This window comes from Streptomyces sp. NPDC044984 (genome assembly GCF_040646935.1).
In the GTDB taxonomy this organism is placed as follows: domain Bacteria; phylum Actinomycetota; class Actinomycetes; order Streptomycetales; family Streptomycetaceae; genus Streptomyces.
This window is the reverse complement of record NZ_JBEZBE010000004.1, coordinates 55,274-170,277: the sequence shown is the minus strand read 5'-3', so window position 1 is coordinate 170,277 and position 115,004 is coordinate 55,274. Positions and strand designations below refer to the sequence as shown.

Below are 115,004 nucleotides of genomic sequence, written 5' to 3'. Positions count from 1 at the left end.
CTCCTTCAGCATCCGCATCGCTCGAAGCACGGACGCTCTGAGTTCCGACGGCGGGATCGGTACGGGAAGTTTTCGCAGCGCCGTCACACTCAGCGTGCGTTGCAGCGTCGTAGCGGTGGCATGTCGCTCGCACCACGCGCGCACCGCCGGCGATCCGAGCCACAGGTTCAGCCAGGCCGCCTCGTCGGGTTCGCTTATACGGATAATGGCGACGGTCCGGGACGCGTTCCAGTGATGGAACTCCGTTCCCACGAAAGCGGCTTCACCCACGCGGCCCACCAGGACCACGACGATGTCGCCGGCCTGGAGCCGGCTGCGCAGGTTGGCTTCATGGACCTGGAGGGCGATCCGCCTCGGCTCGTCGCCGCGCAGCCGCCCCTCCTGGATGTCGGCGGAGCGGATCATCGGCACTCCGTCATCCGTGTGCGGCCCGGGACGGGTGACGCCGTAACCGATGACCTGTGCGGTCGGCAGGTCACCCAGGCGGGCCATGCTCCACCCGGCGGGCAGTTGTTGAAGCCGGTGCTCCAGGCTCTCCTGCGTCATAGTTCCCCCAGCAACTCACGCAATTCGTCCTCAAGTCGGCGTGACGTCGAGAACAGGCCGAGCAGTTCGTCGGTCAGGTCGGCGACACGCGCGGGCGCGTCGGGAAGGTCGGACTGTGCCGGTCGAGCCGCAACGTGGTGCGAGGGCAGTACGTCGTAGTCCGTCTCCGCGATCTCGTCCCGGGACAGGGATCTGCACCAGCTCGGTACGTCTTCGTACGGCGCCCGGCCCGGAGCTCCGCGCCAATCGGCAAAGGTGGCGGCGATGCGTTCCCTGGCGTCGTCGGGGACGACTCGACGTCCGCGCTTCACGTTCGTGGCGCTGTTACGCGCGTCGATCAGGAGGAATTGCCCCGATCGGTCGCTCTGGCCCCAACTGCGGTGAGGCAGCTTGCTCTTGCTGAACAGCCAGAGACTCACGGGGTTGCGCACATGGGGGATCAGGCCGGCGGGCAGTTCCACGACAGCGCTGAGGACGTCATCGTCGACAAGAGCCTCCCGGATCCGGCTCTCGGCGCCCTTGGCGGTGGAGGCGGCACCCGTGGGCAGGAGGAGCGCGCCCCGCCCGGAGGCCGACATCTTCCGCACCACGTGCTGGGCCCAGGCGAAGTTGGCGTTGCCCGCGGGCGGAGGCCCGTAAGGCCAGAACGGGCCGTCGCGGAGGATGCCGTGTTCGTCCCACCCCGACTGGTTGAAGGGGGGATTGGCGACGACCACGTCGAAGGTGAGATCGGAGAACCGGTCATCGGCCAGTGTGCTGGCGGGACCGTTCAGGAACCCGTCATCGACACCGTGCACCGAGAAGTTCATGGCGGCGGTCAGCAGGGCGGTGCGGCTCATGTCCTGCCCGTACAGGGCCGGCTCCCCGGGCCGACTGCCATGAGCCGCGACGTACTCGCGAGCCCTGAGAAGAAACCCGCCGGAGCCGCAGACGGGATCGTAGACCGCCTCGCCTTCCGCCGGTTCCATCAAGTCGATGAAGAGACGCGTGACGTCCGACGGGGTGTAGTAGGAGCCGCCCTTGCCCAGGGTCTGCGCCTGATCCAGGCAGGCGTCGAAGAGTTCCGTCGGGTCCTCGGCCGTGGACACCCAGTCGATCAGGTGCGCCACTTCGCGGTCCCTCACGTTCCACAGGTTCGGTAGCTCCAGGCGTACGGGAAACCTCTCCTCCCGGGCGCGGAGTCCGCGCTGGAGCGCCTCGGCAAGCCTGTGCCCTCCCTCTCGCCAGCGCTCCCCGCTCCGGAGGGCTCTCCAGGCATCGCGAGCCGGCGCGCCGTCACCCCACTCGTCGGTCCGCGCCCTGTCCGCCTCGTACCGGAGCAGAACCAGGGCCATCACGGTAAGGAGTGCGTCCTGAGGTGCCAGCGCCTCGCTCAGGGCATCCAGCACTCGCCGAATCGACTGTCCCTCGGACGCTCTCTCCACCTTGGCTCCCATCCGCGCACTCGCCGGACCACAGGTCCTGGTGCCTCATCATGCCTGGCGGAACTCTCCCCCCTTGCACATAGGTCAAGGCCGCGAGGGCCACACCGAACACCGCCACGAACGCGGTGCCACCGGCCGTGACGGCCAGGTCCACGTCCTCCGTACGCGCCAAGCGCCAGAAGGCGACCGATAACCCGGCAATCACCGCCACCGCCACCGCGAACACCACCGTCGTACCGCGCTTCCCGCCCACCTGCGTCTCCCATCGCCATGAAAACCAACGAAGCACAACAAACCGGCGACCTACCGATGCCTCACATCGCCGTCCCACCACTGTAGCGCACAACAGCAGTCGGTTTGGTTGCGACAGCAGTCCGTTTGATGAAGGAGGAAGGATGTAAACTTAAGTTTGGGAAACGTGAATTCGCCGCCACTGGATGCCCACTGGTCCGTTCGCTGGGGCCTGGCCGCTCGTGATCCCCCTCGCCCCGCACCCCTGTCCCGCTACCATCGGGGCGGGGAATTTCGCTGCCTGAGCAGCAGCAACCGACACAGAGCGACACGAAGCGGGGATGGCACATGCGGGACGGCCGGTGGACCGCGGTCACCGACTCGGAGTTCCAGCATGAGCACCGGGGCCTGGAGGCCGTCCGCGAGAAGCTCCCGGACAACGATCCCTGGCGGGCCTGGTCGAACTTCACCTTCACCGCCCTCACCGGCCACGTCCGGGAGGTGGACCTGCTGGTGATTGCCCCGGGCGGGGTCCACCTGATCGAGCTGAAGGACTGGCACGGCTCCGTCGAGTCCCGCAACGGCACCTGGCTGCAGACCCAGCCCAGCGGCCGGCAGATTCCCCACGGCAACCCGCTGCACCTGGCCAACAAGAAGGCCAAGGAGCTCGCCACGCTGCTCCAGCAGCACGGCGAGAAGGTGTGGGTGTCGGAGGCCGTCTGCTTCACCGACTCCTCCCTGCGCAACCGGCTGCCCGCCCACGACCGCAACGGCGTCTTCACCGTCCACCAGCTCACCGAGATGCTGAAGCAGCCGCCGAAGGACGAGCACCGCCGGATCGACGCCGCGCGCTCGCGTCGGATCAAGGCGGCCCTGGAGCGCGTCGGCATCGCGCGCAGCGACGCCGAGTACAAGGTCGGCCCCTATCTGCTCAGCCGGAAGTCGTTCGACTCGGGCCCGACCTGGGCCGACTACCTGGCCCAGCACAGTGAGCTGCCGGAGGCCGCCCGCGTCCGCGTCTACCTGCGCGAGCGCGGCTCCGACGCCGAACTGCGCGCCTCCGTCGAGCGGGCCGCCCGCCGCGAGGCCGCCGTGCTGCGCCACTTCCGGCACCCGGGTGTCGTCCAGCTCAAGCAGTACGACCCGTCCGGGCACTCGGCGGGCCCCGCCCTGATCTTCGACTTCGATCCGCGGACCCTGCGCCTGGACGAGTACCTGTTCCAGTACGGCGAGAAGCTGGACATCCTCAGCCGGATGGCGCTGGTGCGGCAGCTCGCCGAGACGGTGCGCTCGGCCCACGGCCGCCGGATCTTCCACCGCACCCTGGCGGCCCGAGCCGTCCACGTCATCCCGCGCGGCCGCACCCCCCGCGGTGACTCCGAGGGCGAGACCGGTGCCTGGTCCAGCCCGCACCTGCAGATCTCCGACTGGCAGGTCGCCGTCCAGCGCAGTGCCGAGCACGGCGTGGCCGGCAACGGCGAGCGGTTCGCCCCCACGACCTTCTCGCGCGCGGGCGCGCACCTCGCCGAGGGCGCGGACCCGTACCTGGCCCCGGAGCTGACCGCGCTCAGGCCCGACCCGGTCGCCCTGGACGTGTACGGCCTGGGTGTCCTCACCTATCTCCTGGTCACCGGAAGGCCCCCGGCCGCCAGCCAGGCGGAACTGGTGGCCCGCTACGAGGCCGGCGAGGGCCTGCGCCCCAGCTCCGTCGTGGACGGCCTCTCCCCCTACATCGACGAGCTGGTGCAGGCGGCCACCGCCTACGACGTCTCCGCCCGGTTGACGTCGGTGGACGACTTCCTGGAGATGCTGGAGGTCGTCGAGGCGGAGCTGACCGAGCCTCCGACGGCCGAGGCCCCTCGCCCCGCCGAGCCTGAGAAGGACCCGCTGGACGCGGTCGCGGGCGATGTGCTGGCGGGCCGCTGGGAGGTCAGGCGCCGCCTCGGTACGGGTTCGACGAGCCGCGCGTTCCTGGTGCGGGACCTGACCGCCGGCCCGGACGTGCGCTTCTCGAAGTCGCTGGCGGTGCTGAAGGTCGCGACGTCGGACAGCCGGGGCGAGGTGCTGCGCCGCGAGGCCGAGATCCTGGGCCGGCTCCGCCCCGACTCCCGGGTCATCCGCCTGGTCGAGCCGGAGCCGCAGCGCATCGGCCCGCGCACGGTCCTGGTCATGGAGTACGTCGGCGACGAGCGCGAGGAGAGCGGCGACCCGTCCGCGACGGGTACGAGGCGCCGGCGCCGGGAGGAGACGGTCGCCCGGCAGCTGCGCGAGTTCGGCCGCCTGTCCGTGGACCAGCTCGAGGCGTACGGCGACTACCTGTTCGGCGCGGTGGACTTCCTCGAGGGCGAGGGCGTGTGGCACCGCGACATCAAGCCGGACAACATCGCGATCCGTATCCGCCCGAACCGCACCCGCGAACTGGTGCTGATCGACTTCTCGCTCGCGGGTTACCCGGTGAACGAGACCGCGGCGGGCACGGACGGCTACCTGGACCCGTTCATCGGCACGCTCACCGACCGCTCGGTCTACGACGCCCACGCCGAGCGCTACGCCCTGGCCGTCACCCTGCACGAGATGGCGTCCCGGGAACTACCTGTGTGGGGCGACGGCAAGGTCTCGCCGCGCCAGACCGACCCGGAGAAGGAGCCGCACCCGAGGATCGCCGCAGACGCCTTCGACCCGGCGGTACGGGACGGCCTGGTCGCCTTCTTCCAGAAGGCCCTGCACCGGGACGCCTCCCAGCGCTTCGCCGACCTCAAGCCGATGCGCGACGCCTGGAAGAAGGTCTTCCTCGCCATGGACGAGGCGAAGCCCTCGTCCCGCCGCCCGTCCCGGCACACGGCACCGCCCGCGCAGGACGAGGCGGCGCGGCCCGCCCCGGACGCCGCCATCCCGGAGGCCGAGGAGGAGAGCGCCGAGCAGCAGCGCGACCGGCTGGCGGAGGGCGTCGACCGGGGCACCCCGGTCTCGTCGTCCGGCCTGAGCCCGGCCGCGGAGTCGTTCGTGTACGGGCTCGGGGTCAACACGGTCGGCGGGCTGCTCGACTACAGCCAGCGCCGGCTCGTCAACGCACCCGGTCTCGGTGCCAAGACCCGCAAGGAGGTCCTGAGCCGCATCAAGCAGTGGCGGCTCAGCCTCGCGGAGAAGCCCGCCGCGCCGCTCACCCCCGAGGGCCGCAGGGCCGCGAAGGAGGAGCTGTCGGCCGTCGAGGCCGCGGCAGCCGACGCGGTGGCGGCGAACGGCGGTGCCGGTGCGGACGCGCTGCCGGAGCGGGCGCTGCGCGGTGTCAGTCTCGACACCCTCGCCACGGTGTTCGTGCCGCCGCTGCGCAAGGACGGCTCGAACCGCAACGAGTGCGAGATGGTGCGGCTGCTGCTGCGCCTGCCCGACGAGCAGGGCGTGGTGCCGTCGGAGGTCGGGGTCTGGCCGACGCAGACGGAGGTCGCGCACGCGCTCGGGTTGTCACGGGGCCGCATCCCGCAGATGCTGAAGAACCAGCGGACCCGCTGGAAGAAGCACCCGGCGGTACGGGCATTGCGCGGCGAGGTCCTCGGCCTGCTGCGCGATCTGGGCCGGGTCGCTTCGGCGGCGGAGATCGCGGACGCCCTGACCGTACGGCGCGGAACCCAGCTCCAGGAGCGCGAGCAGCGCCGGGCGCTGGCCCTGGCCGCCGTACGGGCCGTGGTGGAGGTCGAGCAACTCGTTCCGGACGAAGCCGAGTTCCAGCACGCCCCGAACCGCGACGCGGCCGACGAGAGCATGGGCGCGGGACTGCTGGCGCTGGAGGTGGGCGCGGACGACGCGCCGGACACCCCGTCCGCGCCGGGCCTGCTCCACTACGCCCAGCGGCTCGGCCGCATCGCCGACGACATGGCGGACCTCGACACCCTGCCGACGGCGGCGACCGTCGTGGCCGAGCTGGCTGCCGTGCCGCCGCCGAGTGCGGCGGTGCAGTGGGACGACCGGCGCATGGTGGAGATCGCCGTGGCCGCCTCCCGCCGTGCCGCCGCGACGCCCCGCCTGGAGATCTACCCGCGCAAGCTGCCGCTGGTGCGCGCGCTGCGCCTCACCCAGGCCGGTCTGGTGCCGCTCATCCCCGGGATGGCGGAGGCCGAGCAGCCGGGCCTGACGGCCGACGAGGTCCACGAGCGGGTGTGGGCCCGCTTCCCGGAGCTGCTGAACGAGCGCGGCGAGCGTGCCCTGCCCACGGGCGGCCCGCTGACGAAGGCCCTGCGGGAGGCCGGCTTCGACCTGGTGCTGTCGACGCGCAAGAGCACGGGGACGCTGCGCTACCTGCCGAGCAATCCGGACGGCACGTCGGTCTACCTGTCGTCGGACGCCCGACGGCAACCGACGGGCACGGTCTCCGCACACCGCTACTCCGACGACCCGGAACTCGCGGCGGCGGGCACGGCCGAGGACCGGCTGAAGGCCTCGGCGCGACGGGACGGGTTCCGTGTGCTGACGGTGCCGACGGAGTGGGCGCGGGACGCGATCGACGAGCTGGGGCGCGACGACTTCGGCGGCGGGGCCGTCGTGGTGTCGGTGGCCGAGCTGTTCGTACGGGCGCTGCACGAGCTGGTCGACCCCAGGCCCAAGCCGACGTGGGACACGATCCTGCGCGCGGACGTGGCGAAGCCCGGGACGCCGGGGGCGATGAAGTTCGCCGAGTACGCGGGGACGGCGTGGGGTCTGGTGGAGCCCCGGATCGGGGAGCTGCTGGGGCCGGGCGGCGCGGGTTCCGGCGACGGCGGTGGCGCGGGCGGCTCTGCTGCTGCTCCGTTGCTGCTGACGGACGCCGGGGTGTTCGCCCGGTACGACGCGATGGGTGTGCTGGAGCGGCTGGCGGAGCGGTCGCGGGGTGGGGGCCGCGCGCTGTGGCTGCTGTGCCCGCAGAGCGACCCGGCCCGGCCGCCGCGGTTGGGAACCGTGGCGGTGCCGTACCAGTCGGGGCTCGGTGAGTGGATCGTGCTCAACGAGTTCTGGGTGCGGAACGCGCACCGCGCGAAGCCGGAGCATGCCATGGCCGGCGGGCTACGGGGATGACGCGCTGAGCGCGAGTGCAGCATGCGGAGCCGCTCGCGTATGGGTGGGGATGACGACAGGAGATGTGACCAGGTGATCGACCGCAAGTCCAAGGCCCTGCTGACGGACCTGATCAAGCAGGTGAAGGCGGTCGAGGCCGACCTCGGCCGGCAGGTACGGGACGGCGAGACCGTCCTGAAGCCGCTGCGCACGGAGCACGGCAAGCTGCAGAAGGCCGATCCCAAGGGGAGCCCCAAGTGGGATGCCTGGCTGGAGGAGCGGCTGGCCGAGCTGCCGGAGGACCGTGCCGAGCTGGTGCGGGGGGCGGAGGCGGTCGCTGGGAAGCTGCGGGCCGAGTACGACCAGGCGTTCAAGCTGGGTCGTACGGGTGCGACGTGGAGCGCGTGGCTGGACGAGCGGGTCACTCAGGTCGCGGTGGCGTGGGTACTGGGCACGGTGTTCGTGCGGTTCTGTGAGGACAACCGGCTGATCCCGGAGCCGTACCTCACGGGGCCCGACGCGGAGCGGAGAGACCTGGCGGAGGCGCGGTACCGGCAGTACGTCGAGGACGACCAGGACCCCACATTCCGGGGGTGGTTGGAGCGGGCGTTCGCGGAGCTGGGCTCCGGGCAGGCCGGCAAGCTGCTGTTCGACGAGCGGCGCAACCCCCTGTACCAGATCCCGATCTCGCACGACGGGGCACGGGCGCTGGTGGAGTTCTGGCGGGAGCGGCGGGAGGACGGTGAACTGGTCCACGACTTCACCGATCCGCTGAACGAGGACGGGACGAAGGGGTGGGACACGCGGTTCCTGGGTGACCTGTACCAGAATCTGTCGGAGGCTGCCCGGAAGACGTACGCGCTGCTCCAGACGCCGGAGTTCGTCGAGGAGTTCATTCTCGACCGGACGATGAATCCGGTGGTGCGGGAGCTGGGCGGGCGGTTCGGCGAGCTGAAGATGATCGACCCTACGTGTGGGTCTGGGCACTTCGTGCTGGGTGCGTTCCGGAGGATGGTCCGGCTTTGGGCGGAGCGGGAGCCTGGGCGGGATGTGCACGAGCGGGTGCGGGCTGCGTTGAACTCCGTGCACGGGGTGGACATCAATCCGTTCGCTGTGGCTATTGCACGGTTTCGGTTGTTGGTGGCGGCGATGGCGGCGGCGAACGTCCGAACTCTGGCAGATGCTGGACGGTACGACTGGCCGATTCAGCTTGCGGTCGGCGACTCACTGATTAAAGCTCGGCAGCTCGAACTAACCCTGATTGGCGAGGAATCGGGCGATCCGCTCGCGGAGTTCTCGTACGCTACGGAGGATGTGCACGATTATCCTAGGATTCTGGAGTACGGGCGGTATGACGTGGTGGTGGGCAATCCACCCTACATTCAAGTCGAAGACGAGTCTCTAAAGAGGATTTACAAGAGCCTGTATAAGTCGTGCGAGCGGAATTACGCCCTATCCGTCCCATTTGCCGAGCGATTTTTTGAGCTCGTAAAGATGGGAGATGCCGACGGCTCCAATTACGGAATGACCGGCCAGATTACGGCAAACTCCTTCATGAAGCGGGAGTTCGGAGCAAAACTCGTAAATGAATATTTCGCCCATAAGGTCGAACTGACTGAAGTAATTGACACTTCTGGAGCGTACATCCCGGAGCATGGCACTCCTACAGTAATCCTGATCGGAAGGCGGCGTGCAGGGAGCGTCCGCATGAACACGGTACGCACCGTACGAAGTATTCAAGGCGAACCTTCGGAACCTGACGATGGAGCAGACGGTCTAGTCTGGAATGCCATCATCAAGCAAATCGACACACCAGGATCCATCAGCCCGTGGGTCTCGGTGGACGACCTCGACAGAAAGAGGTTTTTCGGCAAGCAGCCCTGGATCTTGACAGACGGCGGCCTTGAGCTTGTCGAGAAAATCGAGGAAACGTCACACAAAACGTTGAAATCGATGACTTCAAGCGTTGGCCGGACAACTTCCACAGGAGCAGATGACATCTTCTTCTGGCCCGACGCGGAGTCGGCCACGCGGCGAGGGTATTACAATCGAATTCGCCCCATGATTCCAGGGGATTCCGTCCGCGACTTCTCATTTACACACAGCATCCCTGTCAGCAACCCTTACGCAGATCAGGCAAGTACGGAGCTGATTGAAGAATCCGACAATCTTGTTTCTCGACATCTTTGGCTGGATCGCACGCGACTTCGAGCTAGAAAAATCTTCGGCAAGACTTTGACTCAGAACGGTCGACCTTGGTATGTCCACTTGGAAAACTACCCAAGCAAGCTGGAGACAGACCTAGGGATCGGCTTCGCCTTTGTTGCGTCACACAATCATTTTTCCTTCGATCGAAATGGTCACCTTTTCAACCGAACGGCGCCAGTTATCAAGCTGCACGAAAAGGCATCCCAAGATGACTATCTCAGCCTGCTGGGTACACTTAACAGCTCTACCGCATGCTTCTGGCTAAAAATGACAAGCCACGACAAAGGCAATCGAGGTGGTGAACGTGGCACCGGGCGCTATGCGTGGGAAAGTTTTTACGAGTTCACCGCAACAATTCTGCAGCGCTTCCCGCTGCCTCCCCTTTTCCCCACATCCCTTGCGGCCTCGATTGATACGCTCGCGCAGCAGCTGGCAGATACAAGTCCGTCGGCCCTGTGCATGTCGGCTGTGCCGACAGCTTCCCGCCTCCGTACAGCTCAGAACGAGTGGGAACATACTCGGTCGAGAATGATCGCCCTCCAAGAGGAACTGGATTGGCAGGTCTACTCCCTCTATAACTTGCACTCCGAAGACCTGCGCGCCCACGAGCCCGTGGTTCCCGAACTCGCTCTCGGTGAGCGAGCCTTCGAAATCGTGCTTGCTCGGCGGGTCGAGAAGGGTGAAGCGTCCGACGAGTGGTTCAAGCGGCATGGGTCCACCCCCATCACCACGCTCCCCGACCATTGGCCGGACGCATACAAGGCCGTCGTCCAGAAGCGCATCGACGTTATCGAGTCTTCCCGCGCCATTGGCATGGTCGAGCGTCCCGAGTACAAGCGTCGGTGGGCGACCGAAGGTTGGGACGCGCTCCAAGAGAAGGCCCTCCGCTCGTGGCTGCTCAACCGCATCGAGGACCGCGAACTCTGGTTCCAGGACGACCAGCCGACCATCCTCACCCGTGCTCAGCTCACATCCGCCCTCTCCCTCGACGAGGACTTCGTCTCCGTCGCCGAGTTGTACGCGCCCCGCAAGGAGTTGGCGACCGTCGTTGCGGATCTCCTCGCCAACGAGCACGTGCCGTTCCTCGCCGCGCTGCGTTACAAGCCCACCGGTCTGAGGAAGCGTGCCGACTGGGAGCACGTCTGGGATCTTCAGCGTCAGGAGGACGCCGCCCCGGACGAGCCCTCCAAGCGGAAGATCCGGGACTCGATCCCCGTGCCGCCGAAGTACACGTCGGCCGACTTCCTCAAGCCGTCCTACTGGCGCGCCCGCGGGAAGCTGGACGTACCGAAGGAGCGGTTCATCTCCTACGCCACCGGCCCGATCTCCGGTACTCCGGACCTGTTCGGCTGGGCGGGCTGGGACCACCGTGAGCAGGCGCAGGCCCTCAGCACGTACTTCACGAACCACGACGAGCTGTCCGACGCGCAGATGACACCGCTGCTCGCCGGCCTCCTCGAACTCCAGCCCTGGCTCGGCCAGTGGCACGACGAGTTCGACGCCCTGTACGGCGGCTCCCCCGCAGCCTTCTTCGCGGGCTACCGGGCGACCAAGCAGGGCGAACACGGACTGACCGACGACGACCTGCGTGCCTGGCGTCCCGGGAAGCCGACCAAGGGCTGATCACCCCGGCGTGCCCTCCCCGCTCCTTCGCGTGGAGGGCACGCCATCGTCCCGCACGGTCAACGGTTCGGCCGCGTGCACCCGCAGTGCCGGTCCCTCGTCCAGTCCGAGCACGATGGCGAGTCCACCAGCCGCATACGGCTCAGTGCGCACCGTGCGGACGGTGTGCCACTCGCCCCACGCTCGCACTCGCTGCCCAGGCCGCACCATGACAGCCGCGATCTCCCGCCCGACGGGCTCGCCCACGATGTCCGGCGCCTTCAGCTCGGCCCACACGGTCTTGCCGATGCCACCCGCGCGCTCATCAACTCCCCAGCGGTGAGCCAACGCCTCCACGAGCAATAGCCCTCGCCCGCCGGTCTCGTCGTCACCAGGTGCCCGCACTTCAGGCCTGCCTGGGCCCGCGTCGCTGACCTCAAGCCTCAGAAGCCCGTCCTCAAGCAACCGCGCGATCCGTACGCCCACCTGCCGGTCGCTCGGCACGCGCACGCGCAGCGCGTTGGTCACCAGCTCCGAGAGCACCAACTCCGCGGAATCCAGCACATCTGGACCTGCGCCCCAGCCACCGAGCACGGCATGTAGCACCGCCCGAGATCTCGGCACACTTCGGCGACAACGCGACAGCCGGAACGTGACTTCGTTCGAGCCCAGGCTCTCTGCCATGAAGCCCCCTGAGGGTCGATTGCTGGTGATCAAGACTTCGCGCTGCAGAGCCAGTCGTTGAGGAACCACTCACAGCGCTCCGCAGCATATGGATCTGCGCAATATTGCATGGAGCCTGTAAGTCTTGTTTCACTCTTTCGAGTAAGCCTCACACCCGGTAGGCCTGGCCTCTGATAGGAGTCACACATGCCTACTGTCAAACCGTCCACCGTGCTCGGACGCCAACTCGGTGATGAACTGCGCAAGTTCCGCGAGGCGGCGGGTGTGTCCATGGCCGAAGCGGCCGAGGTGCTCGACTGCACCAAAGGAAAGATCAGCCGCATGGAGAACGGGCATGTGCCGGTTCGCACCCCGGATCTGAACGCGCTGATGCACGCGTATCGGGTCGAGGACCCGGAGACACGCAGCCGCCTTGGAGCTATGGCGCAGCGAGCCAACCGGCGCCGTCGCGACGGCTGGTGGCATCAGTACGACTCCGTTCTGGGCGACTCGTACCGCGACCAGATCGAGCTGGAGGCCATCTGTGACAGCGTCCGGACCTACGAAGTGCAGTTGATCCCAGGACTACTTCAGACGGCGGAGTACGGCCGTGCGGTGACAGTCGCCTCACGCGCCTGGAAGACCCCCGAAGAGATCGATCAATTCGTCCAGGTACGGCTCGCCCGACAGCAACGGCTCACCGACGAGGACCCGATGTCGCTCTGGGCGGTACTCGCGGAAGGAGCCCTCCGTCAGCACGTGGGTGGCCCCGCAGTGATGCAGGCCCAACTGGAACACCTCGCCACGATGGCGGAACACCCCAACATCACCGTTCAGGTACTGCCGTTCTCGCGCGGTGCGCACTCAGGTATGTTCGGTCCGTACCTGCTGCTGAGCTTTCCGCAGGTGACGTCTCTCGACCTCGTACTGACGGAGACCCCCACCGGCAACATCTGGATGGAGCGCGAACCAGAGGTCGCGTACTACCGCACCCTTTTCGATGATGCCCGCACCACAGCGCTGCCTCCGACGGAATCACTCACACTGATCCGCCACATCGCCAAGGAGTTCCGAGCATGAGCCAAGACCCTCACATAGGGCCCGTACTCACGCGAGCAGCATGGCGTGCCAGCAGCTACAGCGGCGGGCAGGGCAACTGTGTCGAGATCGCCGACAACATCCCCGCCCTCATCCCCGTCCGCGACAGCAAGCGCCCCGCCGGACCCGTGATCGCCTTCACCCCTCACGCCTGGCGTGCCTTCGTCAACCACCTCAGCTGAGCCGACCGCCACGGCAGCGCGCCCCCTCGCCCAGCTGGGGGCCCTACCGACGCCCTCCTCATTCACTCCTCCGTGCCCAGTCACCGCAACCAGCTCGACACACCCCCCAGGTGTGCGAAAATTGCACACATGGAGAGCGTGCAGAGCTGGGCAGAGATCGGCAGCCGTATCGCCCAGACCCGGGAGTCAGCCGGGTTGAGCCAAGGCGAGCTGGCCTCACGCATAGGGGTCGACCGCACTGCGGTGGTGCGCATGGAGCAGGGCGAGCGCAAGGTGTCCGCGCTCGAGCTCTTCCGGATCGCCGAGATCCTGGACGCACCGCCCGCGCACTTCCTCACCCAGCCACCCGCGGCGCTCGTCTCCCGCCGTAAGACGCTCGACTCCCCCGCCGACGCGGCCACGCGTGACAGCTACCGGCTGGACATCCGGCTGGAGGAGCACGCACGCAACGCGGAGTGGCTGGTGACGGAAGGCTTCCTCGCCCCACCCCGCCTGGACGATCTGCTCGGCCACACCGAGGTCGATCCGACCGCCCTGGCACGTGAAGCACGACGTGTGGCTGGCATTCCCCCGGGGCCACTGGGGCCGATGGCCTCCGTGGCCGAACGCTTCGGCCTGTATCTGACCGTCGCCCCGGAACCCGCCGAGGGCGCTTCGCTCCTCCTGGACTCCTACGGGGTCAGCGTGATCAGCAGCCACTCGGCCCCCGGTCGCCGACGCTGGACCGCCGCCCACGAACTCGGGCACCACCTGCTGCGGGACGAGTACCACAGCGATGTGGGCGTCTCGGCGAGCCGGGACGAGCGGGAACAGGCCATCGACGACTTCGCCGGGGAGTTCCTGCTGCCCCAGGACGAATTCGACTCCGTCTACCGGCAAGCGGTCGGCCGGGGCGTCTCCCCCCGGGAAGCCCTGATCGGTATCGCCGCGGACTACAGGATCTCCTGGTCGTCCACGGTGTCGAGGGCTCGGTGGCTCGGGCTGGTGGGCACGGCCGCTGCTCGCCACCTCAAGGCCGATACGCCGGTACGCGGCGACTTCCTGGCCGTCCGTGGTGCCGAACCCGTACCGGACCTCGAAACGGGCGCCACCGGAACGGCCTGGAGACAGGCGGTCCTGGCCGCCTGGAAGGCCGGAGCGGTGTCGGCGGCACGCACGGTCGAGTTGCTGTACGGCGCCCTGCAGGAGAGCGAGCTGCCGGAGCAGGACCTGGAGGACGTCGGGCCGTGAGCGTGCAAGGGGAGGGAACGAGGCCGGCCGGGCAGCTTCTCGTATGGGACACGTCGCCGCTGCACCACGCGATCAAAGCCGGACGCGTGGACACCCTGGCGGACCTCGCCGCCGAAGGCGGGGGTTTACCCCGCCGCAACGTCACCACGGCCGCGGTCATCGAGGAACTGCGCCACTACCACCTGGACGTCTCGGGCCTGGGGTGGCTGGAGATCCAGCACGTGGACGGTCTCACCGAGCTGACCGCGCTGGTGCGGTGGATGGAACGCGTCTCCGGGCAGAAGTCCAACCACGGTGAGGCGACCGTGCTCGCCTGGGCCGACGTGCACGGCGCGGTCGCGGTGGTCGACGATCTGGACGCGCGCAGGGCGGCCCGCGCCGGTGGCCTCACCGTGTGGGGTGTGCTGCGGGTGATCGCGGAGGGGGTGCGGGACGGCCGCGCAACGGAGTACGTGGCGTCCACCCTGGTCGACGCGCTGCTCGCATCAGGCGCTCGCTACCCGTGCGGTCACGGCGGCTTCCCCGAGTGGGCGAGGAAGAACGGATTGCTGTGAGCCGCTCACTCACATTCTTCTTACTATGACTCGTTTGAGTATCCGGAGGTCGACCGTTCCCCCTTCCTCGCCCCTCGTCCCCTTCACCCCCACTCCCCATGCCTGACCCGCCCGATACGATCGAAGGCCGTCCCCACGCGACACACTGGCGGACGGTACTTCCGGGGCAGCGCGCGGTGCCGGCCACCGCCCGTCGTCCCGGTCGACGGGGGACGCGCCGCGCTGCCCGGTGGACGTAGATGCAGGACACGATCAGCAGGAGACGCGAGACAGAGATGGCACCGACAGCCGCCACAGCCCCCCTCCTCCGCGATGTCATCGACATCAAGACGTCCATCTCCACCTCCGACTTCGTCCTGAAGCTGGCCGAGGCCGTCACCCCGGAGGGCGCCGAGCGGGCGCTGCGGGACTACGTCGTCACCGAGCGCCTGCTCGAGAACTTCGACGAGGCGCTGAGTCTGATCAGGACCGCGCTGGACGGACAGACGTCGAAGGCCGCCTATCTGCACGGCTCGTTCGGTTCCGGTAAGTCGCACTTCATGGCCGTGCTGCACGCCCTGCTCCGGGGCGACGCGGCGGCACGCGCCCGGACCGACTTCGACCCGGTGCTGGCCAAGCACGAGTGGCTGAGCACCGACAGGAAGAAGTTCCTGCTCGTGCCGTACCACATGCTCGGGGCCAAGTCCCTGGAGCAGCGGGTGCTCGGCGGGTACGTCAGCCACGTCAAGGCACTGCACCCCGAGGCTCCCACTCCCCAGGTCTACCGGACCGACTCCCTCTTCGCGGACATCCGCGCGCTGCGGGACCGCATGGGCGACGAGCAGTTCATCGAAGGGCTCGCCGGAGCCTCGTCCGACGCGGACGCCGTCGACACCGACGACGAGTGGGGGGACTCCTTCGCCTGGACCCCGGCGCTCCTCGACACCGCCCTCGCCGCCGAGGAACTGGACGGCGCCGAGGCCAACCTGAACCTGGTCAACCCGACCACCCCCGCCGAGCTGCGGGCCAAGCTGGTGCACGACGCGAGCACCAGCTGGTTCCCCGGCTTCGCGAAGAACGCCGCCGAGGACGAGCACGGCTTCATCTCGCTGGACGCCGGTCTCGCCGTCATCGCCGAGCACGCGAAGTCGCTGGGGTACGACGGGCTGATCCTGTTCATGGACGAGCTGATCCTCTGGCTCGCCAACCGCATCCACGACCAGAAGTTCGTCTCCCGCGAAGCCGACAAGATCACCAACTTCGTCGAGGGCGCCGACTCGCGCCGCGCCATCCCGATCGTGTCGTTCATCGCACGGCAGCGGGACCTGCGGGAGCTGGTCGGCCAGGAGGTGTCCGGGGCCGCTGAGACCGCCATCCAGGACAGTCTCAACCTCGCCTCCGGCCGCTTCGACAAGATCACGCTGGAGGACCGCAACCTCCCGCAGATCGCCCACGCCCGTCTCCTGCGACCCAAGGACGCGGAGGCCGCCGCCAAGCTCGACGTGGCCTTCGCGAAGATCAAGCGGGTCGGGCCCCAGGTGTGGGACGTGCTGCTGGGCTCCGACGAGGGGACGACCGGAGCCGACGAGGCGTCGTTCCGGCTGACGTACCCCTTCTCGCCCTCATTCATGGACACCCTGGTCCACATCTCCTCGGCGCTGCAGCGCTCCCGTACCGGTCTGAAGCTGATGGGCCAGCTGCTGGCCGACCACCGCGACGACGCGACACTGGAGCAGCTCATCCCGCTCGGCGACCTCTACCCGGTCATCGCCGACGGCGGCGACAAGCCCTTCGTCGACAGTCTGAAGGTGGAGTTCCAGGCCGCGGACAAGCTGTACCGCACCAAGCTGCGGCCCTACCTCCTCGCGATGTACGACGTCACCGAGGAGGACATCGAGCGCTACCGCCACCGCCGCGAGACCGTCACCGACCAGGGACTCCTCCAGCGGTGCAAGGCGTTCGTGGGCGACGACCGGCTGATGTGCACGCTGCTGCTCTCCGCGCTGGCGCCCAGCGTGCCCGCGCTGCGGGACCTGACGATCCGGCGGCTCGCGGCCCTCAACCACGGCTCGGTCATCTCCCCCATTCCGGGAGCGGAAGTCGGCGCGATCCAGTCGAAGGTCGACGAGTGGGCGGCACGCTTCGCGGAGATCAAGCCCACCGGCACCAGGACCAACCCGGGCGTACGGCTCGAACTGGCCGGCGTGGACGTGGACTCCGTCATCGCCAACGCCAACGTCAACAACAACCGTGCCAACCGCCGCTCCCTCGCCAAGCGGCTCCTCGCCGAGGAACTGGGCATCGAGCTCCAGGAACGGCTCACCGCGGACGAGCTGAAGTTCGTCTGGCGCGGCTCGCACCGCACGGTGGAGGTCGTCTTCGGCAACATCGCCGACCACGACGACCTGCAGGACCACGACTTCGCCCCCAGCCAGGACGGGCTGTGGCGGATGATCATCGATCTGCCGTACGACGAGAGCGAGTACGGGCCGCGCGAGGACGCCAACCGCATGGCCGAGCTGCGTCGGCTCCCCGGGGACCGGCCGCGCACGGTGGGATGGATCCCCACGCATCTGTCCACCGGTCGCTTCCAGGACTTCCAGCGGCTGGTCGTCATCCACTACGCGCTCGCCGACCAGCGGCGCTTCGACACCAGCTACGCCCAGCACCTCAACGCCGACAACCGGGCCCGTGCCAAGGCACTGCTGGAGGACCAGCGCGAGACGCTCACCAAGACCGTGAAGGCGGCCTTCAAACAGGCCTACGGCCTCGCGGCCAAGAAGCCGGGCGACGTCAACCCGGACTTCAACGAGCACCTGGAACCGCTGCCCGACGTGCCGGACCTGCGCGTCTCCATCGGGCAGTCCCTGCGTGACGCGGTCCGGCACGTCGCGGGCAAGCTGCTGGCCCACCAGTTCCCCGCGCACCCGGACTTCGACCCCGACGGCACGGGGACCGTCGTCAAGCTCGCCGACGCGCGGACCGTGCTCGGGCACATCCGCGCCGCCGTGGAGGCCGGTGACCGGCAGACCGAGATCCCGGGCAAGGAACGCGACCTCATGCGGCGCATCGCCACTCCCCTCGGGCTCGGCCAGCAGAAGGAGGCGTACTTCCGGCTCTCCACCCGCTGGCCGGAGCACTTCGCCCTCCAGGCGCGCGGCGAGGCCGGTCCCGGTGACCTGAGCGTCAGCCGCCTCACCGAGTGGATCGACCGTCCCGCACCGATGGGCCTGGAGCCGTTCCTCGCCCACCTCGTCATCGCGTCGTACGCGGAGATGGACGACCGCGTCTGGGTACGGGCCGGCGCGCTGCTCGACCCCTCGCCCGAACTCTCGGCGATCAAGCCCCAGGACGCGCTGCGGTCCCAGCCGCTGCCGGAGGAACAGGTCTGGGAGGAGGCCGGGCGCCGCTACTGGGAGATCTTCGGTGAGGAGCCGCCCAGGCTCCGCAGGGGCCGGATGGTCGGGCAGTTCGCCCGGCGGATCACGGAGCGGGCCCGCACCTACCAGCCGCACGCGGCCGATCTGGTGACGCAACTGGAGCAGCACGCGACGCTCCTCGGCCTGGACGGCACCGACGAGTCCGGCCGGCTGGCGATCGCCCGCCGGGCCCGGGACCTGCTGGACGAACTGCGCGGCCTCGACCAGGGCGCGGCCGGCGGTTCCGCCGTGGCCAAGCAGGTCATCTCCGCCTTCGCCGGCTTCGATCTCGGCGACGTGCCGACCAGCCGCTACGGTGCGTCGGTCAAGCAGGCGGAAGCCGTCGCGGCGGCCCTGGCCACCGCCGCCTGGGACATGCTCAAGCTCGCGCCCAACTACGGGCCGCAGGGTGAGGCCGTGCTGGAGGAGCTGCGCGGCGCGGCCCGTGTCGATCAGCGCACCAAGGACCTCAAGGAGGCGCTGCGGGAGGCACGGCGGTCCATCGTCGCCGTCATCGAGCGCAGCCAGGCACGCACCGCCGACCCGCGACAGGCGTACGCCACGCCCACACCGGCCGAACCGCTCACCCGGCCGGACGCGATCAGCCTGAGCACCGGCACCGGCCAACCGCCCGTGTCCTCCACCCACCCCGGCACCGGTGACGGACAGCGTGCCGCGGGACGCCGCTCGGGTGGGGGCCGGACCACGGCCTCCCGTGCGCTGGCCGAGCTGCGGGCCGAACTGGCCGAGCTGGCGGCTGCCGAGCCGGACGCGGAGATCGAGATCAGCTGGCGGGTCGTGGAATGAACGGCGGGCGGCGAGCGAGGAGGGCGTGGGAACAGTGAGTACGGCGGCAGTGACCACCACCAGCGCGGTGCGGCTCAACGCCGCGACCATCACTCAGTACCTGGCATCGGAACCTGGTCTCAAGCCGGACAAGCGCAGGGTCGTGCTGCTGCGCGCCGCGCCCTCCTGGGACGGCCCCGACGAGCTGTCGTGGGGTGAGCGGCGGCGGGCCCGGGTGGCGGCGGCGCCCTCTCCTCTCGGCGTGTACGAGCTGATCCTCGCGCACCAGAAGCCGTCGGCCGCCGGGCCCGACGTGCTGGTCGTCCTCACCGATCGCGAGGAGGCGGAGCTCGGGCCCGATCTGCTGGCCAAGGTGCACCGGCAGCGGGTCAACGCCGTCGACACCTGGGACGTCGTACGCGAGGCGTTCGGCGCGCACGCCCCCGACCACCGGCTGTTCGAGGAGAACTGGGCCGCGGAGGCGCTGCTGGACGCCGCTCCGCCGCACGGCGGATGGCCGAAGCTCGCGGGCGGCGTGCTGTCGCGACGCGAGGCGCTGACCGCGCTCGCCCTGCGCCGGCTCGGGATCGGCCGCTACGACCCGGACGCCGAAACCTCCCGCACCCCGGCGGACGGCAGTGACGAGCTGGACATCCACACCCTGCTGCGGTGGTCCCTCACGCCCGGCGGCCCCGAGCGGCTGCTGGCGCTGAGAACACCCGAGCGCACCGGACTCGTGCGGTTCCTAGGCGAGGAGGAGCAGGCCGGACGCGCGGGGCAGGCCCTGCTCGCCCTCGTGACGGCCGAGCACGGGCCGGACGCCGTCGCGTTCGGGTTGGTCTGCGCGGCGCTGTGGGGGCACGCCGACGCCACGGCGGACGCCGAGGACTACCGGGCCCGAGGACGGGCCGAGCGATGGTTCGGAGAGGAGCCTCCCGCCGAAGGGGAGCACCTGGACGCGCTCGCGGCGGCCTTCGGACGGTCCTGCGAGGAGTTCGTCTCCGCCCTGCTGCTCGCGGGGCGGTCGGACGGTGACGAAGCCGCGGCGGAGGCCCGGCGGCTGACCGGCTCCGTACTCGACCGGGCCGCCGCTCTGGCGCGGCAGTTCGGGGCGGAACGGGCCGCGGGGACGAGTCCCGTGCTGGCGGCGGGACTCGCGGCACGCTTCACCGCCGCCGGCGAGGCGCTGTCGAGCGGTGACCCCGAGCGGATCGCCTCCACGGTGAAGGACCTCGGCCGACACCGGCTGGCCCCGGATCCCGATCACGGCGTCCGTATCGAGCGGGTGCGCATGGCGCAGCGGCTGGCACGTTGGCTCGCGACCGATCCCCCGGTGAACACCGCCACGGTGGCGGGCGCCATCGCCCGTCACGTCACCGAGACGGGCTGGGTGGACCTGGCCCTGGAGCACGTCGAGTCCGGCGGCGATCCCGATCCGGCGCTCCGGGCCGCGTACGACACCCTGTGCGCCTCGGCGCGCGAGCGCCGGGGTGAGATCGACCGGCACTTCGCCCGGGTGCTCGCCGCACGGTCGGCGACCGACCGTGGTCCCGGCGGGATGCTGACCGTGGAGACGTTCCTCCCCGAGGTCGTCGCGCCGGTGGTGAAGGCCGGGGAACGCAGGGTGCTGCTCCTCGTGCTCGACGGGATGAGCGCGGCCGTCGCCGCCGAGCTCGGCGAGCAACTGCGCGACCACTGGGCCGAGTACGACCCACTGCCGGGGGCGAAGGACGCCCCCCGGCGTCGCGCGATGGCGGCCGCGCTGCCCACCGTCACCGCCGTGTCGCGGACCTCGCTCTTCGCGGCGCGCCTGATGAAGGGCACGCAGGCCGACGAGAAGAGGCTGTTCCCCGCTCACCGCTTCTGGGGCGGGGAGGACGTCGCGGTCTTCCACAAGGACGACCTGCGCGCCGGGAGCAGCGGCGAGCCGTTCGGCCCCGAACTGCACGACGCGCTCGTGGGCGACCGTACGCATGTGGCGGTGGTCCTCAACACCGTGGACGACCGGCTGGCCTCCGAGCAGAAACTCGGCGACGGTACCTGGCGGCTGTCCGACATAGGAGGGCTGCGCGCCCTGCTCCGCTCCGCCGCGGACCAGGGCCGAGCGGTGATCGTCACCAGCGACCACGGCCACGTCGTCGACCGGCGGGCCGCGCGGATCGACGCCGACGACGTACGCTCGGCCCGGCACCGGGCCCCCGGCGGACCGCTCGTGGAGCAGGAGGTCCTGCTGACGGGCCCCCGGGTCCTCGACCCGGAACCGGAGAGCCGGATCGTCGCCCTCTGGGACGCCGACTCCCGGTACACGTCCCGCAAGGCCGGCTACCACGGCGGCGTCGCCCTGGCCGAGTTCGCCATCCCGGTGCTGGCCTTCCTGCCCTTCGGAGCGAAACCGCCGAGCGGCTGGCGGGAGCTGGGCAGCCAGCAGCCGGCCTGGTGGTCACTGCCCCGGGGGGCGGCACAGCCGCCACGGGCTCAGACCGCCGCGGTCCCGGTTCCGGTACCGAGAAAGGCGACGCCCAAGAGGGCCAGGAGCGAGGCGAAACCCGCCAAGAACCACGAAACACTGTTCGATGTGGCGTTGGTTCCCTCGACGTCCGAGGACGGTGCGCTGCTCTCCGCCACACCCGTGTCTCCGGTGGACGCCCTGGTCGAAGCCCTCCTGGAATCGGAGGTCTTCACGGCTCAGGTGCAGCTGCTGGCCCGTAGACCCGACCTCGTGCGCGTGAAGAAGGCCGTACGCGCTCTGCTGGACTCAGGCGGCACCCTACCGATGACCGCTCTCGCCCAACGCGTCGGACTGCCCGCGAGCCGGCCGGCCGACGGTTTCGCCGCCGTGCTGCGGCAACTGCTCAATCACGACGGTGTCCAGGTGCTGGAGACCCTGCCGGACGGGCGGACCCTCCGGCTGCACACCGGACTGCTGCGGGACCAGTTCGAGCTGGGTTGAGCGGTGGTGGAGCCCTGCCCTGCCGCACGGCGTGGGGAGGGCAGGGCCCCACCCGCCCGTCAGGTGAGCTGACGCAGCAGTCCCACGAACTGGCGCAGATCCTCGCTCCGTTGCGGCGACAGCGGTTCGGGATCGAAGTGCGCGATGTGATTGCGGATGTCGCGCACCCGGTCCAGCTGGCGCACGAACTGGACGCGGTTCACTCCGGTCCAGCCCAGCGCGGTCCAGTTCTGGTCGGCTGCGGCACACAGGGCTTCCTTGCGGTGCCCCTGCTTGTTCCTCTGGTCTCCGTCCAGAAGCATCACATACTCGCCGAACATGAGGTCCGCGATGTTTCCGGTCTTCCTGTCGTTGCGCTGGATGGCACGGATGGCGTCCTCTCCGAGCTTCGCGCCCAGGCACTTGCGGAGCCGGAACTCGATCTCCCCGACCACGAAGAACGGCCAGGCCGTGGCGTCGAAGCGCTGGGTGATGTCCGCCGCGGTGACGATGCCGCTGATCTGTCCGCTGTTCGCCCTGACCAGCACGTATCCGTGCTCGCAGATGGCGGGGAGCACGGAGAAGAAGTCGTCGTGGGCGTGGACGACCGGAGGATCCTCCACGATCGCGTTGGCGAGTGCCGCCTCTTCTCCCGTGGCGTGCACCTTGGCCACCGAGCGCCAGGTCACCACACCGATCACCGTGTACTGGCCCTCCAGCACCGGAACCTGGGAGTAGTTGTGGGTGTGCATGATGTACGTCGCATCGGTGAGGTCCTCGGCGGGGGTGACCGAGGCGAGCCCGGCGTGGGCGCACGGCAGGTCGCCGATCCGCAGGGGGTGCTGCGGCAGCGCACCGGGCAGCAGCCCCGCCTCGTCCTCCTGGTCCTCGTCCGCGTCGGCGGACTCACTGACGGCGGACTCGCGGGCCACGACGAGGACCTCGGTCCGGCTGCCGCACGTGGCGAAGTACGGCACGGTCGACAGGCCGGTGTCCTTGAGGATCCGCTCGATGTGCAGGATGGCCTGGTCGTTGCGGAACCGGGTGTTGAAACAGGCCAGGAGTTCGACAAGGGGTATACGGCGGCCCTTGAGTGCCAGCAGTTCCTCGTCGGGGGGTGTCCGGAGCACGACCGCGTCACCCGGCCTTCGTGTCGCGGAAGACGGTGCGCTTGCCCATGGCCGACATGACCAGCTCCAGCAGCTGCTTGGACCTGCTCAGGTAGAACTGCTCGAAGTCACCCGAGTGCAGCGCGGCCGGGTCGATGAGGTGGGTGCCGATGACGTCGTCGAACCACTCGGGACGCATCCCCGACTCCAGCGCGAGCGTCTTGAGGTAACCGGAGGGCGATCCGGTCATGCTCTTGCTCGCCCGGAGGGACAGGGGCGTCTTGTTGATGATCGAGTTGGCCTTGTTGCTGTAGGCCCGGTGGTGCTTGTCGATCCACGCCTTGGGGAAGATCTGACGCACGTCCACGCTGTACTCGGCCAGTCGCGCCGCGTTCAGGGGCGCCTCGGTGAAGTACCAGTCCACCGCTCCCTGCTTGACCAGGAGGGCGTAAATGCCCTTGTAGGCAGCGCTGTTGCGGGTACTCAGGGTGTCCAGCCGGTCGTCCAGGAAGGCTGCCTCGGCGATCGTGTCCGGGACCACCTCGGGGTTGCCCCGCAGACGTTCGATGAGCTGTTCCACGTCACGGGTGAAGCGGCTCTCCGTCGAACCGCCGTACATCTCGCCGAGCACACCGCACCAGTACCACTGGGTCAGCAGTTCGTCGGCCGCCTCGGTGTCGGTCTCCTCGCCGAGGATGGTCCGTACGGCGGCCAGCGGGACGAGCTGGGTGCGGTACGGCAGGTCGGGAGCCCGCACGATGCACTGCCGCTCCAGGAAGGACCCCACCCACTCGAAGGCCTCCGCCACCCGCGGAGCGAGCGAACTGAAGTCGGCGAGCGGCAGCTCCAGCAGGTCACGGCGCTTGCAGGAGACCGCAGCACGCGGTTCCTGCCGCTTGCGCTCCCAGGTTCGGACGAGCGCCACGGCCTGGAGGAAGTCACTGCTGCTGAGCCCGTCCTCGACACCGGCCTCCATGCGCCCGAACACAGGGTATGACGCCGTCAGGCCCTTCTTGATGTCCAGCCAGACGTCAGGGAGCTTGAAGTAGTCCCCGTGCCGGGCCACGTACTCCTGGTTGCCGGCGTAGGTGGCCGTCAGCAACTCGAAGACGTTGAGCGGCACACCGCCGGTGTTCACCCGCTCGAACACGGCGCAGACCGCGTCCATGGTCGTCGAGGCCGCGAGCTTGATCATCGGCACCTGGAACGACAGCATGCGGCTGAGCACGAACTGCTGGAACTGCCCCCACAGTCCCCAGTTCGTGACGTCGACCGCGACGAACTCCTGGTGCCAGGCGTTCACCCGCTGGGTGTCGAACACGAAGTGGAGCGGGAAGTACCCGGCGGCGCACTCCCCCTCGACGGTCGTCAGGTCGACGGTGTCCCTGCGGTTGAAGCCGGTCTTCAGGATCCGGTCCTCGGGCACGGACACAATGGCGTCGTCACGGTCGGCCGGCGAGCCGATGGACTTGGCGATGTCGATGTAGTACCAGCGCCTCAGTTCCTTGCCCCGGGCGTCCACCGTCTCGACGGGGCGGTCCCGGTGCAGTGCCTGGAACAGGGACGTCAGCCGCTGCTGTCCGTCGAGCAGCAGGAGATCCGGCACTGCGTTCTGTGCGTCCTCGGCGCCTTTGAGCGTCCGGGTGCGGAAGGGCGACGTGCCGTTCGTCTGCAGCGCCATCACCACGCCCAGCGGATAGTCGAGCGTCACCGTCGCGATGAGGGCCCTGATGCGCTCGTCGTCCCACTTCCACTCACGCTGGAAGTCCGGGAGCTGTAACGCGCCGGATGCGACGTCGGCGAGCGCGTCGCTGAGTTTCAGACTGTCGAGTGCCACGCTGTGTCTTCCCGTGTCGAACCTGAACGGTGAGTCGCCACCGGTCACCGGCGGTGAACATTCAATTGGATCAACGGTGTTGCGGGGAGTCAAGGCGGTCGAAGGTCAGTTCTTCAAGCCGTTCGCGCGTCCGGGCCGCCCGGCCTGCCGGATCCGCCCGAGCCCTTCCACGGGGTGGCAGCCAGGCATCCGGGTCAAATGGGAGACTGTCCGGGTGAGGACAGACAGCCCTGGAAGCGGACCCGTGAGTGCTGCCCGGCGTCGCGGCGTGCTCGACGCCCTGCGTCGAGGAGCGGTCCCGGAAAGCGGACTGGACCTGCTAGCGACCGGCCTGGACCGCTTCGGAACCGCACTCGACGCGGAACTCGACGCCGTCAGGTCGGGATCCTCGGTGTTCAAGGCGGTGCGCGGCGAGTACGGGTCCGGCAAGACGTTCTTCGCACGGTGGCTCGGTGAGCGTGCCAAGCGGCGCAACTTCGCCGTCGCCGAGATCCAGATCTCGGAAACCGAGACCCCGCTGCACAAACTCGAGACCGTCTACCGACGCCTCACCGAGCGGCTGGCCACACCCGGGTTCCCGCCCAGCGCGCTCCGGCCGGTCGTGGACGCGTGGTTCTACGCCCTCGAAGAGGACGCGCTCGCCGCCGGAGCCACCGAGGAGGAACTGCCCGGCAGGGTCGAACAGCTGATGACGGCCCGGCTCACCGAGGTGTCCCGGCACGCCCCGTCGTTCGCCACGGTGCTGCGGGGGTACCGAACCGCAGTCGAGGTAGGCGACGAGGCCACCGCCTCGGCCGTCATGGCCTGGCTGGGCGGTCAGCCACACGTGGCCGCCGCCGCCCGCAGAATCGCCGGAGTGCGTGGCGACCTCGATCACTTCGGTGCTCTCGGATTTCTGCAGGGACTGCTCACGGTCCTGCGCGACTCAGGGCACTCGGGGTTGCTCGTCGTCCTGGACGAAGTCGAGACCCTGCAGCGGGTACGTTCCGACGCCCGCGACAAGGCGCTCAACGCACTGCGCCAGCTCATCGACGAGGTGCACTCAGGGCGCTTCCCCGGCCTCTATTTGCTGATCACGGGCACGCCGGCGTTCTTCGACGGCCGTCAGGGCGTACAGCGTCTGGCCCCGCTCGCCCAGCGGCTGGCCACCGACTTCACCACCGATCCGCGCTTCGACAACCCGCGTGCCGTACAGCTCCGGCTGCCCGGATTCGGTCAGGACTCGCTGATCGACCTGGGAAGAACGATCCGGGACTTGTACGCGTCAGGTTCATCGGCCTCCGCGCACATCACGGACGTAGTGGACGACGCGTACATCGCCGACCTGGCCAAAGCAGTCGGGGGCGCGCTGGGAGGCAAGGTGGGGATCGCCCCACGGCTGTTCCTGAAGAAGCTCGTGGGCGATGTCCTCGACCGCGTCGACCAGTTCGAGGACTTCGATCCGCGTGAGCACTACGCGCTCACCGTGAGCGCCGCGGAGCTGACCGAGGTGGAGCGCAACGCCGCGGCGGCCGATCGCGCCGACGACGTCGAACTGGACCTCCCGTGAGCGCAGCCGCGCCCGACCCGATGGACCTGCTCCACCCGGGACTGGTCCACCACATCGTGAACACCTTGGGATGGCCCGGCCTGCGCGCACTCCAGGAAGAGTCGATCACCCCTCTGGCCGACGGAGCGGACGCCGTACTGATCGCTCCCACCGCGGGGGGCAAGACCGAGGCCGCGTGCTTCCCCCTGCTGTCGCGGATGGCGCAGGAGAAATGGGACGGCACCTCGGTCCTCTACGTCTGCCCGCTGAAAGCGCTGCTCAACAACCTGCTGCCCCGACTGGAGACGTACACCTCCTGGCTCGGACGCTCCGCCGCGCTCTGGCACGGCGACGTGACGCACTCTCGCCGCAAGCGCATCCTGCGTGAACGGCCTGACGTGCTGCTGACCACCCCCGAGTCCCTCGAGGCCATGCTGGTCAGCGCGAAGGTCGACCACCGGGCGTTCTTCTCCGGGTTGCGGGCGATCGTCGTGGACGAGGTACACGCCTTCGCAGGCGACGACCGTGGATGGCACCTGCTGGCCGTACTGGAACGGCTGGAACGAGTGGCCGGACGCCCGGTGCAGCGCGTGGGCCTGTCCGCGACCGTGGGAAACCCGGACGAGCTGCTCGCCTGGCTGCAGGGAGCGGCATCGGGTCAGCGCGCGGCACGGGTCGTAGCCCCACACCTGCGGGAACAGGCTCCGAAGCTCCCTCCCCCCGGGGACGTCCAGCTCGACTATGTCGGGTCCCTGGCCAACGCGGCCACGGTGATCGCGGCGCTGCACAGGGGCGAGAAGCGACTGGTGTTCTGCGAGTCCCGCAAGCAGGTCGAAGAACTTGGTGCGACGCTGCGAGCGAAGGGTGTGACCACCTTCCTGTCCCACGCCTCACTGTCCGCCGACGAGCGGCGACGGGCAGAAGATGCCTTCGCGGAAGCCCGCGACTGCGTGATCGTCTCCACGAGCACCCTGGAACTGGGCATCGATGTCGGCGACCTCGACCGGGTCGTGCAGATCGACGTACCCAACACCGTGGCCTCGTTCCTGCAGCGCCTGGGGCGCACCGGCCGACGCCCCGGATCCATCCGGAACTGTCTGTTCCTGACCACCGACGACGCCGGCCTGCTGTCCGCAGCAGCGCTCCTGCTGCTCTGGTCGCGCGGCTGGGTGGAGCCGGTCGTTCCTCCTCCGGAGCCACGACACATCGCAGCACAACAGGTGTTGGCGCTCTGCCTCCAGGAGCACCGGGTCGGCGACCGGCTGTGGCAGGAATGGTGGGGAGGGCTCGGTCCCTTCGGCCCGTCCGCCGAGCCGATCGTGCGTCACCTGGTCGAGCAGGGCTACCTGGACCGGGACGGCGAGTTCTTGTTCATCGGTCCCGAGGCGGAACAGCGTTTTGGTTACCGGCACTTCATGGACCTCACCGCGGTCTTCACCGCCGCCCCGGAGTTCACTGTGCTGTCCGGCCGCACCGAGATCGGTACGACCGATCCCGTGCTGCTCACCGACGAGGTCGCCGGCCCTCGTCGACTGCTGCTCGCCGGGCGCAGTTGGCAGGTGACGTACATCGACTGGTCACGCCGCCGCTGTTTCGTCGAACCCGTGGAAAACGGTGGCCGGGCTCGCTGGGGCGGCATCGGTCTGGCCCGGACCTCCTCGTACGAGCTGACGCGGGCGGCTCGCGATGTCCTGCTCGGTTCGACACCTCCGGTCGGGCTCACCCGCCGTGCCGAAAGCACGCTTGCTCGTGTGCGCGACGAAAACGCCGAGGTGGTGCACCGCGACGGCACCGTCATCGTGCGTGGAAGCCGTGAAACCAACCTGAAATGGTGGACGTGGGCGGGCTATCGCGCCAACGCTACTTTGGCCGCCAGCCTGTCCACCGTCACCGACCCGCTTCAGCGCCCCACGGACACGTACGTCCGCTTGCGCGAGGACATCACACTCCAGGACTGGAAGCGGGCGGCTGCGGACGCCGTCGATCATCTATGCCTCCCTGATGTGGATCCCCGCACACTGGCCGGGCTGAAGTTCAGCACGGCTCTTCCGCCGCGTCTGGCCGGGGCAACGCTTGCGGCTCGGACGGCCGATCTGGACGGTGCGGCAATGTCGTTGCGCGAGGCAGTCAGATTTACCGTCAGGTGAGGGGACCTCCACCCCGGGAACCTACGGGTACGTCTGGATTCACGACAGCACCTCGCAGTCGGTCGACGGACCGTTTTCCCGGCCTTGGTCATCATGAGCGACCAGCGGCAGGCTGATCGGCACCGACCGCCACCGCCCTGCACTCCCTTTATCGCCGCGCCCTCCACTGAACATCGCGGCTTTCGGCACGAACAGTACTAGCGAGGGGCGGTTTTCGGCCGATACCCGCTTCCGGAACGGAAGGTTCCCGGACGCCCTGTCGCACCTGATGGTTGATCAATAACCTTGTGCGGTACACGAAGTCACGATCGCAGGGAGCTCCATGTCCACCGCCCAGCAGGTGCCCGACATCCTCTCGCCCGAGTTCGCGGCCGACCCCTATCCCGCCTACCGGGTGATGCGGGAGACCGCTCCCCTCATCTGGCACGAGGCGACGAAGAGCTACATCGTCTCGCGCTACGAGGACGTCGAGCGCGTCTTCAAGGACAAGGCCGGGGAGTTCACCACCGACAACTACGCCTGGCAGCTCGAGCCCGTGCACGGCAAGACGATCCTGCAGCTCAGCGGGCGGGAGCACGCCGTGCGCCGGGCCCTCGTCGCGCCCGCCTTCCGCGGCAGCGACCTGGAGCGGAAGTTCCTGCCGGTCATCGAGCGCAACTCGCGCGAGCTGATCGACGGCTTCCGGCACACCGGCTCCGCCGACCTGGTCGCCGACTACGCCACCCGCTTCCCGGTCAACGTCATCGCCGACATGCTGGGCCTGGACAAGACCGACCACCCCCGCTTCCACCGCTGGTACACGGCCGTCATCGCCTTCCTCGGGAACCTGTCGGGCGACCCCGGGGTGACGGCGGCGGGCGAGCGGACCCGGGTGGAGTTCGCCGAGTACATGCTGCCGATCATCCGGGAGCGCCGCGAGAACCCGGGCGACGACCTGCTGTCCGTGCTGTGCGCCGCCGAGGTCGACGGGGTGCGGATGAGCGACGAGGACGTCAAGGCGTTCTGCAGCCTGCTGCTCGCCGCGGGCGGCGAGACCACCGACAAGGCCATCGCGGGCATCTTCGCGAACCTGCTGCGCCACCCCGACCAGCTCGCCGCCGTCCGCGCGGACCGCTCGCTGATCCCGCGGGCCTTCGCCGAGACCCTGCGGTTCACCCCGCCCGTCCACATGATCATGCGGCAGTCAGCGACGGAGGTGGAGCTCAGCGGCGGCACCGTGCCCGCGGGCGCCACCGTCACCTGTCTGATAGGCGCCGCCAACCGCGACGAGAGGCGTTACGCCGATCCCGACCGTTTCGACGTCTTCCGCGACGACCTCACCACCACGACGGCCTTCTCCGCCGCCGCCGACCACCTCGCGTTCGCGCTCGGCCGGCACTTCTGCGTCGGCGCGCTGCTGGCCAAGGCGGAGGTGGAGATCGGCGTCGGCCAGCTCCTCGACGCCATGCCCGACGTGCGTCTCGCCGACGGGTTCGAGCCGGCCGAGCAGGGCGTGTTCACCCGCGGACCGCAGAGCCTGCCGGTGCGGTTCACTCCCGTGAAGGGCTGACCCGGTGGAGGGCTGACCCCTACGAGCGGTCCGCACGGGCGCGATCCACGCGGGTCGCTCCGTGCCGGCCCGCCCGTGACGCCCGCCCGTGACGCCCGCCCGGGCCGGTCGCCCCCGAGCCGACCGGCCCCTGCCGGCCCCGCCCCTTCCCGCTCCCCGGCCCGCCGATCCGCGCCGTGGTCCGGGCCCCGCCGAGGGGCCCGGACAGGCGTGCTACTGCACCACCGGCGTGAACCGCACCGGAAGCGACGACAGCCCCCGCATCCAGATCGACGGCCGCCAGGTCAGTTCCTCCGGGTCCACCGACAGCACCAGGTCGGGCAGCCGCTCCAGCAGCGTCTCGACCGCCGTCCGGGCCATCACGTCCGCCAGCAGCGGGGCCGGGTACGGGCAGCGGTGCTCGCCGTTGCTGAACGACAGGTGCGCGGCGTTCTCCGCGCCCACGTGTCCCTCGGGCCAGATCTGCGGGTCGGTGTTGGCCGCGGCCAGCCCCAGCACCAGGCAGTCGCCGGCCCGGATCTGCCGGCCGCCCAGCTGGACGTCCCGCACCGCCCACCGTCCGATGAAGTTCTGCGTCGGCGTGTCCAGCCACAGCACCTCGTTGAGCGCCTCGCCCACGCTGAGCCGGCCGCCCGACACGTTCACGGCGAACCGCTCGTCCGTCAGCAGCAGGCGCAGCGTGTTGCAGATCCAGTTCGCCGTCGGCTGCTGCGCCGCCGCGATCACGGAGATCAGGTCCTGGACGACCTCCTCGTCCGTCAGACCGGCCGGGTGGGTCAGCATGCGCGAGGTGATGTCCGGGCCGGGGGCGGCCCGCTTGTCCTCCACCAGCTGCCGCAGCCGCTCGCCCACGCGCCCGTACGCCGCCACCGGGTCGTCGCCCTCCCCCGCGTCCAGGGAGATCCGCAGGTCGTCGACGAGCCGGCGGGTGTCCTCGCCCGAGGTCGGCATCCCGCACAGCTGCACCACGGTGCGCATCGGCAGGGCGTGCGCGTAGTCGGCCATCAGCTCCGCCTGCCCGCTGCCGGCGAACCGGGCGATGAGGTCGTCGGCGATCAGCAGGCAGTCGTGGGACAGCTCGAACTGGTCGACCCCCTCCAGCGCCTCGGTGATCACCCCGGACCGCCGCCGGTGCTCCTCGCCCTCGGTGAACAGCACCGACGGCTGGTACCCGACGAAGGGCAGCAGCGGCCAGTCCGGCGGGATGTTCTCCCACTGGTTCCAGCGCCGCGAGTCCCGCGCGAACAGCTCGTCGTGGCTGGTCACGTACGTGACCTCGGAGTAGCCCAGCACCAGCCAGGCCGGGATGCCGCCGTCGAGCAGCACGGGCGCGACGGGGCCGTGCTCCCGGCGCAGCGCGCGGTAGAGCTGCGACGGCGTCTGCTGGTACTCGAGCCCCGTCAGGGGCACCGCGCCGGAGTGGGCGGGGCACCCCGGGGGCGCCGGGGGCGCCGGGTGCGCGTAGGGGCCTCCTGGGTCGGTCACGGTGTCGCCTCCTCGGCGATGGCCAGGGCGTGGAGGTGGTTCACGAGGGTGATCAGCACGTCCTTGCCGGAGTGCCGGACCCGTGCGTCGCAGTCGACCATCGGCACGTGGGCGGGCAGGGCGAGGGCCTGGCGGATCTCGTCCAGGGAGTACCGTTCGGTGTCGTCGTCGAACCGGTTCACCGCCACCACGAAGGGCGTGCGGTGGTGCTCCAGCCGGTCGATCGCGTACCAGGAGTCGTCCATCCGGCGCGTGTCCACGAGGACCACGGCGCCCAGCGTCCCCGAGAACAGCCTGTCCCACAGGAACCAGAAGCGCTCCTGGCCGGGCGCGCCGAACAGGTAGAGCACCATGCGGTCGTTGAGGCTGATCCGCCCGAAGTCGAACGCGACCGTCGTGGTGGTCTTCGTCGTCACCGCGCCGGTCTCGTCGACGCCCACGCCCGCCTGGGTCATCACCTCCTCGGTGTTGAGCGGCCGGATCTCGCTCACGGAGCGGACCAGGGTCGTCTTGCCGACGCCGAACCCGCCCACGACGACGATCTTCAGACCGGTCTCCGCGGTGTCGTTCAGCGGTGTGCGGTGGGAGGGCAGCTCAGAGGTTGCGGAGCCCATGGAGCACCTCTTGGAGTAGGGCGGAATCAGGCAGGGAGGCGACGGACGGCGCCGCGCGCGGATGGCGGGCGGTGATGCGGCCGGTGTCCAGCAGGTCGCCGAGCAGGATCCGCACCACCATGACCGGCAGCCCGAGCTCCGCGGCGATCTCGACGACGGCGACGGGGTGCCGGCACAGCTCCAGGATCCGGGCGTGCTCCGACTGCATCCCCGGCACCGGTCCGCTCTCGCTGACGATGAGGGTGACCAGGTCGAAGGACTCGTCGGCGCGGCTGCGTCCGCCGGTGACGGTGTAGAGCCGGTCCGGATCACCCGTGTCGACGGGCTTGCGCGTCACGACGTGCCGCTCCCCCTGGACTGGTCCCGCGGCTCGGCCCGCAGGTGCTCGCCGAGCTGCTCGACCAGCTCCGTCATCTGGTGGCCGATCACTCCGGGATCGGCGTCCTCCCGGGCGACGACGGCGAGGTGCGCCCCCTCGCCGGCCTCCACGATGAACAGCAGGCCGCCGTGGAACTCGGTCATCGACTGCCGGACGCCGCCGGTGCCGTCGCCGAACTCCATGGAGGCCCCTTGGGCGAGGGCCTGGATGCCGGAGCAGATCGCCGACAGCTGGTCGGCCCGGTCGAGCGTCAGGTGCTCGCTCCAGCAGAGCTTCAGGCCGTCCCGGGACAGGACCAGGGCGTGACGTGCGCCGGGGGTCTGTTCCAAGAGGCCCTGCAGGAGCCAGGTGAGGCTGTTGTCGGTGGTCTGCATGATGGGTGATGGGACGGTGGTGTCCGGCTGACCGGTCACCGGCCCGTTCCTCCTATCTCACGAGCTCGAGCGGGAAGGGGCGCCGTCGCCCCGGACGCCGTACGGGAAGGGGTGGGACTGACGCCGTACGGGAGAGGGGTGGGCTGACGCCGTACGGGGAGGGGGCGGGACTACGGAGCCGCGGGCGGCTCCGCCCCGGGGCGGGCGGACGGTCCGGCGGTGCCGTTTCCGGACTGGCGTGCGCGGTGGAAGGCGCCGAACCGCGAGCCCGCGTCGCGTGCCGGGCGCCGCGTCGACGCCGTGTCACCGGCCTGGGCGGACGCCGACTGGCGCTGCTCGCGTTCGCGTTCCGCCTCGGCCATGGTGCGGCCGGGGGCGCGGACCGGCAGACCGTTCGGCGTGGTGCCGTCGGGCCGCCGGTGCCGGCCCGGTTCGGGCAGCTCGGGCCGGGCTGCGGGGCGCCCGGTGGCCGCCGGGGGCAGTGCCGCGGCCGCGGGGCGGACGGTGGCGTCGGGCAGCGGGGCCGGGGCGGCGGAGTGCTCGGCGGCCGGGGGCAGTGCCGCGGCCGCGGGGCGGACGGTGACGTCGGGCAGCGGGGCGGGCGCGAGGGCGGCGGGCATCGCGTCGGGCCGGGGGGCCGTCTCGTGCGGGACCGGGTCGCGCTGCTGGGCGAGCAGGTCCAGGGGCAGCAGGACGACGACGCCGGTGCCGCCGCGGGAGGAGGGGCGGTAGTTGACGCTGATGCCGTACTTCGCCGCGAGCCGTCCCACCACGGCCAGGCCGAGCCGGGTGCCCTGCAGCGAGGCGAGGTCGGTGACGCGGCCGGTCACGGCCTCCTCGGCGCGGCGCATCGCCGCGTCGGCCATCTTCAGGCCGCTGTCCTCGATGGTGACGACGATGCCGGCGCTGCGGTCCTCGACGTAGACGTGCACCTCGTCGATGGGCGGGGAGAAGTTCGCGGCGTTGTCCATCAGTTCGGCGAGCAGGTGCATCACGCCCTCGGCGGCGAAGCCGGAGACCGCGGCGCGGGTGGAGCAGTGCAGGCGCACCCGCTGGTAGGCGGCGATGCGGCCGACGGCGCCGCGCAGGATGCTCTCCATCACGATCGGCTTGTTCCAGGCGCGGCTGGACCTGCCGCCCATGAGCAGCGCCAGCCGGTCGGTCATCAGGCCCAGCTGGGAGGTGCTGTGGTCCAGCTTCAGCAGGTCGCCGAAGACCTCCTCGCCGTGCCGCTCCTGCATCTCCCGCAGGTCGGCGAGCATCCGCACGGCCTTGGCCTGGACACGGCTGAGCGCCTTGGCGGAGGCGGCCTGCGCCGCGGCGGCGCGCCGCTCGCTGTGGGCGAGTTCGCGGATGAACGATTCGGCCGGGGTGCGCAACGCCGGCAGCCGGGGCAGGTCGGTTTCGGCGAGCACGGTGTCGGCGGACCGGCCCTCGCGCAGCCGGGCGACCGCGGCGGGCAGCGTCTCCCTCACGAAGTGCTCGTACTCGGCCGCCGCCTGCTCCACTTCGTCCCGCATCCTGCGGTGTTCGCCGTCCAGGGCGACCACCCGCCGCACGTCCTCCTCGACGGTGGCGGCGAAGGTGTGCGTGATCCGCCGCAGTTGCGGGTCGGACGGCGGCGGCACGCTGCCCAGCACGTCGGCCGCGCTCGCGCCCTCCCGCAGCCGCTGGGCCACGGCGGGCAGCGTCACACCGGCCAGGTGCGACATCTCGGCCGACAGCCGGGCCGCTTCCGCCTTGAGACGGCTGTTCTCCGCCTCCCGCTCGGCGGCCGCGCGGCGGGCCCGGTGGACGAGCCGGTGGTCGGCGAGGACGGTGACGGCCACGCACACCCAGCCGGCCACCACCACGGCCAGGGTCCACGTGGAGGCGCCGGACGGTGCCAGGGCGACCGCCGCGCCGCCGGCGGCGGCGCTCGTCACCAGCACGGCCGACCGTGGGGCGAACGAGGTGCGCGGCGCTCCCACCGGTCGGTGCTGGCTGGGCGAAGCAGGCACTGGCATGGAACGGTCCCTCGGTCGTGAGAGCAGGGGAATCGGGGCGGCGGCACGACGCAGCCGCGGGCCGGAAAGGAGGTCAGCCAAAAGGAAGGCGATCTTCCGACCACGTACGGCTCATGCTAATCACCCGGATGTGCGAGAAGGCCCAGCTTGTTGCACAGTCCGTCAGCAATCCGAGTTCGTCGGGAACCCATCGCCCGTGCGTCCCGCTGTGGTAACCGGGATGACACCGGCGGACCCGGCCGGAGAGCGGAAATACGGGCGGAAACGGGACTGCCACGACGTCACACCGCCTCGACTACGGAGCTTCACCGGCCCCACCACCCGAACGAGCTAACTAATTTCAGCCAACCATACGAACGCCGGGCCGCTTTCACGCCCAGGCCGTCGTGACGGCCGAGGCGCCGGAGTGTGGAAATACCGCCGATCGTGAAGTTTCCGTGATGGCGGGGAGCGGACCGCGGAGAACGGAGAGCGGGGAGCGGACCGCGGAGAGCGGGGAGCGGAGAACGGAGAGCGGGGAGCGGACCGCGGAGAACGGAGAGCGGGGAGCGGACCGCGGAGAGCGGGGAGCGGACCGCAGAGAACGGAGAACGGAGAGCGGCAGACGAGTCGGGCTGTACGCCGGGTTCTGTTCCGGCGGGTCCTCGCGGGCCCGCCGGCGACGGCCATCCATCTAGGGCCGGCGTTGCCGCCGGCCTCGTGCGGTCTACCCGCGGACTCGGGCGGGCAGCCCTCGAACGTCCGCGCAGAGACGCCTTCTCTTCCGAGGAGGCGTCTCCTCTTGACCTTGCTCCGGGTGGGGTTTACCTAGCCGCCTGAGTCACCTCAGGCGCTGGTGGTCTCTTACACCACCGTTTCACCCTTACCCGGCGCCTGAGCGCCGGGCGGTCTGTTTTCTGTGGCACTGTCCCGCGGGTCACCCCGGGTGGCCGTTAGCCACCACCCTGCCCTGTGGAGCCCGGACGTTCCTCGGGAAGTCCCGTGAGGGACTCCACGCGGCCGCCCGCCCGGCTCGTCTGCCGTGCCGACCATGGTACCGGGCGCGGGCGGGGCTTCGGCGCGGCGGCCGTCGCCAGGACCGAGCCGGTGAGGATCAGGGCGAAGGCGGCCAGGACGGGAGCGGTCAGGGGTTCGTCCAGGAAGAGCGCGCCGGCGGCCACCGCGATCGCCGGGTTGACGTACGTGATCACCGACGCGCGGAGGGGGCCGGCCTCCTTGATCAGCTCCAGGAAGGCGACGAAGGCGATCGCCGTGCAGACGACGCCGAGGGCGGCCAGGGCGGCGATGCTCTCGGCCGAGGGCAGGGCCGCCGGGCGGGTCGCGACCGCCGCGGGGGCGTAGACCAGGGCGGCCAGGGCCAGGCAGGGCGTGATGAGGTGCAGCGTCGGGACGTCCTTGAGGTGGCGGTCGGCGATCAGGGGGGCCGTGGCGTAGCCGATCACCGTCACCAGGACCTCCGCCAGGGAGAGGGCGTCGCCGCCGGTCAGGTGGGGGACGGTGAGGACGCCGACGCCGCCGAGACCGAGCGCCAGGCCCGTGATCCGGCGGACGCCCAGCGACTCCGCCGCGCCGAAGAAGCGGGCCAGCAGGACGCCGACGATCGGTACGCCCGCGATCAGCAGGCCCGCCGTGGAGCTGGACAGGTGGCGTTCGGCGTCGGTCAGGGTGTACCAGGGGCCGACGATCTCGATGACCGCGAACGCCAGCATCGGTTTCCAGTGCGCCCGCACGTTCCGGGCCAGACCCGGCTGGCGCAGGGCGAAGGGGAGCAGGAGGGCGGCGCCGATCGCGCAGTGCGTGAACACCACCGCCGACGGGGACACCTCGTCCACCGCCACCTTGATCATCAGATAGGGGATGCCCCAGACCACTCCCATCAGGGAGAACAGGGCCCAACCGCGTGCAGTCATGCGGTGATTGTCGGCCGGGTCAGCGGGCGCCGTCTTGAACACTGTTGCGGTGCGCCGCTTGAACGCTGTTGCGGTACGCCGCCGGGGTCACCCCCAGGACGCGGCGGAACCAGCGGGTCAGGTGCGCCTGGTCGGCGAAGCCGACGAGTCCGGCCACCTCGGCGGGGCGTGCTCCGGCCTCCAGCAGCGCGCGGGCCCGGGTCACCCGGTACTGGGCGAGCCAGGCGTACGGGGGCATCCCCATCTCCGTACGGAAGGCGCGGAGGAGCTGGTAGCGGGAGAGGCCGAAGTCGGCGGCGAGGGCGGCGAGGGAGGGCGGGGCGAGGAGTTCGTCGGCGAGGCGGTCGCGGACGGCCAGGGCGACGGTGCCGGCGCCGGGGACCGCCGTGTCGTCCGCGCGGGCCGTGGAGTGGCGGCGGGCGAGGGCGGTGAGCAGCCAGGGGATACGGGACTCCGCCTCCAGGGGGTCCGGGCGGGAGCTCACGTCCGTGTGGGCGCGGCACAGGGCGGCGGCCAGTTCGGGGTCGTCGAGGACGGGCTCGCGGAAGTGCGGGAGGCCGCTGCCGCCGAGGGTGCCGTCGGCGAGGAGGGCGGGGGCTGCGTAGAGGGCGCGGTAGGAGTAGCCGTCGGGGGCGGCGGGGCCGCCGGTGTGCGTCTCCCCGGGTTCCAGGACGACGATCGAGCCCGGTCCGGACACGATGCGTCCGCCGCGGTAGGCGATGGTCTCCAGGCCGCCGACGGTGACGCCGACCGTGAACTCGTCGTGGGCGTGGGGGGCGTACTCGTGCCGGTTGAAGCGGGCGGTCAGGAGGTCGAGGGGAGGACCGCACCGGCCGAGCCGCGCCCTGGTCCAGCGAGCCTGTTCCCGTACGTCCGTCACCGCGCACCCCCGCCCCACAGGGGATCAGAGGAAGTCGGCGGTGTCCAGGTCGAATCCGAAGGGGGCGGGGAGGGTGATCGGTTTACCGAAGGGGCGGGTGCACCGCTCGCGGTACTCGTCCTTCTCCGGGTCGCTGAACAGCGTGATCGAAGAGGCTTCGCGGTCGACGAGGAGGTAGAGGGGGATGTCGCCGCGAGCGTAGCAGCGGCGCTTGGCCTCACGGTCCGCCTGAGGCTTGCTGGATGTCACCTCCACCACCATGGCGACGCCGTCGCAGGGCATCCAGGGGTCGGCTCCCCGGTAGAGGCGCATTGCCGTGGGAGCGAAGGTGCCGTCCGGGATGGCGTGGTTCTTCGGGCAGGCTCCGCCGCTCTTCAGCTTCAGGCCCTTGTTCCCGGAGAACTGCATGTCCGTGCGGGACTTTCTGACCACCTGCGTCACGATCAGCCCGATGTAGTCCTCGTGGTCCCCGTCCGGCGGCGGCGTCACAACGATCTCCCCCTCGATCAGCTCGGCCCGGAAACCCTCCGGGGTCTCCAGGGCGAGAAAGCCCTCCAGCAGGACGTCCGCCTGCGAAAGCGGTTCATGGGCCATGGCAGTCATGTCACGCCCCTCCTTCTGTCGCCCGCCAGACTGGGACATCGGGTGATCACCTGTCCGTGAGATCGGGAACCGTTCCCTCGATCGTGGCACAGGAGCACGAGCCTCGACAGGCGCCACGGGGTTCGCTTGACCCTGTCGCAACGTCAACGTTTCTACTGGGGTCATGCGGATCGGAGAACTCGCCGCCGCCGTCGGTGTCACCACGCGGGCGGTGCGGCACTACCACCGGCTGGGGCTGTTGCCGGAGCCGGAGCGGCTGGGCAACGGGTACCGGGACTACACCCTGCGGCACGCCGTCGTGCTGGCGCGGATCAGGCGGCTGACCGAGCTGGGGCTGGGGCTCATCGAGGTGCGGGACGTGCTCGCGGACGAGGCGGGGAAGGACCTCGTCGAGGTGCTGACGGAGCTGGACGAGGACCTGGCGCGGCAGGAGGCCGCGATCCGGGAGCGGCGGGCGCGGCTGCGGGCCCTGCTGGAGGGCGAGGGCGGGCTGAGCGCCGAGGGGCCGGTCTCGCCGGAGCTGACCGCGCTGTTCCGGGACACGGCCCACCTGGCCGACTCCCCCATGGCCGTCAAGGACCGCGAGCTGCTCGCGCTCCTCGAGACCGCGGCACCGCCGGAGGAGCGGGAGCGGCTGATGGGGCTGCTCGGCGGGGTGGTGAGCGCGCCGGGCGGGGCCGAGCGGGCGCGTGCGCTGTACGGGATGCTCGACGCGCTCGCCGACGCCGATCCGGACGATCCGCGCGTGGAGGAGGCGGCCCGGGCGCTCGCCGCGTCCGTGCCGGACGAGCTGATCCCGGAGGGGACCGACATCGGTGAGGCCGACGGCTTCCTGCGGGCCCTCTACGCCGACTTCGCACCGGCCCAGGCGGAGGCGTTCCGCCGCATGCTGCGGATCGTCACGGAGGAACGGCCGTGAGGGGCGTGCGGGGCGTACGGGTGGCGTGGGCGCTGGTCCGGCACGAGCTGCGGCTGATGATGAGCCTCTGGCTGTGGGTGGCCCGGCGCAGGCACGGTGTCGGCGGCGGTACGGCGTTCGGGTACGCGCGCGGGCAGGCGGCCCTGATGTACGGGTTCGCGTTCGTGTGCGTGGTCGAGACGGTGGCGATGTCCGTGCTGCTGGACGACTGGCCGACGGTGCACGCGGTGGTGCTCTTCCTGGACGTGTACACCGTCGTGTTCGTCGTCGCCCTGCACGCCGCGTCCGTCGTACGGCCCCATGTGGTGGGCGACGGTGTGCTGCGGGTGCGCCGGGCCGTCCACGTCGACCTGCGGATATCCCTCGGGCTGATCGCCTCGGTCCGGCGTGAGCTGCGGATGACGCACGAGGCGGCGGAGGGGGAACTCGATCTCGCCGTGGGTGCGCAGACGACCGTCACGGTCGAGCTCGCCGAGCCGGTCACACACGTCACCTTCTTCGGGCACCGCCGCGAGGTCCGCGTGGTGCGCTTCCACGCGGACGACTCCGACGGGCTCGTCCGCGCGCTCGCTGCACCCCCTCTCCTCGGTGATAGCGTCTCACCGGACAGCTACCGGAGGGACACGGCACGTGGTGGCCAAGGGCACGCAGACGCCTCGTGAGCGGTACCGCGCCCAGGTGCGTGCGGAGATCAAGGAGCGCGCCTGGGCGCAGATCGCCACGTCGGGGGCGCCGGGGCTGTCGCTGAACGCCGTCGCCAAGCAGATGGGCATGAGCGGGCCCGCGCTGTACCGGTACTTCGCCGGCCGTGACGAGCTGATCACCGAGCTGATCCGGGACGCCTACCGCGGCCTCGCCGACGCCTTCCGCGCGGCCGCCGCGTCCGGCGCGGACCTGGACGGACTGGGACGCGCGCTGCGCGCGTGGGCGCTCGACGACCCGCAGCGCTACTTCCTGGTCTACGGCACCCCCGTCCCCGGCTACCACGCCCCCGACGACGTCACCGCGATCGCCCGCGAGATCATGGCGGTCCTCCTCGACGCCGCCCGGCTCGTCGAGGGGCCGGCCGACGGCAGCGGCCTCGACGACCACCTCGCCGAGCACCGGCAGTGGGTGGGCGACCATCCCGCGGACCCCGCCGCCCTGCGCCGCGCGCTGTCCTTCTGGACCCGCCTGCACGGGGTGCTCTCACTGGAGCTGGCGGGGCACTTCACGGGGATGGGCTTCGACCCGGCCGTCCTCTACGGCGCCGAACTGGACCGGCTGGCACACGCCGTACGCTGACTTCGAGCTCGATCGAAGGAGTACGTGTGCTTGTCCTGCTGCCGCCGTCCGAAGGCAAGGCCGCTTCCGGCCGCGGTGCCCCGCTGAAGCCCGAGTCGCTGTCGCTGCCGGGGCTGACCGCCGCGCGGGAGGCCGCCCTCGCCGAGCTGGTGGACCTGTGCACCGGTGACGAGGACAAGGCGCGCGAGGTGCTCGGGCTGAGCGAGGGGCTGCGGGGCGAGGTCGCGAAGAACGCGGAGCTGCGGACCGCCGGGGCGCGGCCCGCCGGGGAGATCTACACCGGGGTGCTGTACGACGCCCTGAACCTGGCGTCCCTGGACGCGGCGGCGAAGCGGCGGGCGGCGGCGTCCCTGCTGGTCTTCTCCGGGCTGTGGGGCGCGGTGCGGGTCACCGACCGGATTCCCTCCTACCGCCTCTCGATGGGCGTGAAGCTGCCCGGCCTCGGCGCGCTGAGCGGGCACTGGCGCGCGCCGATGGCTCAGGTGCTGCCCGAGGCGGCCGGGGACGGGCTGGTGCTGGACCTGCGGTCGGCGGCGTACGCGGCGGCCTGGAAGCCGAAGGGCGGGGTGGCGGAGCGGACGGCGACCGTGCGGGTGCTGCACGCGCCGACCCGGAAGGTGGTCAGCCACTTCAACAAGGCGACCAAGGGGCGGATCGTACGGAGCCTGCTGACCGCCGGGATCGCGCCGAAGGACCCCGGCGAGCTGGTGGCGGCGCTGCGGGACCTCGGGTACGAGGTGGAGGCCGCGGCGCCGGCCGGGGCGGGGGCGGCGTGGGCGCTGGACGTGCTGGTGGACGAGGTGCACTGATTGCAGTATGCGCAATGAGCTTTGCGCAGGGCGCACCGGTGTGGGCAGGATGACGTCATGCGCTCTCCCCTGCCCTCCGCGGACTCCTCCGTGCTGGATCTCGCCCCCGTCGTGCCCGTCGTCGTCGTCGAGGACGCCGCCAACGCCGTACCGCTGGCGCGGGCCCTGGTGTCCGGCGGGCTGCCCGCGATCGAGGTGACCCTGCGGACGCCCGCCGCGCTCGACGCGATCCGGGCGATCGCCGGTGAGGTGCCCGGGGCCGTGGTCGGGGCCGGGACGGTGATCACGCCGGCGCAGGCGGGCGAGGCGGTGGCGGCCGGGGCGCGGTTCCTGGTCAGCCCGGGGTGGACGGACGTACTCCTCGAGGCCATGCGGGTGTCCGGGGTCCCGTTCCTGCCGGGGGTGTCCACCGCTTCCGAAGTGGTGGCGCTCCTTGAGCGGGGGGTGCGGGAGATGAAGTTCTTCCCGGCGCAGGCGGCGGGCGGTACGGCGTACCTGAGGTCGCTCGCCGGTCCGCTTCCGCAGGCCCGCTTCTGCCCGACCGGGGGCATCGGCCCCGATTCCGCGCCGGACTACCTCGCGCTGCCCAACGTGGGGTGCGTGGGCGGGAGCTGGATGCTTCCGGCGGACGCGGTGGCCGCCCGGGACTGGGACCGGATCGAGGCGCTGGCCCGTGCGGCGGCGGGGCTCAGCGCAGGTGCGAGGTGTCGTTGAACAGGCGGACGCTGGCGTTGCCGTCGGCGTAGTACGCCACGGCGGAGAGCGAGGCCGCCGAGAGTTCCATGCGGAACAGGGCCTCGGGCGGGGCGCCCAGGGCGAGGCGTACGAGGGTCTTGATCGGTGTCACGTGGGTGACGAGCAGGACCGTACGGCCGCGGTACTCGGCGGTCAGCCGGTCGCGGGCGGCGGCGACCCGGGCGGCGGTGGCCGCGAAGCTCTCGCCGCCGCCGGTGGGTTCGGCGTCCGGGGAGGACAGCCAGGCGTTCAGGTCGTCGGGGTGGCGTTCGCGGACCTCGCCGAAGGTGAGGCCCTCCCAGGCGCCGAAGTCCGTCTCGCGCAGCCCGTCCGCCACGGTCACGTCGAGACCGAGCCGGGCGGCGACGATGCCGGCGGTCTCGCGGGTGCGGGCGAGGGGCGAGGCGACGACCGCCTGGACGGTGCCGCGCCGGGCGAGGAACTCGCCGACCTTCTCGGCCTGTTCCCGGCCGACGGAGGAGAGGGAGGGGTCGCTGCCGCCACTGCCCGAGAAACGCTTCTGCGGGGTCAGCGGGGTCTCGCCGTGCCGCAGCAGCACGAAGGTCGCGGGCGGCCCCAGGTCGGCGGGCGCCCAGCCGGCGGTGGGCGTGGCGACGGCCCGCGCGGCCCGGACGTCGGCGTCGGCCTTGAGGGCGGCGGTCTCCTCGCCACCGGGGGCCTTCTCGCCGCCAGGGGTCTCCTCACCACCGGCGGCCTTCTCGCCGCCAGGGGTCTCCTCACCACCGGCGGCCTTCTCGCCACCGGCGGCCTCGGGAAGGGTGCCGGTACCGGTACCGGTCCCGGCGGTGGGGGGACCTCCGGCCGCCGAGGCCAGTGCCGCCCGGGCGCGGGCCGCGCCCGCCGCCGCGTCGCCGGGCGGGCCCGCGGGGCCGGGCGCGGCGGGACGGGCCGGTGGGGTGTCCAGGGCGGCCCGGGAGGTCGCCGCCGACCACGCCTCGCCCCGCTTGCCCGCGTCCATCGCCTCGTTGGCCAGGCGGTCGGCGTGCTTGTTCTCGGCGCGCGGGATCCACTCGTACGTCACCCGCTCCGGCGGGAAGACCCCCGCCGCCTGAGCCGCGAGCGGCTTCATCGCCGGGTGCTTGATCTTCCAGCGGCCCGTCATCTGCTCGATGACGAGCTTGGAGTCCATCCGGACGTGGACCCGGGCCTCCGGGTCCAGCTCACGGGCGGCGCGCAGGCCGGCCAGCAGGCCCCGGTACTCGGCGACGTTGTTGGTGGCGACACCGAGGTACTCGGCCGCCTCCACCAGGGTCTCCCCCGTCGCCGCGTCACTCACCACGGCCCCGTAGCCCGCGGGCCCCGGGTTGCCCCGCGACCCGCCGTCCGCCTCGACGATGAACTCCCGCACCCCCGGCAGCCCTTACAGCCCCGACTCGGACGTACGCACCAGGATGCGGCGGCAGTTCTCGCAGCGCACCACCGTGTCGGGCGCCGCGGAGCGGATCTCGTTCAGCTCGGTGATGGCGAGCTCCTGGCGGCAGCCCTGGCAGGTACGGGCGTACAGCTTCGCCGCGCCGATGCCGCCCTGCTGCCCGCGCAGCTTCTCGTACAGGCTCAGCAGCGGGGCGGGCACGGAACCCGCGACGACCTCGCGCTCCTTCGTCACCGAGGCCGCCTCGCCGTCGATCTCCTCGACGGCCGCGTCCCGGCGCGCGGTGGCGTCGTCGATCCTGCCCTGCACGGAGCCGACCCGCTCGGTCAGCTCGGCGACCCGCTCCTGCGCGGACTCGCGGCGCTCCATGACCTCCAGGACGACGTCCTCCAGGTCGCCCTGCCGCTTGGCCAGGGAGGTGATCTCGCGCTGGAGGTTCTCCAGGTCCTTGGGCGAGGAGACGGCACCGGAGTCGAGGCGCTTCTGGTCGCGGGCGGCGCGCTGGCGCACCTGGTCGACGTCCTGCTCGGCCTTGGTCTGCTCGCGGGCGCAGTCGCTCTCCTCGGTCTGCGCGGCGACGAGCAGGTCGCGCAGCTGGGTGAGGTCCCGGTTCAGCGACTCGATCTCGGCGTGCTCGGGCAGCGACCTCCGCTTGTGCGCGAGCTGCTGCAGGCGGACGTCGAGGTCCTGGACGTCGAGGAGTCGGATCTGGTCGGCGGGCGCGGCGTTCAGTTGGGGGCTCCAGATGTGTCGGTGTCCGAAGGGGCGCGCGAAGCGCTCCCTGGAAGGGTGGTGGCGGGCGACGGGCGGGCAGACGCCGCGTGGGCGGTCCAGGGGTCGGTGACCGTCTTCGAGACGTGGACCCGAAGGCCCCACCCGTGGCGGTCGGAGATCTCGTCGAGCTGGGCTGCCGCCAGCTCGCACCAGGGCCACTCGGTGGCCCAGTGCGCCGCGTCGAGCAGCGCGAGGGGGCTGTGGGCACGGGCCTCGGAGGCCGGGTGGTGGCGCAGGTCCGCGGTGAGGAAGGCGTCCACGCCGGCGGCCCGGACGTGGTCGAAGAGGCTGTCGCCGGAGCCGCCGCTGACGGCGACCGTGCGCACGAGCGCGTCGGGGTCGCCGGCGACGCGGATGCCCTGCGCGGTGGCGGGGAGGCGTTCGGCGGCGCGGGCGGCGAGGTCGCGGACGGTCAGCGGGTGGTCCAGCTCGCACACGCGGCCCAGACCCCGACGGCCGTCCGGGTCGGACGGGTCCGGCACCAGGGGCCGTACGACCCTGAGGTCCAGGGCGCCGGCGAGGGCGTCCGAGACTCCCGGGTCGGCGGTGTCGGCGTTGGTGTGGGCGACGTGCAGCGCGATGTCGTTCTTGATGAGCGTGTGCACCACGCGGCCCTTGAAGGTGGAGGCCGCGACCGTGGTCGTACCGCGCAGGTAGAGCGGGTGGTGGGTGACCAGCAGGTCGGCGTCCAGCCTCACCGCCTCGTCGACGGTCTCCCGGACCGGGTCGACGGCGAACAGGACCCGCGTGACCTCCTGGTCGGGGTCGCCCACGACGGTGCCGACCGCGTCCCAGGACTCGGCCCGCTCGGCGGGCCACAGGTTCTCCAGCGCGGCGATGACTTCAGACAGACGGGGCACGCCGCCAAGGCTACCTGGGCCGCCCTGTGCACCTGAACCGGCGCCGCTTCCGCAGGCCGGCACCACGATCCCGTGGAGCACGACGCCCCGCCCCCTGGAGCACGGCACCACGATCCCGTGGAGCACGACGCCACGATCCCGTCCGTGGAGCACACGTCCGCTCCTCCCTCAGGCGAATCGTTCCTGGAGCACCCTTACGTGTGAAGTGCGGGCCCACCGGTCCGCCGTCCGTGCGCGCGCGACCTACTTTCGTCACCGGAGGTGACCGAACGATGACGGTCTGTGCCATCGAACCTGCGGCGGGACACGAGGAGGGAGCCGGGCGAGCGGGCTGCACCATCACCGCAGACGGTTCCTACGCCGCACGCCTCGCCCTCGCCGGCGACTCCTTCTTCCCGGAGCGCTGGACCCTGGACGGCCCCGAGCCCTACGCGGTGCCGCTGCCCGGCAACCAGCCCGAGGCACCCGGCACCGAGGTGCAGCCCCTGAACGACGGGCGGGTCCTCATCCACCGGCTGGTGGGCGGCCGGCACGCCTTCTCCCTGCTGTACCCGACCGGCCCCGGCACCGGTGAGCTGCCGCTGGGCACGGTCGAGTGCCCGGAGGAGGGCACCCGGCTGCGGCTGCTGCCGCCCGCGCCGGGCGGGGAGCGGGCGTACGCCCTCGCCGTGGGCCGGCGGTCGACGGCGGTGTGGCTGGTGGCGGGCGGCGTGTTCGGGCCGGAGCAGCTCGCGGAGGTTCCCGGGCGCTGCTCGGGCGGGGTGTGGCTGGACCGCGAGGGGCGGATGCTGGCGCTGGACCGGGAGACCGGTGGGCGCACCAAGGCGGTCGTGGTGGATCTGGAGCGCGGCGGCGAGATGTCCCCGCTGCTGCAGATCGCCGCCGGGAGCAACGACCGGGTGCTGCTCGCCGACCCGGACAGCGGGCTGCTGCTGATCCGCTCGGACGCGCCGTCACCCGGCCGGGACCGGCTGGGCTGGGGAGTGCTGGGCAGCACGCTGCCGGTGCGCTTCCCGGAGTGCCTGCGGCTGGCGGACTGCACGGTCACGCCGTTCGCGATCCAGCCGGGGCAGATGCTGACGCCGGAGGGCTGCGCGGTGGCCCTGCGCGTCAACGGCGCGTTCGGCAGCTGGGTCGGGGTGTGGCGGCCGGCGGAGCGGCAGGTGCACCACTTTCCGGCGCCGGCGGGGTGGCTGGCCGGCGCCGGGCTGTGGACCGCGGACGGGGTGCTGCGGCTGCCGTACTCCACCAGGGCGGTGCCGTGCGGGGTCGCCGGACTGAGGGCGCCCGGGCAGGAACGGCGGCGGGAGGGGCTGGACGTCCGTCCGGTGGTGGACCTTCCGGAGGCTCCGGGCCGCCCTGCGTCCACCGGGTCCGGGCACGGGTCCGGGTCCGTGCCCGGGTCCGGATCCAGACCCGTGCCCGACGGCCGGCTCTCCACCGCCGTGGGGTCCGCGGCCGGCGGCCGGATGCCGTCCGCCGCCGCGCCCATGACCGAAGGCCGGCTCGCTTTCCCCGTCGGTCCCATGCCCGAAGGGCGAAACCCGTCCTCCGCCGCACCCGTGACCGTAGGCGGGACCCCCTCCGCCACCGCACCCATGACCGAAGGCAGGCCCTCCCCCGCCGCCGTGCTCATGACCGTAGGCCGGCTCGCCACCACCACCGCACCCGCGGACGAGGACCGCACCCCGTCCGCCGCCGCGCCCACGGCCGAAGGCGGGGCCCCCTCCGCCGCCGCGCCCATGACCGAAGGCAGACCCCCCTCCACCACCACACCCATGACCGAAGGCGGGACCCCCTCCGCCGCCGTACTCATGACCGTAGGCCGGCTCGCCACCACCACCGGCCCCATGGCCGAAGCCCCCCTCCCGCCCCACGCCACGCACGGCGGCGGGGGTCGGCCGTCGTCGTACGTCGTGCACATCGCCGACGGCCCGCTCCCGCTGTGCACCGCGCACCCGGTCGACGGCCGACTGCAGCCCTGCACCAAGCACTTGACCGACGGCACGGACCCGTTCCACGCCGGACCTCCCGCGCACGGCGACCCCGGCGCCCCCGCCGCTCCCCGTCCCGTCCCTCTGCAGCAGGCGCCTCTGGGACGGCTTGTAACGAAGTAGTCGCGGTCCGCGTGGCCGCCTGGATCCGGGCAGTGGTGTGTTGGTTACACTCGCCCGGCTGTAGGAAAGATCATGTTTACGGGGTGAGTTCCTTCCGATGAACGACGTCAGCACGAACGAGTCGCAGTCCGCCGAGAGCGGACAGGCCACTGCCGGACACGGCAGGCACCGGGGTCCGGTCTCCACGCAGGACGCGGAAGCGTCCCCGCGCGGCCGGCACCGCAGGCCGGAACAGGCGAACGAGTACGCGGAGTCGGCCGCCTGACCTCACGTCAGGAACCGGTCCGCGACCGAGCCGGGCCCCGGCCGTCGATGACGGCCGGGGCCCGGCTCAGTCGTGTCCGACCGTCGTGTCGGCGAGTACCGGCACTTCGCCGCTCCCCGCTCCCGGCTCCTCCCCCGCTCCGGGGAGTCCCCCGGGACAGCGCCGACGGTCACCCGCACCGCACCGTCCCCGCGCCACATCCGGATCCGCGGCGTCTCGCCCGGGTACACCTCCCCGGCGAACCGGGCGGCGCAGGAGCGGACGCGGGTGACGTCACCGCCGAGCAGGGTGCCGGCGACCGCCTTGAGGGTCGTGCCGTAGGCGCACAGGCCGTGCAGAACGGGCCGTTCGAACCCGGCGCGTGCGGCGGGCCGGCGAACCCCGGGTCGGCGGGCAGGGGATCCCAGCCGCCGGAGAGGCGGTGAAGCAGGGCCTGTTCCTCGCGGGCGGCCCAACTGCGCAGCCCGCGCAGGCTAGTGCTCCTCCCCCGTCCCCCTCGGCAGCCACAGCCACATCACCACCGCGCCGGCCGCCAGCAGTCCCGTGCTGGTGCGGAAGGCCAGGGCGTAGCCCTCCGTCAGGGACTGCGGGGTGCGGGTGGTGCCCGTGTGAGCCGCCGCGATCGTGGACATGATCGCGAGTCCCAGGGAACCGCCCATCGTGCGGGAGGTGTTGACCAGCCCGGAGACCAGGCCGGCCTCCTCCGGCGCCGCGCCGGACGTGGCCAGCGAGGCCAGCGGGGTGGCGGCGATGCCCGCGCCCAGCATCATCAGGATGCCCGGGAACATGATCGCGGTGAGGTACGCCCCGTCCGCGGTCATCGTCGACTGCCAGCCGAAGCCGGTCGTCGCGATCAGCGTGCCGAGCACGGCCACGGTGCGCGGTCCCGCCGCGCGCATCAGCCGGGGCGCGAGCTTGGAGCCGACGACCACGGCGAGCGAGCTCGGCACCAGGGCCAGTCCGGCCTCCAGCGGGGTGTAGCCGAGCACGTTCTGGGCGTACAGGGTCATGAAGAACCACATGCAGAACATGGCGGAGCCGCTGATGAGCATCGCCGCGTTCGCCGACGCCACCGACCGCAGCCGCAGCAGCCCGAGCGGCATCAGCGGGGCCTTGGCCCGTGCCTCGGCGAGGAGGAACAGGGCGAGGAGGGCGAGCCCCGCGCACAGCGGCACCAGCGTGGCCGCCGCCGTCCAGCCCTCGGACTCGATCTGTGAGATGCCGTACGCGAGGGTGGCGAGGCCGGCCGTCACCAGCAGCGCGCCCGGCAGGTCGAGCCGCCGTCCGTCCCCGGCCCGGCTCTCCGTCAGCCACCGGGCGGCCCCGGCCAGCACGAGCGCTCCGACGGGCACGTTGATCAGCAGCACCCACCGCCACGACAGCGCGTCCACCAGCACCCCGCCGACGAATCCGCCGGCCGCGCCGCCGCCCGCCCCGACGGCCGTCCAGGTCGCTATGGCCCGGGCGCGGGCCGCGCCCTCCGGCACGGCCGAGGTGACGATGGTGAGCGTGGAGGGTGCCAGGACGGCCGCCCCGAGTCCCTGCACGGCCCGTGCCAGCAGCAGCTGCCAGCCGGCCTGGGCCAGCCCGCCGGCCAGCGAGGCCAGCGTGAACAGGCCGAGGCCGACGAGGAACATCCGCTTGCGCCCGTAGAGGTCGCCGGCGCGTCCGCCGAGCAGCATGAGTCCGGCGAAGGCGATGGCGTACGCGTTCACCACCCACTGCAGGCCCTGCTCGTCGAGCGCCAGCCCGCCGCGCATGGACGGCAGGGCGACGTTCACCACCGAGATGTCGAGGACGACGAGGAACTGCCCGGCACAGGCGAGCGCCACCACCAGCCACACGGGCGGGGTGACGCGAGCGGACCTGCGGGCGGTGTCGGTGGTTTCGAGCATGGGCGCCATGCTCTCAACCGGGTCCCGCCCCGACATCGGCTTTTCGTACGAGGTGGACTCGGTCTCCGGACCCGGGTGCGGGCCCGGCACCGGGTCCGCCCCCGGCCGACCGGGCCCGGACGCGAACCCGCCGCCCCCGGTCGGCCGGGGGCGGGCGGGACTCTCCGTCGGGGCGAAGGCCGGCGGTCACATGCGGGTGGCGCCGCTGGTGTTCCGGTGGTGTTCGCGCTTGTTCTTGCGAGGGATGAGTCCGGCCAGTCCCAGCAGGCCGAGCAGGCCCCACAGTCCGCCGTTGCCGCCGCCGTCGTCGTCGTTGTCGTCCTGTGCCTGTACGACCGTGGCGGTGGTCGGCCGGTCCGTCTGCTCGGTGGTCTGGCCGAACGCCGCGCCGGCCGGGGCGACGGCGAGCAGGACGCCGATGACGACGGTGCCTACGAATTTGCGCATTGCTGTCTCCCTCATCTCAGTGGTCCCAGCAGTCGCTTTCGCACCGCCCGTAGTGCCCCTTTCTTTCCGTAAAAGACCTGAACGCGAGAAATGAAAGGAATTTTTTGATTTCCGCTTCAACCTCAACCGGGGAATCGCCACCGGCCGACACCAAAGGAACGGTCAAGAATTCGTTAGTGGCTCGAAACATCGGAATAGTTGCCTCGGTGTACGGGGTTCGGTCTGCACGTATCCCGTACACGGCCGGCCCTGGAGGCACCCTTCATGACGCAGACGACGACCGACCGTCCCTCCGGCAAAGCGGGCGGGGCCGTGGTCCCGGTGCTCGCCTTCGCGGGCATCACCGTCGCGGTGATGCAGACCCTGCTGGTCCCGGTCGTCAAGGATCTGCCGCACCTGCTGGACACCACCCCCGCCGACGCGACCTGGGTACTGACCTCGACCCTGCTGTCCGGTGCCGTGGCCACCCCGATCATGGGCCGCCTCGGCGACCTCTACGGCAAGCGCCGCATGCTGGTCACCAGCCTCGCCGTGATGGTGGTCGGCGCGCTGGTCAGCGCGTTCACCAGTGACCTGCTGCTGATGATCGCCGGCCGTACGCTCCAGGGCTTCGCGATGGGCGCCATCCCGCTCGGGATCGGCCTGATGCGCGACATGCTGCCCCGCGAGCGGCTGGGCTCGGCGATGGCCCTGATGAGCTCCTCCATAGGCGTCGGCGGCGGTCTCGCGCTGCCCGCCGCCGCGCTGGTCGCCCAGCACTCCGACTGGCACGTCCTCTACTTCGGCGCCGCCGGCCTCGGCGTCCTCGCGATCGCGCTCACCCTGGCCGCCGTGCCGGAATCCCCGGTGCGCGCGAAGGGCACCTTCGACCTGCCGGGCGCGCTGGGCCTGTCCGCCGGGCTGGTGCTGTTCCTCCTCCCCGTCTCCAAGGGCGGGGACTGGGGCTGGACCTCCGGCACCACGCTGACCCTGTTCGCCGCGGCGGCCGTGGTGCTGCTGCTGTGGGGCCTGATGGAGCTGCGCGTCCCCGCGCCCCTGGTGGACCTGCGCACCAGCGCCCGCCGCGAGGTCCTGCTCACCAACCTCGCGTCGATCATGGTCGGCGTCTCCTTCTTCGTCGTCTCCCTGGTCCTCCCCCAGTTGCTCCAGCTCCCCGCCGGCCACGGGCTCGGCCAGTCAATGGTGGTCGCGGGCCTGTGCGTGGCCCCGCTGGGCGTGACGATGATGTTCACGGCCCCCGTCTACGCCCGGCTGTCCGCCCGGTACGGCCCGAAGACCACCCTCATCCTCGGCCTGCTGATCATCGCGGCCGGCTACGGCGGCGGCCTCGGCCTGATGGACGCCGCCTGGCAGACCGTCGTCACCTCGGTGGTCATCGGCGCGGGCATCGGCCTCGCCTACTCCTCCCTGCCCGCGCTGATCATCGGCGCGGTCCCGGCCTCGGAGACCGGCGCGGCGAACGGCCTCAACACCCTGATGCGGTCCATCGGCACGTCGGTGTCGAGCGCCGTCATCGGCATGGTCCTGGCGAACACGGCGGACACCGTGGGCGGCGTGGAGATCCCCACCCTCCACGGCTTCCGGATCTCCTTCCTGATCGCGACGGCGGCGGTGGCCGTGGGCCTGGCCCTCGCCTTCTTCCTGCCCGCCGGGCGCCCGTCGGCCCACCCGCGCCTGCGGGCGAGCAGCGAGGAGGACGCGAACCCGGAGCGCGCGGAGGCGGCCCCGCGCGGCTTCCGCGGCCGGGTCCTGGACGCGGCCGGTGTCCCCGTCGCCCGCGCCGAGGTCGCCCTGATCGACCGTCACGGCCGCCGGACCGGTGCCACCGTCTCCGCCCACGACGGCGGCTACGTCCTCGCCGTCCCCGCCGGGGGCGCGTACGTCCTGGCCGTCCGCGCGGCCGGCCACGCCCCGCTCGCCTCCCCGGCCCGCCACGAGGGGGACGGGCGCCCGATCGACCTGGACCTGTCCCTGCCGGGCGAGACGGTCTCCACCTGACCTCCGTCACCCGGTGGTACCCCCTGCCGGCCGGTCCGGCGGGGGGTACGGCAGCATGGGCCCGTGCACACACGTACGCCCCCGGAAGAGGCGAGCCCCATGGCGATGACACCCGGGCCCGGGATCCTGGCCGCGTTCGAGGCGGCGAAGGGCTTCATGCCGGTGGACGAGGGCCTGGCCCTGTACGCGGCGGCGGCCGAGGCCGGCCGTCTCGGGCTGCCGCTCCTGGAGATCGGCAGCTACTGCGGCCGCTCCACGATCCTGCTCGCCGACGCGGCCCGCGCGGCCGGTGTCACCGCGCTCACCGTGGACCACCACCGCGGCAGCGAGGAGCAGCAGCCCGGCTGGGAGTACCACGACCCGGAGACGGTCGACCCCGAACTGGGCCTGATGGACACCCTCCCCACCTTCCGCCGCACCCTGCACCGGGCGGGCCTGGAGGACCACGTGGTGGCCCTGGTCGGCCGCTCCCCCCGGATCGCCGCCCTCTGGGCCTCCCCGCTCGCCCTCGTCTTCATCGACGGCGGCCACACCGACGAACACGCCACCGCCGACTACGAGGGCTGGGCCCCGCACGTCACCGAGGGCGGCCTGCTCGTCATCCACGACGTCTTCCCCGACCCGGTGGACGAGTTCACCGGCCAGGCGCCGTACCGCGTCCACCTCCGGGCTCTCGCGTCCGGCGCGTTCACCGAGGTCTCGGCCACCGGATCCCTGCGCGTACTGCGCCGTACCGGCACGGGCGTCTGACACCGCTAGGGTGGCTGCGTGTCGTACACAGGTCCCGGTTTCGATCCGCCCCAGCCCCGGAGGTCCCGGCGCGGGCCCCTGACCGTGGCACTCGCCGCGCTGGTGCCGGGTGCGTTGCTCGGGTGGGCCGTGTACGCCGCGGTGGGCGGGCCCGGGGGCGACGAGGGGGCGGGGAGCGCCACCGCTTCCGCCTCCCCCTCCACATCCGCTTCCGCCTCGTCCCGTGCGTCGTCACCGGCGCCGTCCGCGGGCTCCGAGGACGAGAAGCCCGGCGCCTCCGCCGCCGCGGACGGCCCCCTCAGGGGCAAGGTCGTCGTCATCGACCCCGGGCACAACCCGGAGAACTTCAAGCACACCGCCGAGATCAACCGCCAGGTGGACATCGGGACCAACCGCAAGGAGTGCGACACCACCGGCACGTCCACCGACGACGGTTACGCCGAGGCCGACTTCACCCTCGACGTCGCCCACCGGATGCGCGCGCTCCTCGAGGAGCAGGGCGCCACCGTGAAGCTGACGCAGGACGGGGACCGGCCGTTCGGCCCGTGCGTGGACGAGCGGGCCCGGATCGGCAACAGGGCGAAGGCCGACGCCGTCGTCTCGATCCACGCGGACGGCTCGGGCACCGGCAACCGCGGCTTCCACGTGATCCTCCCCGGCGCCGTGCGCGCCGGTGCCGCCGACACCCGCGCCATCGTCGAACCGTCCGGCGACCTCGGTACGCGCATCGCGGGCAACTTCGTCCGCGTCACCGGCAGCGCGCCCGCCGACTACGTCGGCGGCGGCACCGGGCTCGTCACGCGCAAGGACCTGGGCGGTCTCAATCTGTCAACGGTTCCCAAGGTGTTCATCGAGTGCGGCAACATGCGCGATAGCAAGGACGCGGCGCTGCTGACCAGCGGTGCCTGGCGGCAGAAAGCGGCGCAAGGGATTTCCGACGGAATCGTGAGTTTCCTGCGCGGGTAGGGATCAGCACGCTGATCCGGGCGGACAGCCCGATCCTTCGGACGATAATGTCGTCCACACGATGAGGGGCCACCCCCGCGCTTCGCACCCGGGCCTTCGGGCGACACGGTGACAGCGACGCCTCTTCCGACGACGAGACGACCTACGAAGGACCTGAAGTGAATATCCGCTCCCTCACTCGAGGCGACGGCGTGGTGATCGGAGCAGCGGTATTGCTGTTCATCGCGTCGTTCCTCGATCTCTACTCGATCGATGGCGTTTCGGACAGCGCGGACATCCCCAGCCTGTGGGACAGCGGGCCGGTGGTGCTCGGCATCGTGCTGGCGGGGATCATCGGTGCCGCGCTCGTCGTCGTGGCCCGGGGGCTGCCGCAGCCGCGCAAGGTCGCCGGCCTCGACCTCGGCCAGTTCGGCACCGCCTTCACGGTGTTCGCCGCCTGGTGCGCGCTCGGCAACATCTTCGACCCGACCGGCGGTTTCGACGGTGAGGGGGGCTTCTCCGACGACATCGGCGCCGGCACGGGCCTGATCCTGGCCCTCGTCGCCACGCTCGTCATGGCCGCCGCCGCCGTCGCCACCCCCCTGGTGCCCGCCCTCAAGGGTGCCCTCCTCCCGGCCGCCCGTCCCGCCGCCCCGCAGCCGTACGGCGCTCAGCCGCCCGCCGGTTACGGCTACCCGGGTGCGCAGCAGGCCTCGTTCGGCGGTCAGCCGCAGCCGGGCCAGCCCGGTCAGCCGCAGCAGCCCTTCCCGGGCCAGCCGCAGCCGGGCCAGCCCGCTCCGGCGCCCGCCGGGGACTTCTCGCCGTTCTGGTTCGCCGTGCCGGTGCCCCGTCCGCTGTTCCCGGAGGACGGCTCGCCCACGCCGATCGCCGAACTGGCCCCCGGCACCTGGTACTTGGCAGTCGAGCAGCGCGGTCCGGCCCTCGTCGCCCAGACCCAGGACGGCCGCCGCGGCGTGCTCCAGGACACCTCGGGCATCCAGCGCGGCTGACCGGATCCGGCCCTTCCTCGTCACGGCCCCCCGCCCCACCGGGCGGGGGGCCGCTGTCGTACGGCGTCGCACGACCCGCCGCCGCTGCTACTGCGGCGGATCGAGGGCCGGCACCCCCGGTGTCTTCACGGTGGACCACCGGCAGCGCGGCCCGGAGGCGCGGCGCCTGCTGCTCACCCACCGTCGGACTTCCCCGCCGGCCCCGGGCGTTCCGGGTTTCAACCGGCCGTTCGGGGCCAGTCGGAAGGTATGTCCCCTCGATATCGCACTGGTTCCAACTCCGCAGGGACGGTCGTCGCGGTGGTCGCGGACATCATGGCCGTCATCCTCGGACTCTGGATTCTGATGTACCTGCTGGACGCCAACAGGGCCAACGACCTGGTCCAGTTCGTCCATGACGCGGCCAACTGGCTGGCAGCCTGGTCGCGTGACCTGTTCACCTTCGACGAGGAGTGGGCCCGGGTCGTCGCCGGCTACGGACTCGCCGCCGTCGTCTACCTGTTCGTCGGCCACGCCATCGCCGGCCGCCTGCACCGGCACTGACCCGGGTCCGTTCCGGGCCGGTTCAGGCGAGCGAGCAGCAGTCCGGGTCCAAGCCCCTGGGCAGCAGGTCGCCGCCGAAGACCGCGCAGGTGGCCTCGTGGCCGCCGAGGGCGGCGACCGCCAGCAGCAGCGAGCCGGCGGTCCAGGTGGTCAGCTCGCGCGGCCAGATCGCGTCGTCGTCGAAGACGTAGCCCGTCCAGTACAGGCCGGTCTCCGGATCGCGCAGGTGCTGGATCGACTGGAGCACCTCCAGCGCGCGGTCGGACTCGCCCGTCGCCCAGAGCGCCAGGGCGAGTTCGGCCGACTCGCCGCCGGTCACCCACGGGTTGGGCACCACGCAGCGCACCCCGAGTCCGGGGACGACGAAGCGGTCCCAGCCCTCCTCGATCCGGGCCTTGGCCTCCGCGCCGGTGAGCGCGCCGCCGAGCACCGGGTAGTACCAGTCCATGGAGTAGCGGTCCTTGTCGAGGAACCGCTCCGGGTGGTGCCGGATCGCGTGCCGCAGCGCGCCCGCCGCCAGCTCCCAGTCCGGCTGCGGCTCCTCGCGCTGCTCGGCGACGGCCAGCGCGCAGCGCAGCGCGTGGTGGACGGAGGAGGAGCCGGTGAGCAGCGCGTCCGCGGTGGGCGTGCCGTCGTCGTCGCGCCGCCAGCCGATCTGCCCACCGGGCTGCTGCAGCCGCAGCACGAACTCCACCGCCGCGTACACCACCGGCCACATGCGGTCCAGGAACGTGTCGTCGCCGGTGGAGAGGTAGTGGTGCCAGACGCCGACCGCGACGTAGGCGACGAAGTTGGTCTCCCGGCCCCGGTCGGTGACGTCGAGCGGGTCGCCGTCGGCGTAGGCCGCGTACCAGGAGCCGTCCGCCACCTGGTGCCGGGCCAGCCAGAGGTAGGCCCGCTCGGCGGCGGCGTGCTCGCCCGCCGCGTCCAGGGCCATCGCGGCCTCGACGTGGTCCCACGGGTCGAGGTGGTGTCCCCGGAACCAGGGGATCGCCCCGTCCTCCCGCTGCACGGCGAGGATGCCGGCGACGGTCGCGGCGGCCTGCCCTGCGGTCAGGACCCCGGGCAGGACCAGGTGTTCGGTCCGGGGGGTCGTCACGTGGCGTCCGCCTCGGCCCCGGTCTCGACCCCGGTCCCGGCCGCGGCGCGCGGCAGGTGCGGCTTGGTCGCGTACGCCACGAAGCTCTTGCCGATCAGCGGGTTCAGCGCCCGCTCCGTGACCCGGGTGGCCAGCGGCTTCTTCATGATGTCCCAGACCAGCAGCTTGTGGTACGCCCGCACCGGCAGCGCCTTGTCGTTGTCCACGCCGAACGCGCACTTCAGCCACCAGTACGGCGAGTGCAGCGCGTGCGCGTGGTGGGTGCCGTACGGGCGCAGGCCCGCCTCGCGGATCTTCGCGAGCAGCTCGTCCGCCTTGTAGATGCGGATGTGGCCGCCCTCGACCTCGTGGTAGGCGTCGGACAGCGTCCAGCACACCTTCTCCGGTCCGTAGCGCGGCACGGTGATCGCGATCCGGCCGCCGGGCTTGAGCACGCGCACCATCTCGGCGAGGACGCCCTTGTCGTCGGGGATGTGCTCCATCACCTCGGAGATGATGACGACGTCGAAGGACTCGTCGGGGAAGGGCAGGGCGAGGGCGTCGCCCTCCATGGCGGTGGCGGTGGCCCCTGCGGGCGCCTCCCCGGCCTCCTTCATCGCCGCGAACCACTTGGCGACCTCGCGGATCTCCTCGCCGTTCTGGTCCAGCGCCACGACCTGCGCGCCGCGCCGGTAGCACTCGAAGGCGTGCCGGCCGGCCCCGCAGCCGAGGTCCAGGACGCGGTCGCCCGGGGCGAGCGGGAACCGGGAGAAGTCGACGGTCAGCACGTGGCCCTGCTTTCGCGGTCGGAGGTGTCGGCTGTGTCCACGGGTACGGCGCCCGTGTCCGGGAGGACGTCTGCGGCTGTCGGGGCCGGGCGGCGCGGAGCCGGTTCCACCGCGCGGGCGGCGCCCGTGTCCCGGCCCGCGCGGGCCATCGCCTCGCGGTAGTGGGCCACCGTGCCCTGGGCCGCGCGTGCCCAGGTGAAGTGCCGCAGCACCCGCTCCCGGCCGGCCGCCCCGAGCCGGGCGCGCAGCTCCGGGTCGCCGAGCAGCCGGGTCAGCGCGGCGGCCAGCGCCCCCGCGTCGCCGGGCGGTACGGCGAGACACGTCTCCCCGTCGCGGCCGGCCACCTCGGGAATCGCCCCGCCGGTCGTGGCGACCAGCGGGGTGCCCGTGGCCATGGCCTCGGCGGCCGGCAGGGAGAACCCCTCGTACAGCGACGGCACGCACGCGACCTGCGCCGACCGCACCAGGTCGACGAGTTCGGCGTCCGAGATGCCCTTGACGAACTCGACGGCGTCCTCGAGGCCGTACCGCTCCATCGTCTGCGCGACGGGCCCCTCCGCGGGCCGCTTGCCGACCACGACGAGGTGCGCCCCGGGCTGTTCGGCGCGTACCTTCGCCAGCGCCTCGACGAGGAAGACCAGCCCTTTCAGCGGCACGTCCGCGCTGGACGTGGTCACGATCCGGCCCGGTACGACCGGCACCGACGGATCGGGCGCGAACAGCTCGGTGTCGGCGCCGATGTGGACGACGTGGACGCGGTCCCGCCGTACGCCGAGGTCGTCGACGATCTCCTGGCGGGAGCTGCCGGAGACGGTGAGCACGGACGGCAGGCGGCGCGCCACCCTCTTCTGCATCCGCGTGAAGGCGTACCAGCGGCGCACCGAGTACCGCCGCTGCCAGTTCTCGGCGGCGTCCAGTTCCAGCCGCCGGTCGACGGTGATGGGGTGGTGGATGGTGGTCACCAGGGGGGCGCCGAGGTCGCCGAGGAGGCCGTAGCCGAGGGTCTGGTTGTCGTGGACGACGTCGAAGTCGCCGCGCCGGGCGCGCAGATGGCGGCGGGCGCGCAGGGAGAACGTCAGCGGCTCGGGGAAGCCGCCGGTCCACATCGTGCCGACCTCGAGCGCGTCGATCCAGTCCCGGTACTCGTCGCGCCTCGGGGTGCGGAAGGGGTCCGGCTGGCGGTAGAGGTCGAGGCTGGGCAGTTCGGTCAGGCCCGGCCCGTCACGGCCCTCGTCGAGGACGTCGAGTATGGGGTAGGGCTGGGCGCCGATGACCTCGACGCGGTGTCCGAGGCGGGCGAGTTCGCGGGAGAGGTGGCGTACGTAGACGCCCTGCCCGCCGCAGAACGGGTTTCCCTTGTAGGTGAGGAGTGCGATGCGGAGCGGTCGCAAGCCGTCGGATGCGGGCCCCTGCGAGGGCCCGGCCTGACTGGCCTCAGCGGTCACTCTGGGCCCCCTTCTCCCTGCACGGTCACGCGAGATTATGCCGGGACGCTCATCTAGAACAAGTTTCAGAGTTGATCGTTCGGAGGATCCGAATCTACCGGCAGGTAAGGGTGCTGGCAGCAGCGGATCAGGTGATTCACGCCACGACGGACGGCATGCCATGCTGTCTGATCATCCACCCTCACCGACTGTCACGGACGGGACCCATGCCTACGGAAGCCAACAGGGACGAGGCGGCCAGGGCAGCCAAGGCGGACACGGCGGGCAAGGCGGCGGCGACGGAGGCCGGCACCGCGCGCCCCGCCCCGGCCTCCCCGCTCACCGAGCGCCAGGAGGCGCGCCGGCGCCGCATCCTGCGGGCGTGCGCGCAGCTGGCCGGCCGGGGCGGCTTCGACGCGGTGCAGATGCGCGAGGTCGCGGAGTCCTCGCAGGTGGCGCTCGGCACGCTGTACCGCTACTTCCCGTCCAAGATCCATCTCCTGGTCGCGACCATGCAGGACCAGCTGGAGACCCTGCACGGCACGCTGCGGAAGAAGCCGCCGGCCGGTGAGACCCCGGCCGAGCGGGTCGCCGAAACCCTGATGCGGGCCTTCCGCGCGCTCCAGCGGGAGCCGCACCTGGCCGACGCGATGGTGCGCGCCCTGACGTTCGCGGACCGCAGCGTGAGCCCGGAGGTCGACCAGGTCTCGCGGCAGACCACGAGGATCATCCTGGACGCCATGGAGCTCACCGATCCCACGCCCGAGCAGCTCTCGGCCGTCCGGGTCATCGAGCACACCTGGCACTCGGCCCTGATCACCTGGCTCTCGGGCCGCGCCTCCATCGCCCAGGTCAGGGTCGACATAGAGACGGCGTGCCGCCTGATGGATCTGACGACCCCGGAGGCCGCGGACGCCCGCTGAGCCAGCAGGGGGAGGTGGGGAACGGGTGTTCCCGGTTCCGGCTGGGTTGGCTTGTTCGTACGATCTTCGTGTGCAGCTTCGCTATGCGTTCCGGTTGTATCCGGATACCGGTCAACGGGTCGCGTTGACAAGGGCGTTCGGGTGTGCGCGTGTCGTGTTCAACGACGCGGTGCGTACCCGTGAAGACGCCCGCAAGGCCGGCTGGCCGTTCCCGACGGCTGCCGGGTTGTCCCGGAAACTGATCACCGAGGCGAAGCGGACAGCGGAACGAGCCTGGCTGGGGGACGTGTCCGCGGTGGTGCTCCAGCAGTCCTTGCGGGACGCGGAGGCTGCGTACCGCGCCTTCTTCGCCTCCCTCAAGGGCACCCGCAAGGGCGCCCGGGTGGGCGCGCCCCGATTGAAGTCGCGCAAGGATGCGCGGCAGTCGGTGCGGTTCACCGCCAACGCCCGCTGGAGTATCACCGGCAGTGGCAGGCTGAGCCTGCCGAAGATCGGCGCGGTGAAGGTGAAGTGGTCTCGCGTCCTTCCCGCCACGCCGTCGTCCGTCACCGTGCTCAGGGACGCCGCTGGGAGGTTTTTCGCGTCCTTCGTCGTCGACACCGACCCTGTCACCGACCGGGCGCGGATGCCCGAGACGGACCGCACCGTCGGCATCGATCTCGGCCTCACGCACTTCGCCGTCCTCTCCGACGGCACGAAGATCGACTCCCCGCGTTTCCTGCGGCGTGCGGAGAAGAAGCTGAAGAAGGCCCAGCGGGAGCTGTCCCGCAAACAGAAAGGGAGCAACAACCGTGACAAGGCCCGCCTGAAAGTTGCCCGAGCCCACGCGAAGGTCACCGACGCACGCCGTGAGTTCCACCACAAGCTCTCCACAAGGCTGATCTCCGAGAACCAAGGAATCGCGGTGGAGGACCTGTCGGTCAAGGGACTGGCGCGTACCAGGCTGGCCAAGTCGGTGCACGACGCAGGATGGGCACAGTTCACCGGCATGCTGGGATACAAGGCGAAGCGGTACGGCCGAACCCTGGTCGAGGTGGGCCGGTTCGAACCGACCTCCCAGACCTGCCACGTCTGCGGCACCGTGGACGGCCCCAAACCCCTCAACATCCGGGAATGGACTTGCACGGCCTGCGGTACCGTCCACGACCGGGACCACAACGCCGCGATCAACATCGAAACGGCCGCCGGACTGGCGGTATCGGCCTGCGGAGCGCCGGTAAGACCGGGAGCGATCCCGGCACAGCGCGAAGAAACAGGAAGCCACGGATTCCCGACCGATGTCCGTGCCGCGTAGCAGCACAGCAAGGTCGAGAAGGCCAGAATCCTCGGGCTTCAGCCCAGGAGCAAGTCAAAACGGCAAGGTGACGATCACGGCGGGCAGTTCGCCGATCACCGCCTGGAGCGTGAACGTCACCATGACGGCCCCGCAGAAGGTCGTCTCCGTCTGGAACGGCTCACCCACCTGGGACAGCGGCGGCACCGTCATGACGGTGCGGTCCAGCTGGAACGGCACGCTCGCGGCCGGGGCCTCGACCAGCTTCGGCTTCACCGTGAACGGCGGTACGACACCCCCGCCGCAGGTCGGCGCCTGCACGGCGTCCTGACCCGGCCCACCGCACCCGCACCCCTTTTCCGGGGCTGCGGGTGCGGTGCGCGCCTCACGGCCCGCGTGACCCCCCTCACCGAAGCCACCCCTGGCCCCTTCCCTACGGGCGGGTAGAGTGTCGGCGTCGTCATCACACCGTACGGGGGGAAGCCGGTGCAATTCCGGCGCTGACCCGCAACCGTGAACCGTCCGCCGAAGACGGTGAGCCGGACTGCCCCGCACGGTCCGTGACCGGCTCACGTGCCCGGCGCTCCGCCGGTGCACGGCACCGTCGAGGCATACGGAGCCGAGCCGCCGGGGTGTCCCGCGCTGCCCGGCCCTCCTGCAGGGAAGGCACCCGCCGATCATGAATGTTCGCCGCAGCGCAGCGGTCCTGGCCGCCGTCGCCGTGATCGGCGCCGCCACTCCGGCCGCCGCCGACACGTCCCCGTCCCCGTCACCGTCCCGGGCGCCGCTCCCCTCCGCCCTGTACGGCGACGGCGACCCGCAGTACGACGGCGTCTGGCGCCAGTCGCTCGCCCTGCTCGCCCAGCACACGGCCGGCGTCGAGCCGCCGAAGGCGGCCGTCGACTGGCTGGCCGGCCAGCAGTGCGCCGACGGCTCCTTCGCCCCGTACCGCGCCGACACCGCCGAGGCGTGCGACGCGAAGACGACGGTCGACACCAACCAGACCGCCGCCGCCGTCCAGGCCCTCGCCGCGCTCGGCGGCCACGACGACGTCACGAAGAAGGCCGTCGGCTGGCTGAAGTCCGCGCAGAACGAGGACGGCGGCTGGGGCTACGTCGCGGGTGGCGCCAGCGACACCAACTCCACCTCCGTCGTCATCGGCGCGCTCGCCGCCACCGGTGAGAAGCCGGCCGAGGTGAAGAAGGACGGCAAGTCCCCCTACGACGCCCTGCTGACGCTGGCGCTCCCCTGCGAGGGCGACGGCGCGGGCGCCTTCGCCTTCCAGCCGGACAAGAAGGGCGGACTGGTCGCCAACGCGGACGCGACGGCGGCGGGCGTGCTCGGTTCGCTGGGTGCGGGCCTGGCCGTCGAGCCCGGCAAGGGCGAGGCGAAGGCAGCCGCCTGCGAGAAGGCCGACGGCCCCGAGCAGGCCGCCGCCAACGGCGCCGCGTACCTGGCCGACGCCCTCGCCGAGGACGGCCACCTCACCTCCGCCCTCCCCGGCGCCGAGGACCAGCCCGACTACGGCAACACCGCCGACGCGGTCGTCGCACTCGCCGCGCAGGGCTCCGCGGAGCAGGCCGGCAAGTCCCTGGCCTGGCTGGAGAAGAACGCCGCCGACTGGGCGACCAAGAGCGGTCCCGCCGCCTACGCCCAGCTGATCCTCGCCGCCCACGCCACCGGCGCCGACCCGCGCGACTTCGGCGGGACGGACCTCGTGAAGCAGCTCGGCGCGACGGGCCCGGCCGCCGCCGGGAAGAGCGCGGAGACGAAGTCGGCCGAGAAGGACGAGAAGAAGGACGAGTCGGAGTCCGACTCCGGCTTCGGCGTCTGGTGGTTCGTCGGCGTCTGCCTGGTCGCCGGCATCGGCATCGGCTTCCTGATCAGCGGCCGCGCGAAGAAGCAGCAGCCGTGATCCGCCGGGCCACCGTCCTGTTCCTGGCCGCGCTCCTGCCCCTGCCGGCGGGCGCGGGCCAGGCCCAGGCCGTCGGCTACCGCTACTGGTCCTTCTGGGAGCGGAACGGCACGGCGTGGACGTACGCCACCCAGGGCCCGTCCCTCGCCCGCCCCGCCGACGGCGACGTCCACGGCTTCCGCTTCTCCGTCAGCGAGAACTCCGCCGACGCGGCGAAGCCCCGGGGCACCGCCGACTTCGACACCATCTGCGCGAAGACCCCGGCGGCCGACGGCAGCAAACGCGTGGCCCTGGTCATCGACTTCGGCACCCCCGCCGACGCCCCGTCCGGCGAAACCCCGCCGACGGCCCGTACGGCCTGCGCCCGGGTCCCCGAGGACGCCACCACCGCCGAGGCCCTGGCCACGATCGCCGAACCCCTCCGCTACGACACCAACGCCCTGCTGTGCGCGATAGCGGGCTACCCGAAGAAGGGCTGCGGGGAACAGGTCGCGGCAAAGCAGCCCGCCGCTCCCGCGGAGGAGAAGACCGAGTCGGACGACTCCGGCCCGTCGATCGGCCTGGCAGCGGGAATCGCCGTCGTCGTACTCCTCGGAACAGCAGCCCTCTGGCAGGCCCGCCGCCGTGCGTCGTAGCTGCGGGCAGTCGTGCCCGCGCAGCTGCGGGCAGTCGTGCCCGCGCAGCTGCGGGCAGTCGTGCCTCCCCCAGGGCCCGAAAGGGCCTGGGAGGCACCCCCAGGGCGGCACGGGTGGGCGCAGCGGCACCCGGCAAGCGCCGGCGGAGCAACCCACCCCCGGGTACGTCCAACGGCACCGCACCCACCTCCACCCCGGCGCCTGGTGGCTCTGGGCCCTCTCCCTCGGCACGGCCGCCACCCGCACCACCAACCCCCTCCTCCTCACCCTCCTCATCACCGTCTCCGCCTACGTCGTGGCGACCCGCCGCCCCCACGCCCCCTGGTCCCGCTCCTACGGCGCCTTCGTCAAACTCGCCCTCGCCGTCCTCCTCGTCCGCCTCGCCTTCGCCGTCCTCCTCGGCTCCCCCATCCCCGGCACGCACGTGCTCGTGCACCTCCCCGAAGTCCCCCTCCCCGACTGGGCGCAGGGCATCCGCCTCGGCGGCGAGGTCACCGCCGAGGCCCTCACCTTCGCCCTGTACGACGCCCTCCGCCTGGCCGCCCTCCTCATCTGCGTAGGCGCCGCGAACGCCCTCGCCAACCCCTCCCGCCTGCTCAAGTCCCTCCCCGGTGCCCTGTACGAACTCGGCGTGGCCGTCGTCGTGGCCCTCACCTTCGCCCCGAACCTCGTCGCCGACGTCCAGCGCCTGCGTGCCGCCCGCCGGCTGCGGGGCCGGCCCGACAAGGGCGTCCGCGGCCTGCTCCAGGTCGGACTCCCGGTCCTGGAGGGCGCGCTGGAACGCTCGGTCGCCCTCGCCGCCGCGATGGACGCGCGCGGATACGGCCGTACCGCCGACGTACCCCCCGCCGTCCGCCGTACCACCGCCGCCCTCACCCTCGGCGGCCTGCTCGGCGTCTGCGCCGGGACGTACGGGCTGCTCACCGCCGAGGGCGGCGCCTACGGCCTCCCCGTCCTCCTCGCCGGTGTCGCCGCCGCCCTCGCGGGCCTGTGGCTCGGCGGACGACGCACCCTGCGCACCCGCTACCGCCCGGACCCCTGGGACGCCCGCGCCTGGCTGGTCACGGCGTCCGGAGTCGCCGTGGCCGCCCTCCTGACCCTCGCCGCGTCCCGCGATCCGGCGGCCCTGCACCCCGGTGTGGTCCCGCTCGTCGCGCCCACGCTTCCCCTGTGGTCGGCGGCGGCCGTCCTGATCGGCCTGCTCCCCGCCTTCGTCACCCCCGCCCCCGAGGCGTCGCACACCCGCAAGGAGCCGACGACGTGATCCGCTTCGAGAACGTGTCGGTGACGTACGACGGCGTGGACGAACCCGCCGTCCGGGGCGTCGACTTCGAGGTCCCCGAGGGCGAACTGGTCCTGCTCGTCGGCCCGTCCGGCGTCGGCAAGTCGACGGTGCTCGGCGCGGTGAGCGGCCTGGTCCCGCACTTCACCGGCGGCACCCTGCACGGCAGGGTCACGGTCGCGGGCCGCGACACCCGCACCCACAAGCCGCGTGAACTCGCCGACGTCGTGGGCACGGTGGGCCAGGACCCGCTCTCCCACTTCGTGACGGACACCGTGGAGGACGAACTCGCCTACGGCATGGAGTCGTTGGGACTCCCTCCGGCCGTGATGCGCCGCCGGGTGGAGGAGACCCTGGACCTCCTCGGCCTCGCCGGCCTCCGCGACCGTCCCCTCGCCACCCTCTCCGGCGGCCAGCAACAGCGCGTCGCCATCGGCTCGGTCCTCACCCCGCACCCCCGGGTGCTGGTCCTCGACGAACCGACGTCCGCCCTCGACCCCGCGGCGGCGGAGGAGGTCCTCGCGGTCCTCCAGCGCCTGGTCCACGACCTCGGCACCACCGTCCTCATGGCGGAACACCGCCTGGAACGCGTCATCCAGTACGCCGACCAGGTGGCCCTGCTGCCGGGCCCCGGCGAGCGGCTGCGGCTCGGCACCCCGCCGGAGGCGATGGCGGTCTCCCCCGTCCGTCCCCCCGTGGTCGACCTGGGCCGCCTCGCCGGCTGGTCCCCCCTCCCCCTGACGGTCCGCGACGCCCGCCGCAGGGCGGGCCCGTTGCGCGACCGCCTCGCCGACAGGCGACCGCCCGCCCGGGAACCCGAGCCACCGGAACAGGCACCGGCCCCCCGGCGCCTGTTCCCGCGCAGGAAGCCCGACACCCCGGCCCCCACCCCCGTGGCCGAGGTCCGTTCCCTCGCGGTCCGCCGTGACCGCGTCCAGGCCCTGCGCCACATCGACCTGACCGTCGCCCCCGGCGAGACGATCGCCCTCATGGGCCGCAACGGCGCCGGGAAGTCGACGCTGCTCAGCGCGCTCGTGGGCCTGGTCGCGCCCTCCTCGGGCTCGGTCCGCGCCGGCGACGCGGTCCCCCACCGCACCCGTCCCCGCGACCTGGTCCGCCGCGTCGGCCTGGTCCCCCAGGAACCCCGTGACCTCCTGTACGCCGACACGGTCGCGGCGGAGTGCGCGGCCGCCGACGGGGACGCGGGCGCCGAGCCGGGCACCTGCCGCGCCCTGCTGACCGAGCTGCTCCCCTCGGTGGCCGACGACACCCACCCCCGCGACCTGTCCGAGGGCCAGCGCCTGACCCTCGCCCTCGCGGTCGTCCTCACCGCGCGCCCGCCCCTGCTCCTCCTCGACGAGCCGACCCGCGGCCTGGACTACGCGGCGAAGGCCCGCCTGGTGACGATCCTGCGCGGACTGGCCGCCGAGGGCCACGCCATCGTCATGGCCACGCACGACGTGGAACTGGCGGCGGAACTCGCCCACCGGGTGGTGCTGCTCGCGGAGGGCGAGGTGATCGCGGACGGCCCGGCGGCGGAGGTGGTCGTGGCGTCCCCGTCCTTCGCCCCGCAGGTGGCGAAGATCCTGGCCCCGCAGCACTGGCTCACGGTCTCCCAGGTCCGGGAGGCGCTGCGGTGACCGGCGCCAAGAGCCCGCAGCGCCAGACCCGGGCCATCCGTCTGGGCCCCCGTTCATGGGCGGCGCTGGCCCTGGTGAGCGCGGTGGGCGTGGCGGGCGTCGGCTGGCCCTTCCTCGCCCCGCCCGCCTCCACGCTGAACGCCCACGCCCAGGACGCGCCGTGGCTCTTCGCGGGCCTGCTGGTCCTGCTGGTCGCGGTCGCGGCGGCGACGATCTCGGAGTCGGGCCTGGGCCCGAAGGCGGTGGCGATGCTCGGCGTCCTCGCGGCGACGGGCGCGGCCCTGCGCCCCATCGGCGCGGGCACGGCCGGCCTGGAGCCCATGTTCTTCCTCATGGTCCTCAGCGGCCGGGTCCTCGGCCCTGGTTTCGGCTTCGTCCTCGGCTCGGTGACGATGTTCGCGTCCGCCCTGCTCACCGGTGGTGTCGGCCCCTGGCTGCCGTTCCAGATGCTGTCGATGGGCTGGTTCACGATGGGCGCGGCCCTGCTGCCGGGCGCCGACCGGCTGCGCGGGCGCGCGGAGCTCTGGCTGCTCGCCGGCTACGGCTTCCTGGCGGCCTTCGCCTACGGCACGGTGATGAACATGGCGGGCTGGCCCTTCATGTCGGCCCTGGCCTCGAACATCTCCTTCTCCCCCGACGCGTCGCTCTCCACCAACCTGGCCCGCTTCCTGGCGTACTGCCTGGCGACGTCCCTCGGCTGGGACCTGGGCCGGGCCCTGGTCACGGTCGTCCTGACCCTCGCCCTCGGCGCCCCGGTCCTGAAGGCCCTCCGCCGGGCCACCCGGCGGGCGGCCTTCGAGGCGCCGGTCACTTTCGGGGACACCCCTCGGTAAGCCCTCGCACGCACCCCGTGACCGGGACGGTGAACCACCCCACATGACCCGCGTCACCTACGACCCGGCACCGTAGCGGGGCGCGGAGGACGCGCCCGCTGCCCCGCCCCGCGAACCGGCCGTCCCGTGCGCACGCATCCCGCGCCCCTCCGACCCCTGGTAGTAAAAGGGACCTTTGCGGGCGATTCCGATATTTGTTTCCGTGGAGCGGTCGCCAGGCGCCGACGAACCCCACGGGTCGCGGCGCCGACGCATGCCCCCGCCGCACACCGCGGCGATCCGGCACGGCGCAACGCGACCACCCTGCTCCCGACCGAAAGGCCGCCTGTGTCCGCCGCTTCCCTCCTCCGCACCATCGCCACTCCGAAGAAGGCCCTCGCCGGCGCCGCCCTCGCGGCCGCCGCCTGCGGCACGCTGATCGCCGCCGCACCCGCGCAGGCCGCGACCGCGGGGACGGCCGCCTCGGCCCAGGCGACCGCGAAGAAGATGATCGGCGACTCGGCCGAGTTCCAGTGCTTCTCGAAGATCGTCCAGCACGAGAGCAGCTGGAACCCCACCGCCACCAACGCCTCCAGCGGCGCCTACGGTCTGGTCCAGGCCCTGCCCGCCTCCAAGATGGCCTCGGCCGGTTCCGACTGGAGGACCAACCCCGCCACCCAGATCAAGTGGGGCCTGGACTACATGAAGGACCGCTACGGCAGCGCCTGCGACGCCTGGTCCTTCTGGCAGGCCAACCACTGGTACTGACAGCCCCACCCCCCCATACCGAAGGCGGCGGCCCCACGATCCCCGGGGCCGCCGCCTTCGCCGCTGTCGGGGCGGAGGAGTGGGCGGCGTGCGTCAGCGGATGTCGTGGTCGGGGTGGGCCTGGTCGTACGCGTGCCGCGCCTCGGCGATGACGGCACGATGCGCGAGGGACCAGTCGGCGAGCGCCTTGACCAGGTGGGTCAGGCCGGTCCCGGTCCCGGTCAGGCGGTAGTCGACCTTGGCCGGGACGGTCGGGTACACGGTGCGCAGCACGAGGCCGTCACGTTCGAGCCTGCGCACGGTGAGGGTGAGCATGCGCTGGGAGATGCCGTCGATGGCGCGCTGGAGTTCACGGAAGCGGCGTGGCCCGCCGGCGAGTTCGACGATCACGAGCACCGACCACTTGTCGCCGATCCGGTCGAGGACGTCGCGGATGCCGCAGTCGGGGTGGTCCTCGCGTCCGCACGGGTCGAGTTCGGCGGGGGTGGTGGTTACCCCGGTGTGCGTGAGTGACATCGAACTGCCTTCTTGTGGCCGGTGAGCGTGCGGTCGAGGATCAAGCGTAGTTACCGATGAGAACCACGACGGAAGACTGCGATGGACATGATTCTGGTGACCGGAGCGAACGGGAACCTGGGTGCGGCCGCTCTCGCGGCGCTGCGCGCCCGCGGCATCGCCGCGACGGGCGGCAGCCGCACGCCGGGCGAGGGGATGCGGCGCCTCGACTTCGACGACCACGAAAGCCTCGACCTCGCCGGTGTGTCGACCCTGGTGCTCGTCTCCGCCGGCTACGCCGAGGACGACGAGGTCGTCGCCCGGCACACGGCGGTCCTGGACGCCGCCGTCCGTGACGGCGTCGGCCACGTCGTCTACACGAGCCTGACCACCGCCGGCGACCATCTCGGCTTCGCCCTCGCGCACCGTGCGACCGAACGCCTCGTGCGGGCGAGCGGGTTGCCGTGGACGATCCTGCGCAACGGCCTGTACGCCGAACTCTTCGGCGGTCTGCTGATGTGGGCCGGCGGCGAGGTGGAGTCCGCGTTCGGGGACGGCGCCCTGGCCGCGGTCGCGCGGGAGGACCTGGCCGAGGTCGCGGCGACGGTGGCGGCGGATCCCGCACCTCATGACGGGCGCGTCTACGACCTCGTCGGCACGCCGGTCACGGCGGGGCAGGTGGCCGATCGACTCGGCGTCGCGCACCGCACCGTCAGCCTGGGGGAGTACCGGCGCAGGCTCCTCGACAAGACACCAGGGCTGCTGCCGTTCCAGCCGCCGATGCTCGCCTCGATCGCCACGGGCATCCGGCACGGCTTCCTGGACGGTACCGCGCCCGACCTCACCGACCTCCTCGGCCGCACGGCCCGCGATCCCCTGGCCACGGCCGTCGCGGCCGCGTCCGCCGCCAGGCCGGTGGCGCGCGCCTAGCGGTCGGCGGCGAATGCGCAACACCGGGGCCGGTGATCAGTGCGTCCAGCGGGTCATCGCGACCGTTCGGTGGTCGTCCAGGTCAGGAAGGCGGTGAAGGCGGCGGGGCGGAGGGTGAGGATCGGACCTGCCGGGTTCTTGGAGTCCCGGACGGCGACGGTGGAGCTGGGGACTTCGGCGATCTCGACGCAGTTGCCACCCTGGTCACTGCTGTAGCTGGACTTACGCCAGTTGAGCTCCATAGCGTTCCTCCATCACGCATCGGATCAGCTCCGCCGAATCCTTGAGCGAGAGCGCGGCAGCCTGAAGATGATCGTAACGGAGCGAGCAGTCGGTCACGGTGTCCGGATTCGCGGTCGGGTGCGCGCTGCCGTAGCCCTCGGTATAGACGATGGCCGGATCCTGCGCGAACCGGTAGACGTCGAACGAGCCGGTCATTCCCGCGTGTGCCCCGGACTTGAACGGCAGCACCTGAATGTTGATCAACGGGTTGTGCTCGAACGACAACAAGTGAGCCAGTTGGTCACGCATGGTCCTCGGACCGTCGATCTCCAGATACAGGGCCGCCTCGAAGAGGATCACCCAGTAGAGCGGCGGGTCCTCCCTGCCGAAGATGCGCTGCCGATCCAGACGTACGGCGGTTCGGTCGTCGAGGTCGGTCGCGTCCAGAGCACCCAGTACGGCACTCGCGTACGCCCTGGTCTGGAGCAGGCCTGGCACCATGCCCATCTCGAAGCAGTACATACCAGTGGCCCTCGCCTGCAACTCGGCCACCTGTTGGAACCAGGCCGGAAGTTGACTGCGCATCACCAGTGTGACGAGTCGGGACAGCAACCCTCCCGTGCCCAGCGCCGCGTCAATGCGCTCACTGAACTCCTGCGTCGGCAGCTTCCTCGCCGTCTCGATCTGGCCGACCAGCGAGCCCGTGTAGTTGACGATGTCGCCGAGTTGCCGCTGGGTCAGGCCGGCGGCCTCTCGGTGGCGGCGGAGTTCGAAGCCGTAGTAGTCCAGTGGTGACGCACCCGGGTCGAGGACGTTGATGTGGGTCACGGCACGGTCCCCTTTCACGCAACTCGGCCCACAGCGGGACCGGTTGTATTCGTTCCGTAGCCGAGCGTAGTCAGCGGAGGTCAGCCTTGTGGCGTGAACGAGAACATTCCCCTCCCCACCCTCCTCGCCCCGCGCAGCGACCGGTACGCGATGCGGCTCACCGCCGGTGAGCACTCGGCGCGGCACGTCCGGCGCATCGTGCGGTCGTTCCTGTGCGAGTGGGAGATGACCGGGCTGTCCGACGCCGTGGAACTCGGCGTGACGGAGCTGCTCGCCAACGTCGTACGCCACGTTCCGGACCGGCGCTGCGCCCTGCTGTTGCTGCGACTTCCGGCCGGGGTGCGGGTGGAAGTGACCGACGGGAGTGACGGGATCCCGCGGGTGCCGGTGGAGTTGGAGCCCGACGCGGAGAACGGGCGAGGGCTCGCCCTGCTCGCTGCGGTGACCGACCGCTGGGGTGTCGATCCCGAGCCCCGTGGCGGGAAGACCGTGTGGTTCGAGTGTGCGGTGGAGGCCGGTGCGTGAGGTGGCCGTCGGGCCACTCGCTTCCTTGTCAGTGTCGTGCTTCCACGGACCGCGTCAAGGGCGCTGCGTTCCGCTGCGCTCCACTCCGCGTCGCCTTCGGCGATGGCCCTGCGGGCCACCCTTGACCCGGTCCGTTCCAGCACGGGGGAGAAGCGAGCGAGCGGCCCGGAAGAACGGGCGGCCGAGGCACGCCTGCGATACGAGGCGAGCCGGCCAGTCACCCGGGGTCTGCGGGCGCGCTCGCGCCTCGCCTGCACGCCGGGCCGTCCGGCGGCAATCGGTGAGTGGGTGGCAGGGCCTGGGGTCGTCCCTCGGCACCCCCTTCGGAAACCGTGAACACTTCGGGCCGAAGTGTTCACGGTTTCCGACACCACCCCCGACCCCCTCCCTCCCCACCGGCCGTACGCCGCCGAACCAGCCCGGCGCGCAGGCGAGAGGCGACCGCGCACCACCCACCCAGCGACAGCCGCCAAGCCCACCCGGCGTGCGGCCAGGCACGACCGCGCCCGCCGACCCCGCCCGCCACGCAACCCACTCCACACCGCAAGCGTGCCCGGCCCCGCTTCTCTCCCGGCCGCTCGCTCGCTTCTCCCCCGTGCTGGAGCGGGCCGGGTCAAGGGTGGGCCGCAGGCCCATCGCCGAAGGCGACGCGACCGCAGGGAGCGCCCTTGACGCGGCTCGCGGAAGCACGACACTGACGAAGAAGCGAGTGGCCCGACGCCCACTTCGTCGCAACGGTCAGGGCGTCCCGTAAGCCCCGGCCGGGTGTGCCGACCGTGCGGGTCGCCCACTCGCCCTGACCGCGCAGCGACGACGGCGAGTACCGGATCAGCTCGGAGTACGGTCCTTCACCGGTGCCGACGGCTCGCTGCCGAGCTCTGCGGCGGCCACGGCCGTACGGGCGCGCGGGCCCTGGAGCAGGTACGTCAGTCCGAAGCCGGCGCCGACGACGACCGCGCCGCCGGCCGCGTCCAGGATCCAGTGGTTGCCGGTGGCGACGATCGCGGCGGCCGTGAACAGGGGGTGCAGCAGGCCCAGCGCCTTCATCCACGCCTTCGGCGCGATGATCGCGATCACCAGTCCGCACCACAGGGACCAGCCGAAGTGCAGGGACGGCATCGCGGCGTACTGGTTGGTGAGGTGGGTGAGCGTGCCGTAGTCGGGCTGGGAGAAGTCCTGCACGCCGTGGACCGTGTCGATGATGCCGAGGTCCGGCATGAGGCGGGGCGGGGCGAGCGGGTAGAGCCAGAAGCCGACCAGGGCGAGGAGGGTGGCGAAGCCCAGGCTCGCGCGGGCCCAGCGGTAGTCGACGGGGCGGCGCCAGTAGAGCAGGCCGAGGACGGTCAGCGGGACGGCGAAGTGGAACGACGTGTAGTAGAAGTCGAAGGACTCCCGCAGCCAGCCGATCTTCACCACGGCGTGGTTGACGGCGTGCTCGATGTCCAGGTGGAGCAGGCGTTCGAGGTCGAGGATCTGCTGTCCGTGTTCCTCGGCCCGGTCGCGGCCCGCCGAGTTGCTGCCGCCGGTCGCGGCGAGGCGGACCTTGGCGTACGCGGCGTAGGTGACGCGGATCAGCAGGAGCTCGAGCAGGAGGTTCGGGCGGATGAGCACCCGGCGCAGGAACGGCAGCAGCGGGACGAACGCGAAGCGGGCCGGGACGGGTGGGGCGTACGGGGTCGGGACCGGCGTACGGAAGTACGGCGAGCCGCGGGTGAGGAAGGGGAGCGCGGTGGCGGCGGCCAGGGCGGCCAGGAGGACGACGTTGTCGCGCAGCGGGTGCAGGAACGCCATGTCCGGCAGCATCATCTTCGCCGGCAGCGTCATCACCAGGACGACGGCGACGGGCCACACCAGCCGGTCGCGGGCGCGTCTGCCGGCCCGGCCGACGGCGGTGAGCAGCACCCACAGCAGCTGGTGCTGCCACGCGGTGGGGGCGACCGCGATGGCGGCGCAGCCGGTGACGGCGACCGCGAGCAGTAACTGGCCGTCGTGGGCGTAGCGCACCGCGCGGCGCAGGGCGAGGGTCACGACGGCCGCGCCGAGCAGCAGGAAGAGGCCGATTTCCAGCGGGCCCCGGAGACCGAGGCGGAGCAGGGCGCCGTGCAGGGACTGGTTGGCGAGGGCGTCGGCGGGGCCACCGAGGCCGGTGCCCGCCAGGTGGTGGACCCAGTAGGTGTGGGAGTCGTGCGGCATCGCTGCCCAGGCGAGGGCGGTGGCCGCGGCGAAGGTGACGCCGGTGGCGGCGGCGGTCCGGCGGCGGTCGGTGAACCACAGCAGCGGGGCGAAGAGGAGGAGGGTGGGCTGGAGGGCGGCGGCGACGCCGATCAGTACGCCGCTGACGCGCCGGCCGCGGGTGACGAAGCAGCCCAGCAGGACGAGCAGGACCGGGATGATGCTGGTCTGGCCGAGCCAGAGGGTGTTGCGCACCGGCAGGGACAGCATGAGCAGGCTGATGGCGACGGGCCCGGCGAGGATCGCGGTGCGGCGGCCGACCGGCTGGGGCAGGGCGCGGGCGGCGATCAGTCCGAGGGCGACGACCAGCAGCAGGGTGCCGAAGGTCCAGCCCCAGCCGAGGGCCTGTTCGGCGGGGCGGGTGAGGGGTTTGAGGACGAGCCCGCTGAAGGGGGTGCCGGTGAACCGGGTGGAGTCGTAGAGGGAGCCGCTGACGTGCAGGACGCCCTCGGGGCCCACCCAGGTCTCCAGGGTGGTCAGCCGTTCCCCGCTCGGTGTGGTGAGGACGACGGCGACCTGGCGTACGGCGAGGACGGCGGCCAGCAGCCACAGGGCCAGGCGTGCGGCGCGCAGCCGTGCCAGGGTGCCGTCCGCCGCTGCCGCTGTCGTCCCGAGAGCCTCCGCCGGTCGCCGCCCCCTGTGCTCCGCGTTCGCCACGCTTCGTCGGCCTCCCGCCCCGTTTCGCTCCTGCGTCCCGTGCGTGGGGATTCACTTCGCGAACCCCCGTGAGGCTCGCGCCACCCCCTGGAAAGGGACGCGGGAAACCGCGGCTTCACCTGACGGCCCTCTCACTTTTGTCCGGATGACGATAGTCCGCGGGGGATCGCGTTGCCCGCGGACGACGCGAGAAGGGTCACAACGAGCCACCGGACGGGGCGCCCCGGCGCGGGGCTGCGCCCCTGCGTACACCGCATTCATGTGCAGTATGCAGCTGTTCGCATACCGCCCGTAGAGGGGACAAGCGCGCCTATCGTCGTTTTTTCGGCCCGCCCGACAGCGCCGCCGCGCGGACCCGCCCCTGTTCCCGTCGAAAGGTAGGCGAGCGAAGTTTTGACGACTTCCACGGTCGCCGCTCCCCCGTCCACGCGGAAGGCCTCGCCGGAGTCCGGCGCCGCACACACCTCCGCCCCCACCGTCACCGACCCCGCGCTCGTCCGGCGCGCCGTGAAGGCGGCGGCGCTCGGCAACGCGATGGAATGGTTCGACTTCGGTGTCTACAGCTACATCGCGGTTACGCTGGGCAAGGTCTTCTTCCCCTCGGGCGATCCCACCGCCCAGCTGCTGTCCACGTTCGGCGCCTTCGCCGCGGCCTTCCTGGTCCGCCCGCTCGGCGGCATGGTCTTCGGCCCGCTCGGCGACCGCGTGGGGCGGCAGAAGGTCCTCGCCCTCACGATGATCATGATGGCGGCGGGCACCTTCGCCATCGGCCTCATCCCCTCCTACGCCGCGATCGGCGTGGGGGCCCCGGTCCTGCTGCTGGCGGCCCGCCTGGTGCAGGGCTTCTCCACCGGCGGCGAGTACGCCGGCGCGTCCACCTTCATCGCCGAGTACGCCCCCGACAGGCGGCGCGGCTTCCTCGGCAGCTGGCTGGAGTTCGGCACCCTCGCCGGGTACATCGGCGGCGCGGGCCTGGTCACCCTGATGACGGCGCTGCTCTCGTCCGAGGACCTGCTGTCCTGGGGCTGGCGGATCCCGTTCCTGATCGCGGGCCCGATGGGCATCATCGGCCTCTACCTGCGGATGCGCCTGGAGGAGACCCCGGCCTTCGCGGCCGAGGTCGAGAAGGCCGAGAGCGAGCGCCCGAAGGTGCCGCTGCGCGAGATGGTCACCGGCCAGTGGCGCGCGCTGCTGCTGTGCGTGGGCCTGGTGCTGGTCTTCAACGTCACCGACTACATGCTGCTGTCGTACATGCCGAGCTACCTCACCAGCGAGCTGGGCTACGACGCCACGCACGGCCTGGTCGTCGTGCTCGGCGTGATGGTGCTGATGATGATCGTCCAGCCGTTCGCCGGGCTGCTGACGGACCGGGTCGGCCGTCGTCCGGTGATCGCGGCCGGCTGTGCCGGGTTCCTGGTGCTGTCCGTGCCGGCCCTGCTGCTGATCCGCGACGGCGGTCTGCTCGCGGTCGCGGTCGGGATGGGCGCGCTCGGCCTGCTGCTGGTGTGCTTCACCGCGGCGATGCCCTCCGCGCTGCCCGCGCTGTTCCCGACCCGGGTGCGTTACGGCTCGCTGTCGATCGGCTTCAACGTCTCGGTGTCCCTGTTCGGCGGCACCACCCCGCTGGTGGTCACGGCCCTGATCGGCGCGACCGGCGACATGATGATGCCCGCCTACTACATGATGGCGGCGGCCGTGATCGGCGGTTTCGCGGTGTGGCGCATGGCCGAGTCGGCGGGCCGCCCGCTGCCGGGGTCGGCGCCGTCGCTGGAGGCCGGGACGGCCGGGACACACCGGGAGAACGCCTGACGGGAGCGGGGGCGCGGCGTATCTTCGTCAGCGGCACTAGTTAGACAAGCTAACCAGCCGTACGGAAGGTACAGGTGCATGAGCGAGTCGCAGCTCTGGCACGAGGTGGACGACTACTTCACCGGCCGCCTCCTGCCCGACGCCCCCGACGACGCCCTGGTGGCCGCCCTGCGCGACAGCGACGCCGCCGGCCTCCCGCCGATCGCCGTCTCACCCCTGCAGGGCAAGCTGCTCCAGCTCCTCGCCCAGCTGCAGGGGGCCCGGCACATCCTGGAGATCGGCACGCTCGGCGGCTACAGCACCATCTGGCTGGGCCGCGCCCTCCCCGCCGACGGACGGCTGATCTCCCTGGAGTACGACCCCTGGCACGCCGAGGTCGCCGTCCGCAACATCGCCCGCGCGGGACTCGACAAGCAGGTCGAGGTGCGCGTGGGAGCGGCCCTGGAGTCGCTGCCCCGACTGGCCGACGAGAACCCGCCGCCGTTCGACGTGGTCTTCATCGACGCCGACAAGGCGAACAACCCGCACTACATGGAGTGGGCGCTCAAGCTGACCAGCACGGGCAGCCTGATCATCCTCGACAACGTGGTGCGCGGCGGCCGGGTCGCCGACCCGGACAACACCGACCCGGACGTGCTGGGCACCCGCGCCGCCCTCGACCTGATCGGCGGCCACCCCCGGCTGAGCGGTACGGCGCTCCAGACGGTCGGCGCCAAGGACTACGACGGCTTCGCGCTGGCCCGGGTGCTGGCCTGAGCCCTGTGCTCCGCACCCCGTGGCCCTCCACCCCGTGGTCCTACACCTCGTGGTAGAAGCCCACGTTGACGCTGCGCGGGGCGGTGCGGTCCTGGATGACGACCTCGCCGCTGCCGCCCCGGGGCAGCGCCACACTGCCGCCGTAGGCGACCGGCCGGGTGTACTCGCCGACGGTCAGCCGCACCTCGGAGGACGGATCGGGCAGGGAGCCGCGCAGCCAGGTCAGCTGCCAGGTCCCGTCCGGCGCGCACTGGAACTCCAGGTGGACGCGCGAGACGAACAGCCAGTCGTCCGGCGTCGAGAGCCGGCACAGCGACTTGTCCCGGCCCACCCGCAGCACGGTGCCCGGCTCGCTGGGCGCGTCGGCCATGAGCATGCCGGCCGTGGCGCCCGCTTCCGCCGCGGACACCGCGGCCATGGTGAGTTCGAGCACGGGGGCTCCTCCTGAGACGTCCTTGCGGACCGGAGAGGCCCGGCCCGGTTGCCGCCGAATGATAAAACGCCCGGCTGCACGGCGTCCGGCACAATGGCCTCATGACCGAGCGAAAGCCACCTGGCGTCGACTTCGAGTCCTGGGTCGACAAGCAGATCAGAGACGCCGAGGCGCGCGGCGAGTTCGAGCAGCTGGCGGGGGCGGGCAAGCCGCTCCCCCGCGAGGTCGAGACCACTTACGACGAACTGTGGTGGGTCAAGCGGAAGATGGCCCGCGAGGGCTTCTCGGTGCTGCCGCCGACGCTGGCCCTGCGCAAGGAGGCCGAGGACGCGCTGGAGGCGGCCCTCGCGGCGCCCTCGGAGCGGATCGTCCGGAAGATCCTCGCGGAGATCAACGCGAAGATCAGCGACATGATGTTCAAGCCGCCGCCCGGCCCCCCGCTGGGCAAGAAGCCGTACGACGTCGAGGACGTCGTACGGCAGTGGCGGGAGCGCCGGGCGGCGGCGGGCGGGCCGGACGGCTCAGGCGTGTAGCAGCCGTTCCGCCAGCTCGCGGTAGTCCCTCAGGGCGAGCCGCAGTTGCTCGGTGTCGGTCGCCGCCATGGCCTTGCCCTCGTCGGCGCCGTCGTCCTGCCAGGACCGCCGCAGGGTGCGGCGCCGCTCGGTCACCGCCTCCGTGAAGCGCTCGGTGAGCTCCTGCAGTGCGCGGTCGGCCTCCTGCACGGCGTCCCGCGGCGCGTCGACGAAGCCGGCCACGGCGTGCTGCAACCGCGCCGTGACCTTGTCGGTGTCGTCGAGCCGGAGGAGGCGGACGGCGGGGGCCCGGTCGCCGTCGTGGTGGGTCCCGGTGCCGACCGGGGTCCGACCGCCGTCGTGGTGCGTACCGGTACCGACCGGGGTTCGACCGCCGTCGTGGTGCGTACCGGTACCGACCGGGGTCCGATCGCCGTCGTGATGCGTACCGGTGCCGACGGGCGCCCGGTCACCGTCGTGGTGCGTGCCGGTACCGGTGTCCGTGGGGGCGGCGGCGCCCCGCTGCGGGTGCGCGGCGACCAGCGGGCTCTCGCCGTCGGGGGCCGGGGCGGTGCGGCCGGCCTCCTCACGGGTGCCGGGGACCCGGGTGCCCGGGTCGGTGGCGTCGCTCCGGACGCCAGGGGTGGTGCGGTGCCCCTCGACGGGCGGGACGGCGCCGGGGCGCCGGGTAGCGTCGGTCATCGCTCAGCTCTCCTTCGCCTGGTGCCGGTGGAACAAAGACGGTGTGCGGTGGCCGCGGTCGGCGGCCGGAGACGTACGGTGGCCGTCCGCACCGGCGCGGTGGCGTCCGGCCTCGTGCCGGGACGGCCGCACCAGTTCCTCGAACAGCGCGCGGGCCCCGACGAGGGCCTCGCGCATCTCCTCGGTGCCCGCACCACCGTCGTGCGCGCCGTTCGCGCCGGCCTGCGCCACCCGGTGCACGCGCCGGTAGCCCTCGACGTGGTGGGCGTGGTGCACGGACAGCGCGGCGAGCTGGTCCTCGTAGTGCCCGTCGGCGGGGAAGCCCCGCGCGGCGGCGAGTTCGGCGATCAGCCGGTCCGCCTCGGCGACCGCGTCCCGCGGCGCGTCGACGAACCGCTCCTGGACCGCCGTCCAGCGCGCCTCGTACCTCTCCCGCTCGGCGGGCTCCAACGGCCGTACGCGCAGGTCGCCGTGGCGCTCCACGCGCTCGGCGAGCTCCCGCTCGGCGGCCTTGGTGTCCCCGTCGTGCCGGGCGACGGCACGGTCGTACTCGGGTCCGAAGCGCCGCTTCAGACCGGTGCCGTGCCGCGGGCCGCGGGCGCGCGACATCAGTACGGCCGCGACGACGGCGACCGCGACAATCACGATCAACGCAATGATCAGGCCAGTGGACATGAATGCCTTCCGGGTTCTCGGCCCAACCGGCACTCCTCGCGAGCCGGTTCGTCTTCCGGGTTGCCCGAAGGTTCACGCACAAACAGTCCGCGGCCGTCACGGTCCGCCACGGCTTATTCGCTTGCGCGCCCGCCGAGGGGCCCGCCGAGAATGACGGGCATGACCTGGACCGTGGCCCCGGAACCGTACGACTCCCCCGTCGCCGCCGCGCTGTGGCGGGCGTACTACACGGAGGTCAGCGACCGCTGGTACCTGCTGCACGAGGGGCGGCGGACCGATCCCGAGGAGCTGGAGCGGGAGATCGCCGCCGTGTCGGGGGCCGACCTCGCGCCGCCGGAGGGCCTGCTGCTGGTCGCGCGGTACGCGGGTGAGCCGGCCGGCAGTGCGGGCGTCCGGCTACGGGCCGGCGCGGCCGCCGAACTGACCCGGGTGTTCCTGTACGAGGGCGTGCGGGGCAGGGGCGGGGCCGCGCTGCTGGTGCGGGCCGCCGAGGACGCGGCCCGTGCCTCCGGCGCCACCCGGATGATCCTGGACACGCGCGGGGACCTCGTCGAGGCCCGGGCGCTGTACGCGCGGCTCGGCTACGCGGAGACCGGGCCGCACAACGCCGACCCGTACGCGGAGCACTGGTTCGCCAAGGAGCTGGGCTGAGGGACGCGCTCAGCCGGCCCGTGCCACCGGCCGCGTGTCGTGCGGGCGTTCGTCCCGGGAGCCGCACAGCTCGTCGTTGAGTTCGTGCACCAGTTGCACCAGGTCGGTCGGGCGGTCCGGCCCCCACCAGTCGCCGAGCAGCTCGGCGAGCGACTCCTCGCGGGCCCGCGCCAGCCGTTCCGTCACCTCGCGCCCCTCGCCGGTGAGCTCCATGTCGAGGCCCCGGCGCACGGCGAGGTGCCGTATCTCGGCCTGGCGGGCGGCCTCGAGGACGACGTTCAGCGGGATGGGGCTGCGTTCGGCGAGCCGGGCCGGTTCCACCGAGCCGTACCTCCTGATCCGCAGCAGCAGCCAGCTCGTCGCGGGCAGCAGGTCGTAGCCCGCCCGGTCGGTGATCCTCCGGTAGATCTCGCGGCGTCCCTCGCGGGTGCCGAGCACCGACAGCGCGCGGCACACCTCGTCGTACGAGGACCGTTCCACGGGGTTGCTGGCGAGCGTCTCGGTGACGTCGGGCGCGGTGACCGAGGCGCGCAGCCGGTCCTCCTTGAGGAACCAGGCCAGCGCGAAGCCGAGGAGGGCGACGGGTACGGCGTACAGGAAGACGTCGGTGATGGCGGTGGCGTACGCGTCGAGCGCCGGCGGGCGCAGGGCGGGCGGCAGGGCGGCGATGCCGCGCGGGTCGGCCTCCAGGGAGTCGGCGGAGACGCCGGGCGGGAGCCGCTCCCCCCGGAAGGCGTCGGTGAGTTCGTGGCCGAGGCGGCTCGCGAAGATCGTGCCGAAGATGGCGACGCCGAAGGAGGCGCCGATGGAGCGGAAGAAGGTCGCGCCGGAGGTGGCGACGCCGAGGTCCTCGTAGGGGACGGCGTTCTGCACGATCAGCACCAGGACCTGCATCACTAGGCCGAGTCCGAGGCCGAAGACGAAGAAGAAGGTGCTCATCACCGCGGTGGAGCTGTCCGCGTCGAGCTGGTGGAGCAGCAGCAGTCCGAAGGTGGTGACGGCGGTCCCGGCGATCGGGAACACCTTCCAGCGGCCGGTGCGGCTGACGATCTGGCCGGAGCCGGTGGAGGACAGCAGCATGCCCGCCACCATCGGCAGCATGTGCACGCCGGACATGGTCGGGGTGACGCCCTGGACCACCTGGAGGAAGGTCGGCAGGTAGGTCATCGCGCCGAACATGGCGAAGCCGATGATGAAGCTGATCACGGCGGAGAGCGTGAACGTGCGCACCCGGAACAGCTTCAGCGGCAGTACGGGCTCGGCGGCCCGCCGCTCCACCGCCACGAAGGCCACGGCGAGCAGCGCGCCGAGCACCGCGAGCCCGATGATCTGCGGTGACGCCCACTCCCAGGTGGTGCCGCCGAGGGAGGCGACCAGCACCAGGCAGGTGGCGACGGAGGCGATGAGGAGGGTGCCGAGGTAGTCGATGACGTGCTTGGTCCGCCGGCGCGGGATGTGCAGCACCGTCGCGATCACGGCGAGCGCGACGATCCCGACGGGCAGGTTGATGTAGAACACCCAGCGCCAGCTCAGGTGCTGGGTGAACAGTCCGCCGAGCAGGGGTCCGAGGACGCTCGTCGCGCCGAACACCGCCCCGAACAGGCCCTGGTAGCGGCCGCGTTCGCGGGGCGGGACGAGGTCGCCGACGATCGCCATCGACAGCACGATCAGCCCGCCGCCGCCCAGTCCCTGGAGCGCGCGGAACGCGATCAGCTGGGACATGTCCTGCGCCGCGCCGCACAGCGCGGAGCCCACCAGGAAGATCACGATGGCGGTCTGGAAGAGCCTCTTGCGCCCGTACTGGTCGCCGAGCTTGCCCCACAGCGGGGTCGCGGCGGTCGAGGCCAGCAGATACGCGGTGACCACCCAGGACAGGTGCTCCAGGCCGCCCAGTTCGCTGACGATGGTGGGCAGCGCGGTGGCGACGATGGTCTGGTCGAGGGCGGCGAGCAGCAGACCGAGCAGCAGGGCGCCGATCGAGACCAGGACGTTCCCGGACACGTGCTCCGCGCCGCCGGCGTCACGGGCCGGTGGTCCGCCGCCGGATGCCGGTCCCGCGTTGCCCGTCTTCGGCGCCGTACGGTGCGTCTCCCCGGCCATGAAGACCTCCACAGAATCCTGGTTCCACCCTCCATCGTGATCGGTGTGACCTGTTATGGCCTGTTGAGTCCTGTCGGAAGTCCAGATTCCGGGGGCGCGCGGACGGAGCTGTGAAGAAGATCTGCATAATCTCTGGAGTTCACGAGGGGAGGGACGAACACGTGGAACAGCCGAACGGAAACCCGTGCCCGGAGTGCGGTGCGCCCAGAAACAGCGACAACACACCGTCGTGCGCCTGCACCCGCCGTGCGTCCGACGCCCTTCGCGACGCCCGTACGGCGGAGGCGGCCGCCGCGGAGGACTTCGATCCGCTGCGCATACGACCGTACGTCGAGCTGGACGGCGGCACCGGGGCGGCTGCACCGGACGGGGCGGCGGAGGCCGCGGGCGCGCCGGAGACGCCCGCGGAGGGGCCCGGAGCCCCGGAGGCGGCCGGAGCCCCGGGGGCGGCCGACGAGACCATGGCCCTGCGCGCCGTCCCGCCGGAGGAGGCGCCCGGCGCGGCGGACGCGACGTCCGTCCTCCCCACGCCGCTGGCCCCCGGGACGGCCCGGCCGAACGCCACCGATCTGCACCTGTTCGACACCACGCGGCCCCTCGCGGCCGTGCCCGCCGCGCCCGACGGTCCGGCCGGCACCGGCGGGACACCGCCGCGCCGGCGCCGGCGCGGGACGCTGTTCGCGGTCGCCGGGGCCGTGGTCGCCGTGGTGGGGGCGGCGGGATGGGCGAGCGGAATGTTCTCCTACGAGACGCCGTCCCGGGACGGCGCGGCGCCGGAGGACGTCAGGGCGAGCGTCCCGGACCCGTCGTCCGCCCCGCCCTCCGCGGAGCCGACGGCCGGCGCGTCCTCCGCCGCGCCGACGTCGTCCGCCTCCCCGTCGACGTCCCCGTCGGCGAGCGCGAGCACGTCGGCCTCACCGTCACCGTCGGCGTCCACCGCCCCGGCGAGCCCGTCGCGGTCCGCCGAACCGTCCCCGACCCCGACGACCACGGCGCCGGCCGACTCCGCCGAGGACACGGAGGAGGACGAAGGCGGCGGCACCGGCCCGGTGCTGCGCCGCGGCGACCAAGGCGCGGAAGTCGTCGAACTGCAGCAGCGCCTGCACGAGAAGTGGCTCTACAACGAGGAGATCCACGGCCGGTTCGACCAGCGCGTGGAGGACGCCCTGCGCAGCTACCAGTGGTCCAAGGGCCTCCAGGCCGAACTGGGTGTGTACGGTCCGCAGACGCGGGCCCGCCTGGAGGCGGAGACCCGGGAGCCGTAAGGGGCCCGGCCCCGTGGCTACTCCGTGACGTGGAGCCGGATCGTGCCGTCGGCCGCGGCCTCCACCCGCACCCGGGTCAGGTCGGGCACGACCACGTCCGGGTGGTGGAAGCCGGCCCGGGGGCCGATGCCCACGACCCGCATCCCGGCCGCGCGGCCCGCGGCGATGCCCGCGCCGGAGTCCTCGAAGACCACGCAGTCGGCCGGGTCCACGCCCAGTTCCGCCGCGCCCTTCAGGAAGCCCTCGGGGTCGGGCTTGCTCGCGCCGACGGATTCCGCCGTCACCCGCACGTCGGGCTGCTCGAGGCCGGCGGCGGCCATCCGCGCCGTCGACAGGGCGACGTCGGCGGAGGTCACGAGCGCGTGCGGCAGCCCCTTCAGGGAGGCGAGGAACGCGCGGGCGCCCGGCACCTCGACGACGCCCTCGGTGTCCGCGGTCTCCTCGGCGAGCATGCGGGCGTTGTCGGCGTGGTTCTGCTCCATCGGCCGGCCGGGCAGCAGCAGGGCCATCGACGCGTATCCCTGGCGCCCGTGCACGACCTTCATGACCTCGTCGCCGTCGAGCCCGTTCCGGTCGGCCCAGCGCCGCCAGACGCGCTCGACGGAGGCGTCGGAGTTGACGAGGGTGCCGTCCATGTCCAGCAGGAGGGCACGGGCGGTGAGTACGGCGGTGGCCGTCATCGGCAGCTCCAAGGCACGGAGGAGAGGGCTTCGGGCGGGGTGGCCCGGAGGAAGGACAGAGTGACCCCGCCCGCCGGTCAGGGAAAACGGGCGGGAGCCACTTTGTTCACCCACGGTACAAAACAAACCCGGCATCCCGCCACCTCCTCCGACGACCGTTCACCGACGCTTCGGCCCGCCGTCACCGTGCGGGGCCCGCGCGGCGGGCGTCACCCGGCGACCGCCTCCCACAGGCTCCACACGCCCAGGCCCAGCATCAGCAGCGCCGCGATCTGCGTGATCAGCTTGAGCGGGACCCGCTTCATCAGCGCCTTTCCGCCGACGATGCCGAGTCCGGCCACCGACCACAGCGCGAGCACCGCGCCCAGACCGACGGAGAGCGGGTCGTCGTAGCGGGCGGCGAGGTTGGCCGTCATGATCTGCGTCAGATCACCGAACTCGGCGACCAGGATCAGCATGAACCCGGCCCCGGAGACCTTCCAGAAGGACTGGTTCTCCGGCTTGCGGATCTCCTCCTCGTCCTCGTCCTTCTTCATCAGCAGCACCGCCGCGCCGCCCAGGAAGAGCACACCGGTGATCGCGTGCACGATCTGCTGCGGCAGCAGCGTGAGCACGCTGCCGGCCGCCACCGCGAGCGCGACGTGGAGCGCGAAGGCGGCGGCGACACCGGCGAAGACGTAGGAGGCGCGGTAGCGGGTGCCGAGGACGAGGCCGGCGAGCGCGGTCTTGTCCGGCAGTTCGGCAAGGAAGACGACGCCGAAGACGACGGCCGTCACGGTCAGGCTGATCAACGGTTCCTCAATCGGTCGGGACTGCCCCACCGAGAGTGCTGCGCGATTTCCACGGGACACCTCGGCACGGCAGCACACGTTGCGCCCATGCCGTACGGCACGGGCGTGCACTGCTTGCCGAAGGTCTCGCTGGCGGGCCCCGTCTCGCGAGGTCCGCCTCCGGGCGCCGGCTCAGGCGTGCTGAGCAGTATGTCGACGGTCCGGCGAAGAGCTACTCCCCTTCTGCGCCGTCCATGGTACGCGAGGCCCGCACCGGCCGCCGTACGCGGAAACTTCACACCCAAACCATAGACGTGTCATGAACGCGTCATTAGCTTCTTACCGGATCCACCCCTGCCGGCCACACGGCGTCGCGAGCATTCCCCTGCCCGCACGCCAACGACCCCATTCCACGAGGGAGTTCGCATGTCGAAGTTCTACGCGCGTCGACAGCTCAGCATAGTCGCGGCGCTCACCGGACTCATAGCCTCCGTCGGCCTGTTCAACGGACCGGCCGCCTCCGCCGCCCTCCCCACCCCGGTCAGCGCCACCACCGCCCGCGGCTACCTCGCCTCGCTCACCGTGACCACCGAGGACCGCACCGGCTACAACCGCGACCTCTTCCCGCACTGGATCACGCAGTCCGGCACCTGCAACACCCGCGAGACCGTCCTCAAGCGCGACGGCTCGGGCGTCGTCACCGACTCCTCCTGCGCCGCCACCAGCGGCAGCTGGTACTCCCCGTACGACGGCGCCACCTGGTCCGCCGCCTCCGACGTCGACATCGACCACCTCGTGCCGCTCGCCGAGGCCTGGGACTCCGGCGCCGACTCCTGGACCACCTCGCGGCGCCAGTCCTTCGCCAACGACCTGACCCGCCCGCAGCTCCTCGCCGTCACGGACAACGTCAACCAGGCCAAGGGCGACCAGGACCCGGCCACCTGGATGCCGTCGCGCACGGCCTACCGCTGCACCTACGTCCGCGCCTGGGTCCAGGTGAAGTACTACTACGGCCTGTCGGTCGACTCCGCCGAGAAGTCCGCCCTGCAGAACCACCTCGCGAGCTGCTGAGCGAACCGCCGAAACTGCCGGGTGCACAAATCTCCCCGGTGACCTCCGTCGCTGCGTACCGTACGGGGCGACGGAGGAAGGGGTCACCATGGCCGGACTGCGGCTCGGACCACTGCTGAGGTACATCGACGGCTCGTCCGCGACCATCTGGGTCGAGACCGGCCACCCGGGCACCGTGGAGGTGCGCTGCGCGGACGGCGCCGGCGGGACGGCCGGCACCTTCCGGATCGAGGGTCACCACTACGCGCTCGTCCACGTCACCGGTCTCACGCCGGGGACGGCCACCCCGTACGAGGTCTTCCTGGACGACGCGCGGGTGTGGCCGCCGGCCGAGGACCCCTTCCCGTCGCTCCCGCCGTCCGTCATCCCCACCCCGGGCCCCGGCGGCCGGGTGCGCATCGCGTTCGGCTCCTGCCGCTGGGCCTCGCCGCCCACCGGGGAGCCCGACCCGGTCGGCCCGGACGCCCTGGACGCCCTGGCGCAACGCATCGCCGCCGACCCGGACGGCGAACGCCCCGACGTCCTGCTGCTCCTCGGCGACCAGGTGTACGCCGACGAGACCTCCGACGCCACGCGCGAGTGGCTCGCCGCCCGCCGCGACCTGGACGACCCCCCGGGCGGCCAGGTGGCGGACTACGAGGAGTACACCCACCTCTACTACGAGTCCTGGCTCGACCCGCAGGTGCGCTGGCTGCTGTCCACCGTGCCCACCTGCATGATCTTCGACGACCACGACGTGATCGACGACTGGAACACCTCCGCCTCCTGGGTCTCCGACATGCGTGCCACGTCGTGGTGGCACGAGCGGGTGCTCAGCGGCCTGATGTCGTACTGGGTGTACCAGCACCTGGGCAACCTCTCCCCCGCCGAGGTCGAGGCCGACCCGCTGTACGCGTCCGTCCGGGCGGCCGACGACGGCACCGACGCGCTGCGCGCCTTCGCCGCCCGGGCCGAGGCGGACGCGGCCACCGTGCGCTGGAGCTACCGGCGCGACTTCGGCCGGGTGCGCCTGGTGATGGTCGACAGCCGCGCGGCCCGCGTCCTGGAGGAGGGCCGACGCTCCATGCTCGACCGCACCGAGGCCGACTGGCTGCGCGAACAGGCCCTCGACGGGCGCGGCTCCTACGACCACCTGCTCATCGGCACCTCCTTGCCCTGGCTGCTGCCCCACCTGGTGCACGACGTCGAGGCGTGGAGTTCCGTGCTGTGCCGGGGCGACAGGGGCCCCCGCTGGGCGCGGCTCGCGGAGAAGCTGCGGCGCGCGGCGGACCTGGAGCACTGGGCGGCCTTCCCGGAGTCGTTCGGCGAACTGGCGGAGCTGATCGCCGAGACCGGTACGGGGCCACAGGCGCCGGCGACGGTGTGCGTGCTCTCCGGGGACGTCCATCACGCCTATGTCGCCGAGCCGAGCTGGCCGGGCGGCACCGGACCGGACTCCCGGGTGGTGCAGCTGACCTGCTCTCCCGTCCACAACTCCATTCCGCTGTCGATGAGGCTCGGCTTCCGCGTGGGCTGGGGTGGCGCCGCCCGGCTCCTCGGCCGCCTGTTCGCGCGGCACGGCCGCCTCGCCCCGCCGCCGGTCACCTGGCGCAAGACGGGCGGGCCCTGGTTCGGCAACCAGCTCATGACGCTGACGGCCGAGGGGCGCTCGGCGGTGCTGCGGCTGGAGCACGCGCAGCAGGAGGAGACCGGGACGCGGCTCAGGAGCGTGGCGGAGACCCGGCTGAGCCGGTGAACCTGTGAGCCCGCTGTGCGGCATGGTGCGAATTCGGTCACGTTGTGGGTCATGACGGCGGGAACGGACGCCGTGTCGACCGGCGGGAGCAGGCCGCCCCGACCGGCGGGTCGAGCACCCGGACCGGCGGGAGTGGACGTCTCGACCGGGTGGGAGCGGGCGTCTCGACCGGGCGGGAGTGGGCGCCGGGGCGGTCACACGGAGGCAAACCCATGGCCAAATGTTGAACTTGCAAGTATTCGTTAGGGACACCTAACGTGGGTGGTCGACTCGGTTCCGTCCCCCGGACCGGCCCCACCCGGGGGTCGGCCTGACCGAAGGAGACCCCCACATGACCGAACGCCTCAACAGCGCGCAGCCATACGTCCTGGGCATGTTCCGCATCGTCGTCGGACTGCTCTTCGCCTGCCACGGCGCCGCTTCCCTGCTCGGCCTGCTCGGCGGCACGGACGGCAACGGCGGCACCGTCGAGACCGGCACGTGGCCCGGCTGGTACGCGGCCCTGATCCAACTCGTCGGCGGCACCCTGGTCCTGCTCGGCCTCGGCACCCGCGCCGCCGCGTTCATCTCGTCCGGCTCGATGGCCTACGCGTACTTCAAGGTCCACCAGCCCGAGGCCCTGTGGCCGATAGAGAACAGCGGCGAGAGCGCGGCCATGTACTGCTGGGCCATGCTCCTGCTGGTGTTCACCGGCTCCGGAGCCTTCGGCCTGGACCGCCTGCTCACCAGGCGCTCGTCGGCGAACGGTGAACGGGAGGCGGAGCGGACCCCGGTGACGGCCTGACCGCCCTCCCCGCCGGGCCGCACGGGTGCCCTCTCCCGCACGGCGTAAGGGTGCCCTCCCCCTTATATGGGGAGGGCACCCTTCTATACAGGGAGGGCACCCTTCCCCTTTGCTCGGGGAAAGGGAAGGGGAACACCGGGCGCCGAACACACGAACCCCCCGTGACCTTTCCGTCACTCACCGGGCGTACGCTGTGTGGCTGTCATCGGCCACTCCTGCCACTCCTGCCGCTCCCCGCGTCAGCGCGGCACGGCGCGGCCCTGCGGGGGAGCCACGGGGGAGTTCGGGTGGAGAGTCTGGGGTCGCTGGTCGGCAGCCCGTGGATCTATGCGGTGGTGGCCCTCTCGGTCCTGCTCGACGTGTTCCTCCCGGTCCTGCCCAGCGGAGTCCTGGTGATCACCGCGGCCACGGCGGCGGCCGCGGGCACGGCGGCCGACGTGCCCGACATCCTGGCGCTGACGCTGTGCGCCGCCACCGCCTCCGTCCTGGGCGACCTGGTGGCCTACCGCCTCGCCTGGCGCGGCGGCGCCCGGCTGGACCGGGCGATCGCCCGGTCGCGGCGGCTCAAGAGCGCGCAGGAACGTCTCGGCGCGGCGCTCGCCCGGGGCGGCGGCGCCCTCGTCGTCCTCGCCCGCTTCGCCCCGGCCGGGCGCTCGGTGGTCTCCCTCGGCGCCGGTGCCGCGCGTCACCGCGCCCGCGACTTCCTCCCCTGGTCCGCCCTGGCGGGGCTGTCCTGGGCCGCGTACAGCGTGGCCCTCGGCTACTTCGGCGCCCACTGGCTGGGCGCGACCTGGCTGGCCACGGCGGTGTCGGTGGGCGCGCTGTTCGCGGCGGGGGCGGGGGCGGGATACCTGATGCGACGGCGACCGCGGCCTTCGAAGGCTTCCTAGGCCCTACGGCCCCGACCGCGGGCTATCGTGCCGCCGGACCGGCCCGACCGCGGGCAATCGCACCGCTGAGCCGACCCAGTTGCGGGCAATCGTGCCTCCCCCAGTGCCTGACGGGCCTGGGAGGTGCCCCCAGGGCGATGGGGGTCCCCCCGCCCGAGCGCAGCCGAGGGTGGGGGAAGGTGGGCGGTGGGGGTACCTCCCGCTCATGGGGGTCCCCCGCTCGAGCGCAGCCGAGGGTGGGGGAGAAACCGAGAGCGGGGGAGGCACCCCGCAACGCCGGGCCACGCGAACACCCCCGCCCAGCCCCGGCACCGGTGCCCCTATCCCGCCGCCCGCCGCGCCGCGCCTCCGCGCACCTCCAGCCCGTCCAGCAACTCGGCCGTCGCCGAGGCGACCGCCTCCACCGCCCGGTCGAACACCTCGCGGTTGTGGGCGGCCGGCGCCCGGAAGCCGGACACCTTCCTCACGTACTGCAGGGCGGCGGCCCGGATCTCCTCTTCCGTGGCCTCCTCGGGCTGCACGGGCGGACGCAGGGTCTTGATACTCCGGCACATGCCCTCAGTCTGACGCGCCCCCTCGGTAACTCGCCACCCAAAATCGAACAGGCGTATCATTGAGGCGTGGCTGCGACCTATGACTTTCCGAATGACCTCCTCGCCGGTCAGGAGGAACTGCACCAGGTCAGGGCCGAGTTGTCGGCCCTGCTGAAGCGGCTCCCCTGGTCGGTCGAACCTCTCGACGGGTTCAGCGACGGCAACGGCTGGCGCAAGATCGAGCGCCCCGCCTCACCCGGCTGGACCGCCGACGAACAGGCAGAGGTGGAGAAGCTCCGGCGACGGGAGCACGAACTCGCGGTGTTCGTCAGCACCCACCGCCACTGGGCCGAACTCACCGGTGCCGACCGCGTGCACGCCCGCTCCCGGCTGAAGCACACCCGCGAGGACACGGGGGAGTCCACCTAGGGCCGCGAAGACAAGGGCGGCGGGACGAGGGAGAGGCGGAGACACAACGGCAAGGGCCTCCGGAGCAACTCCGGAGGCCCTGTGTCCCGGTGGGCGCGGACGGTTTCGAACCGCCGACATCCTGCTTGTAAGGCAGGCGCTCTACCCCTGAGCTACGCACCCGAGGCCCAGGCCGTGTGCCCAGGTCGAGTGGACAGCCTACGTGACTCCGCTCCCCCATCTGAAGAGGGGGCTTCCAACCCGAGGGCTGCGGTCCAGCCCGAACCGGTCCTTTGCGGGACGAAGGGAAAATACCACAGACCAGGGAAACGATTCCCTCACCGGCGATCACCGGGGGATATCCCCACCCCGGATCCGCCAGCCGCCCGGATTCCCCGGCGAACCCCCGGTCCGTACGGTCGAAGAGCGCTCGCACACCGCCGGAGAGCGCCACCGTCCGTCCCAGGGGGAGACCGTCATGACCCGCACCCGCACCACCCGTACCACCGGCCCCGCCCGGACCACCGGCTCCGCCTCCGGCGCCCGTGCCGCGTGGACACGCGTCCTCGCCCTCACCGGGGCCACCGTGGTGATCGTCGCGGGCGTGAGCGCCTGCGGGGCGTCGGCCGCCGACGACGACGAGCCCGACCGCCGGTCCTTCGACCTGCCCGGCAGGACCCTCACCGTCGACTCCGACGAATCCGCCCTCGAGATCGTCGCCTCGGACGAGAACGCTCCGGGCGAGGTCGAGGTCACCCGGTGGTTCCAGGGCACCGTCGCCATCGGCTCGGACCCGAAGGTCACCTGGTCCATGGACGGCGACCGGCTGGTGCTGCGGGAGAAGTGCTCCGGGATCGTCGCCAACTGCTCCACCAAGCACCGCATCGAGGTGCCCCGCGGAGTCTCCGTCAAGGTCGAGGAGAAGGACGGCAGCGTGCGGGCGCGGGGCTTCCGCGACGCGCTGAGCATCCGCACGACGGACGGTTCGATCCATGTCACGGACTCCACCGGGCCGCTGGAACTGCGCACCGGTGACGGGTCCGTACGCGCGGAGGTCTCCTCCCGCACGGTGCGCACCCACAGCGGTGACGGCTCGGTCCGCCTCGAACTGGCCGCCGTACCCGACCTGGTGGACTCCCGCAGCGGCGACGGTTCCCTGACGATCGACCTGCCGCGTGCCTCCTACCGCGTGGACACCGGGACCGGTGACGGCGCCGAGGACGTGTCCGTTCCCCGCGACGACTCCAGCTCCCACGTGGTGACCGCACGCACCGGCGACGGCAAACTCACCGTCCGCACGGCGAACTGACCGACCCGTGTCTTCGTCTTCTGCCGGTGGGAGAATGACATCGGGCAGGGCGAACGACAGTACGGGAGAGGGATGTGACGGCGACACCAGCGCAGCCGCACTCGCCGTCGGATCCGCGTGTGCCGCGCGCGCCTCGCACGCGTCGTGCCGTACCGCCTCTTCCTCTTCGGCCGGGTGTCCGCCGGGCACCCGGCGCGCCGCGGGACGTGCTCGCCCTCATGGGGCTGCCGCTGGTCGCGGCGCTGGTGCTGCCCGCCGCGTTCACCGGGGGCGGGACGCGGCGCTGGTTCGGCGGGCGGGCCGAGAACCAGCGGGCCGAGGCGCAGGCCGCCAAGGACGCGGCGGCGGCCGCCTTCTACGAACTCGACACCGCCCAGCGCGACCTGCGGATCTCCATCGAGACGATCACCGCTGTCGACGCCTCCCCCGCCGCCCGCCGCGCCGTCGCCGACTTCGAGGCGCTCGGCCGGCGCATCGACGAGGCCAGCCACCAGTACATCAGCGCCGTCGACGCCCATGACCTGGACCGCGACGATCTGGAGGCCTCGGCCGCCTCCCGGGCCCGCGACCGGCTGACCGCCGCCAAGGACGAGCTCGGCCGGGTCAAGCAGGAACTGGACCGGTTCGCCGACGGGCTGGGCTCCCTCCTCGACAAGGCCGAGACCCAGCTCGCCCGGCTCGCGCCCGCCGTCGAACGCGCCCGGCAGGCACTGCTCGCCGCCTCGAACGCCCTCGACACCACCCGCGGATCCGGCCTGAAGGCCGACGACCTCGCCGCCCGGCTCGCCGCGCTCTCCCCGGAACTGACCAAGCTGAACCAGGGCGCGGGGCAGCACGGCGTGCCGGGAACCCTGGAGCGGGCCGAACGGGTCACGCGCGAGGCCGAGGCGGTCCGCGTCGAAGCCGAGCGGCTGCCGGAACGGGCCGCCGAGATCGACCACCGGCTGGTCTCCCTGCGCACCCGCGCCCAGGCCCTCACCACCCGCTCCGAACAGGTCGAACCGGTCCTCAGCGAACTGCGCCGGCGCTTCACCGCCGCCTGTTGGCAGGACCTGCAGCACGTCCCCGACGTCGCTTCGGAGAACGTGGGCCAGGCGGAAGCGAGACTCGCCGAGGCCCGGGCGGCCCGCGAGGAGCAGCGCTGGGCGGACGCCACCGCTCTGCTGTCGACCGCGCGGGCGCTGCTGAACACGACCGACGAGGCGGTGTCGGCCGCCGGTGACCGGCTGCGGCGGCTGAACGCGGTGCAGAAGGACCCCGGGCAGGAGATCGAACGTACCCGCTTCGCCATCCGGGACGCCCAGCGTCTGGCCATGGCCGGCCGCAACACCCCCGACCCGCGTCACGCCCGCCCCCTGGACGACGCCGTGGCCCGTCTGGAGCGAGCCGTCGCCGGGCTGGAAGGCCGCCACCCCGACTACTGGCACTTCCTGACGGAGACGGAGGAGGTACGGGCGACGGTGAGCCGTGTGGTGGCCCGGATCCGGGAGGAACGCGGCGCCGCCGCCCACTGACCGCCCCCGGGTCGGCCGAGCCGGTTAACCTGTGCCCATGCCTCGCTACGAGTACCGCTGCCGGACCTGCGGCGACACCTTCGAACTGAGCCGTCCCATGGCGGAGTCCTCCGCGCCCGCGGCCTGCCCGGCGGGTCACGACGACACGGTCAAGCTCCTCTCCACGGTCGCGGTGGCCGGTACCGCCGCGGCCCCGGCTCCCCGCGCGGGCGGTGGTGGCGGTGGCGGCTGCTGCGGTGGCGGCTGCTGCGGCTGATCCCCGACGGAGGTCACGGCACCGGACGTCAGCTGCCGAGGTAGCGCAGCACCGCGAGCACCCTGCGTGAATAGCCCTCACCTCCGGTCAGTCCGAGCTTGTCGAAGATCGCGTTGGTGTGTTTCTCCACCGCGCTCTGCGAGATGTGCAGTCGCCGCGCGATGGCCGCGTTGGTGTGCCCCTGCGCCATCTCGGCCAGCACCGCCTGCTCCCGCGCGGTGAGACGGGCGAGCGGGTCGGTGTGCGTCGTGCGGCCGAGCAGCTGCCGTACGACCTCCGGGTCGAAGGCGGCGCGTCCCTGCGACACCCGCTCCAGGGCGTCCAGGAACTCGTCGACCTGGACGACACGGTCCTTGAGCAGATAGCCGACTCCTTCCGACTCACCGGTCAGCAGCTCGGTCGCGTATCGCTTCTCCACGTACTGCGAGAGCACCAGCACCCCCACGGACGGCCAGCGCCGGCGGATCTCCAGGGCCGCGCGCAGTCCTTCGTCGGTATGGGTGGGCGGCATCCGCACATCGGCGACCACCACGTCAGGCGGGTCCTCGGCGACCGCCCGCAACAGCAGTTCCGCGTTGCCGACGGCGGCCAGCACCTGATGCCCCTCCTCCGCCAGCAGCCGCACCAGACCCTCTCTGAGCAGGGTGGAGTCCTCGGCCAGGATCAGGCGCACGGCAGCTCCGCGGTCACCAGGGTCGGTCCGCCCGGCGGACTGCGCACCTCCAGACGCCCGTCGAGTGCGGCGACACGCCGGGCGAGCCCGAACAGTCCGCTGCCCGTCGCGTTCGCACCGCCCCGGCCGTCGTCCTCGACACTCACGTACAACACTCCTTCCTTCGCTCCGACCTCGACCGCTATCCGGGTCGGCGTCGCGTGCTTCACCGCGTTGGTGACGGCCTCGCAGACGACGAAGTAGACGACGGTCCCCACCGCCCGCCCGGGCTCCCCGGTGAGCCCGTACTCCACCCGTACCGGGACGGAGGCCCGCTCGGCGACCGTCTCCAGCGCCGCCCGCAGCCCTGCCTCGTCCAGTGTGGTGGGGTAGATCCGCCACGCCACCTCGCGCAGGTCGTCCAGGGCGTGCCGGCTCTCCTCGTGCGCCTGGCGCAGCAGCCGGTCCGTGCGGGCCGGGTCCTCGCTGCGCAGGGCGCGGCCGAGCAGCATGCCGAGCGCGACCAGGCGCTGCTGCACTCCGTCGTGCAGGTCCCGCTCGATGCGCCGCCGCTCGTCGTTCACCGCGTCGACCACGGCCGCGCGGCTCGCGGACAGTTCGGCGATGCGCCGCTCCAGTTCCTCCTGGTGGCGGGGCCCGAGCAGGCGGTGGGCCAGCTTCCCCTCCAGCTCGGCCACGGCGAGTATCCCCTGCACGGCGAGGAAGAGCAGGAAGAGTCCCCCGAGGGACGTGTAGACGATCGACGTGGTGTTCCGTACGTCGTCGACCAGCAGCCAGAGGTACGCCCAGGACGTGCCGTACCCGAGGCCGATCGCCACCGAGAGCATCACCACCGCGCCCAGTACGCCCAGCGCCCAACGGCACGCCAGGTACCCGAGGGCCTGTGTGTCCTCGTACGCGGGCGAGGTGTGCACCCCCAGCCAGATCCGCAACCGGGCGCGCTCCGGCTCCGTCAGTTTCCGCGCGCCCGCGAGGACCGGGCGGAGCACGGTGCGGCGACCGTGCGGCCAGGCCACGACGGGCAGCAGGAGCAGGCCGGCCAGAACCGTGTAGAGCAGCTCGACGACGGCCGCGGCGGCGCCCCACATCAGCCCCACCGCGCACCGCACCACGCGCCGCACCGTGTCTCGCATGATCGCGAGGCTAGTCGGACGCGGCAGGGGAGCGCACTGCGGAAAACCGCAATTGCGGCTGTGGAGTACCGCAGGGCATCGTGCGGCTTTCCTCAGCGTTCCTTCAGCTCCGGTTTTCTAGCGTGGCAGGCATGACAGCCATCGCAGTGCACACGATCGCAGCGGCCTCGGACGGGAGTGCCGGACCGCAGTGGGTCAACGACCTCATGGACGCCATGGGCGCTCCCGGGGCCGGCCTCGCCATCGCGCTGGAGAACCTCTTCCCGCCCATCCCCAGCGAGGTGATCCTGCCGCTGGCGGGGTTCGCCGCGAGCAGTGGGCGGATGGGGCTGCTCGCCGTGCTGCTGTGGACGACCGCCGGCTCGGTGGTCGGCGCGCTCGCGCTGTACGGGGTGGGCGCGCTGCTCGGCCGGGACCGGACGGTGGCGATAGCGGGGCGGCTGCCGTTGGTGAAGGTCGCGGACATCGAGAGGACGGAGGCCTGGTTCCTTCGGCACGGGTCGAAGGCGGTGTTCTTCGGCCGGATGATTCCGCTCTTCCGCAGTTTCATATCGGTGCCGGCCGGGGTGGAGCGCATGCGGCTGCCGCTGTTCCTCGGTCTGACCACGCTGGGCAGCGCGATCTGGAACACCGCGTTCGTGCTCGCGGGGTACGTGCTGGGGGACAACTGGGAGCAGGTGTCGACCATCGTGTCGGCGTACTCGAAGGTGGTCCTCGGCGTGGCCGCGCTGGCCCTGGTGGCGTTCGTGGTCCTGCGGCTGCTGCGCTCGGGCGACGGCCGCCGCCGGCGGGACGGGCGAGCGGGCACGGATCACATACGCCCGTCGTCGTCCGCCGCCGGTGTCGAGCGCGCCGACGGGAGCGCGCCCGTCCAGGGGTACGACTCCGCCGACACGATGAGCCTGCGACGCCACCGCTGACGCCCCGGCCGCACGGCCTCTCGGCCGTGCGGGCCCACCGAGGCGGTCACGCGGTCCCACCGAGACAATCGTGCGGCCTCACCGAAGCGGTCGCGCGGTCCCACCGAAGCGGTCGCGCGGTCCCACCGAAGCGGTCGCGCGGTCTCACCGAGGTGAGCGCACCGTCTGCAGGAACTCGCGCAGGATGCGCTCGCCGGCCAGGACGCCCCGCTCGGGGAGAGCCCTGATCGCGGGGGCCGTCCAGTCGGCATCGGCGAGTTCGCCGTGACCGGGGCGCCAGCCCTGGTCCACGGCGAGGAGCAGGTCGGCGTCGAGGAGGGAGTCGCCGGCTGCGAGGGTGAGATCGGCGCCGGTGCGGCGGGCGACCTCGTGCATGGCCGCGCTCTTGGTGAGGGGCTTGGGTACGGCGTAGATCTTGCGGCCCTGGAGGGACACGGTCCAGCCGCGGTTCTCCGCCCACTCCCCGAGTTCCTTCACCCACTCCTCTCGCAGCAGTTCCCGCTCGACGACGAGGTAGGCGAAGAGGTCCTCGGCGATCCGGTGCTTGCGCACCCAGACCGGGTCGGCGGTCCGCAACAGGTGTTCCTGCACCTCGGACAGCGGGGCGCACTCGTCGGCCAGGCGGGCGAGCACCCGGGCGTGCCAGTCCCGGTCGGACACGCCGTCGACGAGGAGGTGCCCGCCGTTGGCGCAGATCGCGTAGGTCGGCGGCGGGCCGGGAAGGTTGATGCGCTGGTACTGCTTGCGCGTGCGGGTCGTCGTGGGGACGAACACGGCCTCGTCGCCGAGGTCGGTGAGGAGCCGGGCCGCCGTCTCCGTCATATAGGACAGGGGCCTGCTCTCGTGGACCTCCACGCACAGCAGCCGGGGTGCCCGCGCGTCCGGCATGGTCAGGGCGAGGGCGGCGGCGGAGTAGATGAGGGTGCGGTCGAGGTCGCTGGCGACGATGACGGGCATCAGCCGGTCACCGCCTTGCCGTCGGCGCCGGTGGCGCCACGGGTGTAGCGGGGGTGGATCAGTCCGACGCAGGTGTAGGGGAGTCCGTCGACCTCTTCGACGGGGACGCCCCGCTGCTGAGCGAGGAGGCGTACGTGGTCGAGGTCGCTGCCGGCTCCGGCCCGGGCGAGCACCTTCCAGGGCACCCGGCGCAACAGCACCCGGGTGGTCTCGCCGACTCCGGGCTTGACGAGGTTCACGTCGTGGATGCCGTACTCCTCGCTGATGCGTTCGACCGCCGCCCAGCCCTCCCAGGTGGGGGTGCGGTCGGTGGAGAGCAGTTCCTTGGCCTGGGCGCAGGCGGCGTCGGTGACCTCCGGGAAGCGGGCGGCCACGGCGTCCAGGAAGGCCACCGAGAGGTCGGCGCCGGCGAGTTCGCGGTAGAACTTGGCGCCGTGGAAGTCGTGCGGGCCGACCAGGTCGGCGCGGAGCACGGTGCGTGAGATCAGGCCGGACACCGTGGAGTTGAGGCAGGCGGAGGGGATCAGATAGTCCTCGCGGGTGCCGTAGGTGCGGACGCAGGAGCCGGGGTCGGCCAGGACCGCGATCTCCGGGTCGAAGCCGGTGACCCCCTCGGCCTTCTCGAACTCCTCGACCGCCTGGGCGAGTTCGCGGGTGATGGCGCCCTTGCCGGTCCAGCCGTCGACGAAGACCACGTCCCGGGGGTCGTGGTGGGCGGCCAGCCAGCGCAGCGCGTTGGCGTCGATGCCCCGGCCGCGGACGATCGAGACAGCGTAGTGAGGGAGGTCGAGACGGTGGCGGTGCTGCGCCCAGCGGCGCATCAGGATGCCCACGGGGGTGCCCGCGCGGGCCAGGGAGACGAGCACCGGGCGGGGGGACCGTTCGGCGAGCACGGTCTCGGTGACCACGCCCACCGCGTGGGCCAGGCGGGCCGCCGACTCGTTCAGGGCCACGTGGAACAGTTCCTGGTACTGCTCGCTCGGCTGGTACTCCACGGGCAGCGACTCCGCGTAGTGGGCGCCGCCGCTCTGGATGGCCTCCTCGCGCTCCTCGGTCGGCGCCTCCAGCGTCACGTCCGAGAGGTCCTGGAGCAGCCAGCCGACCTCCTCGGGCGCGTACGAGGAGAAGGCGGGGCCTCTGAGGGGCTCGGGCAGCATGGTGGCGGGCCTTTCGGGGGCGTCCGGTCGGGCGTCCTTGGGAGCGGTGTCCTGCGGTGCGGGCACGTACGACGGTACGACCGCGAGGAGGACCTGCGGAGTGTGCGCGGCGAGCCGGGCGAGCAGGCCGTCGGGCGCGTGCAGTGCGGGGGTGTCGGCCGCCGAGTCGACGACGGCGACGACGGCGTCGAAGCCGCCGCCGGCGACGTTGTAGGCGTAGCGCTCGCCGGGGCCGTCGGCGGGGTCGTCGTGGGCGGGGAAGACCAGGCGGGTGCGTATCGCGTAGCCGGGGTCGTCGACGGCGAGGACGGGCGAGCGGGTGGTGGTGGAGAAGCGTATGTCGGCGCCGGTGGTCCGCTCCAGCTCGCCGGCGAGGCGCAGGGGGGCGTACATCAGCTCCTCGAAGCCGAGGACGAGGACGCGGTGCGCGTCGTCGGGGAGCGCCTCCGCGAGGCGGGCGGCCATTTCGGGGAGTGCGTGTTCGAGGCGGGCCCGGTGCGCGGGGGTGAAGCCGTGGCGGCCGCCGTCGGGGAGGCCGGAGGGCCAGCGCAGGTCCACTCGCGTGGCGCGGCCGGGTCCGTCGGCCGGGTGCGGGCCGGATGCGGCTGGTCGCGCCCCTGCGGCGGCAGCCGCAGATCCGGCCGCGTCCCGTGCCCCTGGGGGGGACATCCGGGCGTCGGCTTCATGGCCGACGGTGCCGGCGGCTCCCTCAAGGGACGCGGGGAGCTGCGCGGCCGGCCCCGACGGGCCCGCGGACGCCCGGCTGCCGTCCCCCGCGGCACTCTCGTAGCGCGCCACCAGGGACTGGCCCTTCTCCAGGACGCCGTCGGGCAACCGCACCGTCCCCGACGCGGTCGTCACCAGGTCGATGCGCGCCCCGATCTCGCGGGCGAACCCGTCCAGCCGCCCGGCGTCGGCGGGCGAGCGCATGTCGACGAGCGCGACCACCACGTACCGCCGCCGCGGATACCGCGCGTGAAGGTCCCGGACGGTGTTCAGCACCGTGTTCCCCGTGGAGAACTCGTCGTCGACCAGGACCAACGGGCCGTCCCCGGCCAGCAGCGACGGGTCCTCCGGGAGCAGCAGGTGGGACGTGGCGTGGGAGTGGGACTCCTCGAAGCCGCCGGCCGTGGCGGTCCCCACGACCGGGCGGCGGGTGGAGTGCAGGTAGGGGGCGGTGCCCAGGCCGTCGGCGACCGAGTGGCCGAGGCCGGTCGCGGTCTCCGCGTAGCCGAGGACGACCGCGCCGTCCGCCTCGTCGCCCAGCAGCTCGCGCACCCTGCGGCCGAGCGTGACGCCGTGGCCGTACACGACGGACGGCGACTGGGGGACGTGCTTGCCGAGGACGTTGGACACCAGCAGGTGGGCCCGCTTGGGGTTGCGGCGCAGCGCCAGCCCCAGCAGCCCGGGCAGGCTCTCGTCCCCGGCCAGCTCGACGCCGAGCCGCTCGGTGACCCAGCTGCCGGACCACATGTCCTCGCCGGCCCGCGTTCCGTGACGCACCGGGTGGCGCATCCCCTCGTTCACAGCCTTCTCCGTCCCGGTCACTCGGCCAGACCCGCCCCGAGCAGTTCCACGAAGCCGATGTCCTCGTTGGCGACGCCGAAGACCTCGGCGCGCAGCAGGGTCCGCTCGGCCCAGGCGCGGTGGGGTTTCACCTCGTTCATCTTGTTCGTGTAGGCCGACCTGAGTACACCCCCGCCGCCGCGTTCCGGCCGGAGGATGTCCTGGGCGTCGCTGAACTCCTCGTGGCTGACGACGGACAGCGCGTGCACGGGGAGGACGTGCGAGGGGTGGATGCAGGTCTTGCCCAGCAGGCCGTTGGCCCGGTCGAGGGAGATCTCGCGCAGCAGGCCGTCCATGGCGTGTTCGATCAGCTTCTCGCGCAGGGCCACGGCCTGCACCTCGTGGAAGGGGCTCTGCCGCAGAAGTGGCTTGAACATGCGTTCCTGGACCCGGAAGTACTCCCAGACCGGCCCCGTCACGGTGAACCCCGTGCCGTCGGCCCGGGCCAGCATGTTCACCACGTCGGAGATCACGGAGGCGACGACCTGGATGTCGTACGCCGTCATGTCGGGGCCTCTGCGCAGCCCGTAGGAGGAGCAGAAGTCGGTCACGCCGAGACGCAGCGCGAGCACGCGGTCGCGGTACTTGTCGACGGCGCGGAAGATGCCCTCGAGGGTCTCGACGCGGGACTCGCGGTAGAGCAGCTCGGGCGACTCCAGCACCGGCATGGCGAACAGCCTGCGGCCGCTCCCGGCCTCGGTGACGGTCAGCGCCTCCAGGAACGGCAGGCCGCGTTCCGCGGTGAACTTCGGCAGTACGAATCCGGACAGCAGCGAGACGGCGGGGCCGAGGCGGCGGACGAGGTCGGGGATCTGTTCGGGGGTGCGGACCCGGATGAACAGCAGCGGCAGATCCGCCCCGGGCCGCCCGGCCAGGTCCGCGAACTGCCGTACGAGGTTCTCCTCACCGGCGGTCACGTCGGCGTCGTCGATGGAGTCCTCCAGGCACAGCACCATGGAGACCACACCGCGTCCGCCCTGCTTGACGACGTCGTCGGCGAGCCGGGGCCGGGTCGCGGGGCTGTAGAGCGTGGCCCCGAGGGCCGCGGAGAGCAACCGGGCCGGGGAATCCGGCGTGAACTCGCCGGGCTCCTGATAGAAGAGACGTTTCCGCACCGCAGGGGCGAGGTGCCCGAAATGACGCATAGAACTCCCCCGTGGCCTCTCTGAATCCATGGAATCTCTGGAATGTCGGTAGGTGGCCGGTAATAGTACGTAGGGATCCATGTCGACGGTTCCCGCGGGGCATGAACTTCAGGTGACCCGGCCGTGTCGACCCCAACCCCCCACGTTGTCGTGACCAGGACGGAGAAGGCAGGATGACCGTATGACGCACGCGATGCTCAAGGGGTCGAACGTCCCTCTCGAGGCCACCACGGTACGTGCCGTGCTGCGCTGGTCGCCCGGGCAGGGGGTGCCGGACGTCGACGCCTCCGCGCTGCTCCTCGGCCCCGACGGTCGTGTGCGCTCCGACGAGGACTTCGTGTTCTACAACCAGCCACGGCACCCCGCCGGGCAGGTGTGGCGGCTCGGCAAGAAGCGCGTCACCGAGGGCCTGACCGATACGATCCAGACGGATCTCGCCGGTGTCGAGTCCGGTGTCGGCCGGATTCTGATCGTCGCATCGGCGGACGGCGTCGCCTTCGACCGCGTACGGGACCTGCGCATCCTGCTGTACGACGCGCAGGCCGCCGACGGGGAGGCGCTGGCGTATTTCGACATCAAGCCGGAGACCGGCCAGGAGACCGCGCTGATCTGCGGTGAGCTGTACCGGCGCGGGGAGGGCTGGAAGTTCCGGGCGCTCGGCGAGGGCTATTCGAACGGCCTGAAGGGGCTGGCGACCGACTTCGGCATCTCGGTGGACGAGTCGGAGGCCGCGCAGGAGCCCGACCCCTCCGACGTCACCCAGCTGCCGCCCCCGACGGCGCAGATCCAGGCCCCCGACCGGCCCTCCTCGGAGGCCCTGACGCAGCCGCAGGCCCCGCTCGTCCCGCCGACGCCCGAGGTGTCCCGGCCGCTGCCGCCCGAGCAGCCGGCGGGGGTGCCCGCGCAGCCCGCGTACGGCTACCCGCCGCAGCAGCCCGCGGCCACACAGCCGGCCTACGGCTACCCGCACCCGACCAGCCAGCCCGCCTACGGCTATCCGCCGGCGCCCGCCACGGCCGCCGCGGGAGCGCCGTCCGGGTACGGTTTCCCGCCGCCGGCCGCCGCCTCCCCCGACCCGGACTTCCGGCTTCCGCCGCAGGGGCCGCAGTTCATCGGGCGCTGACGGACCGGGTTCCGCGCGTCCGGGGGCCTTTCAGCGATCGGCCTTCGTCTTGAAGCCCCTCCCCCACTGGAGTCCCCACCCGTACAGCCGGTCCAGCTCCGCCTGGAATCCGTACACGAACTTCACCTCGCGGCGGACGAAGATCTCGTTCTTGACGTTCTCGATCATCACCACCGCGCAGGAGCGGGCCTGGGGATGGCGTTCGTCGAGACCGATCTCGATCCGCGGGCCGCTGCTGGGGTAGAGCGTGACCATGGCGTGCGTGCGGTCGAACGCGGGCGTCTGGTCGTAGATGTAGGCGAAGACCAGCAGGCGTTTGATGTTCTCGCGGTGGTCCAGGTTGATGTACATGGTCTCGCCCGAGCCCGACCCGAACCGGTCGTCGCCGCTGAGCTTGACGTACGGCGCGGCGTTGACGTCGCCGAGGAAGCCACCGAGGGGCTGGACCACGCCCTTGGTGCCGTCCTGGAGCTCGTACAGACAGCCGAGGTCGAGGTCGACGTTGACCATGGGCTGGCTGTGGCCGACCACCTCCGGCGGCTTGAGCGCCTTGAAGGGGTGGCGCAGCAGGCTCTCCCGCTGGAAGCCGCCGAAGTCGGAGGTCCGCATCCGCCAGCTCAGGTTGATCCGCAGGTGGCCGGTGGCCGCGCCCTGCTTGGTCAGGGACACCTGACCGTGCCGTTTGGTCAACTCGATGGCGTTGCTGGCCGCGCTGCCCGAGTCGAAGGCGCTCTCACGTCCGCGCCACAGTCCGTCCAGGAAACCCATTCCCGCCCCAAGTCCAGTCGCCGAACCCCGCTCGGGCCGCCCGGGCTCCCGGACGGCCGACGGGGCGGCCCCGAGGAGTGGTCCTCGGAAGCCGCCCCGTCGAGAGCGTTCCTCACCCGAAAGGCTGTCACACCCCGGAGGTGACCTCAGTCTTGTCGTCGGCGTTTCCCTCGGCCGCCGCCAGCCGCTTGTTGCGGCGTACGGAGGAGAGGAAGGACCAGCCGATGAGGATGACGCCGATGGAGCCGGTGACGAGTTCGGGGATCTCGTACTGGATGGTGACGAGCAGGATCAGCGCCAGGGCGCCGATGGCGTAGTGGGCGCCGTGCTCGAGGTAGACGTACTCGTCGAGGGTGCCCTGGCGGACCAGGTAGACGGTCAGGGACCGGACGTACATGGCGCCGATGCCCAGGCCCAGGGCCATCAGGACGATGTCGTTGGTGATGGCGAAGGCGCCGATGACGCCGTCGAAGGAGAAGGAGGCGTCCAGGACCTCCAGGTAGAGGAACATGAAGAAGGCGGCCTTGCCGGCCATGGCCACCACCGTGCGGGGCTTGCCCTCCCGGGCGGCCTTCTCCTCCTCCTCGTGCTCGTGTTCCTCCTCCTCTTCGAGCTTGTCCTCGAAGAAGCCGGAGAGGCCGCCCACGATCATGTAGGTGATCAGGCCCGCGATGCCGGACAGCAGGACCGTCTCGGCCTTGTCGACGTGGGCGCCGCCGTGCTGGTGGGCGTGGGTGGCGAAGGTCATGGCGGAGATCAGCAGGATGATCAGCGCGATGCAGACCGACAGCATGTCGATCCTGCCGAGCTTGGCCAGCGGGCGCTCCAGCCAGGCCAGCCACTTGATGTCGCGGTCCTCGAAGATGAAGTCCAGGAAGATCATCAGCAGGAACATGCCGCCGAACGCGGCGATGGCCGGGTGGGCGTCGGTGACGAGTTCCTGGTAACGGTCCTTGTCGCTGAGCGCGAGGTCGACGGCCTCGATCGGGCCGAGCTGGGCGCTGACGGCGACGATCACGACGGGGAAGACCAGCCGCATGCCGAAGACGGCGATCAGAATGCCGATGGTGAGGAAGATCTTCTGCCAGAAGGCATTCATCTTCTTCAGGATGCCGGCGTTGACCACCGCGTTGTCGAAGGACAGCGAGATCTCGAGGATCGAGAGGATCGCCACGATGCCGAAGGCGGTCCACCCCCCGAAGAGGATCGCTGCGACCAGACCGAGCGCGGTGACCGCGAACGACCAGCCGAAGGTTTTCAGAACCACTGGCTACCCCAGGTGTGTGTACGGGTCTCCCCCGCTGCCGTAGTCGGCTTTACGAAACGTTGACTCCGAAGTCTAGAGCGATGCCCCGCAGCCCCGACGCGTACCCCTGTCCCACCGCACGGAACTTCCACTCACCCTGGTAACGGTAGAGCTCGCCGAAGATCATCGCGGTCTCGGTGGAGGCGTCCTCGCTCAGGTCGTAGCGGGCGAGTTCCTGGCCGTCCGCCTGGTTCACCACGCGGATGAAGGCATTGCTGACCTGGCCGAACGTCTGGCCGCGCTCATCGGCCAGGTGGATGGAGACCGGAAAGATGATCTTGTCGCACTGGGCCGGCACCTTGGGGAGGTCGACCAGCAGGGACTCGTCGTCCCCGTCGCCCTCGCCGGTGAGGTTGTCACCGGTGTGCTCCACCGAGCCGTCCGGGCTCTTCAACTGGTTGTAGAAGACGAACCACTCGTCCCCCATGACCCGGCCGCCGCTGCACATCAGCGCGCTGGCGTCGAGGTCGAAGTCGGCTCCGGTGGTGGAGCGCGCGTCCCAGCCGAGCCCGATCATGACCTGCGTGAGGTTGGGTGCGGCCTTGGACAGGGAGACGTTGCCCCCTTTGGCAAGCGTGACGCCCATGATGGTCCCTCCCCTGGTGATGTCTCTCAGGTGGTCCTGCGCGTCCGGCGCCGCACGTAAACCGTGCGGCGCCGGGCGGTGTGGCCGCGGAAGGCGGCCGGGCTCGGGCGTGGCCGCCCGGGGCGTGTCCGTCTCAGACGTTCACGCCGAAGTCCTGCGCGATGCCGCGCAGGCCGGAGGCGTAGCCCTGGCCGATGGCGCGGAACTTCCACTCCGCGCCGTGCCGGTAGAGCTCACCGAAGACCATGGCGGTCTCGGTGGAGGCGTCCTCGCTCAGGTCGTAGCGGGCGATCTCGGCCCCGCCGGCCTGGTTGACGACGCGGATGAACGCGTTGCGCACCTGGCCGAAGGACTGCTGGCGGTTCTCGGCGTCGTAGATGGAGACCGGGAAGACGATCTTCTCGATGTCGGCGGGGACCCCGGCGAGGTCGATCTTGATCTGCTCGTCGTCGCCCTCGCCCTCACCGGTGAGGTTGTCACCGGTGTGCTCGACCGAGCCGTCCGGGCTCTTCAGGTTGTTGAAGAAGATGAAGTGCGCGTCACTGGCGACCTTGCCGCTGTTGTTCAGGAGCAGCGCGCTGGCGTCGAGGTCGAAGTCGGTACCGGTCGTGGTGCGGATGTCCCACCCCAGACCGACGATGACCGCGGTCAGGCCCGGCGCCTCCTTGGTCAGCGATACGTTGCCGCCCTTGCTGAGGCTGACTCCCACGAGTCCTCCATTGGTGTCCTGGGGCGGGGCGCCCCGTAGTGCGTCGGATATCGGATCAACGAGTCGATCCTAGTGACGGGTTCCCGGCCGCCGCAGGCCCCGCGGCCGAAGAATCACAGGGTGTCGAGCGCTTTGACGTACTCGTTCAGGTCACGGGCGTCCGGCAGACCGTTGACGACGGTCCAGCGCACCACGCCCTCCTTGTCGATGATGAACGTCCCGCGCACGGCGCACCCCTTGTCCTCGTCGAAGACGCCGTACGCGCGCGAGACGTTGCCGTGCGGCCAGAAGTCGCTGAGCAGGGGGTACTCCAGGCCCTCCTGCTCGGCGAAGACGCGCAGGGTGTGGATGGAGTCGTTGGAGACGGCGAGCACCTGGGTGTCGCGGTCGGAGAACTGCGGCAGCCGGTCGCGGACCTCGCACAGCTCGCCGGTGCACACGCCGGTGAAGGCGAACGGGTAGAAGAGCACCACCACGTTCTTCCGCCCGCGGAAGTCGGACAGCCGCACGGTCGCCCCGTGGTTGTCCTTGAGCTCGAAGTCGGGGGCCTTGTCGCCGACCTGGATCGTCATCGTCGTGTTCATCCCTTCGAGGTGGTTCGCTCCGACCACCCTACGCAGGGAGTACGACAGGCCGACGGACGGGCCGACGCGTGACGCGACCGGCCCGTCCGGGGTGGTTCAGCGCTTGGACTTGGCCGCCTTCGGCGTCGCCAGCCGGCTGCCGCTCCAGTCCTTGCCGACGCTGACGCTCTTGGCCGCCGTCAGGCCCGCCGTGGTGGCGGCCTCCGAGATGTCGCTCGGCTCCACATAGCCCGAACGGCCCGTCTTCGGCGTGAGGAGCAGGATCGCGCCGCCCTCTTCGATGTACGTGGTGGCATCCACCAGCGCATCCGTCAGGTCGCCGTCGTCGTCGCGGAACCACAGCACAACGGCGTCAGCCACGTCGTCGTAGTCCTCGTCGACGAGGTCGCTCTCGATGACGCCCTCAATGGCCTCGCGGAGCTCCTGGTCGACGTCGTCGTCGTAGCCGATCTCCTGGACCACCTGCCCGGGCTGGAACCCCAGCCTGGCGGCAGGGTTCGTCCGCTCCTCCGCGTGGTCCGCGGTCGCGCTCACGGGTTGCCTCCTGATCATGTCTTGGGAATAACTCAGCCACGCGCGTGCGCGAAGCATTGGCCGTAGTCCACACGGGCGGGACGGATCGCGCAAGTACCCGGCCGTGCAGACCGCCGAAACGGTGACGATCCTGGCCGGGTCACCGCAACTCCAGGCACACCATCATGGCCCGAAGTGACGCACACCACACCTTTGTGCCCCGTTTGGCCCTTTGGGAACCGTCTACGTGTACGAAGACTCGAATGGACGAGCCCTGTGCACACCGTACTGGTCGCGGCTCCGGATTACCTCCCGGTAGAGATGACGCCGACGGCCCCGAGGTGGACCATGGGGAGCGGCGCAATCCGGGCCGTACCGGTGACACCGCGGCCCGCCTCACGGCCCTCTGACAGGTAAGGAACAGCGTGGCTTCCGCATCCGATCGCAACCCGATCATCATTGGCGGCCTTCCGAGTCAGGTTCCTGACTTCGATCCCGAGGAAACGCAGGAGTGGCTCGACTCCCTCGACGCCGCGGTCGACGAGCGCGGCCGGGAGCGGGCCCGGTATCTGATGCTGCGGCTCATCGAACGTGCCCGCGCCAAGCGCGTGGCCGTGCCCGAGATGCGCAGCACGGACTACGTCAACACGATCCCGACCCGGGCCGAGCCGTTCTTCCCGGGCAACGAGGAGATCGAGCGCAAGATCCTCAACGCCACCCGCTGGAACGCCGCGGTGATGGTCTCCCGCGCGCAGCGGCCGGGCATCGGGGTCGGCGGCCACATCGCCACCTTCGCCTCCTCCGCCTCGCTGTACGACGTGGGCTTCAACCACTTCTTCCGCGGCAAGGACGAGGGCGACGGCGGCGACCAGGTCTTCTTCCAGGGGCACGCCTCCCCCGGCATCTACGCCCGCGCGTACCTGCTGGACCGGCTGAGCGAGCGGCACCTGGACGGCTTCCGCCAGGAGAAGTCGAAGGCGCCGTACGCCCTGTCGTCGTACCCGCACCCGCGGCTGATGCCGGACTTCTGGGAGTTCCCGACCGTGTCGATGGGGCTCGGCCCGATCGGCGCGATCTACCAGGCGCGGATGAACCGCTACATGCACGCGCGCGGCATCGCGGACACCTCGCGCTCGCACGTGTGGGCGTTCCTCGGCGACGGCGAGATGGACGAGCCGGAGTCGCTGGGCCAGCTGACCCTCGCCGCGCGGGAGGGCCTGGACAACCTGACCTTCGTCGTCAACTGCAACCTGCAGCGGCTCGACGGCCCGGTGCGCGGCAACGGGAAGATCATCCAGGAGCTGGAGTCGGTCTTCCGGGGCGCCGGCTGGAACGTGATCAAGCTGATCTGGGACCGCACCTGGGATCCGCTGCTCGCGCAGGACCGGGACGGAACCCTGGTCAACAAGATGAACACCACGCCGGACGGGCAGTTCCAGACGTACGCCACCGAGTCGGGCGCGTACATCCGCGACCACTTCTTCGGCGACGACCACCGGCTGCGCGCGATGGTCGAGGGCATGACCGACGACCAGATCCTGCACCTGGGGCGCGGCGGTCACGACCACCGCAAGATCTACGCGGCGTACAAGGCGGCGACCGAGCACAAGGGCCAGCCGACGGTGATCCTGGCGAAGACGGTCAAGGGCTGGACGCTGGGCCCGAACTTCGAGGGCCGCAACGCCACGCACCAGATGAAGAAGCTGACGGTCGACGACCTCAAGCACTTCCGGGACCGGCTGCACCTGCCGATCTCCGACAAGGACCTCGAGTCCGGTCTGCCGCCCTACTACCACCCGGGGCCGGACACGGAGGAGATGCAGTACATGCACGACCGCCGCAAGTCGCTCGGCGGGTACGTGCCGACGCGGGTGGTGCGGTCGAAGCCGCTGCGGCTGCCCGAGGACAAGACGTACGCGACCGTGAAGAAGGGCTCGGGCCAGCAGTCCATCGCGACGACCATGGCCTTCGTCCGCCTCCTCAAGGACCTCATGCGGGACAAGGAGATCGGCAGGCGGTTCGTGCTGATCGCGCCGGACGAGTACCGCACGTTCGGCATGGACTCGTTCTTCCCGAGCGCGAAGATCTACAACCCGCTCGGCCAGCAGTACGAGTCGGTGGACCGGGAGCTGCTGCTCGCGTACAAGGAGGCGCCGAACGGCCAGATGCTGCACGACGGCATCTCCGAGGCCGGCTGCACGGCCTCGCTGATCGCGGCGGGATCGGCGTACGCCACGCACGGCGAGCCGCTGATCCCGGTGTACGTCTTCTACTCGATGTTCGGCTTCCAGCGCACCGGCGACCAGTTCTGGCAGATGTCCGACCAGCTGGCGCGCGGTTTCGTCCTGGGTGCGACCGCCGGGCGCACGACGCTGACCGGTGAGGGTCTTCAGCACGCGGACGGCCACTCGCAGCTGCTGGCGTCCACGAACCCGGCGTGCGTCGCGTACGACCCGGCGTTCGGGTTCGAGATCGCGCACATCGTGCAGGACGGGCTGCGCCGGATGTACGGCTCCGACGAGGAGCACCCGCACGGCGAGGACGTCTTCTACTACCTGACCGTCTACAACGAGCCGATCCAGCACCCCGCCGAGCCCGAGAACGTCGACGCCGAGGGCATCGTCAAGGGCCTCTACCGCTTCAGCGAGGGCACGGCGGGCTCGCTCCCGGCGCAGATCCTGGCGTCCGGGGTCGCGCTGCCCTGGGCGATCGAGGCGCAGCAGATCCTCGCCGAGGAGTGGAACGTCAGGGCGGACGTCTGGTCGGCGACCTCCTGGAACGAGCTGCGGCGCGAGGCGGTGGACTGCGAGCGGCACAACCTGCTGCACCCGGAGGAGGAGCAGCGCACCCCGTACGTGACGCGGAAGCTGGCGGCGGCGCAGGGGCCGGTGGTGGCGGTGTCCGACTGGATGCGGTCGGTGCCGGACCAGATCGCGCGCTGGGTGCCGGGGACGTACCAGTCGCTGGGCGCGGACGGGTTCGGGTTCGCGGACACGCGGGGGGCGGCGCGGCGGTTCTTCCACATCGACGCGCAGTCGATCGTGGTCGCGGTGCTGACGGAACTGGCCCGTGAGGGCCACGTCGACCGGTCGGTGCTGAAGCAGGCCATCGACCGGTACCAGCTGCTGGACGTCGCCGCGGCCGACCCGGGCGTGGCGGGCGGCGACGCGTGACGCCCGTGGCGTGACGACGGGGTGGTGGACCTGCGGGCCCCCCGCCCCGTCCCGTTTCCTTACGATACGGGCCATGAAGCAGCAGTCGGCCCAGGTCCGCTGGGAACACCGCACCCAGCGGCCGCTCCTCGGCCTGGCCGTGGTCTTCGCCGTCGCCTACGCCGTGCCGATCGTCCGGCCCGGCGCGAGCCAGGACGTGGTCGCCCTGTGCACGGCCGTGGAGTGGGTGGTCTGGGGGGCGTTCGCGGTCGACTACGCCGTCCGGCTGGCGCTCGCCGAACAGCGCCTGGTGTTCCTGCGGACGCACTGGCTGGACCTGTGCGCCGTACTGCTCCCCCTGCTCCGGCCGCTGCGGCTGCTGCGGCTGGTGTCGACGCTGCTGCTGGTCGGGCAGCGCGCCCGGCTGGCCTCGCAGATCAGGCTGACGACGTATGTCGCCGGGGCGGTGGTCGGGCTGCTGATGTTCGGCTCGCTCGCGGTGCTCTCGGTGGAGCGGGACTCGCCGGACGGCAACATCCGGACGTTGGGCGACGCGGTGTGGTGGTCCTTCACGACGATGACGACCGTGGGGTACGGGGACCACGCGCCGACCACCGGACTGGGACGCGTGCTGGCCGTGGGCCTGATGCTGTCCGGGATCGCGCTGCTCGGTGTGGTGACCGCGAACATCGCCGCGTGGTTCATCGCCCGCTTCGAGAAGGACGACGTGGAGGAGCGGCGGCAGACGGAGGCCATCGAGACGCTCACCCGGGAGGTGCAGGCGCTGCGCGCCGAGGTGGCGGCCCTGAGGGCGGCGCCGGCCGAGGAGCGACGGTGACACGGGCGGGCCCCCGGCTCCGCGCCGGAGGCCCGTCCCTCGTGCTCCGGGTCAGAACACGCCGTAACCCGAAGTGGTCGCTCCGGCCAGCCAGATGACGGCCAGGAGCGTGTCGATGGCGCCCAGGACCAGGGCGATCAGGGCCGGCACCGAGCGGGAACCCGTCCAGCTGCGGCCCATCGCGAGCCAGCCGCAGACGATCGCCACCGGACCGAGGATGATCCCCAGCACGAAGAAACCGGCGACCGCGCAGATGGCTCCGACGATCCCGAGGGTCGCGCGATCCGGCCCGGTCCGTGACCACGTCCGGCCACGTGAGCGGGGGTGCCTGCGCGTTCCGTGTCCGAAGCTCGCCATCATCGACTCCCGGTAAGGGTTGGTTGACATGGCGGGTACCCCCGCTGCGGCGGCGAATTCACGTCGTGACGGCCATGACGGCGCCGGAAAGCCCGCTGCGGCGCGCCGCCTCCTCCAACAGCGCGCCGCAGTGGGCGTCTTCCGGGCCGGTTCGCCCCGAGGGGCGGACCCCGCCGTACGGTCCGTCAGATGTGGCCGACGCCCGCGCCCGCCTCCGCGTTCTCACCGCGCTTGGTGAGGAAGGCGACCAGCACCGCCACGGCGGCTACCCCGGCGGCGACCAGGGACGCCATGCTCATGCCGGAGATGAAGGTGTCGTGGGCGACGTCGGTGATCTTCGTGGCGATCTCCGGCGGGGTGCCCTCGGCCACCGGGGCCACACCGACCTGCACGGCCTCGGAAGCCTGTCCGGCCTGTTCCGGGGTGAGCGGCGGGAGCCCGGCCTTCGCCCAGTTGCCCTCGAGGTCGCTGTCGACCTTGGAGGCCATCACGGCGCCGAGCACGGCCGTACCGAGGCTGCCGCCGATCTGCATGGCGGCCTGCTGGAGGCCACCGGCGACACCGGAGAGCTCGAGCGGCGCGTTGCCCACGATGACCTCGGTGGCGCCGACCATGACGGGCGCGAGGCCGAGACCCAGCAGGGCGAACCAGAGCGACATCACGGCGCTGCCGGTGTCCGTCTCCAGCGTCGACATGCCGTACATGGCGAGCGCGGTGAACGCCATGCCGCCGGCGAGCGGGATGCGCGGGCCGACCTTGGTGATCATCACTCCGGCCAGCGGCGAGCCGACGATCATCATGCCGGTGAGCGGGAGCAGGTGCAGACCGGCGTCGATGGGGCTCATGCCGTGCACGTTCTGCAGGTAGAAGGTGACGAAGAACAGGCCGCCCATGAAGGCGATGGCCATCAGGACCATCAGCACGACACCCGCGGACAGCGGGACGGAACGGAACAGGGCCAGCGGGATCAGCGGTTCCCTGACCTTGGTCTCCCAGAAGGCGAAGGCCCCGAAGCCGGCGAACGAGCCGATGATGAACGACCAGGTCTGGACGTCGCCCCAGCCCCACTCGGGGGCCTTGATCAGTGCCCAGACGAGGCAGAACATCGCGGCCGACAGCAGGGCTATGCCGAGCAGGTCGAAGGAGCGCGGGGCGTTCTCCGCGCGGTGGTCGAGCAGGATCCACGCGCCGAGCGCGACGGCGAGGACGCCGACCGGCACGTTGATGAAGAACACCGACTGCCAGTTGACGTGCTCGACGAGGACACCGCCGAGGATCGGGCCGCCCGCGGTGGAGGCACCGATGACCATGCCCCAGATGCCGATGGCCATGTTGAGCTTCTCGGCCGGGAACGTGGCCCGCAGCAGACCGAGCGCGGCCGGCATCAGCAGCGCGCCGAACAGACCCTGGAACACGCGGAAGACGATGACCAGCGCGATGCTGTCGGACAGACCGATGGCCCCCGACGCGGCGGCGAAGCCGACGACACCGATGAGGAAGGTCTGACGGTGCCCGAAGCGGTCACCGAGCTTGCCCGCGGTGATCAGGCAGACCGCGAGCGCGAGGAAGTAGGCGTTGGTGATCCACTGGAGCTCCGACAGCGAGGCGCCCAGGTCGTCGCCGATGGCCGGGTTCGCGATGGCCACGATGGTGCCGTCGAGGGCCACCATCATGACGCCCACGGCGACGGTGATGAGGGTGTACCAGGGGTGCCCGCGCAGCCCCTTGCCCGGGGTCCCGTCCGACGGGGCGGCCGGCGTGCCGTCCCCCGGCCCCGTCTTGTCGATGGTGGTCTGACTAGTCATACGTTCGAGGCTAATGTCAGCCGCTGACAGTTGACAAACCAATTCACCAGTCAGTCACTGACAGGACACTCGCGTATAGCCTGAACAGGAGAAACAGTTCGAGGAGGAGCGATGGAGACGGCCGTGACCGCCGTGGGTGCGCTGCCGCGGCCGGGTCTGAGGGAGCGCAAGAAGCAGCGCACACGGGACGCGCTGGTCCGGGCCGCACTGGAGCTGATCGCCACGCGCGGGTACGAGGGGACGACCGTCGACGACATCGCCGCCGCCGTCGACGTCTCGCAGCGCACCTTCTTCCGCTACTTCGCCAGCAAGGAGGAGGTGGCGTTCTTCGTCCCCCGGCTCGCGGAGTCGCACGTCGTCGAGGCCGTACGCGAACGCCCGCCGGGCGAGGCGCCGCTGGAGGTGCTGCGCCGGGCCGTGCTGGACAGCTGGGACGGCATCACCGAGGCCGTCGAACAACTCGTCCCCCTGGAACTGCACATGCGCGTCTACCGGGTGATCGAGTCGACGCCCGTCCTGTTCGCCGCCCACCTGCGCCGCGCGGCGGAGCTGGAGGAGGAGCTGGCGCGCATCGTCGCCGAGCGCGAGGGGCTCGACGTGGACGCCGACCCCCGGCCGAGGATCCTGGTGGCCGCGTTCGGCGGGGTGATCCGCGTGGCGGAGCGGCGCTGGTCCGCCGGGGACGACTTCAGCGCGGCGGCCATGCGGGACCTGATGACGACCTGTCTGGACCATGTGGGACCGGCACTCACGGGGAACTGGCGTACGGATTGATCCCTGAATCGGCACAACGAAACGTGATCCCGGTCACTTGGTTCACGCGAGACACGCCCGTTCTCCTAGTGTGTCCTCCCAGTGACTTCCTTCGACACCTCCCCGCAACTGAACGTCTGGCGCGCGCTGCTCGCGCTCGCCGTCGTTTTCGTGATGCTGGCGACCACGGGCTGGACGGCACTGCGCCATCAGCGCCACCCCGCTCCGCTCCAGGCATCGCTCAACGCCTGGGAGCACGGCCGGATGGCCGGCCACCGGCTGCCGGACCCGCAGTCGGCGCCCGCGCGGCTGGCCCGGTTCTTCGCCTCGCTCACCGAGGGGCAGCGCGCGAGTCTCGCCCGGCGCTATCCGCTCGCGGTCGGCAACATGAACGGCGCACCGGTCCAGCTGCGTTACCGCGCCAACCGCATCGCGCTGGGACAGGCCCGCAAGGTCGAACTCGGACGTGTGCACGACACCCGCCTCACGGCCTCGGGCCAGCGGCAGGCGGCGCGCCGGCTGGACCGCTTCGAGGCGCTGATGCGCCCCGGCCGGCACATCCTCGCCTTCGACCCGGCGGGCCCCGGCCGGGTCGCCGAGGTCTTCGGCGACCTGCGCAGGGCCGAGCGGGTCTCGGTCGTCGTCCCCGGCGTCGACACCGACCTGCTCACCTTCCAGCGCACCCGGCGCACCTACTCGGCCCCCGTCGGCATGGCGAGGTCCCTGTACGCGGCGGAGCGCGACGCCGCTCCCTCGACCCGGACCGCCGTGATCGCCTGGGCCGACTACACCGCCCCCAGCGGACTCGGCATGGACGCGGCCACGGCGATGCGCGCCGAGGACGGCGCGCTGCGGCTGGACGCGCTGGTGCGCGGACTGCCCGGGATCGCTCCGGTCTCGCTGTTCTGCCACAGCTACGGCTCCGTGGTGTGCGGCGTCGCCGCACACCGGCTGCCGGAGCGGGTGACCGACATCGCGGTGGCCGGCAGCCCCGGCATGCGGGTCGAGAAGGTGTCCCAGCTCCACACCACCGCCCGGGTGTGGGCGATGCGGGACGCCGACGACTGGATCCAGGACGTGCCGTACCTGGAGCTCGGCGGTCTGGGGCACGGGGCCGACCCGGTGGCGGCGGGATTCGGCGCGCGGGTGCTGTCGGCACGGGAGGCGAAGGGACACGCCGGGTACTTCGAACCGGGCACGGACAGCCTGCGGAACTTCGCCGAGATCGGTGTTGGCGCATACCTCGCGGTGTCCTGTGCGGGCGAGGACGACGTCTGCCGGGCGGGTTTGTCCGGTACGACCACTACCGGACGCGCGTAGAGGCGGAGATACTGCGGTATGCGTGGGGAGGGGACGGAGAAGCTCGTGCCGCATACGATGAGCCGCATGGGTGATGTACTGGCCGGATTTCATGCCACCTGGGAGTTCGAGTCCGACTCCGTGCTCATCCGCTACGAACGGGGGATTCGAACACCCAAGCTGTTCCAGGCGCTCGGGGAGCGGCGTGTTCCACTGGAGGCGATCGAGGGGGTGACCCTCGCCCCCGGGAAGCGCGGGACCGTGGTCCTGCGCATCGAGCTCCGGCCCGGAGCCGATCCGCTGCTGGAGGCCGCCTCCGGGCAGTTGAAGGAGAGCAGCGACCCCTACCGGCTGGCGCTGCCCGCCGAACACGAGACGCTCGCCGAGTACTACGCCGACGAACTGCGCGCACAGCTCACCGAGTCCGGGCCCGCCGAACGCCATCTGGTGGCCGCCCCCGAAGTTCCGTTGCAGTTCAAGGCGTACGACGGCAAGGCGACCTTCGACGGCACGGCGGTGTCGTTCCGGTGGTTCTGGACGGGGGCGTCGTCGGCGAAGTGGAAGGCCGGCGACCAGCGGTTCGCGGTGGGTGAGCTGAGCGGGGTGGAGTGGCGGTCGCCGGAGGTGTTCGAGGGGCACCTGCGGTTGCTGCGGCGGGACGCGGGGGCGTCTTCCGGTCAGCCCGACCAGGATCCGGCGGCCGTGGTGTTCGGGCTGGGGTACGGGCCCGTGCACGAGTCGTTGCCGTTCGCGGCGGCCGTGCTGGCCGCGGTGCGCAACTGTGCGCCGGTGCCGGCGATATCCACGGCGCGTGCGCGCCGGGACCCCGCGGACATCGCCGAGCGGATTCGGCACTTGGGGGAGCTTCATCAGGCCGGGCTGGTGACCGATGAGGAGTTCTCCTCCAAGAAGGCGGAGTTGCTCGCGGAGCTTTAGCGCCTGCCGGGTGCGGTTGTGTTTCGGCCTCGGGCCAGCTGTGGCTGGTCGCGCAGTTCCCCGCGCCCCTGGGCAGGTTGTTCTACTCCCTGCCTGCGGATGTGAACGCCATGTCCTTGTAGCGGGCGCCTGCCACCTTCTTGGCGATGGGCTCCAGTAGGGCCAGTTCCTCCTGCGTCAGGGTGATGTGGGTCGCCGACGTGTTCTCCTCCACCCTCGTCGGCTTGCGGGTGCCCGGGATCGGGATCACCGGGAGGTCGTGGATCTCCGACTGCTGGTGGACCCAGGCCAGGGCGATCTGACCGAGAGTGGCGTCGTGGGCCTCGGCGACGGTGCGGATCGGGTCCAGCAGCGCCGCGTTGGCCGCCGCGTTGGCGCCCGTGAAGCGGGGCATCTGGCGGCG

Annotated in this window: 97 protein-coding genes, 1 tRNA gene, 1 other RNA gene, 4 pseudogenes and 1 riboswitch (2 of these 104 running past the window's edge); of the genes and pseudogenes, 54 read left to right on the top strand and 49 right to left on the bottom strand. The window is 71.6% G+C overall.

The genetic code is table 11. The features are described 5' to 3' along the window. Both AB0A94_RS06240 and AB0A94_RS06235 read right to left on the bottom strand, forming a co-directional pair. Positions 1-546: the 5' portion of a hypothetical protein gene (locus AB0A94_RS06240; protein ID WP_361739566.1), read on the bottom strand. Its footprint begins 675 nt before the window's first position; the window shows 546 of its 1,221 coding nt (coding positions 1-546); the start codon lies at positions 544-546; the stop codon falls past the left edge of the window. Continuing rightward, a complete protein-coding gene (locus AB0A94_RS06235) occupies positions 543-1,655 on the bottom strand; it encodes an N-6 DNA methylase (protein ID WP_361739563.1) in 1,113 nt (370 codons plus the stop codon). The genes AB0A94_RS06240 and AB0A94_RS06235 overlap by 4 nt, the downstream gene beginning before the upstream one ends. Positions 1,656-2,549: 894 nt before the next feature. Here AB0A94_RS06235 and pglW point away from each other — a divergent pair. Beyond that, positions 2,550-7,247, top strand: coding sequence for a BREX system serine/threonine kinase PglW (gene pglW / locus AB0A94_RS06230; protein WP_361739560.1), 4,698 nt, complete (start codon positions 2,550-2,552; stop codon positions 7,245-7,247). A gap of 72 nt (positions 7,248-7,319) precedes the next feature. Further along, positions 7,320-11,057 carry a BREX-2 system adenine-specific DNA-methyltransferase PglX gene (gene pglX, locus AB0A94_RS06225; RefSeq protein WP_361739557.1) on the top strand — a complete coding sequence of 1,246 codons (3,738 nt, stop codon included), beginning with the start codon at positions 7,320-7,322 and terminating at the stop codon, positions 11,055-11,057. Here pglX and AB0A94_RS06220 read toward each other — a convergent pair whose 3' ends face one another. After that, positions 11,058-11,720 (bottom strand): ATP-binding protein, encoded by a 663-nt coding sequence (locus tag AB0A94_RS06220; protein WP_361739554.1) that lies wholly within the window; start codon positions 11,718-11,720, stop codon positions 11,058-11,060. A gap of 186 nt (positions 11,721-11,906) precedes the next feature. On the opposite strand from AB0A94_RS06220, the gene AB0A94_RS06215 reads away from it, so the two are divergent. The 6 genes from AB0A94_RS06215 (at position 11,907) to pglZ (ending at position 21,897) form a co-directional block, all read left to right on the top strand. Further along, on the top strand, positions 11,907-12,779 hold the full coding sequence (locus tag AB0A94_RS06215) for a helix-turn-helix transcriptional regulator (RefSeq protein WP_361739552.1): 873 nt from the start codon (positions 11,907-11,909) through the stop codon (positions 12,777-12,779). Continuing rightward, complete coding sequence (locus AB0A94_RS06210; RefSeq protein ID WP_361739549.1) at positions 12,776-12,979, top strand: DUF397 domain-containing protein; 204 nt, start codon at positions 12,776-12,778, stop codon at positions 12,977-12,979. Before AB0A94_RS06215 ends, AB0A94_RS06210 begins: the two co-directional genes overlap by 4 nt. 129 nt (positions 12,980-13,108) lie before the next feature. Next, positions 13,109-14,209, top strand: a complete 1,101-nt coding sequence (locus tag AB0A94_RS06205) for an XRE family transcriptional regulator (protein WP_361739546.1) — start codon at positions 13,109-13,111, stop codon at positions 14,207-14,209. Beyond that, positions 14,206-14,763 (top strand): hypothetical protein, encoded by a 558-nt coding sequence (locus tag AB0A94_RS06200; protein WP_361739543.1) that lies wholly within the window; start codon positions 14,206-14,208, stop codon positions 14,761-14,763. Before AB0A94_RS06205 ends, AB0A94_RS06200 begins: the two co-directional genes overlap by 4 nt. Before the next feature lie 275 nt (positions 14,764-15,038). Further along, complete coding sequence (locus AB0A94_RS06195) at positions 15,039-18,968, top strand: phage resistance protein (RefSeq protein ID WP_361739540.1); 3,930 nt, start codon at positions 15,039-15,041, stop codon at positions 18,966-18,968. Positions 18,969-19,002: 34 nt separating this feature from the next. Then, complete coding sequence (gene pglZ / locus AB0A94_RS06190; RefSeq protein WP_361739537.1) at positions 19,003-21,897, top strand: BREX-2 system phosphatase PglZ; 2,895 nt, start codon at positions 19,003-19,005, stop codon at positions 21,895-21,897. A gap of 59 nt (positions 21,898-21,956) precedes the next feature. On the opposite strand, the gene AB0A94_RS06185 is transcribed toward pglZ, so the two are convergent. Continuing rightward, the gene (locus tag AB0A94_RS06185; protein ID WP_361739534.1) at positions 21,957-23,006 is read right to left on the bottom strand and encodes a CBS domain-containing protein; all 1,050 of its coding nucleotides are present in this window, start codon (positions 23,004-23,006) and stop codon (positions 21,957-21,959) included. Between the two features lie 7 nt (positions 23,007-23,013). After that, positions 23,014-24,822 carry a DUF262 domain-containing protein gene (locus tag AB0A94_RS06180; protein ID WP_361739531.1) on the bottom strand — a complete coding sequence of 603 codons (1,809 nt, stop codon included), beginning with the start codon at positions 24,820-24,822 and terminating at the stop codon, positions 23,014-23,016. A 244-nt stretch (positions 24,823-25,066) separates the two neighbouring features. Here AB0A94_RS06180 and brxD point away from each other — a divergent pair, with 244 nt between their 5' ends. The 3 genes from brxD to AB0A94_RS06165 all read left to right on the top strand — a co-directional run bounded on the left by brxD (position 25,067) and on the right by AB0A94_RS06165 (position 30,046). Further along, on the top strand, positions 25,067-26,371 hold the full coding sequence (gene brxD, locus AB0A94_RS06175; protein ID WP_361739529.1) for a BREX system ATP-binding protein BrxD: 1,305 nt from the start codon (positions 25,067-25,069) through the stop codon (positions 26,369-26,371). A 20-nt stretch (positions 26,372-26,391) separates the two neighbouring features. Beyond that, entirely contained in the window at positions 26,392-28,497 is a 2,106-nt protein-coding gene (locus AB0A94_RS06170; RefSeq protein ID WP_361739929.1) for a DEAD/DEAH box helicase, read from the top strand. Positions 28,498-28,819: 322 nt separating this feature from the next. Beyond that, positions 28,820-30,046, top strand: a complete 1,227-nt coding sequence (locus AB0A94_RS06165) for a cytochrome P450 (protein WP_361739526.1) — start codon at positions 28,820-28,822, stop codon at positions 30,044-30,046. A 213-nt stretch (positions 30,047-30,259) separates the two neighbouring features. On the opposite strand, the gene AB0A94_RS06160 is transcribed toward AB0A94_RS06165, so the two are convergent. From AB0A94_RS06160 to AB0A94_RS06120, 9 genes and pseudogenes are all read right to left on the bottom strand, one after another. Continuing rightward, positions 30,260-31,531 (bottom strand): cytochrome P450, encoded by a 1,272-nt coding sequence (locus AB0A94_RS06160; protein WP_361739523.1) that lies wholly within the window; start codon positions 31,529-31,531, stop codon positions 30,260-30,262. Beyond that, on the bottom strand, positions 31,528-32,145 hold the full coding sequence (locus AB0A94_RS06155) for an ATP/GTP-binding protein (protein ID WP_361739520.1): 618 nt from the start codon (positions 32,143-32,145) through the stop codon (positions 31,528-31,530). Before AB0A94_RS06155 ends, AB0A94_RS06160 begins: the two co-directional genes overlap by 4 nt. After that, positions 32,126-32,482, bottom strand: coding sequence for a DUF742 domain-containing protein (locus AB0A94_RS06150; protein WP_030859372.1), 357 nt, complete (start codon positions 32,480-32,482; stop codon positions 32,126-32,128). Before AB0A94_RS06150 ends, AB0A94_RS06155 begins: the two co-directional genes overlap by 20 nt. Further along, complete coding sequence (locus AB0A94_RS06145; protein WP_217128605.1) at positions 32,479-32,898, bottom strand: roadblock/LC7 domain-containing protein; 420 nt, start codon at positions 32,896-32,898, stop codon at positions 32,479-32,481. The genes AB0A94_RS06150 and AB0A94_RS06145 overlap by 4 nt, the downstream gene beginning before the upstream one ends. A gap of 170 nt (positions 32,899-33,068) precedes the next feature. Then, positions 33,069-34,904, bottom strand: a complete 1,836-nt coding sequence (locus AB0A94_RS06140; RefSeq protein WP_361739516.1) for an ATP-binding protein — start codon at positions 34,902-34,904, stop codon at positions 33,069-33,071. A gap of 601 nt (positions 34,905-35,505) precedes the next feature. Next, positions 35,506-35,919: RNase P RNA component class A (gene rnpB / locus AB0A94_RS06135), an RNA gene on the bottom strand. A 115-nt stretch (positions 35,920-36,034) separates the two neighbouring features. After that, positions 36,035-36,751: pseudogene (locus AB0A94_RS06130) on the bottom strand (DMT family transporter); the annotation flags it as partial. Between the two features lie 82 nt (positions 36,752-36,833). Next, positions 36,834-37,694 carry an AraC family transcriptional regulator gene (locus tag AB0A94_RS06125; protein ID WP_361739513.1) on the bottom strand — a complete coding sequence of 287 codons (861 nt, stop codon included), beginning with the start codon at positions 37,692-37,694 and terminating at the stop codon, positions 36,834-36,836. A 24-nt stretch (positions 37,695-37,718) separates the two neighbouring features. Beyond that, complete coding sequence (locus AB0A94_RS06120) at positions 37,719-38,288, bottom strand: Uma2 family endonuclease (protein WP_361739926.1); 570 nt, start codon at positions 38,286-38,288, stop codon at positions 37,719-37,721. Between the two features lie 172 nt (positions 38,289-38,460). On the opposite strand from AB0A94_RS06120, the gene AB0A94_RS06115 reads away from it, so the two are divergent. From AB0A94_RS06115 to eda, 5 genes are read left to right on the top strand one after another with little or no spacing between them, the layout of a single operon-like run. Beyond that, positions 38,461-39,216: a MerR family transcriptional regulator gene (locus AB0A94_RS06115; protein WP_361739510.1), complete on the top strand. Its 756-nt coding sequence runs from the start codon at positions 38,461-38,463 to the stop codon at positions 39,214-39,216. Between the two features lie 56 nt (positions 39,217-39,272). Next, positions 39,273-39,878, top strand: coding sequence for a hypothetical protein (locus AB0A94_RS06110; RefSeq protein ID WP_361739923.1), 606 nt, complete (start codon positions 39,273-39,275; stop codon positions 39,876-39,878). Then, a complete protein-coding gene (locus AB0A94_RS06105) occupies positions 39,847-40,500 on the top strand; it encodes a TetR/AcrR family transcriptional regulator (RefSeq protein WP_361739507.1) in 654 nt (217 codons plus the stop codon). The genes AB0A94_RS06110 and AB0A94_RS06105 overlap by 32 nt, the downstream gene beginning before the upstream one ends. Before the next feature lie 26 nt (positions 40,501-40,526). Beyond that, entirely contained in the window at positions 40,527-41,309 is a 783-nt protein-coding gene (gene yaaA, locus AB0A94_RS06100) for a peroxide stress protein YaaA (protein ID WP_361739504.1), read from the top strand. A 57-nt stretch (positions 41,310-41,366) separates the two neighbouring features. Continuing rightward, a complete protein-coding gene (gene eda, locus AB0A94_RS06095) occupies positions 41,367-42,023 on the top strand; it encodes a bifunctional 4-hydroxy-2-oxoglutarate aldolase/2-dehydro-3-deoxy-phosphogluconate aldolase (protein ID WP_361739501.1) in 657 nt (218 codons plus the stop codon). Here the strand turns inward: eda and AB0A94_RS06090 are convergent. Genes AB0A94_RS06090 through AB0A94_RS06080 form a run of 3 tightly spaced genes read right to left on the bottom strand, consistent with a single transcriptional unit; the run spans position 41,998 to position 45,071 of the window. Next, complete coding sequence (locus AB0A94_RS06090) at positions 41,998-43,413, bottom strand: bifunctional RNase H/acid phosphatase (protein WP_361739498.1); 1,416 nt, start codon at positions 43,411-43,413, stop codon at positions 41,998-42,000. The two genes, eda and AB0A94_RS06090, sit on opposite strands and share 26 nt — an antisense overlap. A gap of 12 nt (positions 43,414-43,425) precedes the next feature. After that, on the bottom strand, positions 43,426-44,169 hold the full coding sequence (locus AB0A94_RS06085) for a C4-type zinc ribbon domain-containing protein (RefSeq protein ID WP_361739920.1): 744 nt from the start codon (positions 44,167-44,169) through the stop codon (positions 43,426-43,428). Then, complete coding sequence (locus tag AB0A94_RS06080; RefSeq protein WP_361739495.1) at positions 44,166-45,071, bottom strand: Nif3-like dinuclear metal center hexameric protein; 906 nt, start codon at positions 45,069-45,071, stop codon at positions 44,166-44,168. Before AB0A94_RS06080 ends, AB0A94_RS06085 begins: the two co-directional genes overlap by 4 nt. 272 nt (positions 45,072-45,343) lie before the next feature. Here AB0A94_RS06080 and AB0A94_RS06075 point away from each other — a divergent pair. Next, positions 45,344-46,360: pseudogene (locus AB0A94_RS06075) on the top strand (hypothetical protein); the annotation flags it as partial. Between the two features lie 925 nt (positions 46,361-47,285). Continuing rightward, on the top strand, positions 47,286-47,453 hold the full coding sequence (locus AB0A94_RS06070) for a hypothetical protein (RefSeq protein WP_217128579.1): 168 nt from the start codon (positions 47,286-47,288) through the stop codon (positions 47,451-47,453). Between the two features lie 66 nt (positions 47,454-47,519). On the opposite strand, the pseudogene AB0A94_RS06065 reads toward AB0A94_RS06070, so the two are convergent. From AB0A94_RS06065 to AB0A94_RS06055, 3 genes and pseudogenes are all read right to left on the bottom strand, one after another. Then, positions 47,520-47,904, bottom strand: a pseudogene (locus AB0A94_RS06065) (MaoC/PaaZ C-terminal domain-containing protein); the annotation flags it as partial. A gap of 22 nt (positions 47,905-47,926) precedes the next feature. Next, positions 47,927-49,357: an MFS transporter gene (locus AB0A94_RS06060; RefSeq protein ID WP_361739491.1), complete on the bottom strand. Its 1,431-nt coding sequence runs from the start codon at positions 49,355-49,357 to the stop codon at positions 47,927-47,929. A 177-nt stretch (positions 49,358-49,534) separates the two neighbouring features. Next, positions 49,535-49,795, bottom strand: a complete 261-nt coding sequence (locus tag AB0A94_RS06055; RefSeq protein ID WP_361739488.1) for a WGxxGxxG family protein — start codon at positions 49,793-49,795, stop codon at positions 49,535-49,537. A gap of 264 nt (positions 49,796-50,059) precedes the next feature. Between AB0A94_RS06055 and AB0A94_RS06050 the strand changes: the two genes are divergently transcribed. The 5 genes from AB0A94_RS06050 (at position 50,060) to AB0A94_RS06030 (ending at position 55,041) form a co-directional block, all read left to right on the top strand. After that, positions 50,060-51,793: an MFS transporter gene (locus tag AB0A94_RS06050; RefSeq protein WP_361739485.1), complete on the top strand. Its 1,734-nt coding sequence runs from the start codon at positions 50,060-50,062 to the stop codon at positions 51,791-51,793. Between the two features lie 99 nt (positions 51,794-51,892). Further along, positions 51,893-52,543: a class I SAM-dependent methyltransferase gene (locus AB0A94_RS06045; protein ID WP_217128584.1), complete on the top strand. Its 651-nt coding sequence runs from the start codon at positions 51,893-51,895 to the stop codon at positions 52,541-52,543. Positions 52,544-52,561: 18 nt separating this feature from the next. Continuing rightward, complete coding sequence (locus tag AB0A94_RS06040) at positions 52,562-53,509, top strand: N-acetylmuramoyl-L-alanine amidase (RefSeq protein WP_361739481.1); 948 nt, start codon at positions 52,562-52,564, stop codon at positions 53,507-53,509. Between the two features lie 158 nt (positions 53,510-53,667). Then, positions 53,668-54,498, top strand: coding sequence for a hypothetical protein (locus tag AB0A94_RS06035; protein WP_361739478.1), 831 nt, complete (start codon positions 53,668-53,670; stop codon positions 54,496-54,498). A gap of 249 nt (positions 54,499-54,747) precedes the next feature. Beyond that, positions 54,748-55,041 (top strand): hypothetical protein, encoded by a 294-nt coding sequence (locus tag AB0A94_RS06030; protein ID WP_361739475.1) that lies wholly within the window; start codon positions 54,748-54,750, stop codon positions 55,039-55,041. 22 nt (positions 55,042-55,063) lie between these two features. Here AB0A94_RS06030 and AB0A94_RS06025 read toward each other — a convergent pair whose 3' ends face one another. Genes AB0A94_RS06025 through AB0A94_RS06015 form a run of 3 tightly spaced genes read right to left on the bottom strand, consistent with a single transcriptional unit; the run spans position 55,064 to position 58,352 of the window. Then, entirely contained in the window at positions 55,064-56,140 is a 1,077-nt protein-coding gene (locus AB0A94_RS06025) for a prenyltransferase (protein WP_361739472.1), read from the bottom strand. After that, complete coding sequence (locus AB0A94_RS06020) at positions 56,137-56,907, bottom strand: class I SAM-dependent methyltransferase (protein WP_361739469.1); 771 nt, start codon at positions 56,905-56,907, stop codon at positions 56,137-56,139. The genes AB0A94_RS06025 and AB0A94_RS06020 overlap by 4 nt, the downstream gene beginning before the upstream one ends. Next, positions 56,901-58,352, bottom strand: coding sequence for a glycosyltransferase family 4 protein (locus AB0A94_RS06015; protein ID WP_361739466.1), 1,452 nt, complete (start codon positions 58,350-58,352; stop codon positions 56,901-56,903). Before AB0A94_RS06015 ends, AB0A94_RS06020 begins: the two co-directional genes overlap by 7 nt. A gap of 206 nt (positions 58,353-58,558) precedes the next feature. On the opposite strand from AB0A94_RS06015, the gene AB0A94_RS06010 reads away from it, so the two are divergent. From AB0A94_RS06010 to AB0A94_RS05970, 9 genes and pseudogenes are all read left to right on the top strand, one after another. After that, entirely contained in the window at positions 58,559-59,254 is a 696-nt protein-coding gene (locus tag AB0A94_RS06010) for a TetR family transcriptional regulator (RefSeq protein WP_361739463.1), read from the top strand. A 70-nt stretch (positions 59,255-59,324) separates the two neighbouring features. Next, positions 59,325-60,548 carry an RNA-guided endonuclease TnpB family protein gene (locus AB0A94_RS06005; protein WP_361739918.1) on the top strand — a complete coding sequence of 408 codons (1,224 nt, stop codon included), beginning with the start codon at positions 59,325-59,327 and terminating at the stop codon, positions 60,546-60,548. Between the two features lie 58 nt (positions 60,549-60,606). After that, positions 60,607-60,858, top strand: a pseudogene (locus tag AB0A94_RS06000) (cellulose binding domain-containing protein); the annotation flags it as partial. 99 nt (positions 60,859-60,957) lie between these two features. Further along, positions 60,958-61,098, top strand: a riboswitch (cobalamin riboswitch). Positions 61,099-61,206: 108 nt separating this feature from the next. Continuing rightward, positions 61,207-62,442, top strand: a complete 1,236-nt coding sequence (locus AB0A94_RS05995; RefSeq protein WP_361739460.1) for a prenyltransferase/squalene oxidase repeat-containing protein — start codon at positions 61,207-61,209, stop codon at positions 62,440-62,442. Continuing rightward, a complete protein-coding gene (locus tag AB0A94_RS05990) occupies positions 62,439-63,077 on the top strand; it encodes an SCO2322 family protein (RefSeq protein ID WP_361739457.1) in 639 nt (212 codons plus the stop codon). Before AB0A94_RS05995 ends, AB0A94_RS05990 begins: the two co-directional genes overlap by 4 nt. After that, positions 63,067-64,341 carry an energy-coupling factor transporter transmembrane component T gene (locus AB0A94_RS05985; RefSeq protein ID WP_361739454.1) on the top strand — a complete coding sequence of 425 codons (1,275 nt, stop codon included), beginning with the start codon at positions 63,067-63,069 and terminating at the stop codon, positions 64,339-64,341. Before AB0A94_RS05990 ends, AB0A94_RS05985 begins: the two co-directional genes overlap by 11 nt. Further along, entirely contained in the window at positions 64,338-65,999 is a 1,662-nt protein-coding gene (locus AB0A94_RS05980; protein ID WP_361739451.1) for an ATP-binding cassette domain-containing protein, read from the top strand. Before AB0A94_RS05985 ends, AB0A94_RS05980 begins: the two co-directional genes overlap by 4 nt. Beyond that, on the top strand, positions 65,996-66,832 hold the full coding sequence (locus tag AB0A94_RS05975; protein WP_361739448.1) for an ECF transporter S component: 837 nt from the start codon (positions 65,996-65,998) through the stop codon (positions 66,830-66,832). Before AB0A94_RS05980 ends, AB0A94_RS05975 begins: the two co-directional genes overlap by 4 nt. A 327-nt stretch (positions 66,833-67,159) precedes the next feature. After that, on the top strand, positions 67,160-67,579 hold the full coding sequence (locus tag AB0A94_RS05970; RefSeq protein ID WP_361739446.1) for a transglycosylase SLT domain-containing protein: 420 nt from the start codon (positions 67,160-67,162) through the stop codon (positions 67,577-67,579). Between the two features lie 93 nt (positions 67,580-67,672). Here AB0A94_RS05970 and AB0A94_RS05965 read toward each other — a convergent pair whose 3' ends face one another. Next, entirely contained in the window at positions 67,673-68,095 is a 423-nt protein-coding gene (locus tag AB0A94_RS05965) for a helix-turn-helix domain-containing protein (protein WP_361739443.1), read from the bottom strand. 87 nt (positions 68,096-68,182) lie between these two features. Between AB0A94_RS05965 and AB0A94_RS05960 the strand changes: the two genes are divergently transcribed. Then, a complete protein-coding gene (locus AB0A94_RS05960; protein WP_361739915.1) occupies positions 68,183-69,004 on the top strand; it encodes an NAD(P)H-binding protein in 822 nt (273 codons plus the stop codon). Positions 69,005-69,057: 53 nt separating this feature from the next. On the opposite strand, the gene AB0A94_RS05955 is transcribed toward AB0A94_RS05960, so the two are convergent. Together AB0A94_RS05955 and AB0A94_RS05950 are read right to left on the bottom strand one after the other, a co-directional pair. Next, positions 69,058-69,246, bottom strand: a complete 189-nt coding sequence (locus AB0A94_RS05955; RefSeq protein ID WP_361739440.1) for a DUF397 domain-containing protein — start codon at positions 69,244-69,246, stop codon at positions 69,058-69,060. Further along, entirely contained in the window at positions 69,227-70,054 is an 828-nt protein-coding gene (locus AB0A94_RS05950) for a helix-turn-helix transcriptional regulator (RefSeq protein ID WP_361739437.1), read from the bottom strand. Before AB0A94_RS05950 ends, AB0A94_RS05955 begins: the two co-directional genes overlap by 20 nt. A gap of 150 nt (positions 70,055-70,204) precedes the next feature. Here AB0A94_RS05950 and AB0A94_RS05945 point away from each other — a divergent pair, with 150 nt between their 5' ends. Further along, positions 70,205-70,579 carry an ATP-binding protein gene (locus AB0A94_RS05945; RefSeq protein ID WP_361739912.1) on the top strand — a complete coding sequence of 125 codons (375 nt, stop codon included), beginning with the start codon at positions 70,205-70,207 and terminating at the stop codon, positions 70,577-70,579. A gap of 828 nt (positions 70,580-71,407) precedes the next feature. On the opposite strand, the gene AB0A94_RS05940 is transcribed toward AB0A94_RS05945, so the two are convergent. Further along, positions 71,408-73,468 (bottom strand): bifunctional glycosyltransferase 87/phosphatase PAP2 family protein, encoded by a 2,061-nt coding sequence (locus AB0A94_RS05940; RefSeq protein WP_361739434.1) that lies wholly within the window; start codon positions 73,466-73,468, stop codon positions 71,408-71,410. A 393-nt stretch (positions 73,469-73,861) separates the two neighbouring features. Between AB0A94_RS05940 and proP the strand changes: the two genes are divergently transcribed. After that, positions 73,862-75,277, top strand: coding sequence for a glycine betaine/L-proline transporter ProP (proP, locus tag AB0A94_RS05935; RefSeq protein WP_361739431.1), 1,416 nt, complete (start codon positions 73,862-73,864; stop codon positions 75,275-75,277). A gap of 78 nt (positions 75,278-75,355) precedes the next feature. Then, positions 75,356-76,033, top strand: a complete 678-nt coding sequence (locus AB0A94_RS05930; protein WP_361739428.1) for an O-methyltransferase — start codon at positions 75,356-75,358, stop codon at positions 76,031-76,033. A gap of 40 nt (positions 76,034-76,073) precedes the next feature. On the opposite strand, the gene AB0A94_RS05925 is transcribed toward AB0A94_RS05930, so the two are convergent. Next, positions 76,074-76,466 carry a hypothetical protein gene (locus tag AB0A94_RS05925; protein ID WP_361739425.1) on the bottom strand — a complete coding sequence of 131 codons (393 nt, stop codon included), beginning with the start codon at positions 76,464-76,466 and terminating at the stop codon, positions 76,074-76,076. A 101-nt stretch (positions 76,467-76,567) separates the two neighbouring features. On the opposite strand from AB0A94_RS05925, the gene AB0A94_RS05920 reads away from it, so the two are divergent. Further along, positions 76,568-76,999, top strand: a complete 432-nt coding sequence (locus AB0A94_RS05920) for a DUF1992 domain-containing protein (RefSeq protein WP_361739422.1) — start codon at positions 76,568-76,570, stop codon at positions 76,997-76,999. Here the strand turns inward: AB0A94_RS05920 and AB0A94_RS05915 are convergent. Further along, entirely contained in the window at positions 76,988-77,680 is a 693-nt protein-coding gene (locus AB0A94_RS05915) for a hypothetical protein (protein ID WP_361739419.1), read from the bottom strand. The two genes, AB0A94_RS05920 and AB0A94_RS05915, sit on opposite strands and share 12 nt — an antisense overlap. A 3-nt stretch (positions 77,681-77,683) precedes the next feature. Beyond that, entirely contained in the window at positions 77,684-78,355 is a 672-nt protein-coding gene (locus AB0A94_RS05910) for a hypothetical protein (RefSeq protein ID WP_361739416.1), read from the bottom strand. Positions 78,356-78,514: 159 nt separating this feature from the next. On the opposite strand from AB0A94_RS05910, the gene AB0A94_RS05905 reads away from it, so the two are divergent. Next, complete coding sequence (locus AB0A94_RS05905; RefSeq protein ID WP_361739413.1) at positions 78,515-79,006, top strand: GNAT family N-acetyltransferase; 492 nt, start codon at positions 78,515-78,517, stop codon at positions 79,004-79,006. A 9-nt stretch (positions 79,007-79,015) separates the two neighbouring features. On the opposite strand, the gene AB0A94_RS05900 is transcribed toward AB0A94_RS05905, so the two are convergent. Then, positions 79,016-81,106, bottom strand: coding sequence for a DHA2 family efflux MFS transporter permease subunit (locus tag AB0A94_RS05900; protein WP_361739411.1), 2,091 nt, complete (start codon positions 81,104-81,106; stop codon positions 79,016-79,018). Between the two features lie 161 nt (positions 81,107-81,267). Here AB0A94_RS05900 and AB0A94_RS05895 point away from each other — a divergent pair, with 161 nt between their 5' ends. Further along, on the top strand, positions 81,268-82,371 hold the full coding sequence (locus tag AB0A94_RS05895; RefSeq protein ID WP_361739408.1) for a peptidoglycan-binding domain-containing protein: 1,104 nt from the start codon (positions 81,268-81,270) through the stop codon (positions 82,369-82,371). A 17-nt stretch (positions 82,372-82,388) separates the two neighbouring features. On the opposite strand, the gene AB0A94_RS05890 is transcribed toward AB0A94_RS05895, so the two are convergent. Both AB0A94_RS05890 and AB0A94_RS05885 read right to left on the bottom strand, forming a co-directional pair. Then, a complete protein-coding gene (locus tag AB0A94_RS05890) occupies positions 82,389-83,051 on the bottom strand; it encodes an HAD-IA family hydrolase (protein ID WP_361739405.1) in 663 nt (220 codons plus the stop codon). Positions 83,052-83,260: 209 nt separating this feature from the next. Continuing rightward, positions 83,261-83,842 carry a TMEM165/GDT1 family protein gene (locus AB0A94_RS05885; protein WP_361739402.1) on the bottom strand — a complete coding sequence of 194 codons (582 nt, stop codon included), beginning with the start codon at positions 83,840-83,842 and terminating at the stop codon, positions 83,261-83,263. 405 nt (positions 83,843-84,247) lie between these two features. On the opposite strand from AB0A94_RS05885, the gene AB0A94_RS05880 reads away from it, so the two are divergent. The 4 genes from AB0A94_RS05880 (at position 84,248) to AB0A94_RS05865 (ending at position 88,301) form a co-directional block, all read left to right on the top strand. After that, positions 84,248-84,892 (top strand): HNH endonuclease family protein, encoded by a 645-nt coding sequence (locus AB0A94_RS05880; protein ID WP_361739399.1) that lies wholly within the window; start codon positions 84,248-84,250, stop codon positions 84,890-84,892. 88 nt (positions 84,893-84,980) lie between these two features. Then, positions 84,981-86,627, top strand: coding sequence for an alkaline phosphatase D family protein (locus AB0A94_RS05875; protein WP_361739396.1), 1,647 nt, complete (start codon positions 84,981-84,983; stop codon positions 86,625-86,627). Positions 86,628-86,958: 331 nt separating this feature from the next. Beyond that, complete coding sequence (locus AB0A94_RS05870; protein WP_361739393.1) at positions 86,959-87,411, top strand: DoxX family protein; 453 nt, start codon at positions 86,959-86,961, stop codon at positions 87,409-87,411. A gap of 287 nt (positions 87,412-87,698) precedes the next feature. Continuing rightward, the gene (locus AB0A94_RS05865) at positions 87,699-88,301 is read left to right on the top strand and encodes a VTT domain-containing protein (protein ID WP_361739390.1); all 603 of its coding nucleotides are present in this window, start codon (positions 87,699-87,701) and stop codon (positions 88,299-88,301) included. A 320-nt stretch (positions 88,302-88,621) separates the two neighbouring features. Here AB0A94_RS05865 and AB0A94_RS05860 read toward each other — a convergent pair whose 3' ends face one another. Then, on the bottom strand, positions 88,622-88,855 hold the full coding sequence (locus AB0A94_RS05860) for a DUF2277 domain-containing protein (protein ID WP_361739388.1): 234 nt from the start codon (positions 88,853-88,855) through the stop codon (positions 88,622-88,624). A 66-nt stretch (positions 88,856-88,921) separates the two neighbouring features. Between AB0A94_RS05860 and AB0A94_RS05855 the strand changes: the two genes are divergently transcribed. Beyond that, positions 88,922-89,263 (top strand): hypothetical protein, encoded by a 342-nt coding sequence (locus AB0A94_RS05855; RefSeq protein ID WP_361739385.1) that lies wholly within the window; start codon positions 88,922-88,924, stop codon positions 89,261-89,263. 90 nt (positions 89,264-89,353) lie between these two features. On the opposite strand, the gene AB0A94_RS05850 is transcribed toward AB0A94_RS05855, so the two are convergent. After that, positions 89,354-89,425, bottom strand: a tRNA-Val gene (locus AB0A94_RS05850). Positions 89,426-89,720: 295 nt separating this feature from the next. Between AB0A94_RS05850 and AB0A94_RS05845 the strand changes: the two genes are divergently transcribed. The 3 genes from AB0A94_RS05845 to AB0A94_RS05835 all read left to right on the top strand — a co-directional run bounded on the left by AB0A94_RS05845 (position 89,721) and on the right by AB0A94_RS05835 (position 92,321). Beyond that, positions 89,721-90,551 carry a DUF4097 family beta strand repeat-containing protein gene (locus AB0A94_RS05845; protein ID WP_361739383.1) on the top strand — a complete coding sequence of 277 codons (831 nt, stop codon included), beginning with the start codon at positions 89,721-89,723 and terminating at the stop codon, positions 90,549-90,551. A gap of 218 nt (positions 90,552-90,769) precedes the next feature. Further along, positions 90,770-92,065 carry a hypothetical protein gene (locus tag AB0A94_RS05840; protein ID WP_361739380.1) on the top strand — a complete coding sequence of 432 codons (1,296 nt, stop codon included), beginning with the start codon at positions 90,770-90,772 and terminating at the stop codon, positions 92,063-92,065. 37 nt (positions 92,066-92,102) lie between these two features. After that, entirely contained in the window at positions 92,103-92,321 is a 219-nt protein-coding gene (locus tag AB0A94_RS05835; RefSeq protein WP_030859492.1) for a zinc ribbon domain-containing protein, read from the top strand. A 28-nt stretch (positions 92,322-92,349) separates the two neighbouring features. On the opposite strand, the gene AB0A94_RS05830 is transcribed toward AB0A94_RS05835, so the two are convergent. Next, entirely contained in the window at positions 92,350-92,994 is a 645-nt protein-coding gene (locus AB0A94_RS05830) for a response regulator transcription factor (RefSeq protein ID WP_361739377.1), read from the bottom strand. After that, complete coding sequence (locus tag AB0A94_RS05825) at positions 92,985-94,127, bottom strand: histidine kinase (RefSeq protein WP_361739374.1); 1,143 nt, start codon at positions 94,125-94,127, stop codon at positions 92,985-92,987. The genes AB0A94_RS05830 and AB0A94_RS05825 overlap by 10 nt, the downstream gene beginning before the upstream one ends. A 131-nt stretch (positions 94,128-94,258) precedes the next feature. On the opposite strand from AB0A94_RS05825, the gene AB0A94_RS05820 reads away from it, so the two are divergent. Further along, positions 94,259-95,047: a DedA family protein gene (locus AB0A94_RS05820; protein ID WP_361739371.1), complete on the top strand. Its 789-nt coding sequence runs from the start codon at positions 94,259-94,261 to the stop codon at positions 95,045-95,047. A 144-nt stretch (positions 95,048-95,191) separates the two neighbouring features. Here the strand turns inward: AB0A94_RS05820 and AB0A94_RS05815 are convergent, their stop codons facing one another. From AB0A94_RS05815 to AB0A94_RS05805, 3 genes are read right to left on the bottom strand one after another with little or no spacing between them, the layout of a single operon-like run. After that, complete coding sequence (locus tag AB0A94_RS05815) at positions 95,192-96,004, bottom strand: HAD family hydrolase (protein WP_361739370.1); 813 nt, start codon at positions 96,002-96,004, stop codon at positions 95,192-95,194. After that, complete coding sequence (locus AB0A94_RS05810; RefSeq protein WP_361739909.1) at positions 96,004-98,676, bottom strand: phosphoribosyltransferase; 2,673 nt, start codon at positions 98,674-98,676, stop codon at positions 96,004-96,006. Before AB0A94_RS05810 ends, AB0A94_RS05815 begins: the two co-directional genes overlap by 1 nt. 29 nt (positions 98,677-98,705) lie before the next feature. Beyond that, complete coding sequence (locus tag AB0A94_RS05805) at positions 98,706-99,872, bottom strand: HpcH/HpaI aldolase/citrate lyase family protein (RefSeq protein WP_361739367.1); 1,167 nt, start codon at positions 99,870-99,872, stop codon at positions 98,706-98,708. Between the two features lie 181 nt (positions 99,873-100,053). Between AB0A94_RS05805 and AB0A94_RS05800 the strand changes: the two genes are divergently transcribed. Continuing rightward, positions 100,054-100,995 carry a TerD family protein gene (locus AB0A94_RS05800; RefSeq protein ID WP_361739364.1) on the top strand — a complete coding sequence of 314 codons (942 nt, stop codon included), beginning with the start codon at positions 100,054-100,056 and terminating at the stop codon, positions 100,993-100,995. Between the two features lie 30 nt (positions 100,996-101,025). Here the strand turns inward: AB0A94_RS05800 and AB0A94_RS05795 are convergent, their stop codons facing one another. The 6 genes from AB0A94_RS05795 to AB0A94_RS05770 form a co-directional block, all read right to left on the bottom strand. After that, positions 101,026-101,763, bottom strand: a complete 738-nt coding sequence (locus AB0A94_RS05795) for a Tellurium resistance (RefSeq protein ID WP_361739361.1) — start codon at positions 101,761-101,763, stop codon at positions 101,026-101,028. Between the two features lie 127 nt (positions 101,764-101,890). Then, positions 101,891-103,030: a DUF475 domain-containing protein gene (locus AB0A94_RS05790; protein ID WP_361739360.1), complete on the bottom strand. Its 1,140-nt coding sequence runs from the start codon at positions 103,028-103,030 to the stop codon at positions 101,891-101,893. Between the two features lie 49 nt (positions 103,031-103,079). Beyond that, a complete protein-coding gene (locus AB0A94_RS05785) occupies positions 103,080-103,655 on the bottom strand; it encodes a TerD family protein (RefSeq protein WP_361739357.1) in 576 nt (191 codons plus the stop codon). A gap of 133 nt (positions 103,656-103,788) precedes the next feature. After that, positions 103,789-104,364, bottom strand: coding sequence for a calcium homeostasis/redox stress adaptation protein (locus AB0A94_RS05780; RefSeq protein WP_361739354.1), 576 nt, complete (start codon positions 104,362-104,364; stop codon positions 103,789-103,791). Between the two features lie 113 nt (positions 104,365-104,477). After that, entirely contained in the window at positions 104,478-104,936 is a 459-nt protein-coding gene (locus AB0A94_RS05775) for a peroxiredoxin (protein ID WP_361739351.1), read from the bottom strand. Positions 104,937-105,044: 108 nt separating this feature from the next. Then, positions 105,045-105,482, bottom strand: coding sequence for a DUF3052 domain-containing protein (locus AB0A94_RS05770; RefSeq protein ID WP_030218400.1), 438 nt, complete (start codon positions 105,480-105,482; stop codon positions 105,045-105,047). Between the two features lie 404 nt (positions 105,483-105,886). Here AB0A94_RS05770 and aceE point away from each other — a divergent pair, with 404 nt between their 5' ends. Together aceE and AB0A94_RS05760 are read left to right on the top strand one after the other, a co-directional pair. After that, a complete protein-coding gene (aceE, locus tag AB0A94_RS05765) occupies positions 105,887-108,634 on the top strand; it encodes a pyruvate dehydrogenase (acetyl-transferring), homodimeric type (RefSeq protein WP_361739348.1) in 2,748 nt (915 codons plus the stop codon). A gap of 73 nt (positions 108,635-108,707) precedes the next feature. Beyond that, positions 108,708-109,451, top strand: coding sequence for a potassium channel family protein (locus AB0A94_RS05760; protein WP_361739345.1), 744 nt, complete (start codon positions 108,708-108,710; stop codon positions 109,449-109,451). Positions 109,452-109,502: 51 nt separating this feature from the next. Here AB0A94_RS05760 and AB0A94_RS05755 read toward each other — a convergent pair whose 3' ends face one another. Continuing rightward, on the bottom strand, positions 109,503-109,811 hold the full coding sequence (locus tag AB0A94_RS05755; protein ID WP_361739907.1) for a small hydrophobic protein: 309 nt from the start codon (positions 109,809-109,811) through the stop codon (positions 109,503-109,505). Between the two features lie 182 nt (positions 109,812-109,993). Beyond that, positions 109,994-111,613 (bottom strand): MFS transporter, encoded by a 1,620-nt coding sequence (locus tag AB0A94_RS05750; protein ID WP_361739342.1) that lies wholly within the window; start codon positions 111,611-111,613, stop codon positions 109,994-109,996. Between the two features lie 111 nt (positions 111,614-111,724). Between AB0A94_RS05750 and AB0A94_RS05745 the strand changes: the two genes are divergently transcribed. The 3 genes from AB0A94_RS05745 to AB0A94_RS05735 all read left to right on the top strand — a co-directional run bounded on the left by AB0A94_RS05745 (position 111,725) and on the right by AB0A94_RS05735 (position 114,601). Next, the gene (locus AB0A94_RS05745) at positions 111,725-112,387 is read left to right on the top strand and encodes a TetR family transcriptional regulator (protein ID WP_361739339.1); all 663 of its coding nucleotides are present in this window, start codon (positions 111,725-111,727) and stop codon (positions 112,385-112,387) included. 81 nt (positions 112,388-112,468) lie between these two features. Then, positions 112,469-113,686 (top strand): alpha/beta hydrolase, encoded by a 1,218-nt coding sequence (locus tag AB0A94_RS05740; protein ID WP_361739336.1) that lies wholly within the window; start codon positions 112,469-112,471, stop codon positions 113,684-113,686. A 66-nt stretch (positions 113,687-113,752) separates the two neighbouring features. Continuing rightward, complete coding sequence (locus AB0A94_RS05735) at positions 113,753-114,601, top strand: DUF4429 domain-containing protein (RefSeq protein ID WP_361739333.1); 849 nt, start codon at positions 113,753-113,755, stop codon at positions 114,599-114,601. 82 nt (positions 114,602-114,683) lie between these two features. Here AB0A94_RS05735 and AB0A94_RS05730 read toward each other — a convergent pair whose 3' ends face one another. Then, positions 114,684-115,004, bottom strand: partial view of an aldo/keto reductase gene (locus tag AB0A94_RS05730; protein WP_361739905.1) — the 3' end only. 699 nt of this gene lie beyond the right edge of the window; the window shows 321 of its 1,020 coding nt (coding positions 700-1,020); its start codon lies off the right edge, out of view; it ends in the stop codon at positions 114,684-114,686.

What these genes read in the sequence shown, in the direction of transcription:
- AB0A94_RS05920 (WP_361739422.1), top strand. Translation starts at nt 76,568, where the DNA reads ATGACCGAGCGAAAGCCACCTGGCGTCGACTTCGAGTCCTGGGTCGAC.
- AB0A94_RS06165 (WP_361739526.1), top strand. Translation starts at nt 28,820, where the DNA reads ATGTCCACCGCCCAGCAGGTGCCCGACATCCTCTCGCCCGAGTTCGCG.
- eda (WP_361739501.1), top strand. Translation starts at nt 41,367, where the DNA reads ATGCGCTCTCCCCTGCCCTCCGCGGACTCCTCCGTGCTGGATCTCGCC.
- AB0A94_RS06055 (WP_361739488.1), bottom strand. Translation starts at nt 49,795, where the DNA reads ATGCGCAAATTCGTAGGCACCGTCGTCATCGGCGTCCTGCTCGCCGTC.
- AB0A94_RS05890 (WP_361739405.1), bottom strand. Translation starts at nt 83,051, where the DNA reads ATGACGGCCACCGCCGTACTCACCGCCCGTGCCCTCCTGCTGGACATG.
- AB0A94_RS06120 (WP_361739926.1), bottom strand. Translation starts at nt 38,288, where the DNA reads ATGGCCCATGAACCGCTTTCGCAGGCGGACGTCCTGCTGGAGGGCTTT.
- AB0A94_RS06195 (WP_361739540.1), top strand. Translation starts at nt 15,039, where the DNA reads ATGGCACCGACAGCCGCCACAGCCCCCCTCCTCCGCGATGTCATCGAC.
- AB0A94_RS05845 (WP_361739383.1), top strand. Translation starts at nt 89,721, where the DNA reads ATGACCCGCACCCGCACCACCCGTACCACCGGCCCCGCCCGGACCACC.
- AB0A94_RS05800 (WP_361739364.1), top strand. Translation starts at nt 100,054, where the DNA reads ATGACGCACGCGATGCTCAAGGGGTCGAACGTCCCTCTCGAGGCCACC.
- AB0A94_RS05945 (WP_361739912.1), top strand. Translation starts at nt 70,205, where the DNA reads ATGCGGCTCACCGCCGGTGAGCACTCGGCGCGGCACGTCCGGCGCATC.
- pglW (WP_361739560.1), top strand. Translation starts at nt 2,550, where the DNA reads ATGCGGGACGGCCGGTGGACCGCGGTCACCGACTCGGAGTTCCAGCAT.
- AB0A94_RS06060 (WP_361739491.1), bottom strand. Translation starts at nt 49,357, where the DNA reads ATGGCGCCCATGCTCGAAACCACCGACACCGCCCGCAGGTCCGCTCGC.
- AB0A94_RS06050 (WP_361739485.1), top strand. Translation starts at nt 50,060, where the DNA reads ATGACGCAGACGACGACCGACCGTCCCTCCGGCAAAGCGGGCGGGGCC.
- AB0A94_RS06045 (WP_217128584.1), top strand. Translation starts at nt 51,893, where the DNA reads ATGGCGATGACACCCGGGCCCGGGATCCTGGCCGCGTTCGAGGCGGCG.
- AB0A94_RS05955 (WP_361739440.1), bottom strand. Translation starts at nt 69,246, where the DNA reads ATGGAGCTCAACTGGCGTAAGTCCAGCTACAGCAGTGACCAGGGTGGC.
- AB0A94_RS05835 (WP_030859492.1), top strand. Translation starts at nt 92,103, where the DNA reads ATGCCTCGCTACGAGTACCGCTGCCGGACCTGCGGCGACACCTTCGAA.
- AB0A94_RS05815 (WP_361739370.1), bottom strand. Translation starts at nt 96,004, where the DNA reads ATGCCCGTCATCGTCGCCAGCGACCTCGACCGCACCCTCATCTACTCC.
- AB0A94_RS05820 (WP_361739371.1), top strand. Translation starts at nt 94,259, where the DNA reads ATGACAGCCATCGCAGTGCACACGATCGCAGCGGCCTCGGACGGGAGT.
- AB0A94_RS05775 (WP_361739351.1), bottom strand. Translation starts at nt 104,936, where the DNA reads ATGACGATCCAGGTCGGCGACAAGGCCCCCGACTTCGAGCTCAAGGAC.
- AB0A94_RS05750 (WP_361739342.1), bottom strand. Translation starts at nt 111,613, where the DNA reads ATGACTAGTCAGACCACCATCGACAAGACGGGGCCGGGGGACGGCACG.
- AB0A94_RS06205 (WP_361739546.1), top strand. Translation starts at nt 13,109, where the DNA reads ATGGAGAGCGTGCAGAGCTGGGCAGAGATCGGCAGCCGTATCGCCCAG.
- AB0A94_RS05910 (WP_361739416.1), bottom strand. Translation starts at nt 78,355, where the DNA reads ATGTCCACTGGCCTGATCATTGCGTTGATCGTGATTGTCGCGGTCGCC.
- AB0A94_RS05870 (WP_361739393.1), top strand. Translation starts at nt 86,959, where the DNA reads ATGACCGAACGCCTCAACAGCGCGCAGCCATACGTCCTGGGCATGTTC.
- AB0A94_RS05905 (WP_361739413.1), top strand. Translation starts at nt 78,515, where the DNA reads ATGACCTGGACCGTGGCCCCGGAACCGTACGACTCCCCCGTCGCCGCC.
- AB0A94_RS06145 (WP_217128605.1), bottom strand. Translation starts at nt 32,898, where the DNA reads ATGCAGACCACCGACAACAGCCTCACCTGGCTCCTGCAGGGCCTCTTG.
- AB0A94_RS05930 (WP_361739428.1), top strand. Translation starts at nt 75,356, where the DNA reads ATGAGCGAGTCGCAGCTCTGGCACGAGGTGGACGACTACTTCACCGGC.
- AB0A94_RS05875 (WP_361739396.1), top strand. Translation starts at nt 84,981, where the DNA reads ATGGCCGGACTGCGGCTCGGACCACTGCTGAGGTACATCGACGGCTCG.
- AB0A94_RS06140 (WP_361739516.1), bottom strand. Translation starts at nt 34,904, where the DNA reads ATGCCAGTGCCTGCTTCGCCCAGCCAGCACCGACCGGTGGGAGCGCCG.
- AB0A94_RS06010 (WP_361739463.1), top strand. Translation starts at nt 58,559, where the DNA reads ATGCCTACGGAAGCCAACAGGGACGAGGCGGCCAGGGCAGCCAAGGCG.
- AB0A94_RS05880 (WP_361739399.1), top strand. Translation starts at nt 84,248, where the DNA reads ATGTCGAAGTTCTACGCGCGTCGACAGCTCAGCATAGTCGCGGCGCTC.
- AB0A94_RS05805 (WP_361739367.1), bottom strand. Translation starts at nt 99,872, where the DNA reads ATGCGTCATTTCGGGCACCTCGCCCCTGCGGTGCGGAAACGTCTCTTC.
- AB0A94_RS06110 (WP_361739923.1), top strand. Translation starts at nt 39,273, where the DNA reads ATGATGAGCCTCTGGCTGTGGGTGGCCCGGCGCAGGCACGGTGTCGGC.
- AB0A94_RS05995 (WP_361739460.1), top strand. Translation starts at nt 61,207, where the DNA reads ATGAATGTTCGCCGCAGCGCAGCGGTCCTGGCCGCCGTCGCCGTGATC.
- AB0A94_RS05960 (WP_361739915.1), top strand. Translation starts at nt 68,183, where the DNA reads ATGATTCTGGTGACCGGAGCGAACGGGAACCTGGGTGCGGCCGCTCTC.
- AB0A94_RS05915 (WP_361739419.1), bottom strand. Translation starts at nt 77,680, where the DNA reads ATGACCGACGCTACCCGGCGCCCCGGCGCCGTCCCGCCCGTCGAGGGG.
- AB0A94_RS06220 (WP_361739554.1), bottom strand. Translation starts at nt 11,720, where the DNA reads ATGGCAGAGAGCCTGGGCTCGAACGAAGTCACGTTCCGGCTGTCGCGT.
- AB0A94_RS05900 (WP_361739411.1), bottom strand. Translation starts at nt 81,106, where the DNA reads ATGGCCGGGGAGACGCACCGTACGGCGCCGAAGACGGGCAACGCGGGA.
- AB0A94_RS06070 (WP_217128579.1), top strand. Translation starts at nt 47,286, where the DNA reads ATGAACGACGTCAGCACGAACGAGTCGCAGTCCGCCGAGAGCGGACAG.
- AB0A94_RS06210 (WP_361739549.1), top strand. Translation starts at nt 12,776, where the DNA reads ATGAGCCAAGACCCTCACATAGGGCCCGTACTCACGCGAGCAGCATGG.
- AB0A94_RS06115 (WP_361739510.1), top strand. Translation starts at nt 38,461, where the DNA reads ATGCGGATCGGAGAACTCGCCGCCGCCGTCGGTGTCACCACGCGGGCG.
- AB0A94_RS05965 (WP_361739443.1), bottom strand. Translation starts at nt 68,095, where the DNA reads ATGTCACTCACGCACACCGGGGTAACCACCACCCCCGCCGAACTCGAC.
- AB0A94_RS05825 (WP_361739374.1), bottom strand. Translation starts at nt 94,127, where the DNA reads ATGCGAGACACGGTGCGGCGCGTGGTGCGGTGCGCGGTGGGGCTGATG.
- AB0A94_RS05785 (WP_361739357.1), bottom strand. Translation starts at nt 103,655, where the DNA reads ATGGGCGTCACGCTTGCCAAAGGGGGCAACGTCTCCCTGTCCAAGGCC.
- AB0A94_RS06215 (WP_361739552.1), top strand. Translation starts at nt 11,907, where the DNA reads ATGCCTACTGTCAAACCGTCCACCGTGCTCGGACGCCAACTCGGTGAT.
- AB0A94_RS05860 (WP_361739388.1), bottom strand. Translation starts at nt 88,855, where the DNA reads ATGTGCCGGAGTATCAAGACCCTGCGTCCGCCCGTGCAGCCCGAGGAG.
- AB0A94_RS05735 (WP_361739333.1), top strand. Translation starts at nt 113,753, where the DNA reads ATGGGTGATGTACTGGCCGGATTTCATGCCACCTGGGAGTTCGAGTCC.
- AB0A94_RS05795 (WP_361739361.1), bottom strand. Translation starts at nt 101,763, where the DNA reads ATGGGTTTCCTGGACGGACTGTGGCGCGGACGTGAGAGCGCCTTCGAC.
- AB0A94_RS05760 (WP_361739345.1), top strand. Translation starts at nt 108,708, where the DNA reads ATGAAGCAGCAGTCGGCCCAGGTCCGCTGGGAACACCGCACCCAGCGG.
- AB0A94_RS05810 (WP_361739909.1), bottom strand. Translation starts at nt 98,676, where the DNA reads ATGCGCCACCCGGTGCGTCACGGAACGCGGGCCGGCGAGGACATGTGG.
- AB0A94_RS06155 (WP_361739520.1), bottom strand. Translation starts at nt 32,145, where the DNA reads ATGGGCTCCGCAACCTCTGAGCTGCCCTCCCACCGCACACCGCTGAAC.
- AB0A94_RS05755 (WP_361739907.1), bottom strand. Translation starts at nt 109,811, where the DNA reads ATGATGGCGAGCTTCGGACACGGAACGCGCAGGCACCCCCGCTCACGT.
- AB0A94_RS05745 (WP_361739339.1), top strand. Translation starts at nt 111,725, where the DNA reads ATGGAGACGGCCGTGACCGCCGTGGGTGCGCTGCCGCGGCCGGGTCTG.
- AB0A94_RS05840 (WP_361739380.1), top strand. Translation starts at nt 90,770, where the DNA reads ATGGGGCTGCCGCTGGTCGCGGCGCTGGTGCTGCCCGCCGCGTTCACC.
- AB0A94_RS06170 (WP_361739929.1), top strand. Translation starts at nt 26,392, where the DNA reads ATGGACCTGCTCCACCCGGGACTGGTCCACCACATCGTGAACACCTTG.
- AB0A94_RS06030 (WP_361739475.1), top strand. Translation starts at nt 54,748, where the DNA reads ATGTCCCCTCGATATCGCACTGGTTCCAACTCCGCAGGGACGGTCGTC.